We start from the raw sequence: 115343 nt of genomic DNA, 5'->3' as shown, positions 1-115343 counted from the left end.
CTGGAGAGATAGTGATATCTCAAACCACCTTTGAGCGACTCAAGACTATGAGTTTGCCTTTTGAAAAAATGCCCCTTGTTCAAGTTAAAGGTCAAGAACAGCCCTTACAACTTTATCGTCTCCTCTGGAATCTATTGCCATCAAAGCTTGGTCAAGTTGGAGAGTTGTAGATGTAGCTCCTTCAAAGTAGTGAAAGCTAAGGTGTGTTTTAAAATCAAAGCCATTGGCTGGAAGGATAACCTGCCTTTAAAATGTGCGGTTGCACTAGTTGATTTGATCGCCTGCATCCTTGCTACTTTTGGTCTGAATTAGAAATTTCTCCATTGCGTAATTAACAAAAGTCTCTCCCCTACGTTCCACCTGTTGTTCACTAATGATTTTGAACCCCATGTGTAAGAAAAAGGGCTTGGCGGTAATACTTGCTTGAGCGATGGGATTTTTTTTTATTTGGAAAGTTCCTATGATGCTGTTCCCTAGTTTCTCACAACAAAAAATGCCGTCCGCTGTAAACTGCGGACGGCTGCTCAATAATAAATAACTTGGTTAATTAACCATACTCACCTCTGTTTGTGTCCCTCTTTGGAACCTAGATGTGAGTCTGTTGTTAATTTTCTTTTAGTATTTGTGGTTATTTTGTAATCAATACCAACAAATTTACATTCAGTTGCTAATTTTACTCACAACTATTTTTGCTTTTAGTGCATTTCGTCGTATTCTGGGGTTTCCATTCGTCTTGCTTCTACGCGAGGGGGCAAAAACTCAGCGCGACGTACAGGAACCAACGGCGGTGTTTGACCTTGGTAGGGGTGAATCACCTGTACAGTACGGGCAGGACGCTGCCGTGGTGAAAACAAAGCCAATATTCCAGCAACTACAACGCCACCGCCGACAGTAAGCGTCACGCCTCCCACTAGCCAAAGGATAGGTGAAGACCACCAAGTATTTTGTGGCTGTAAAGTTGTTCTTTGGTTGTTTTGGGCGAATAGCTGTTGCTGCTGTTGCTGGCTTTGAAATTGCCATTGGAGTTGATTATTTTGAACTCTCAGCTGTTCGTTATCGGTTTTTAAACGCTCTAACTGCGCTTTGAGCGATTCCATCTCTACTCTCTGGTCAGGATTGGGAGCAGTAGGCGGTTGATTAGGATATATTGGTTGCCCATACGGATATTGCACTGCTGGCGGCATTACCTGCGGTGTTACTACAGCAGGCATTTGTGGGGTTACAGCGAAGTTAGGTTGTACAGAATTACCTGCCCCCTTGAGCAATAAGAGAGCGGCCAGCCCAGCTACGGCTACTCCGCCGATAAATGCCATACTCTCACTCATCGCCTTTGCCCCTCAACTGCGACGGAACCATAATTAATTGTGACTGACTCACTCTCACACTCATAATTTAGTGCCTACTTCACTTCACATAATACTCAACTATAAGCGACCATCTCAGCTAGCTTTTTTACAGCATCATATCTGCTGTTAATATTCAAGACTATATATGTCAAATTGTCTATCAATCAAAGGTAAAAAAACTACACTGTTATATATTTTTAATCTACTTTTCCAGTCTCATCAAGATGAGTATTTGTACTATTCACCCTCTGCCCGGATGGCTGCCTTGAGACTTTGACAAAATTGGGCGATCGCAGTTAATCCTTCCTCTGGTGTTCCTTCTGCTAAACGTTTCACAAAAGCGCTACCGACAATCGCGGCATCTGCTCCCCAATCTTTTACTTGACGGGCTTGTGAGACTTGGGAAATGCCGAAGCCTACACCAATTGGCTTATCAGTAAAACTACGAATTTGTTGTAGTAAATCAGATACCCGCGACTCTAGTTGCGAGCGGATACCCGTTACACCCGTGACACTTACCAAATAGATAAATCCTTGGGATGAACGAGCGATCGCTTCTATACGTTCGGCAGAACTGGTAGGAGCTACTAACAAAGTTAAGTCAATTCCGATCTCACTAGCTGGTTGGAGTAAGCCACCAGCTTCTTCTAAGGGTAAATCAGGTACTACCAAACCCGCCACCCCAGCAGCAGCAATTTGCTGAAGAAATTTTTCTACCCCTCGGTGCAAAATCGGATTGTAGTAAGTAAATAGACTAATGGGCGATCGCAAACTGGGAGTAGTTGCTTGTAACATTTCCAGCACATGATCCAATGTCGTTCCTCGTTGCAGAGCGCGCGTAGCAGCTGCTTGAATCACTGGGCCATCCGCCAGAGGATCGGAGTAGGGAACGCCTAGTTCGATGATGTCTGCTCCACTGCGATCCAAAACTCGCAATGCTGCTGCTGTTGTTTCTAAATCGGGATCACCAGCAGTAATAAACGGAATCAGAGCGCACTCTCGATTACGTCCAAGGGTTTCAAAGCAGTGGGAAATAGCAGTCATTGCTCAAGAGTCAATAGTCAGGTATCAGTTGTCAATAGTAACAAACAACGGACACCTGACTAATTATTGCTCTAAGCCTGAGTTTGTTTTTCTTGTTCTATCTCAGCTTGAATTTTCGCTAGCTCTTCGGGAGTAAGTTCGTCCAGCCGCTTTTGGAAAAAGGCTTCTTCATACTCTTCCCGCTGTTGATGGTAGGTCATTTTTTGCCCTACCGCACGGACAACATAGGTGGCTAACCAGCCAAGCAAGCCACTGACTAGCAATACTTGGCTCCATATACCAGCTTGTTGATTATCTAAACCTACTAGCTGCAATCCTATATAAGCTAGACCGCCAGCAATAAAAACACCAAAGCCAATTCCTATAGCGTCAATGCGTCGCATGAGAGTTATGACCTACCAATCTCGTTAAACTTCAATTTGTCGCCGCTGGGGTCGGAAATTCACAAACGGCGATAAAACCAATAACCCTGGAAAAAAGAAGAACACCAGAAAGTACATAAAGGTGCGCTCCACGGAGCTAGCCACATACCACCGCTGCTTCAAGTACAGTAGAACAGCCACTGGAATGACTAATAAATAAGCTCCAGCCAAAATCAGATACAGCAGGGCTACAATCATAATTCTTTCTCTAAGTGGACAAGATCGTTCGGTACATCTATTTTCCATCATAGGCTGAATGCCTAGACTCAGGAAAGTATTGCGATCGCGCTTTTTTATTACTGCATGATAATTTCGCATCTATGCTCTGAAAGTTTGGCGAACAAAGTACACACATAAAAATCTTAAACAGCCTTGAGTTAAGAATTTTATCTATCATTGTTTGGGGATTGGGAAGAGAACGTACCCAGTAACCAGGAATAGAGCGCGTTGCAATCTCTGTAAATATCCAAACCCCACACGAGGCAGCCGAAATTGTGCAATGCGTGCCACATGAAAGCTCAGATTATGATATATTGACTAAGCCCTAACCAAATAAATGCTCTTGTCACGCCAAATTGGGGATGCCCATATATGCGGCGACAAAAGGGGAAATTCTAACTCTGGGAAACGCTCTCAGGATATTGTTGCAATAGCAGCAATTTTTTGTGTAGCAACCAGACAAGCAAAATTGCTTTTTGTGGACAAAATTTTGAAATCTAGTTGCACAAAAGACGCAATTAATGCTGGAATAGATAAGGAGGTATTCGCTGCCTCTAAAAAATACCTAGCTCCTAATAAAAATTAGGGGGTGTGGCGGAATGGTAGACGCTACGGACTTAGAAAACTGAGCCTTGATAGAGAAATCTTTCAAGTGGAAGCTCTCAAACTCAGGGAAACCTAAATCTGGTAACAGACATGGCAATCCTGAGCCAAGCCCAAAAATTTTAGGTTTTAGATTTTAGATTTGCGATTGCGCTTCAATCCAGAATCTAAGATTAAAATCAAAAATTAAGGGAAGGTGCAGAGACCCGACGGGAGCTACCCTAACGTTAAGTCGAGGGTAAAGGGAGAGTCCAATTCTCAAAGCCTAGAGTTGCTAAAGCTATCAGGCAGTAGCGAAAGCTGCGGGAGAATGAAAATCCGTTGACCGTAAAAGGTCGTGTGGGTTCAAGTCCCTCCACCCCCATTAAAAAAACTCAAAACTAAAATACCCTAGTACATCAGTACTAGGGTAAATTGTATTATTGCCACTGAGCCAAGTTAGGTTTTGCTTAACTAAAATCTTGCACCTTAGGAGTTCATGTGGAAATCAAAGAGATTCTAGAACAACTAGCACCTTGGCGCGATGCCCAAAAGCGTTTGGCTTGGAAACCAATTGTAGAGGAAGGAGATAGAGGAATTACTGCCTCTAAATTTTCTGGAGTGCCTTGGTTAGCTGAAAATGAATCATATCCTCGCTGTGGGGATTGTCAGGCACTTATGCCGCTATTTTTGCAGCTCGATTTAAGTAAAATCCCAGCAGAATTAGTCGGTCGATTTGGTAACGGACTGCTGCAAATGTTTTACTGTACGGACTGTGGCAGCTATATGCCATTGGAAAATAATAAGCTGGTTCGCATTGTACAACCAAGTGGCAACGCTCAATCTTTGCAACCTGACGCTCATCCTTCCTTTCCGGCGAAGACGATAGTGGGATGGACGCAACTGGATGACTATCCTAACTCACAGGAGTATGAAGAACTGGGCTTGATTTTCGATTATGATTTTTCAGCTAACACAATACACATTGAGTGCCCATCAGTGGGATTAGTCATTGAAAATTTATCAATGGATGATGCGCTGGAAGCAGAAGAAGTATATACCGTGCCAGGTGATAAGCTAGCAGGTTATCCTTACTGGATTCAAGGCATCGAGTATCCTTACTGTCCTGAATGTAATCGTAGGATGGAGGTTGTGTTTCAGATTGACTCTGAAGATAATTTACCCTATATGTTTGGCGATGTAGGTTGTGGACATATTACCCAGTGTCCGCAACATAAAGAAATTCTCACTTTTGGTTGGGCTTGTTCGTGAGTATGTGTCTTTAACACATGAGGTTGGAATTTTTAGAGTTTGGTAAAGTTAAAACATTAATAGCAAGTAGCCTTTTTATTATTTTTCCTGTTTTAGTGGGATTTTAACAAATTTCTGTAAAAAACTTACTTAATTTTTGCAGAGTAGATTGATGCTCTAGTTTCCCAAGGTTAAGCTGATAACAATATAATTAGCAAGCTTTTGGGACTTGAGAACTGACATGGCAATTCATAAGTTAAAAAGTGGGCAAAAGCATCAGGAAAGTGAGAAAGGTAACATAACTAAAGATATTACGCTACAAATTGCTCAGGAAAGACTCTACAGCTTCTTGATAGAAATCGTACAACAATGGTCGCCGGAGGATGTTTTACTTGAATTTAAGCTGTTATTTCTAGATCTTACTGACTCAGAGAACCTGGGTAAAAACACAGGAATATATAATATTTCTTTCTTAAAAAAAGAGCAAGATTTCTTACAGACGGTCAAACGTTGTTTTTATATAATAGTTAACAATTGGGAAGCTCAGAGAAAATATCAAGATATTCAAAAATTAATCAATTTATTTGATAATTATAAAAATTTAACAAAATTAATAAATTCAAATATTAGTATTCAGCAGAATTGGCTCAAAAACTTTGTTTGCAGTGAAACTTATCAAGGGCTAAAGTCAGTAGCTTCTAAATATCAACATCAGGTACAGAAACAAGCAGCACAAAAAGATTGGGCTAATCGTTACACTTCATATTCATTGGTTGCTCAAGCTTTTGATGTTAACAGACCGAAAGAGCAACAAGAGGTTGCTAGAAAGCTTTCTAAACAAATGAAAGACAAATTTAAGTTTGAATTAGCAATGTACATTGCTCGTTCTCAGTCTGCTACTTCAAGTTCAACGCGCTACAAAAATCCCAGTGTTTTAGGAGATAATGTTATAAATTTAATTAAATTAATCGTAGTTAAAAAAGGCACTTTTAACTATGAAAATATTGCTAATATATTTATTAAACAAATCGAAAATCAAACTCTAAGAGATTTTAAAGTAAGTATCCAAAAATATTTATTTTCTGCTGGAGATAGTAAAAACTTAGTAAGCATAGTCAAACAGCAGCTAGCTGATAAGCTATCCACGTGGAAGGAAGAGTACGATGAAGAGATCATAAACAAGAACTTAATTCTGAGGTTCTGTAACTACTTAATTGATTGCCTAACAATAGAACATGGAAAGGAACCCTCACAATTATTTATTGTATTGCTGTCTCATGGCAATCCGCTAACATTAGTTATTATATTATTAAAAATTATTCTTATTTGTAGAAATGCACGCAGTCATTTAGAAGTTCGCATTGCCCATCTGATTAGTTTTTACGAAAATTATCCAGAAAACGAATGCAAGTGGTTTATTAATTTCCTAGAATTTTTTAATATTACTTTTGCAATTTACGCAGAAAATGTAGAATACAACTTAATTAAGATGCAAGAAGACAATTCTATGTATCAATCTGAGTTAAATTTGGATGCTTATCGTGTGTTTTCGCAATTGAAGAAAGATACACCAAAATAGTTCTTTGCTTAAGTTCTTTCATTTGGGGAACATCAGAGAACTTAAAACTTAGGATTGAGCCAAGCGTTCGTCAAAGAAAGCTAAGGCAGCACCAGCGGTTTCAGCGATAATACTAATTAGACGATACAGGGCGATCGCACTAATTACTAAGCCAGCAGGAAGATGATGTTGTAAAAGCGCGATGGCTGTTGCTTCAAACACGCCTAACCCACCAGGCGCACCCGGAACAATAAACCCTAACAACCAAGCGAAACTAAAAGCCCCTACTAATAAAGGAATTTGACTCACACTTATAGGGCCTAGAGCAAATATAGTTAAGATAAACCCCATAGCACGCAGCCCCAAAAAGCCTAATTCTCCTAACAAAGGCCTTAAGGGATAGCGTTCAATGTTTAAATTAATAGTTGACTTTGCATTGGCATCAAACTTTTTTGCTTTCAATCTGTGTACAAACTGAATAGCTGGGTTCAAAAACCAGGGATGGAGAGCAAAAAGTACCACAGCTAAACATAGCAATTGTAATAATCGCCACACAAGGCTGGTATGAGCAGCCGTAAATTGTGTACCGAATAGGACGACAATAATCAAAGCCGCCGCCGCCATTAGAAGTGGTTCCAATACTACGCTTAAAGTGGCTGCGCCAGCAGAAACTTTAGCATTTGTTGCGGCGACAATTCGCCCGTAGTGATGCCAAACATTACCTGGTAAATACTTGGCTATGTTTGTTTTTAAGTAAACTTGGATGAACACAGAAGTTTCTACAGATTGATTTAACTCTTGCAAAACCCAAGTCCAAATCCAACCTGCCCAAGTATGCGCCAGTAAAGTTACACCTGTGGCGATCGCCAGAATTGCCCATCCTACTCCATCAATCTGGATATCTGTTACCTCAACCCAGTGTTCCTTCAAAGCTTTTGCTAAAAAAAATAGCGTTCCGCCTAAAATTACCCAGCCTAAGATTTTCTTGAACATTTCAGTAATTTAACGGTTAAATATTTGATGTTTTAATACCTCAATTTTTGCGTCAGATTAGCTAGATAACGAATTTTTTCAAAAAATATACTAGACAAGTTAAATATTTTATGTAATTATTTTTACATTTCAATTTAATGTAATTAATAAATTTTTTTCATTAATAAAAAAAGTTTTGTGTTAAAGACGCGGTTTCTACACAGCTAAGGCTGAAGATTTTATAGTATATCGATATATTGGCATCTATGATTATATGTATGTATTTAATATTATTTAACAAGCCTAATATTAGTAAGCATAAATTGAAGGCTCAATTTACCAGCCAAGACATATACTACCGAAAATAACTTAAATACTGAACAACTTCAAAAGCTAATTAACTTAATTAATATCTCTCTAGAGTTAGATAATAAGGACATTATATTCGTAAATAAAATGTGACCTACGCTAGAGGAAAAGCTTTTTTATAAGTCATATTCTTGATAATTGTTGAACAAAAAATATAGTCAACTAAAACAAGAACAAATCTCGCTGACAAACCAGTAATGTTAAGCGGATAATCGGCTTGTAGTTGCAAGGAGGACTCAGTGAACCGTTTGACAGCTTTATGGAAAAAACTGCGGCTGCGCCAGATTTTAACAGTATTTATGGCCGGTCTATTGTTGATAGTTAGTACTGCTTGTAGCGGGGCAAATGCCCAAGGTGCAAATCCAGAAAATCCTGCTGTACAAGCAGGCGGTGCAAACAATCCTTATAAGGGTGGTGGGGATAAATATACAAAATATAGAATGTCCACCGATCCGAAAGTTACTAACGAAAGCAACCAAAATCAACGTGACCACGCTAGCTTACAGCTAGACTCACAATTATTAATTGCCACAAATACCGAATCCAAAATACTGTACCCAGGTGCGGAAACACCAGCAGGTAGGATTGAAAAAGAAGCGGAATTACCGCTGATCACTGACAAAGATTTCCAACAACCTGAACCAGGTGGTTTGATTCAGCGCGAACCAAGCTTAGGCGATCGCATTCAAGATCGCATTGAAACTGTAAAAGAAAATGTCCAAGAAGCTTCTGGCTTTTTCAAAGAAAAGGCAGATGAGGCAGCTGCTAGACCTGAGTTACAAAGAAATCCAGCAGTAGGCAAATAAAATTCTCATTTTGCCTGTGGATTGAAGTATTGGAAAAACAACTCAAATACGATCTTGGTTAACATTCAACTTAGTCACAAAAACACAAGGAGTAACAATATGAAAAGAGCCATATCTTGGCTGAAAAACTTTCGTCCAGCTAAAATTTTAGCGGTTTTTTTGGCAGGAACATTCTTAATTTTGACACAAGCCTGCACTTCAAAAGTAACTGCACAGACACCCCAGCCTGGTGCTGAATCACCTTATCTTGAACGACATGATCCCACAAAAAATTATAATCTCAACGAACCTCAAGGTGGGATGAATAACTTTAGTGATGTAGATGCCAGAGCGCAAGCAGGGGAGAAAGCAGCGGAAGCCAAAGCTAAGGCACTTCGGGACAACTCTAAGAGAAATGTCGACGAGAAGGGCATTGACAGCCCAGGGCAATATGTGGAGAATTATCGCCAAGGTACACCCTTTGGTCAAAGAGTGAAAAACCTGGGTGGCGATATTGGTGGTTCTACTGAAGAACTGACTGAAGGTGTTGCCAAAGGTACTAAGCGCGGAATTGAAAATATCAAGGAAAATACCCAGAATGCTGTCCAAGGCGTGACAAAAAATGCTCAACAGGCAGCTGAAGATGCAACTGATGGCGTTAACAAGGCATTGAAATAAGCTGATTGAAATTAATCATCGGTTATGGGACAGGCATTGCGCCTGTCCGTCAGGGGTGGGCGAGATTGCCTGCCCTAATTTTTTTGGCCTTAATTTTTTTGATGCTGTAAATACCAGCTCTCAAGTGCCAGACGCTGAATTTCGCGCCAAGGAATATCATGTTTTCGTGCTAATTCTGCACAATCTTCGTATTCTGGCTGCACATTAGCTAGAACTTCTTTTCCCTGCCAAGCTACCTTGACGCGTACTTTGCCATATTCAGTTGCGACTTGTTGAATTTCCCGTTGTAAGATGGCGCGTTGCTGAGTCGTTCGGCGAATTCCTAAAGTTGTGGTTTCACGAAATAAAACCGTTTCACAACTCAGTAAATTTTCTGGATGACAAATTACAGTTAACAAGATTCCTGGACGGGACTTTTTCATCCCGATCGGCTGGGTAAAGACATCGACTGCACCAGCGGCAAACAATGCGTCAAACACATAGCCGATCGCCTGGGGATTTAAGTCATCAATTTGGGTTTCTAGTACCGATATAATTTCTAAATATTGGCTATTATCGCCATATTTGGGAAAATTTGACTGTAAATTGGCGCTTTCACCAACCCAGAGGCGTAGTATATTGGGGATGGGCAAATTTATTGAACCTGCTCCTAATCCTACTTGCTTGATGGTCATAGGTGGTGGCGAGCCAAAGTCGCTTACTAAAGTAGTAGCGATCGCTGCTCCTGTCGGTGTCACCAGTTCTCGTTCAATGCCGTTGCTATAAATTGGACAACCTCGCATTTCCCACAACTTTAATACTGCGGGTACAGGCACTGCCATTTGTCCATGTGCGGCGCGAACTGTTCCTCCACCTGTTGGGAATGCCGAGCAGTACAGTAAAGGCAATCCTTCGTTATTACTTTCAATACCTAACCAATCTAACCCCAGGCAAGTGCCGACAATATCCACAATCGCATCTACTGCACCCACCTCATGAAAGTGAACTTTTTCAGGAGCGATGCCATGTACCGCTCCTTCTGCTACTGCTAGTTGCCGAAATACTGCCAAACTCCAAGCTTCTGCCCTTGATGGTAACCCTGCTTGGAGAATCATGCGCTCGATTTCTGGTAAATGACGCCCATGATGGTGACTGTGTTCGTGGTCATGGCGATCGGGATCATCTGCTAAGTCTACATGAACCTTAGTCGCCTGTTGACCATTACGCTGAACAAGTTCTGCCCTTAGTTGGTACTCCTGTTGAATTCCCAATCTATTGAGTTTTTCAATTAAATACTCGACAGGAACACCCAGACTGACCAAGGTTCCTAAGCACATATCACCGGAAATCCCGGTTGGACATTGAAGATAAGCAAGTTTGGTCATAGATATATTACTAATTTAAAGAAACTGAGGCTAATTCAAAGAAGCTGGGACTAGGGGCTAGGAAATAGCGGTAAATTCTAGAGAAGGATTGAAACCCCACCAAAGTTTGAAAATTCTTTCTAATAACCAGTATCCATTACTGGGAGAGGCTTTCCTCTCCAGACTACTATGTGGAATTCAGGGATCATTCACTGCCATCAATTCAGGATTAGACATTGGGAAGCTAGTTGCTGCATAGGTGGGTTACCCGACTTGTGCAAACTAACGTGATCCCCATACTCCATTCGCCATTTTTAAGATTTTTCTATCAATGCAAAGCCTGAAATTTCCCCTACTAAATTTTTTATGGCAAAAATTTTCACAGTCCATCCTGATAATCCTCAAACCCGCCGAATAGAGGAACTAAAATCGGCACTTTCTAGCGGCGCAGTAATGCTCTACCCTACTGATACAGTCTATGCAATTGGTTGTGATTTGAATGCTAAGTCGGCGGTGGAACGAGTACGGCAAATTAAGCAGCTAGCGAATGATAAACCACTAACATTTTTGTGTCCCTCACTATCCAATGTGGCTACTTATGCCACTGTAAGTGATATAGCCTACCGGATTATGAAGCGACTCATACCTGGGCCCTACACATTTTTGTTACCTGCTACTAAGTTAGTGCCACGACTAGTGCAAAATCCCAAGCGGAAAACTACAGGAATTAGAGTACCAAATCATACTGTATGTTTAGCATTGCTAACAGCGCTAGGAAATCCCATTATTTCTACTTCAGCACATCTGCCACCAGATGAAGTAGATGATGGAATGGTTGGGGTAGAGCCAAAACCAATTCTGTCTCAGGCCGAACTGTTTGACCGATTAGATAATTTAGTCGATGTAATTGTAGATACTGGTGAGGAACCTACGTATGAAGTATCTACGATTTTAGATTTGACCGGAGACGAACCAATGATTACAAGAAGGGGTTTAGGTTGGGAAGCAGCATCAGCATGGGTATAAAAATCGCACTTCACAGGCTCATCAGTTAATTTCGGAAAATGTAATAAATTAAGCTCCACTTTTACAATTGTCCTACTTATAAGAGCTAGGAGTAGTTAGAAGGTAATGACATCAAAGTTAGGTACAGCAATAGTTTGGGCTGCTTTTAGAACATGGTAGATAACTGTGTGCCACCTTTGATCCGGTTGCTGATGAAAAAACCGACTACTACCTTCCCTGTAACCTTTTTAAATTTCCTACAGTCTTATATGTGAGCAGCGATCGCAGCGGTCTTGATGGATGCTAAACCATTCCTTAGCCAAGACTGAAGCAAGTGCTGAATTGACGTTGTAATTAAGGTGCAATACCAGTTACTAAAAAAATTTATGAAAGCCAACCTTGTTACTCTACCAACTTCTACCTCCACTTTTGATTGCTACATCTCAAGCAAACAATTGTCAGCTAGCAATACCGAAACCTTGATGCAACTGCTATCTCAAGAAATTCAAGATCAAGTAAAAGCTGCACCTGGGTGTGTGCAAGCTGTAGCGACACGCATCGCTAAAGAAGTAGAACGCATTTGCGATAAAAGCTCCCGTATTCAAACATCTGGAGAAATCCAATCTTGGCAGCTTACCCTAGCAAGGCATCGTTTACAAAAGTGTTTACGTTACTACCAACTAGGTTCACGCCGTGGGCGTGTGGAACTACATAGCAATCTGGGCGCTATAGTTTATCGTCACGTTACCGTTTCCGGTTCAGATTTGGGATTTCAAGGTCGTTACAACCTGATTGAAGATTTCTTGCAAGCATTTTATATCGAAGCTATTAAAGCTTTTCGGCGGGAAAATGAACTACCTGAAGATTACACGCCGCGTACTCAGTTGCAATTAGCCGAATACATGGCATTTACAGAACAATATGCCAAACGCCGCATCAATTTACCTGGTAGTGCTAGTCAACAGCTGATTATCTTGCGTGCCCAAGGTTTTGCCCGTCGTCAACCGCAGGAAACTACCGTGGATATCGAAATGGCAGTGGAGTCTGCCAAGACAGAAGAGGGAGAATCTTATCAGCGCAACTCAGCTGTGCAACAGCTAAGGTCGCAAATGGTTGCACAAACTAATTTCGATCCATCGGAAGAATCTGAACGCGATCGGGTGATTTCGGAATTAGTGAATTACCTGGAGTCTCAAGGTCAAACTGACTGCGTAGATTACCTAACTCTGAAACTCCAAGACCTTTCAGCACCGGAAATTGACCAAATTCTTGGTCTAAGTAGCCGTCAGCGGGACTATCTGCAACAACGTTTTAAATATCATGTAGAAAAGTTTGCCAAGCAACATCAATGGCAACTAGTACATCAATGGTTAGGTGCAGGTTTAGAACATAAGTTGGGTCTGTCTAGCCAACAGTGGCAAACCTTTTTGAGCCTGCTAAATGAACAGCAACAAGAAATTTTGCAATTAAAAACTGCACGGCATAGTGACCAGGCGATCGCTAAAGCACTCAAATGCACTCCCAAACAATTGCAAAAGCGTTGGACTCAACTTTTAGATCTAGCGTGGTCTATCCGTAACGGTCATACTGAAGTCCAAACAGGCTGATGACTTTTAAAAGCACAATTAATAAATTTCTCCAGGTTTGATCCTACATAATCCAGATGTTATTACGGTAAATTTCTGCCCGAAGTGACTAAAAAATTCTTTTAATTCTTTGCTAGTTAGCTTGGCGTTGCGTCTGTTTCTTGCTCTCTCCCTTTTGGGCATTGCTATCAATTTTGATATTGGGATTATCCTGACACAGTTAGTCAAATTGGTGGTCGGTTAGTTTGACAACCCTCTTCAGATTGGTAGTAATTGCGGTCATGGCAATATAAGATGATCAATATACAATTGAGATAGCATTTTGATGGAACTTAATTGTAACGTCTTGTATTCCAGGTAAATGATGCACTGATCTCAACATCAGATGTAGAGATATCAAGTCAATGGTCATCATCTAAATATGAATTTATTTAGTACAAACTTACTAAAAAGATTTCGTTTTCTATCTATGTAATCCAGTTTCATATATCCATATTAAAAATTCATATTAAGTGATACTTCTTCCGTGGAATCCTAGAATTAGCAGGGATTTTGTCAAAGAGTTCAGGATGATCATGACTCAAGGCGTACGGGCATATATAGCGTTTCCTAAGCAACTGAGGTACACCCAAATCTTGTTTAATAAGGTTAGTAGCTTTGAAAACGTACCTCACCAGGATGGGAACCGCTATATAGGTTTACCTACAAGCCCGTCCGAATTAATTATCGAGTGTAAATGGCAAGAAAGTGGTGGGTCTGTTGATGAAAAGTTTCCTTATTTGAATTTGAATATTCAAAACTCTTACCCAGCACCAACTATTGTAGTTATTGGAGGTGAAGGGATGAGAGAAGGAGCTATCAAATGGCTGAGAAATCAAGTTAAATGTAATCTTAATTTATTAGCAGTTTATAGTTTAGATAGATTTATTGCCTGGGCAAATAAGAATTGCTAATAAGAAGTAATTAATAATTTGTAAATCATCCCGCGTTTTTATGTATTAGAATTAATAGAACGTGCTGCTTCTATTGGATAAATATTCAAATTAATTTGCTTATATAGCTTCCTTATAAAGTCAAAATCAGAATTATATATCATAACTTTGACACCACGATTCGCCAATTTTGCACAAGTATCTCTTAAACGTTCTTGGTCTTATTCTTCAAAAGAATTGCAATTGTAACCTGTGAAATAACTGGTACTACTTATAGGATAATAAGGCGGATCGCAGAAGACAAAATCATCGCTACTGCCCTCAAAGTTTAACACATCCACAAAATCTGCCTGTTTAATTTCAGATTTATTAAGTACTGCTGAGGCTGCTCGCAGTAATTCTTCAGGGCAAAGTTAGGATTTTCGTATCTGCCTATAGGTACATTGAATTGTCCCTTGGAGTTTACTCGATAAAGTCCGTTAAAACAAGTTTTCTTAAGATAAATTAAACGAGCCGCTTTTTCTAAATCATTGCTTCCAAGGTTTGCTCGCACGTTATAATAATCTCTATTATGCTGAACTTTATGCTCTTTCAAAAGAACAATTAATTCCTCAACTTGATCCCGAACACAGCGATAAGTAGTAATTAATTCTGCATTAATATCAGTTAAGATTGCAGTGTTTGGCTGGAGATAGAAAAAACAGCACCACCGCCGAAGAATGGCTCAAAATAAGTTTTATATTGTTTAGGGAAATAAGGAATATATTGCTGAATTATCGATTTTTACCACCTGCCCATTTCAAAAATGGACGTGGAAATATTTCTTTAGGAATTTGGGCTATCATTTATTTATTATTTAATTACAACTGAGCTACTAAATCTAGCCAATATAACTGACGAATCATATTTTATATGAATTTATTAATTTTATAGCAGCATCGATTACAATTAAGTTAAACAAGCACATCAAAAAAAACGTATAGTCTATAACAAGGCAGTCTAAATTAATGTTTGACGGATTCTGGGATAACGTCTTTCGCTACCCCCGCTATTTTATTACTGTCCTCTTAGGCGTTTTGCTGAACACGTTTGCGCCACTATTCCCGCTGTTGAAACGCCCAGTCACCTTGATTGCCCTAGTAGGTTTCTTTGTAGGCAGTTTGGCGTTCATTACTTTGACCCTACGCGCAATGCTGGGTTTAAGTACAATCTAGGCTGGGGCTATTGTGGGGTTTGCCCCATAGACAGTGGCTAATAACGTCGTAGTGTTAACCACTCTCCTCCCCTACTTGCATCTATTGTTATGTTGTACAACCTCTGTGAGGAGGCGTAATTTTTATGGCTACAAATCGCCGTGTTTCCCGTGTTGCCGAATTAATCAAACGGGAAGTTAGCCAAATGCTGCTCAACGGCATCAAGGATGACCGTGTGGGTACAGGAATGGTAAGTGTTACTGATGTTGATGTCTCTGGTGATCTGCAACACGCCAAAATATACGTCAGCATTTATGGTACAGAAGAAGCCAAGGCGGAAACTATGGCAGGTTTAAAGTCGGCCACAGGTTACGTCCGCAGCGAACTTGGCGCACGGGTAAGGCTGCGTCGCACACCAGAAGTGATATTTATCGAAGACCACTCTATAGAACGTGGTACTAGGGTGCTGACGTTATTGAACCAACTCAAGGATGAGCGTCCATCCGAAATGTTAGCAGAAAATGGCAATAATGCAGATGAATATGATGATGAATTTGTGGAGTAAGTAATTTAAACAATAATGTAGTTTTTGGAACAATTAATCCCTAAAAATTCGCTAACTCCTTTACAGACGTGACTTAATCGCGTCTGTTTCAATGTGACAATACCTGCTTAAGCAACGGGTAGTTGCATAAATACAGTTTGTATTTGCCCTAGTATTTACTTTTGGAAAAAACTTGCTTCTTTCTCAAGCGGTTATTTTTCTTCCTGCACGAATACATTGATAATTTGCCTCTTGCTGCGATTCTCTTGAAGTAGCGATCGCCTCACCCAAGTTGTTCCTAACCTAGATGTAGAAACCAAAGCGTTCTCATCTACTAAGTGCTATCTAGAACTAAGTAATTCAGCAATTATTTAAGAAATTGTGAACATATCTGATGCTACAAGCTATCCTGGTGTAGGGTAGCGATGGTACTTGCAATAGTTTATACCTTTACTCCTGACAAGGATTTCTGTCTATTCTTCGGAGCGTCAAATAGCAGCAAACCTAGACAAAGTATTACGGTGCTGATCGTTGGTAAGTACCTAAACAAAATTGATTACACATTCTCTATGCTGTTCCTCGTTTACCGTTCACCGTTCCCTATTCCCTGTTCTGTTACCTTCACCTGTAATTTTAATTTTGCCTAACCACTTATATAAATGGTCTTTTGTATATATTATTCCCACCTGCCAAACTTACTTTGAGGCAGTCACTGCCAAATTTTGAACTCTAAACTCTATTGCAAAAAATTTACAAAATCTGTTAAGCAGGTTATGTTAACCACCCTGATATCCTTATATGAAGCAGATTGGCCACAAATGTCAGAATTTGTTGACTTTGGTAACATTTCTTTAGATAATTTTAGAGTGTCTAGCGTCAAAATGAAAACAGTTCCGTATAGCAAACTACAAAACTTTAGCTACAAGTCTAATCCTTGTCATGTTTGTTCCATTTAAATATCGGGAACACTATCTACGTGTAATTAGTGAGTAAAAATCATGAGTGTGAATACGGTGCCCTCTATCAATTACTACTCTTTGGATGTAATTCAAGACGAAGCACGCCGACTGGTGCAAAAGGGAATGGTCAGCCGACAACAGCCAATATATACACTCTGCCAATACATCCCAGCGAGAGAGTGGGTTTGCGTTGAATGTGAATTAGAAAAATGTGACTTTTTGCTACGCGATCGCATCGGTGATTTGATTGGTCGTGAACAATGGGACAACGACTAATCAATGCTGAATTTCAGATTTTGGATAGGGATTTGAGTTCCATATTTAGATTTGACAACCAGCTTTTCTACGCCTAATTTGAGGGATATCTCTGTTTTTATTAGCATTCCCCATCCAGGATCTTAAATTTCTCATTAATACAGAAACATTAGAGTCTAATTTATACAACTTTTCAAGTAGCGAACGTATTGGATTCAATTTTTGATATCCGATGTTGCCACCTGAGTATAGTATGTAGATTACCTAGCCGGGGCAGTTTTTCATGGACTGCTCCGGTAATTTTTTAGGTAAGATTTTCACTGGTGGAAAAGCTTATCCTACTTGCTCCAAATACTGATTAACGTCTTCAATGACGCGAGTAAGTTCAGCTTCTGTCGTCAACCGAATATTAATATCACGGACAGTAAGTAGAACTTTGGCTGCGAAGGGAGTAGGCCAAATATTAGGATTACAGAAAATTTCTAAAAATACCTCACCAGTGTAACGATATTCCACAGGACGCTGGGGAGTAACTTTACCAGTACTAGGAGTAGGTTTAGCAGCGACAGCTTTTAGGCGTTCAATCAATTCATCCAATGCTGCTTTTAATTCCTGCGCTGCTTGGGGTGAAAAACTCAAAGAGACAGAACCTTCAACCAGGTTCAATTTTAGAGGAATTGAAGACATAAGCTATTTATTAAAGTTGTTGATAGTTAATCATGTTACTGGAATAAGCCCTCAGGCTTGTTACAGAAGAAGATTCAAGCGCAAAACTAAAGGCTTAAGGGAGTAACCTTCTCAGCCAGTGCTGATTCCTCAAGCTTTTTGAGAATGGGCACTAAAAATTCTGAGAAATCTCAGTTTTTATACGGGTGAATAGGAATTGTCAAAGTATATCTTTGTTGAAGTGATAATGCTTCAAAAGATACTTATTAACCTACGAGGTGGCGTGATGAAATATGTGTCTTGGAATACGCTTACTAAGACAGCATTGAATGGTTTTTCTCAGCATGGGAGAGGTTCTGTGTGCTTGTCTAAAGATGGGGATGTGCATTATTGTTGGGAGGGTCAGATATCCTTAGCTGTTTTGTTTTATAACCCAGAGACTGAGTTTGTACTGGTAAAAGAATGGCTTAACCCTGATAGCCAAACCACTCATTTTGTTACTGCTATTATGCCCTTAAGTTCTAATGTCGTTTTACTATGAATTTTGTGGATATCTGGTCAAACTAAGAGGGTTGTAAATTATAACATAGGTAGATATTCTGAGCAGGCGATCGCTCAACAGTTCTTTGAGACAATAGCAGAAGCGATCGCCTATAGTTCTAATTTTTAGATTCTCTATATCTTCATGCTCGGCACATCCTGTTCTGGTTCATGATATTCAGGAAGATCGTTAGGTGCGCCACAAGCGGAAATATTGCTAGTAAAATTTACATCTGCGGTTAATTCTGGATGTTGTTGCTTTCGTTGGGCGATTTGTTCGGGAGTGAGAATCTTCGACTCATCAAAACCTAACTCTATTTTTGTGCATAGTCCTTTGTACTTAACTCGCTTCAGGTTGTAGAAGCGTTTGTTGAGTGTGGTTTGGGCAAAAGCTTTCAAGCAGCCTAAAAGATATTTACGCTTAAAAGAATCTTTAACAAACCAATATTCAATCGTCTTACGTAAATAAAAACGGGCGTAGTTGCGTAGAACTCCTTTGAGAACATCCTCCCGTTCCATGGCGTTCGGCTTCATGATTGGAGTGACAAAATTATATTGAGAATAATCTCGGACTTCCACGCGATCGCCTAATTCCTGAAATAATTCAGAAAAAGGCCAAGGGGTAAACATATTCCAGTTCACCATATCTGGTTTCCAATCGAGCGCCATCTTGTATGTTTGTTCTATCGTCTCTGGGGTTTCGTTCTCTAAACCCATGATGAATTGAGCTTCTGCAACGATGCCATTTTGCTTTAACAGTTGGATAGCACGTTTGTTCTGTTCAATAGTCGTTTCTTTGCGGAACAAATTCAGTTTCAATTGCGCTGCTGCTTCCGTACCCAAAGAAACATGAACTAGTCCGGCTTTGCGGTAAAGCGGTAATTCTTGCTCATCGCGCAAAATATCCGTGACTCGCGTATTAATTCCCCAGTAAATACCCAAATTACGTTCGATTAATTCGTTACACAGTGCAATAAATTTGGGTTTGTTGATCGTCGGTTCTTCATCGGCAAGAATAAAAAAGCCTACCTTGTGTTTTTTTACTAAGGTTTCAATTTCATCAACAAATCGTTTGGCAGAACCGGAACGGTATTTACGCCAGAATTTCCATTGGGAGCAAAAACGGCAAGTAAATGGACATCCCCTAGCATAATTGGGAACAGCCACCCGCACATTCAGCGGAGTATAAATATACTTACTCCAATCCAACAGACTCCAATCTGGGGTGAGGGTATCTAGATCAGCAATGGGGGGATGGGCTGGAGTTGCCACTACTTTACCATCTTCAAGGAAAGCAATACCTAAAATATTGCGGCGATCGCTTTTATCAGTTCCATTGGCAAGCGATCGTAGTAAATTAACTGTAATCTCTTCCCCTTCACCCCGGATAATATAATCTACCCAAGGGGCCTCATGGAGGACTTCATTATACATATAAGTAGGGTGAACCCCGCCCATGATTGTTTTTGCTTGGGGGCAAACTTCTTTAACAATTTTTAGGGTTTTCTGTGATTGGTAAATCATCGGCGTAATCGCCGTTGCCAACACCACATCCGGCTGATACCTAGCAATAATCTTAGCTAATTCATCATCAGGAATATAATCTGTCATGGCATCGATAAAGTGGATATTGGTAAAGCCAGCCGTCTTCAATGCCCCACCAACATACGGCACCCAACTAGGTGGCCAATTACCAGCAATTTCAGCACCACCAGAATGATAGTTGGGTTGAATCATCAAGATACGCATAATTTGCTTCCTGCTGCGTGAAAGGCAACTACTAATTAAATCGCTTAAGAAAAAGCTGCATTTTTTCGATTTTTTGTATCAGCATCAACGATGGATATAAAATTTTGGATTTAGCGCTGTATCGCTTAATATCTATGAGCAGTATCCAATAATTTGAACAGATACTAGAATTTTTTACTCGACTAATTCTTTAGCAAAATATTCGTTAAACTCGGTATGAGAAGCTGTATAATATTTTGCTTGTATCTGATGGAAATTTAAAACTTACGCATGAGTTCTCTAATTACAGCATTTCGATATCTCTAAAGAGCTTCATGTTAATCATGAGTTTATATGGATAGCTAAGTTTTAGAACACAGTGCTCCACGCTACAAAAAATTAGTTTCCTAAGTTTTATCAGGGAAGCTTTTAAACTGAACCTGAGAAAGATTACACAAGTCAAGCAGGATAATTAAAATCGCAGAGTAGATTATCCAAAAATTAGCAAGAGAAATTGACAAGATAGTAATGAGGAATAACAAGCTCATAGTGTCTATCTTTAATCATTTTGCTCTTATATTCGTGGGCATAGCTAATGAGTATATACTCCTCCTAAGTCAGCATTGGCCGAATTTATCAATAGTGATATCAGCCTTACCTAGTTTCACTTTGAGGAAAATTACACAATTCAAATTAGCGTAGTTGAGTTTTGCACCACGAAAACAGGCTTTTCTAAGTTCAGTAACCAATTCATGCTGCCAGATTCCCGTACTCAATTTAACTTAACAGAGTTTTGCTCTACCTTAGCTTGACTTGATATAGAAAAGCTCAACTAAATTTAGCATAGCTCAAACTTGCATTATTTAAAACTGCTTTTTTGAGAGACATCCAATTATTAGTATTGTTAGATGTAATTGCTATCAGTATCACTCATCTTGTCTAGTCCAGTTAGTTCCCCTCCACATAGCCATAAATAAAAATGCAGAAATCAAAGCTCCTAAGTTCCACTTAACAGAACTCTTGAACAACCTCAGATTTGCAGAAGACTTCTTTTCCTCTGCTTGAGCCTTGATTTGTTGTTTAGCTTGGGTAATTCCTGAGAGCATTTGACTTTTTACTTCTTCAGGCTTTTTATTATCTAATGAGCGTCCTTGGCGCTCAAGCATATTTTTCAACTCTGTAGGCGTAGCTTGACTTATCTGGTTCTCAGCATGCTTTGCTTGAGATAATTGTTGATTATATTCTTTATGAAATTGTTCAAGATTATTATTATACAACCGTATAGTGTTACTAACCCCTAAAGGTAAAAGTAAAATATATAACAGGCTAACTAACAAAGTTAATCTAGATAAAATTCCCAAAACAGGAAATTCCCAAGCCAAGCGGTTTTCTAATTTACCAGAAAACACTAACAATAATGCAACTAACGGTATGGCTACCCGTTCTACTAACGATCCCATTGTTTGAAATTCCCAAACAGGGTTCATAAAGTTGAGCGGATAAACTACATCAACTAAGTCAAAAAATGCCAAAATAAGCAGGCAGTAGCCAACCAAACGGTAAAGATTAATTACTCCTAATACAGACTCTAGTGATTTGCCTAATTTCGCTAGTTCTATGTCTAATAATTGATACATATTTATTCCATTTAAAAAATATTTAAGTTAAATTTTTGGAAATCGCGGTTGCCACCATTTATACCAGGATATCCAGATTTTTTCCAGAATTTGATAGGAAGCATCAGGTGAAGAATTCCGTAAAGGAATTGACATATGCACCCAAAGACAACGCTTGTCTAGCAGCGGTTCTTGCCCAGTTAACAAAGGCAATAAACGCTCAAAGCGCACGTCATTAAAATACCGATTGTTTCTAAATTGTGCATGAGTAAAAGTACTACCACCTCGTGAATTAATACAAGCACTGAGGTAAGCTCGCTGCTGATCTAACCCTAAACCGTAATAGCCTACTTCATTACTTTGGCGAACAATATTAGCAGAAGATTTTATGGAAGTATATCGCTCAACAAGCAAATTAACATCTGCATTATATAAATTTTGTAAATAGCGCATTTCGATATCTAAAGGGAAATTATTTTCTGTATATCGATAATGCTTTTGGGCAAAAAGTTCTGGATGTTCCCCTGCTGGTGTTTTTAAAGGTGCAGTTAAACTGGGTCGCCATTGTGGTAGAGGTACTTCTTCTGGAAAAGCAAAGGCGTTAATTTTTGGTTTATCTTGGCTGGGAAGTAAAATGACTTTTCCTGTAACTAATAATCCTGTAATAAAGGTTAAGGCTAATAAGGAAATACGGGTTTGTTTCCAGAAGCTCACTTTTAAGACTCCATAGCATTTTGATTTTTTTGTTGATTCATACTGAGTAAAACCCAGCAGAAAGAGCCAAAAAGTATAGCACTAATCATTGCAAATATAAGAGAACCATCCCCAAGATGCCAGTATTCAAATGCTTGTTTATCGCCTTGTGCTACTAAGATAGCCATAAGTGCAACCCGTACACCATTGACAACGAATCCAAAAATTGCAGCTACCGTTGGTACAATAATTTTTTGCTTCCAATTTAGATTAAAAATTAAGATAAAAAGTAATGCTAAACTCAACAAATTGAGAATTACGCTCATTCCCGCACAGGCTGCATATATTTTTATGCTCCCAGTTGGAAGAATAATATTTACTCCAGAACGAGCCACTTTAAAGCCTGTATACCATAGGAGAGAAGTAGTAAATTTAGCAGTCAGTAGTGATATATCGCTAGCAACTATAGATAATAATCTATGGGCACTGAGAAAAAATAATGCTAATAATTCTGTTTGATATTGCTTTAGCCCCTTAAAGCCAGAAGCTAACAGTGCAATTCCTAAGCCAGAAATTAAAGGATAAAAAGGGAATAAGCCCCCAAAATTTATCTGAACTGTATTATTTAGAAATACTAATATAATGAGTAAAAAACCTAAAGAACTAGAAATAGCACCACTTTCTAGATTAAAGCTATAGTGTTTTTCTTTAATTGAAAAACAGATAAATGCCAAAAATGCAATATTTATAAATAAAACTTCAATACTGCTATTTCTTGATATTACACTTAAGTGGATAGTTATTAAGCTTGCGCCTATCCCTAATAACCAAAATTGAATATTTTCTAGTAAAACAAAAGTTTTATATGTGGTAGCTTTCATACAAACGAAATGGCAGTTGTTAAATCAGAAACTGGATCAAGAAGTTTCCTTATCTTTCATAATCTTTTTACTAATGTAAAATTATTCATTTTTTTAATTTGGTTAAATGCTAAAGAGTCCTGACCAGCCTAATACAGGGTGGCAGGAATAAGTATCCACTTGAAAAAGTTATTCTCCAAAATAAAAAATTTGCAGTTTCCGCATAAACACGGTGATACGTTATAAAAATGTATTCTTTGCTATTTAAATAGTTAAACTTAAAAAAGTCTATACGTAATTGTACGTAAACATACTAGCTCTTCTTAAGAACTTATATAGAAGACTTTAGCTATTAGTCTCAGAATTCATTCTGAGGCGGTTGTTAGGACTGATGCAAGATATTAGAGAAAGAAACTAAAAAACAAAGTTTATCGAAAGACTTCTGGCAATAATGGTTTCTCAGTGGTAATGCGGCACAACATTTTTGCTCAGTAATAACTTTTTGCTTAGTTTGATAGGTTTAAATGTATTTCAAGTATTAATCCATAAAATTTATCTATGGATTAATACTGCTGAACTAAGTAATAGCCTAAATCTTAAATGTATTGCTTTTAACTTGAGATTTAAACTTAGAACTTAGCTTTGAGATAAAGCCAACTCCTGCTAACAGCCCTAATATAGTGCTAGGTTCAGGAACACCCTCAGGAGGAATAGGAACAGTTTCAATTACTACGGTATCAAAGCCAAATGCAGTGTTGTTAGCAGTTCCACCAAGAGTAGTCTCAGTTAATTGAAATATCAAGTCGTATGCTGTGTTCGCCAATAACATGCTGTTATCTGCTGTAAAACTTACAGATGCTACACCAGTGGAAGCCAGAGTGGTTATTGGATTTCCAAACGGAACAGAGATACCATCAATATTATCAAAAAAACTTACTTCCAAAGCGTCACCTCCAGGGTTTCCTGAAGTTCCACTGAATGCATAGGAAAAATTAATTTGAATCGTATTACCAGCTAGGTCAGCATCAGTAAAAGTGTATTTAGTTTTAGATACAGCACTAGAAGATCCTTGGCTAAAGGCTGTGCTGTTTGCAGTACCAGTATTAACCGCCCCCAGGAGTGCATAGCTTGAAGTGAAAAAATTGTTAAAGCCTGCGTTGCCAGTACTTGTATTAATAGTGCCAGTTGCGCTTCCAACTCCAGCTCTAGTTGTTGTATCTGCGCTAAAGTTAAAGTCTGCTCCCCCATCTAGATTAAATGTAAGTGCTTGAGCAGCATTACCAAACAAAAATACTGACGATACAGCATTGAAGAGTAGCCAAAGCTTGAGGTTTCTAAGGAAATATATCTTACTTTTGATTTGAGAATCAGTATATCTCAATGTCATAATTGATCCTACTTACAATGTAATTTTACTAAAGATGGCATACAAGCACTAAAACTGCCAGTAGATGGCTATAAGAATTTCATATCATCTCCGTAAAATTGCCCAAAATAAAAGCACCCCACCACTGCTTGGTAAAAACGGGGTGGGGTTATGCAGATATTCTGGGTATCATACCAGACTAAGCTTATTTCAGTGAGCTATTTTCGCTCTTGATAATCTTCAGAAGACTTTGGATCTAGCTCCCAGCGTCTATCATCACGCTCTTCTAAAATGTCGTTAGTGCGGAGAAAGGCGCGATCGTCCATTTCTAACCCGACTGCTGCAGCTAGCTCTTCAACCACATCTTGATCGGGAGTGGGAGCAGTACCACCAACAGCCTCATCCCCTACCGTATCCTCTTCTTGCCAGTTAGCATCAATATCACCACCAGTTATTTCAGGACTGGTGTGTGTATACTCGCGCATTCTATTCTGCATTGATCGCCCACCAATATTGTATCCTGGCAAATCTTTTACACCAGTGCCGTAAGCTTCAGTAATTTCTTGGGGCAAATCATCGGATCTCGTCTCGTTATTATCGTTTTTTTGCGCCATAATCCTAGCGATTTCTGCATCTTTACCATAACGTTTTACTAACACAAGGTTGTCATGCTAAGGATGTATTACTTTAGAAATAAAACAATCTATCCCCTTGGTACGAAGATAATCTAGGAGTTGAAACCTACTCTGGTAAATATGAATTCATGGTCAAACCCCGTGTTGTTCCAGTTATTAGTTATGAGTTAGAAGTTATCAAACAGTTAATTCTGGATTGAAGCTTTTCAACTCATAACTAGTTTTTGTTCATAACCTGAATTAATTTATTAAACTCATTTTTTTGAATTTTATTTAAGCTTTCAACTACCTAAATGCTAAACACCAGCATTTGTTAGGGAAAAAGGAGGTAGAAAGTGGAATACAACGAATTTATTACCCACGTACAAAGCCTAGCCCAATCAAACTCTCGTGAAGAGGCAGAACGTGCCACCCGCGCCACCTTAGAAACGATTAAAGAACGGATTGCAGGCGATGAAGTGCAAGAATTAGCTGCACAGTTACCCCAAGAATTGGGTAATTATTTGCGAGGACGAGATGAAGAACCTGCTCAATCCTTCAATTTGCAAGAATTTATTGCACGAACAAGCCAAAAAGAAAATATAGAACCAACTACTACAGCAATTCATGTCCGGGCTGTTTTTGCTGTTTTACAAAATGCTGTTTCCCCGGAAAAGTTTGCAGCTTTTCACAGTCATCTCTCTCATGACTATGAACAACTTTTTGACACTTCATCAATCAGCGAAGTGCCAACTTAGTAAATAATCTAAGAACTTAAGTCGTTGAGTATTTCAACTGGTTAGATTCTACAAGTAAACAAGAAAAATATATGACACAATACAACAACCATTCTGGCAAGAAAAAAATCGCAATCCTCATTGAAAATGATGTCGAGGATGCAGAATTTACTATTCCTTATAATGGGCTAAAACAAGCGGGAATGGAGGTAGTTGTCCTTGGTTCACGCATGAATGAGAAATACAAGGGTAAACGCGGCAAAGTTAGTATGCAAGCAGATAGCACCACATCTGAAGCTATGGCTGCGGAATTTGATGCGGTCGTCATTCCCGGAGGTATGGCTCCAGATAAAATGCGGCGGAACCCCAATACAGTACGCTTCGTACAAGAGGCTGTGCAACAAGGAAAATGGGTAGCTGCGGTTTGCCACGGCCCACAACTTTTGATTGAAGGCGATTTACTCAAAGGTAAACGAGTTACTGGTTTCAGCGCTATCAGCAAGGATATTATCAACGCGGGTGCTAACTATATAGATGAGCCGCTAGTAGTTGACGGCAATTTAATTACATCTCGTGAACCTGGGGATTTGCCAATTTTCACCACAGCTATCTTGAGCCGTCTGGGTTATGGTGGCAAAGATGTTGCATTGCCAAATGAAAAAGATACAGCTGCTGAATGGTGGAAAATAGCTGATGCTTGGGGTGGCTCGACTAAAGGTGATATTGTCAAAGGTTTAAATACTGCGCTTGCTGGTGAGCGTTATTCGCTGGAAGCATTGCAAAAGTACCTCGAAAAAGAATCAAACACAGAAGCAAAATCCCTCTTTCAAGAGCTAATTGGTACTAAACAGCGCCACATTGAAAAGTTAGAAACTTATCTTCACAGGCTAGGGGAAAAACCCTCTTTAGCGGCTAATATCGCTGATCAATATGCCAAGGTGAAAACAGCCCTCACAGGCAGTGATGACATATATCAAATACGTTGCGCTTTAGGGGATATCCAAACGGGTATTGGCGATATTGGCAATTTGTGTGCATCGTACACTGATCCCGTAGCGACCGCGATTTTCAAAGAAATTTACAAAGATTTGTGGAAATACGAACAGCGGTTGGTAGCGCTGTACCGCTCAGGGATAGGCGCTGGAGTTCAGCCTCCCCAACCGACTACAGGGGCAGCTACAGCTATGTAACTTTTTCGTAAACCACGGGTAAGGACACTTCCATGCCGGGCTTCCCCAAAGTGGAAAGTGTCCATTACGCAAAGAATACAGAGAGAAAGTAAGAGAGTCTTTGCGTCTTAAGTGGTAATTTTACTGCAATCGGGAGATAAAAAAGTGACTGCAAACCCAGGGGATGAGGTAAATAAAAGTCAGAGTGAAGCTAGTGATGCTGAACGTTGGGCTTCTTTAATCGGTGGCGGAGCAATGGTGCTGATGGGCTTAAGACAAGGCTCTTTGCGAGGCGCTCTCACGGCTTTGGCTGGTGGTGGCCTGATATATCAAGGTGCAACTAAACAAAGCACAATTCAGCAAGCACAGGAAGTAATAGGCATGAACAAACCAATCAAAGTTGAAAAGACGGTAACCATTAATAAACCCGCAGATGAACTGTACCGCTTTTGGCACGACTTTGAGAAGCTGCCTACCTTTATGAAGCATCTCAAATCTGTGAAGGTGTATAACGAAAAACGTTCTCATTGGATTGCCAATGCACCTTTAGGTAATAGCGTGGAATGGGATGCAGACATCTTAGAAGACCGAGAAAATGAGTTTATTTCTTGGGCTTCTGTGGAAGGAGCAGATGTAGATAATTCTGGTTTTGTCCGTTTTAAAAAAGCACCAGGCGATCGCGGCACGGAAGTCAAGGTGGTTTTAGAGTATAACCTTCCTGGTGGGGCATTAGCATCTGTAATTGCTAAACTCTTCGGTGAAGAACCAGAACAGCAAATTGGCGATGATTTACGCCGCTTCAAAATGCTTATGGAAGCCGGGGAAATCGCTACCACAGAAGGTCAACCCTCTGGACGCAAGTAGTTATTAGTTTTGTGTTCTTGACTAATGACTAATGACTAATGACTATGGACTAATAATTATGAAAGCTGTCTGCTGGTACGGTGCTAATGATGTCCGGGTAGAGACGGTGCCAGATCCGAAAATTCTCAACCCTCGTGACGCTATTATCAAAATTACTTCCACGGCAATATGTGGCTCAGATCTACATATCTACGGTGGCTATATCCCCACAGTCCAACAAGGTGACATTATTGGTCACGAATTTATGGGGGAAGTGGTAGAAGTAGGTAGAGGAGTCAACAATCTAAAAGTAGGCGATCGCGTCGTTGTTCCTTCTACAATTGGCTGTGGTCACTGCAATTATTGCCAGCGTGATATGTGGTCGCTGTGCGATAATTCCAATCCCAACAGTTGGATAGAAGAAAAATTATACGGCAATATCACCTCAGCAATTTATGGCTACTCCCACCTCTTGGGTGGTTATGCAGGCGCACAAGCAGAATATGTGCGTGTACCTTTTGCAGATGTGGGTGTCGTTAAAGTTCCTCATGACTTGTCGGATGAGATGCTGCTATTCATCTCCGATGCTATTCCCACCGGCTATATGGGGGCTGAATTATGCAATATTCAACCAGGTGATACTGTAGCAGTTTGGGGTTGTGGGGCTGTCGGACAATTTGCCATGATTAGCGCCTACATGATGGGTGCAGAGAAAGTAATTGCCATTGACCGCTTTCCTGAACGTCTGGAAATGGCGAGAAAGTTTGCCAAAGCAGAAACAATCAACTACGAAGAAGTTGATGCTGGCGAAGCGTTGAAAGAGATGACTGGTGGCCGTGGCCCCGATGCTTGCATTGATGCGGTGGGTTTAGAAGCACATGGTGTCGGTCTAGAAGACTTCTACGATCAGACAAAACAAAAGCTGAGATTAGAAACTGACCGTCCCCATGTACTACGGCAGATGATGGTGGCTGCACGTAAAGGTGGCACTCTTTCAATTATGGGTGTTTACGGTGGCTTCGTAGACAAAATACCCTTGGGTGCAGCCTTTAACAAAGGGCTAACCTTCAGAATGGGACAAATGCACGGGCAGAAATATATGCATTTGTTACTACAACTAGTTTTGGATGGCAAACTCGATCCATCCTTCGTTGTCACCCATCAATTACCCCTAGAACAAGCGCCCCACGGCTACCACATCTTTCAACAGAAAAAAGACAACTGCATCAAAGTTGTTCTTAAACCCTGAAATAGCTCATAGCTATTAACAACACACACATTGAAATACAACAGAGGATATCTATGACACGTGTATTTTCTTGGATACAAAATGTAATTGTGCGCCGGATTACGGTAGTTTTCCTGCTCGGTTTGGCGTTTTTGGGAATACAAGCTTTCGGCTATAATAATGGAATATTGGCACAAGCCGACGTGAGATCACCAGAAGGTATCTATTACAAAGGAACACCCGATAATAGTGGCAACAGTGGTAACGTCAGCAATGACAAGAATTTGTTTGAAAAAGCCTTAGATAATCTAAACCCAAATACTGACAATAATCCCAGACGCAATTTTGATAGCGATCGCCAGTTTTCTAGCAATACTGGCAACAGTGGTAATAGTGGCAATATTGGTAATACAGTCAAATCACCAGAGGGTATTTACTATAAAGGCACTCCTGACTATGAAGGCAATCAAAGTATCAGGAATGATAACCAGGTTGAGAATGCCCAAAATAATCTGAAACAAACTGCTAACAATGTGCGCGAAAAGCTAAATTTGGATGAAGAAACTCCTCGAGCTACAAAAGAGTTTATACAGTCAGTAAAAAGCAAAGTAGGAGAAGTCGTCAATCCCAGCGGTGCAAATAGATAAGGTTACTACCAAGATGAAGCTAGAAGATAGCATGACAGGTGTAGAAACCATGAAACATTGAATGACAATTAATTGTCGGCAATATCTTGATTAATTGTAGAGAGACGCGATTAATCGCGTCTCTTAATTAGAAGTAATCAGGAAATTAAGTCTGGCAAACCAAATAATGTTTAAAGTCTAAGGATTAATAACTATGAAAGCAGTTTGCTGGCATGGAGCCAACGATGTGCGGGTGGACACGGTTCCTGACCCCAAACTGATTAACCCGCGTGATGCGATTATCAAAATTACTTCAACAGCAATCTGTGGGTCTGATTTGCATCTTTACGACGGCTACATTCCCACAATGCAAAAAGGCGACATCCTTGGTCATGAGTTTATGGGGGAAGTCGTTGAACTTGGCAGTGCTGTAAAACACGTAAAGGTAGGCGATCGCGTAGTTGTTCCCTTCACTATCTCTTGTGGTTCTTGTTTCTTCTGCCAGCGCGATTTGTGGTCTTTGTGCGATAACTCTAACCCCAATGCTTGGTTAGCAGAAAAGCAAATGGGCTATTCACCAGCAGGTTTATTTGGCTACTCGCACTTATTGGGTGGTTACGCTGGTGGGCAAGCAGAGTATGCCAGAGTACCTTTTGCCGATGTCGGCTTGTTCAAAATTCCCGATGGTTTAACGGATGAACAAGTCTTATTTTTAACCGACATTTTCCCTACAGGCTACATGGCAGCGGAGAACTGCCACATCAAACCCGGTGATATCGTTGCGGTCTGGGGTTGTGGCCCGGTCGGGCAATTTGCAATCAAAAGCGCTTATTTATTAGGTGCAGAACGTGTTATCGCCTTTGACCGCATCCCCGAACGCCTACAAATGGCTAAAGATTACGGCAAAGCTGAAGTTCTTAACTACGAAGAAGTAGATGTAGGTGAAGCACTCAAAGAAATGACTGGTGGTCGTGGCCCTGATGCTTGTATTGATGCAGTGGGGATGGAAGCGCACGGTACAGATGCTATGGCGGTGTATGACCGAGTTAAGCAAGCAGTGCGCCTAGAAACAGACCGCCCCACAGCATTACGACAAGTCATTGTCTCTTGTGCTAAAGCCGGTCACGTCTCTATTGCAGGAGTCTATGGTGGCTTTTTGGACAAAATACCTATGGGTGCGGCCATGAACAAGGGCCTAACTTTCAAAATGGGACAAACACACGTCCACAGGTATTTAAAACCATTGTTAGAACATATCCAAAAAGGCGAAATCGATCCAACCTTTGTTATCACCCACCGCCTACCTCTAGAACAAGCACCCCACGCCTACGAAATTTTCAAGCACAAGCAAGATAACTGCATCAAAGTTGTACTCAAACCATAAGGAAATTCTTGAACTATGAGTGACACCAGCGTTAAAAAAGTAGACTCTACCTATTCCCCTAAAGGTAAACTCGGCCAGAAGTATCTTGCCTCTGGCAAATCTGTTGCTATGCGTCTTTGGGAAGATGAACAACCCAATGAAGACAAACAGCCAGTTGCACGCGACTATGAAACAGTTGGTTATGTAATTAATGGTCGTGCTGAGTTACATATCGAAGGGCAAACTATTTTGTTAGAACCTGGAAATTCTTGGGTTGTGCCCAAAGGAGCAAACCATACGTACAAGATTTTAGAACCGTTTACCGCAGTTGAGGCAACTAGTCCGCCTGCTCAAGTTCATGGTCGTGATGAGAATTAAACTTTAAGAATAAAATTTTCAATCAACACAGCAATACACCGATAAATTGGCTATATTTATCGGTGTTTATTTGTGTGTATCTGTGGTTCTAAATTTCCCTAAAAATTTATACCAATTTTCTCTGACTCATGGCTGATGTAGATGAAAGTTTTAATTAGTTTCCTAGTAAACAAAGGCAACAAAAATATGTGATTTGTGCCATTGCAATATTTCATCAATTAGGAAGCATCATGTTTTATCACACCAAGAAATTGCAGTATTACACACCACCACAACGACCAGATCCAATCTACGCCAAGAAGGTTCAGGAACTTATCGGTGGTGTGTTTGGGGAAATGACCGTGATGATGCAGTATCTATTTCAGGGCTGGAATAGTCGCGGGCCTGCCAAGTATCGGGATATGCTGCTAGACACAGGTACTGAGGAAATTGGGCATATTGAGATTCTCTCCACCTTGATTGCTCATCTGCTGGATAAAGCACCGCTCAAACTACAAGAACAAGGTGCGGGCGATCCACTTGTGGGCGCTGTTATGGGTGGTTCTAACCCACGGGATGTAATTACAGATGTAATTGCGGCTGCTATGAACCCCCAGCATACCATTGTCACTGGTTTAGGTGCCCAGCCAGCTGACAGTGTTGGCTATCCCTGGAACGGTCGCTTTATCGCCTCTAGCGGTAACCTATTGGCAGATTTCCGGTCTAATCTCCATGCTGAATCTCAGGGACGTTTACAAGCAATACGTTTGTATGAAATGAGCGACGACCCAGGCGTGAAAGATACTTTAAGCTTCTTAATTGCCCGTGACACCATGCATCAAAACCAGTGGTTAGCGGCCATCGAAGACATAGAAAGTTCTGGACTGGATAGCACTCCAGTTCCCAGCTCCTTCCCATTAGAATTGGAAAAACGCGAGGTTTCCTATCAGTTCTGGAACCACTCTGAAGGTACTGAAAGTTCTGAAGGTCGTTGGGCAAAAGGCCCCTCAATGGATGGTAAAGGAGAGTTTGAGTATGTTGCAAAACCCCAACCATTAGGCCCAGAACCAGAACCACCACAGCCTGATCCAAGATTGCATGGTACGCTCAAAACTCCACAGGCACAGAAACAAGCGGGTAATGGTGGTAGCGCACCTCCTCTAGTTGAGTCTGTCAGGATTGAAAGCAAAGATGTTTAATCTGTAAATACTCCTACATCTTCTTAGCAAAAAGGGCAGAACGCTTTTCAGTTCTGCCTTTTTCAATAGGCTATATGAAAACAGGAATACTCAACTATTGGGTTATGTTAAATATTGAATAATATTAGTTGCCAATGAAGAGTGCGATCGCCAACAATAAATTATCAAATTTTCGCATCAGTTAAACAATATTTAAAACAACAACACCCAAATTCCTATTAGCTTACTTATTTCCTCTTTTTCATGACTATTATTTAGGGTTATACTGATTGAATTTAGATTTTTAATGTCATTCATCCATCAGTCACATTGCCCCCTCTTAAATTCTAGTTTGAGGAAATGCAAGCGTTCGATTTGGGTGTTATTGTTAGATGTCGAGACAGATGTTGAAACAGCTTTTTCACCTCTTAACTTAGTTTAACCTTTGGACTTTGGCTGTTGGATCTGCCAGGGAAGCTTTGTAGCTTCAATTAATAAATTAACACTATTGAATGGAAGCGTATTTTTCTTGCAATTAAACTTTACTTTCTAAACCAGTAGGGTTGGTAAAATACTGGGCAACTAACGTAGCTAAATCCTAAAGAGTTTGTCAGCAGCAAATACATTTAACATTTTTGCGAAGCTAACAGCTACAGACCGTATCAGTTTGAAGAGTTTGAGCATCTGTAGCCACAAAAGAGGTTTTAAAAGCTTTTTTCCAACCTTCCCTCAATCAGACATAATTAATATAATTTAAAATAATAATTAGAATATATGTTTGAATTTATAACAAAAATAAAATAGTTTTTCTTGTAATTATAATGTAAGAATTATCAAGTGTCATCCTGATTTACTCGCTAATAAAGTTTTTTGTTGTTGTAATTTCCTAAAACTTAAAAAAATCCGCAAATTTACCATATATGATCTGAGGATTTTAATTTTATTCTGGGTAGTGAATATAGAAAAAAGTTGAGGACTGTTACCGTTAGGTTAAATTATCCAATCTTATTAGAGAATTGGGAAAACTGCTAGAACTCCCATTGGGAAAACTGGCTATATAACTGGGCATTTCGTTCCAGACGCTTAATCCTTGGAATAACTGCCAGCTATCCTCCCATCAATACTGAACTGATCAAGTTGATTGAGTAGCTTTAGCTCATATCTTACACCAGTTGCTTTATGGCAATTTTTGTAGGCTCGGCACTACCTACCTTTTGCTCAAACCCTTATTTTTACGTTGTGGACAGTACCCATCCTATGGTTATTGAGAATGATGCAAGTTATCAGTTTCTCGAAGAAATTAAAATGCGAACTCAGGACTTATTAGATTAGTATTTTCCAAAGAAAACCCAAAGACATGAGAATGTGAGGAAGAAGCATGCCACCAAATGAACGGGATAAAATACGCCACTTGTTGGTCATCCAAGATTTACAAGGACAGCGAACTATGCCCCTTCAAGAGGCTACTTATTCCCTGGGGCGGGATTCTAGTAACGCTATTGTCCTTCGTTCTCGGTCAGTATCGAGGCAGCATGCCATTTTATTACGGGTAACTATTCCAGAAACCGAGCAATATGGGTTTCGGATTATTGATGGTGACTTCAAGGGGAAAAAAAGTACTAATGGCTTATTTGTAAATGGCGATAAATGCTTTTCTCACAATCTCCAACATGGAGATATGATTGCCTTTGGCAACAATCAAGTTCATGCTAAATACTATGCTATCTCCAATCTGTCAGAAAAAGCTTTCTCTGAATCTTGTGCAGTTGAAGACTTATCTGGCTTTCTGTCAGCCCAAGCTAATCCCGCCAATCCCTTTGAAACCTTTGTCAGCCCCGATTCTAACTTTGAAGGAGCTAGTGAGACAGTACTAGCTCGGCTAGCATCGTTCCCAGAACTTATCCCGAATCCAATAATTGAAATAGATACACAGGGAACAGTCATTTATCTCAATCCAGCTGCATCTGCGAAGTTTCCTCAACTCAGGGAAGCCGGAAAGCAGCACCCAATTATGGCAGGGCTGTTGAGTGCAATTCAGAGTCGAGAGAGAAATTCTTTTGTTCGTGAGGTAGAAGTTGGCACGGAAGTTTTTGAACAATCCGTACATTACCTTCCTGAGAGCGATTTAATTAGAACTTTTATTGTTAGGGATATTACAGAGCAAAAGCAAGCAGCCGCAGAGTTGCGCCAGCGCGATCGCCTGCTACAGGCAGTCGCTGAAGCCGCCAATTATTTGTTGGTAGAAATGAATTATGAGGCAGGTATTGAGAAAGCTCTGACTTTACTAGGTGAAGCTGCCGAGGTGGATCGTGCTTACCTCTTCAAGAACGAGCTCCACCCTACTACGGGGGAACTGGCAGTAAGCCTGCGGTTTGAATGGACACGCTTAGGACTTGAGGCATCGCGCTATCACTGGCAGAATCAGCCTTATCAGTCTTCAGGGCTAGAGCGTTGGTACACTACCCTCTCCTGCGGACACTCCATTCGCGGACTTACCCAAGAATTTCCCATCTCTGAACAAAAAGTTCTTACCCAAGATGGCATTCAATCTATCTTCCTAGTACCTCTGTGCCTAGAAGAAAAGTTTTGGGGTTACCTGGGTTTGGCAGACTGTTCAAAAGAGCGTCATTGGTCAAGGCACGAAGAGTCCACCCTTTTAACGATGGCTGCTAGTATCAGTGGCGCTTGGCAGCGTCAGCAGGTAGAAGAAAAAATCCGCTACCAGGCTCTTCATGATCTGCTTACTGGGTTACCCAATCGCCTGCTGTTTAATGAGTTACTTGCTAAAGCCTTACCTAATGCGGCTCGGAGCCAGGACAGTCTGGCTGTAATGTTCCTAGACCTAGATCGTTTTAAGGTCATCAATGACACTCTAGGGCATACACTGGGAGACATTTTATTAAAATCTGTAGCTGAAAGATTGAGAGATTGCCTCAGAGGTGGGGACACCGTTGCTCGTTGGGGGGGTGATGAATTTACCATCTTACTGCCCCAAGTAAATTCTCTTGAAGAGGTAACACAGGTAGCCCGGAGAATTCTACAAGCCTTAGAAAATCCATTTGAGATAGAAGGGCACGAACTTTATGTCAGCGCCAGCCTCGGCATTGCTCTGCTTAATGACAAAAGCCCTGATGCCGAAACTCTAATTCAACATGCGGATGCAGCTTTATATTATGCAAAAGACGCAGGTAGGAATAACTATCAGTTTTACACTCATTCGCTTAGTGTCAAGACTCCTGAACTGCTGACATTAGACAAGAGCTTGCGCTATGCCCTAGAACGGCAAGAATTGATGGTGTATTACCAACCGCGGGTTGATATCGCAACGGGAAAAATTACTGGCATGGAGGCTTTGTTGCGCTGGCAACACCCCGAAATGGGACTGATAGCACCCAGTGTCTTTATTCCCCTCGCCGAGGAAAGTGGATTGATTGTCCCTATTGGAGAATGGGTGCTAAGAACAGCTTGTAGCCAAAATAAAGCTTGGCAAGATGCAGGATTACCTTTTTCCACGATCGCTGTCAATCTCTCTCTTAAACAGTTCCGTCAACCAAATCTGGTGGAGACTTTAGCCAAAATTTTGCAGGAGACAGGTTTAGAACCAAGATTTTTAGAGTTAGAAATTACAGAAACAACCGCTATTGAGGATTTAGAGTTCACCACAAAAGTACTAGAGGATCTCAAGCAGATGGGCGTTTACCTCTCTATCGATGACTTTGGTACAGGTCATTCTTCTCTTTCGCGCCTACAGCTGTTACCGCTTCACCATCTGAAAATCGATAAATCTTTTATCCAAGAATTGACGACGGATATTAAAGCAGCTCATATTGTCAAAGCGATAGTGATCTTGGGGCAGAGTCTGGGGTTAAAGCTCACCGCAGAAGGTGTAGAAAAGCCAGAGGAATTAGAATTCTTGAAATCTATCAACTGCGAGAATGTACAAGGTTACCTGTTTCACCGACCGCTTTGTGCCGAAAAAGCTACAGAAATTCTTCAGGACGAAAAAGCAAAGTATTAGAGAGGTAAGACACTAAAATGTACCAACCAATTTAGCGTTCTGTGCCTTTTTTGTTAAACCAAGTTAGTGCAGAACGTGCAACACCTGTGGGGATGGTATGAAAACCATTAAACTCTTGATAAACTACATCATAGTTAGTACGTTGCAGTTGTGGCGCAATCTTACGACTGCATCGGTCGATTGATAAAACGTTGTCCCATTTTCCGTGGGAAATAAAGATTCGCGGTTCCCCATGCCGTTTTTGCGGTGCCATAAACCCAGGCGAAAACGCAATTACGTGAGTAAACAAATCACCATTGGTAATACCTACACTTAGAGCATAAGAAGCACCGTCAGAAAAACCCTCAACCCCGATCCGGGTTGGGTCTACAGCATAGCGGCTAAATGTCTGCGTTAATGCCCGGTCTATAAAGGCAATATCGGCCCCATACTCCCCATACAGAAGATCCCACGTATTAAAGCGTGAAGCAGGCGCGAGTAAGATGAGTCCGGCAGCATCAGCAAGATGTAAGAATGGAGCCAAACCACCATATGCATTACCACCAGCACCGTGTAACATCAGCATTAGTGGTGCTGGTTTATCTGGCTGGTAGCTTTTAGGTACGTAGAGGAGAGCATCGCGTTCCGTATCCTCCAGCCCCAATGATTGCAAACCAAGTGGTGCTATATTTGGCGCTGGCTGCATCGGTCGTGCTAGCAAACGTCCTGTCATCGCTGCCAGCCTTTCCTGTTCTCTGTGCTTATCTTGAATCATTAATCTACTCCTTTTATTTGCTTGACAGCGCACGAAGAGAAAATTTTTCCATCAGTGGATGTTGTGAAGCAGGATAAATCTGTTGGGTAAGTGTCTTGCAAAGCGCAAAACGGTTTTATTTGTCCAGAACCGCGCCATTTATTTGATAGTTGGCTGGAATCAAGAGGTACAGATTCTGCTAATTGCTTCTGTCAGACAACTTCAATCAAATGATCCCGTTGGAGGAGCTATTAGTAGAATAGATCCTGAATTTCTGGCAGCAGAATATTCAGTATTTTCTGAAGTTAACCGATAATTTGCATTTTTTAAAATTGTTGAATTATTTAGAGATTTTGAACATAGGCTAATTGAATATTTATTCAGAAAGTGCTTTTAATGCAGCTTCTGCCAAGATGCGATGAGCAGCGGTTGTTGGATGAATGCCATCCCAGAATAAAAACTTGTCTGGATTCTCACAGCTAGCAAGATTGTATAGACAAGCAGCAGTGACATTTTTTAACCCAAATTTTTCTGGTTGAGAAATAGCTTCTTGATATAGATAATGGACATCAAGCTGGATAATTTTGGTATCAGCAACCAACTTTTGATTCAACAAATCAATAGATTTAGCCAATCCCAAATTATGTGAGTTGGTCACAGAAGTGAGAATACTAGAGTTGGAATTATTGGAGGTTGCTGGAAGTTTACCTAAATCTGGTAAATTAACAACTAAGATTTTTTTGGCTCCTGCTTTTAGAAGAGACTGAACCGCATTTGATAAGTTGGCGATCGCAGAAGTAGGATTAGCAGCGCCCGAAAGATAATCATTTGCACCAGACCAAATCACATAAAGTGCATTTGGATTTATTGTTTGATTAACTTTTGTAAAAGTATAAACTTGCGCTAACGTTCCTGGCACTCCATTAATTATACCGCTGACAGTAGTAGCACCACCATAGGCTAAATTAATATTTTTTTCCTTGCTTAATCCTAACTTAGAGCCTAAGTATTCTACCCAAACCAAGCCATTAGAATAACGCCCTTGAAAGTAGGGAGGGCTTGGAGGATACACTCCATTTGTGGTTTGAAATACATTGCCTGTATCTGAAAGGCTATCGCCAAAAACATAGAGTTCATTAATTTGAGTTAAATGATTATAACTCTGCGTGGGAGATGCAAGAAGAACCATAATTAAAGTTAAAAAGCCAACTATTGCTGCAAAAATCTTGTTTTTCACTCTTCTAGTTTCTCGTCAATAGAATGCAAAAGCCTTCCTCCTAAAGAAAGAAGGCTTTCGCCTACAAATTGAGTTAACAATAAAAAATCTCTAAAATCTTTTCATGGTCAATTTCGGATGACACGATCAATATAAAATCGTAGTAGAACTACGATGTTTTATCTTTTAAGCCCACTACAACCAGTTATCGGTTATTGTTAATTAATTATTGCTCACTGTGTCTATCAGACAAGTTTTTATGCAATTTCTTATGTTCTGTGTAGACCGTTTATTCAGCGGTCTATCTTGTTTGACTAAATCACGTGCTGAAGAAGTTAAATTTTTTTGGTGCTTTACTATTAATACCAATGTACTAAATGGCTGGAGCTTTCCCAGTAGGCAGAACCGAACTTGTTGATGGTTGGTTATACCACACTCGAAAGACTTGAATTCAATCATAGTTTAAAAGCCACCTCTTCAACCTCGACCGATTTTGGTAAATCTTAAAGGCTGAAGTATGAACTATAAATACTAAAGTAATATTTTCAAAACTTACGTACAAAGGTTGTCTGTAAAGACTGGGTCTAAGAGGTAAAATTTTCTTTACCTACACCGTTACACCTAAGCTGCGTTCTGTGGCATATACTTTCAACTCTAGCGGCTGAACAATTACCTACTAGAAAATAATTTCAGTAACCAAGCGGTTCCCAAACCCCAAGCACCATTAACCAATAGACCTGTAACTATGACCGCAGGCTTCCAACCTCCGGCGATTGGCTGGCCCTTGAGTGGTGAAACTACGAACTAGGCAATTATTGTTGGGGCGATTACCTAAAAAACGCTGTATTTAAATTTATTGTCATTAACAAAATTAATGTCCCTTAATGAGAACATGCATAGGAGCATTGCCTAGTAGAGGAGATATCTAGAGACAGTAATCAACCTCAATCAGGAGATATACATGGCAGGTAAATTAGTAGGAAAAGTAGCAATTATCACCGGAGCTTCTTCGGGGATTGGTGAAGCGACAGCGATCGCCTTAGCAGCAGAAGGCGCACAAGTAGCGATCGCAGCTAGGCGTAGCGATCGCCTCAATGCAGTAGCAGAACGCATTCAAGCCAGTGGTGGCAAAGCACTGCCGATTGTGGCTGACATAACTGACGAAACCCAAGCCAAGAACCTAGTAGAAAAAGCGAATGCACAATTGGGTCGAGTGGATATCGTCGTTAACAATGCGGGTATCGCCTTGATGGGAACCATTGATGGTGGAGATACCTCAGATTGGCGGCGATCGTTTGACCTCAACGTTTTAGGACTACTGTATGTTACCCATGCAGCCTTACCCCTCTTGAAGGCTCAAAAATCAGGGCATATAGTCAACATCTCCTCCGTGGCTGGTCGAACAGCAAGAGCGGGTGTTGGGATTTACAATGCTACTAAATGGGGTGTCAATGCCCTCTCAGAAGCATTACGTCAGGAAGTGTTTAGAGACAATATCCGTGTCACCATTATTGAACCAGGCTTAGTAGATACGCAAATCGACGATCATATTACTGATCCCATTGCCAAACAACGTATTCAAGAACGGCGCAGGTCAATTACTCCCCTACAAAGCGAGGATATTGCAGCAGCAATTCTTTATGCCGTGACTCAACCACCACGAGTTAATGTCAACGAAATATTGATCCGGCCTATTGAGCAAGAAAACTAAAGCTTTGCACAGCAATGGGATATTTTTGATTTTTGAATTGTTAATTGGAAGTCCCTAACGCACAGGGCAAAATGTTGGGTTAAGTGTAGGACTACGGGGTGTGACTGTGGGCACTTGAGCGACCAGATGTACTTGACCATTGGCATCTACAACCCATCCTTGAGCTTCTACAATTTGAGTGGAAGAATTAACAGAATTATTTTTTTGTGGAGCTTTTTCTGCCTGATTTGAGGACTGAATCACCGTGTTATTCTGAGTATTAGTAGCACGATTCTCAGCCTCTGCCCCTAGCGTGATCCAATCTGCCAGTACAGTATCAGCTATTAAAGAATTGATAGGACTGGGTGCGATTCCGCCACGCCCTGTAGTAACAAATGAAGCTCTTGTGAATTTACCCCCAGGCTTACAGGCAGTGATAATTTGCTGGGAAGCATCAACCAAATTTGCGGGTAGTTCTACTAATCCCCTACTGGGGTCAACATCTGGTGTGATGATTTGTACAGTACCGCTTAATAAAGGGTTTTGCTGAGAAAACGCCGTAATGTCATTTGTTGGCAGCTGAGATGGATCTAGTTTATCTGGGTCATTGGTTTGCAACAATCTTACTAAGTCTGCACGATTGCGCGGTACAAATCCAAAAATGCTAGTAGCATTAATTTGCACTCTACCACCACTGCCAGAGAAAGCATTAGCAGTAATATCGCTATTTTCTAAAGGCGCGGCAACGAGGAAACCATTAGGGGCATTAATATTGATATTACCGCCGTCTCCACCACCTTGCGCCTTGCCTGCACTAGTAGAAATTTGACTGTTGTGGCGCATTAGCAATAAGTCTTGCACCTGTAATGCAATATTCCCACCCTGGCCTAAGTCAGTTTCAGATTTGAGTATTCCTTGGTTGTCTAATTTGATAGAACGAGCCGTTATATTTATATCTCCTGCCATTCCTAGATTTTTTGGATCTCCTAAGTAGGGTAAACCCTGAAAAGCTTTACTACTTACAGTGATTGTGGCTCCATCCCGGACAATTAATTGCCCTGTAGTTAGCCTCAAGTTACCAGCAGAACCAGGGCCTCTAGTTAAAGCAGACAAGCTACTGAGCGAATTGTTTAATGATTTTCCAATTAATTCTATAGAGTCAGAGACATTTATAGTTAAATTTCCCCCTTTTCCCGTAGCTGGGATAAATTGCCTGGATGCTGAGGGTAATCCTGCTGATTCTGCGCTTATCTGTGCCCCTCCCATAATACGCAACTTACTAGTGTTAACCGTGATATCACTGCCATTTCCAGATGCAGAAGTCGCACTAAACAATCCACTAGGAATAAATATCCGCAAAGGAGGTAAAATGTAGCCGCCATCAAGTAGTTCCACAAAACCTGAGGCGTTTACAGTCAATTGTCCTGCCGAACCTGAGCCTATACTATTAACTAGTACTTGTGCCCCATCCCGGACAAGCAACTGTCCAGTAGTAATGCTTAAGTTGCCGCTATTTCCAGAGCCGAGACTCCTAGCCCTTAAGGAGGTATTGAAACCACTCAGTTCTACGGACTCTGAGGCAGTCACCGTTAAATCCCCTCCCGGTTGCGATCCCAAAGTATTAGTCAAAATAATCGAACCACCAGTGGCCAACATCCGCTTACTCTGCACCTGGATATTACCGCCACCCTCGCCACTAGCATCTATATAAGATGGGCTTTGAGTTCGTTGAATTACTTGAATATTGTGGAAATTCTGGACATTTTCATATCCTAAACTCCAGCCTTGGTTTGCCTGGTTCAGATTGACCAAACTATTACCAGCAACACTTCCTAATTCGATTCTTCCCTGCTTTGCAGTTATATTTCCACCCTCCAGTATTAAATCACCCCCTACTAAGGCCAGCGTTTTGCCAGACTGCACCTGTAGACCTACGGGACTGTTAAGACTATTAGTTGCGCCGTTGGGACTAGCTTGAGATTGATTGTAGATTGCTCCCGGAGTTCCCTCGAATTGCAACCCAACAGGCACGCTTACTGTTAATAGAGGCGTAGTTTGAGGATTTGTAGCACTAAACTTTGTACTATCTGCAAAGTTCAGACTACTCGCCGTACTCGCTAAAAAAGATCCACCAATATTGAGCGCAGCATTCGACCCAAAAATAATTCCGTTGGGATTGAGCAGAAATAGGTTGGCAGTGCTGTTAGCTCTGAGTGTGCCATCAATATTAGAGATAGACTTGCCTGTAACGCGGCTGATAATATTTTGAATATTTGCGGTGTTATTAAAGTAGACTGTGCTTCCAGTTGGAACAGAAAACTGTTCAAAGCTATGGAACAGGTTTGTATCACGAACGGCTCCACCATCTATCTGGTAGACAGGTTGGTTATTTATCACCTGATTTGTAACAGTTGAACTCTCCCCTCCTAGAGTTTGATCTCTGGTGATTTGGGCTAAAGCACAATCTTCATAGAAGGTAAATGTGCCAATAATCATTAAAGAACTGAGTAGCTCTAGCTTGTGGCAATAACTGCTGTAGTCGTGAAATATCACAGAATTTATATCCAAAAAAAAACAATGGTATAGTCATGAAACACTAACCATTGCTAATTAGAATAATAACATTCTGCGTTTATCTTATAAGTTGAGCTAGTAAATGTAACCCATACTTGCATTTATAGTGAAAGCTGACTTTTTACGGTTTTTTGCTGGCTGCTTAAACGCGTTGCAGCTTACCGTGAGATATAGCTCCCCAAATTCCGATTTTCAATCCTAATTTTCTTACAAACTATTGTGATTATCTATAGATAACTGAGAATGCAGAAATTGGAAAATTTGATATTTAGAGATTTTAGGACTTACCTCAAAAAATTAGTGTGAGTTTTAGTCTACATACATGCCCAGCAGCCACCAACACAGCAAGTTTGGCACCAAAACAAGTTGCATTCTACTAGCTTCATTTCTGGTTTGGAAATTGCTGGCATAAGTTCTTGGACTTGCTGGCTTTCTTCAGCATCACTAACTTGAATTTTAGTTAGATCGAGACTGTATTCAAATTTAATAACATTGTCTCCTATACCATATTTTTCGAGTACTTTGCCGATATTAGAGTGGTGAATGCTCTCGTTTATTGCCTGTTTAATCTCATCTTTTAGCTGCTGTAATGTCTGAGAATCCAGGACTTTTGGCTGTGATGTTTGAGTATTCATGACTGTTCGCTCTCCTGTAAAACTAGTGAATTGTTAAGTTGGTTTTGTGTTGTACTAAATTAGTCATCACATCGGTTTACTCGAATTCCGCATCGTGTCACAAAAACTTGATATTTTTCAGTGCAACTTTGCCACAGTCAAGAATAAAAATCATGAAATAACCTAATCACAGCAAGCTTTCTAGCTACTGAAGGTATGTTAATTAAGCGTGGAATATGGTTTTAAGTCAGGCGCGCCTCTTCTACCCTCAACAATAATTTCCTAACCGAAATATCAAGCTATAATCAGCTAAGTTACCGCTTAAAATCGTTTAATTACTAAATAGTTATACAGCAATTACGTGTGATTCAATTTAGCAATTTGTGAGTAATAAAGCGTTCTAGCTACCCCTAAATTTCCCTTTCCAAGGGGGACTTTGATTCCGGATTCCCCCTCAAAAAGCAGGGCTAGGGGGGATCAATAAGTGCCTAAAATTGCAGCAAACCACTTTTCAAACAACATCTAAAATTACAAGTACAGATTATTTTAAGGACACAACAATGTTCATACGTGTCAACTTAAGCCTTGGCGAATAGAATTCGCGGCTATGCCTGGAACTTCATGCCAAGTTGCGTTCTGTTGTAGTAATCTTTCGTTAGGGGAGGTTGCTTCGCTCCACTTTGTTTCGCTCGCAATGACAGTTGCTACTTTTGATTGCAACTTGGTATCACTTCTGGGCGGGATGTCGGTTAGGGCGATATTTTGACTGGTACAAAAATATGTGTACTACAAGGGCTTATGGCCTGTGGATATTTCACTGCTATGACAGCTACTGTGCTATTTTCCCTATCTGTGTATCGGGCGATCGCACCCATTTTGACATTTAAATTTCCAACGCTGAAGATTTCTGAGGATTTACGCCTTGTTTTTTTGTAGTTTTTATGGCATTCTCCTTTACATAATTTAAATACTGTATTCAGATAGATTTACAGTAGTTAAGGCAGCCTATAAGAGGAGAATCACCATGAGACTCATATCCAGTCGGGCAAAGTTAAGGCGATCGCAGTTTTTAAACCCTAATATGCTTGTCTTTGTTGCAGTTTCCGTAAACAGCCCGATTGCTATTAGGAATTAGTGCAATGTCTGCCAATAATTTTGAAAAATTAGCCCCAGTCCACAGCCGGATTTCGATACCTCAGCGTTATCAAACGCAACCGATCATTTCCCGGCTAATGTCTCGGTATGGTTTAAAAATCAATATCACAGCGGCTTCCTTTGTATCGGGTAGTGACAGCGATGGTTGTTTTGACTTAGAACTTTTAGGAAATCCTGAACAACTAACGAATAGCCTATCCTACCTGCAAGGGTTGGGTGTGGATTTAGTACAGGTGGCGATCGCTAATCATATTCAACTCAATCAAAACTCCCAGCCTTTCCCAAATCCAACAAATAAACTGACTTCTAGAGAATTTCAATCACTCACAACTCAGTATCCAGAACGATTCCAGCAATGGATTTCTCAAGGACAGGCCAATCGACTACGCCTACAAGTGTGCATTTTGAAAACTTATTACGAGAAACCCGTGATTTGTGAATTAGTTTCGCGTTATGGGTTAACAGTCAACATCACCAGTGCTTTACTCACACCTGATATGCAGCATGATGGCTGGTTTGACTTGGATCTGTGGGGGAGAACCGGACAATTGCGTTCTAGTTTAAGTTACCTAGAAAAACTGGGGCTACCGATTTGGCCTGATTGGTCTAGTGTGTCAGGTGATCGCCATTATAGCGCTGAAGGAACCCTTTCCTGAAACAGAATGCTTACTGTGAAATGTTCTTTCAAAGATTAACTGATTATCCAATGACAGCATTTAATAACTTTCAACTTCAAGCCACAACCAGACTTTCTCTGGTTCCATCAGTTCATGAAAAAAGCAATATTACTCAAATTCGTCTACGAGTATATATTTCTAATTGTTATTTAAAGGAGCCAATTATTTCTCGGCTAACTTCTAATCATGGCTTGGTTGTTAACATTATTCGAGCAATGCTACAAGCAAACACAGATCGAGAGGGATATTTTGACCTGCAACTGAGAGGAACTGTGCCGCAAATCTGTAGTGGTCTGGTTTATCTTGAACATCTCAATCTCACAATCATAGGTAAGCCAAATGTAGATGGCGATGGCTGGCATTGTTAGATTTAGATACAAAAAATTATCTAGATGCCTTATTTAAGTGGGTTGACTCGAAAAAAGTTAATATGTTTCATTTTTAGGCAGAGGGCAGGGGGCAGAAGGCAAGATTAAGCCTATTTATTTATTAACAATGCAAATTGAAAGATTGTTTAAGTTTGATTCGATTAAATTTCATAATACCAAATGTCTTCTTCTCGTAGCACAATTCGATGTAGAGTAAGACGGTCAATTAAGCCTTCTTGCTCAAACTGTCCTAAAATACGAGTGATTGTCACGCGAGTTGAACCTAGCATTTCAGCAAGGTCTTCATGAGTCAGACGCATATCGATTAAACGTCCCTTTTCAACTTCTGAACCAAACTTTTTAGATAACCATGCTAATAATTTAATCAGCATGGTTTCTACCTTTTTATGGCTACGAATAACCATTAATTCTTCAGCTTGTTTAATGTGTGCTAGCAAAGTTTCTGTAGATTGATGCCATTCATCTAGAGGTAAAATTGTCGCCTCTACTCTAGTTAAGCATTCTATCTGATAAGGTTCTAAGCTTGATAAAGCTTTACCAACGATATCTCCTGGCCCCCATAATCCTAGAGCTACAGTAGTGCCATCTTCTAAATAGGTAAAAGTGCGAACAAACCCTGTTTCAATCTTCCAGAGGATAGTTTTGTGATCTGATAAGAACGACCTGCGAGTCAAAATTTGCTTAGTATATTTATTTACTTGACTGGTAGTAGATCCGTAAAAGTTCATTATTGTATTGATTGTATATTGTACTATTTTCCGATAAGCTAATCGTAGTATACATATATTAGCTTTCAAGAGTCTATGGGTATTGCAGTAGAGAATATTTCCAAGCAATTTGGCTCTTTCCGTGCTGTTGAGCGAGTGAGTTTAGAGTTTAAAACTGGCTCATTGATAGCGTTATTAGGCCCCTCTGGCTCAGGAAAATCAACATTATTAAGGATAATTGCGGGATTAGAAAAACCTGACTCTGGTGAAATCTGGTTAACTGGGGAAAATTCTACTCACAAGCGCGTGCAGGAACGCCATATAGGGTTTGTATTTCAGCATTACGCTTTGTTTAGGCACTTAACAGTACGAGAAAATATTGCTTTTGCGCTGGAACTCCGCAAAGCCCCCAAAAACAGAATTAAGCAGCGAGTAACAGAACTTTTGGAGTTGGTACAATTAAGCAGCTTAGGCGATCGCTATCCTTCCCAACTTTCTGGAGGTCAACGACAACGGGTAGCATTAGCGCGCGCCCTAGCAGTTCAGCCACAAATTTTGCTTTTAGATGAACCCTTTGGGGCATTGGATGCTAAAGTCCGCAAGGAATTGAGGAGTTGGTTGCGACATCTGCATGAGGATGTCAATGTGACGACCGTATTTGTTACTCATGACCAAGAAGAAGCAATGGAAGTTGCTGATGAGATTGTAGTGATGAATCAAGGCCGAGTAGAACAAGTTGGCACTCCAGCTGAGATTTATGATTACCCAGCCTCACCTTTTGTGATGAGCTTTATTGGCCCGGTCAATGTTCTACCTGGGAACTCTGGCATCAAACCAGACAATATTTCCATCTCTCCAACGGATCAGGTATTTTTACGTCCCCACGACATTCTCATTCAAACCCAAGTAGTTGAAAATGCTGCACCTGCTAAAGTTGATCAGATTACTCATCTAGGTTGGGAAATTCGAGTGGAATTGCTTTTGGAATTGGGACAGCGAGTGTATGCACAACTCAGCCGGGAGCAGTTTCAGAAACTCCAGCTAAAACAAAATCAGCGCGTCTATGTGAAACCTAAGAATACTAAAATTTTTCCTGCCTATGCTTGATAAGGCAGAGGGTAGAAGTTGTAGAGACGTTGTATGTAACGTCTGTACAGGGTTGCGATGGTACATTAACCCATCTACCTTTATTTACGATAGTTAGATTCCAGCACCATCAAGAAACTCTTCGATGACGCGATCGCTATTGCCATTAATGCTGTCAAGTTCTTCAGTGTCTACTTGGGTTAAAGAAAAATTTGACTCGGTGTGCAACTGCTCAAGCTGTTTTTCTAGATTTTTAACTCGTTCAAATAGAGCGCGGATGACCTCAGCTTCCACATCTCGCAATTTACCGTGAGCTAAAACATCACCATTTGAGTTGTTCTGACGAGTTACACGTCCGGGAATACCAACGACAGTACAATTACTGGGTACATCTCGCAGTACTACCGAGCCGGCTCCGATGCGGACGCGATCGCCAATTTGAATATTTCCCAATACTTTTGCGCCTGCTCCTACAACTACATGGCTACCTAAAGTAGGATGGCGCTTACCGCTTTCTTTACCAGTACCACCAAGGGTAACACCTTGATAAATCAAAGCATGGTCGCCCACGATCGCCGTTTCTCCAATCACGACTCCCATACCGTGGTCAATAAACACGCTTTTGCCAATCACTGCTCCTGGGTGAATTTCAATCCCAGTAAAAAACCGGCTGAGATGGGAAATCAACCTCGGTATAAAAGGCATTCCCATTTTATGCAGCCTGTGTGCTAATCGATGAAATAGTAGGGCTTGCAGGCCAGGATAACAGAACAATACTTCTAACCAGTTACGAGCTGCTGGATCGCGCTCGGAAATTGTTCGCAAATCAGTTAGTAACATACATCAATTTAGTTAGTCTTCGTTGATGGGCATTGGGCACTAGCACTCACTATCAGCACTCTCCAATCAATTTCTCCAAAAGATGAAACTATTTGTGAAAATTTATCAGATAATCTACGGTAAATCGATAAATTTATGTCCATTTTATGGGTAATCGAATGCGATCGCATCCGAATATTTGGAAAAAAAGTAAACTTCTCCTAAAATACGATAAATCCCCCGATGCACCGTAGTATATTGATTAGAGACTTGAATAGCCAAAACTACGCTCTTTTGGATCTATCTTCCAAAGTTGAATACGCACTGCTGGCACTTTTAGAGCTAGCAAGCCACCACGGAAAAAAAGTTCCTCTAACTATGAGTGAGATCACTGCCAAGCAACCCATACCGGAACGCTATCTAGAACAAATTTTGACCAACCTACGGCGTGCTGGTGTAGTGCAGAGTCAACGCGGCTCTAAAGGAGGTTTTGTGTTAATTCGGGAGCCTTGGCAGATTACCTTACTGGAGATTGTCACTGTGGTGGAAGGTGAGCGCAAAGAGAAAGATAGTTCTGAGGTTTCCACTTTAGAAAGAAGGCTGGTTCATGAAATCTGGGAGCAAGCTAATACTGCTTGTATAGAGCTTTTAAGAAGCTATACGCTCCAAGACTTATGCCAGCAAAGAGAGGCTCGCGCACAGCAGAGTCCGATGTATTACATATAGCCACACAAAACATTCCTTATGCGTATAGCGAAAGATATCACAGAGTTAGTCGGACGAACTCCTTTAGTTCAATTAAATAAGATTCCCCAAGCCTTAGGCGCAGTTGCTCAAATTGTCGTGAAGCTAGAAAGCATGAACCCGGCCTCTTCTGTAAAAGACAGAATTGGTGTCAGCATGGTGTCAGCCGCAGAAGAAGCGGGTTGGATTCAGCCGGGAAAAACCATTTTAGTGGAGCCGACCTCCGGTAATACAGGCATTGCTTTAGCAATGGTCGCAGCAGCTAAAGGCTACCATCTCATTCTAGCGATGCCTGATACGATGAGCCAAGAACGACGGGCAATGCTAAAAGCCTATGGCGCTCAATTAGAGTTAACACCAGGAGTAGAAGGGATGCGAGGGGCAATTACTCGTGCCGAGCAAATTGTCGCTAAAACGCCTAATGCCTATATGTTGCAGCAATTCCGCAACCCTGCCAATCCCAAAGTTCACGCCCAAACTACAGCAGAAGAAATTTGGGATGATACAGATGGACAGGTGGATATTCTTGTGGCAGGAGTAGGTACTGGCGGGACGATTACAGGAGTATCAGAAGTTATTAAACAACGCAAGCCGACTTTCCAAGCGATCGCAGTTGAACCACGCAACAGTCCGGTGTTAGTAGGCGGTCAACCAGGGCCACACAAAATTCAAGGAATCGGCCCCGGATTTGTGCCAGCAATTTACCGTTCGGAGTTGGTCGATGAGGTAATTGAGGTTACAGATGAGCAGGCGATGGTCTATAGCCGCCGCCTAGCAAAAGAGGAGGGATTGCTTTCAGGCATTTCTACTGGTGCTGCTTTATATGCTGCAATCCAAGTGGCAAAGCGACCAGAAAATGCGGGTCGTCTCATCGTTATGGTGCAGCCTAGCTTCGGAGAACGCTACCTTAGTACCTCACTATTTAGAGATCCACAAGAAAGTGAATGGTTGAGCAAGGTTTGATTCTCTAATGTTTACTAATCTCATTGGCATTGCAATCGTTTTTTAACAGAATTGTCAAGCAAAAACAACTAGCAGTTAGCTTTACTAAGCTTAAGGCTTTACTTTTTAAAAGAAAGGTCAATGCGTCTTTAGCCCCTAACTTGAGGACTAATAACAATACGTAATTAGTAGTTAAAAAAGTCAGATTTAATCTGGCTTTTCAAGTTTGTATTTATAGCATTTAGGACTTACGCACCCAAGCCTGAAACCCCGATCCCCCCTAGCCCCCCTTAAAAAGGGGGGAACGTCTAAAGCCCGCTTTTTAAGGGGGTTGGGGGATCTGAGTGCGTAAGTTCTGGCATTATTTTAGAAAATTAGTATAAAGTCTTCATTACGGAAGTTTTTGGAGATTAATTTGGTATGGTGTAAATTGTATATTTTAACCATACACCATGAGTCAGCTTGGGACAACTTTTATTGAAGGGATAATTGCCTTTATCGGTACAAATATTGATGACATATTTATCTTACTGCTATTTTTTTCACAAGTAGATAGTAACTTCCGGCGGCGGCATATCTTAATTGGCCAGTACCTTGGTTTCGCAGCAATTATTATTGCTAGCTTACCTGGATTCTTTGGTGGCTTAGTAGTCCAGCGAGAATGGATTGGATTACTAGGAATACTACCCATAGCAATTGGTCTTAAACAATTACTAGATCGGAAAACAGAAACTACAGAAGTACAAACAGTAACTCCTAATTTTAAACAGCCCTCACCTAGTAACTCTATACTGTCTTTTATTTTGAGTATTCTGCATCCTCAAACCTATAAAGTAGCAGCAGTAACAATTGCCAATGGTGGTGACAATATTAGTATATATATACCCTTGTTTGCTGGTCAGAACCTTGTCAGCTTGGGGGTGATTATAATTGTATTTTTACTCATGGTAGGAGTTTGGTGTGCGCTCGCTTACTTTTTAAGCCGTCACGCTACCATTGTTTATGTTTTAAATCGCTATAGTAAACATTTTGTTCCTTTTGTATTGATTGGCTTAGGTTTGTTCATTATCTATGAAAGAGGTACATTCAGTTTATTTACCTAATTCAAGAGTACAGCAATACAGGCAAACTCTAGCTCAGTGGTAGACTAAGCTACTGATCGCAAGTTATATCTATAAAAGTCAGTCTTTAATTAGAGGGTTTGCCTGAAATTAATATTTATTGTGGAATTGAACCAATAAAAAATCATAGAACTGTGAAACAAACGACTAAAGAGCGCCGTTCGCTGCTGAGTTTTCTCAAAAACGTACTTATTGCCCATTGGCGTTCTTTATTGCTCCTATTAATCGGAGTTTATTTACCTTTTCAATTCTTTGAAATTTTGGCAGTGAAGGTATGGCAAAATGCAGTTGGGTTTCCTTGGGATGTGCCCATACTACTAGCAATTCATTCTCAAGCACTACCACAATTGGATGTAGTGGCGGTGATACTGACGAAGTTGGGTTCGTTTTGGACTGCTTTGCCTATTTTTGGTGCGATCGCCATCATATTATGGCAAAGGCGATGGTGGCGATCGCTAGCTTATTTGCTCACCACTACATTGGGGAGTGTGATTATCAACCGCACCGCTAAGGAATTAATGCATCGAGTGCGTCCGCAACTGTGGGTATCGGGTGCGCCTGAGTTTGATTATGCCTTTCCCAGTGGTCATGCAATGACGAGTATGACGCTGGTAATAGTTTTACTAATTTTGAGCAGAGGTTACCCCAGGCGCTGGTTGATTCTTCTTTTCGGTAGTTTTTATGTCTTGGCTATTGCTTGGACACGGCTTTACTTAGGAGTTCACTTCCCCAGTGATATTCTTGCAGGCTGGATGGTTGCAATAGCCTGGGCAATTGGAGTAAGTCTAATTATCAAACCCCATTTGAATCTAGCCAACCCCATAAATGCTGATGAAGTTGGTGATGAAACTACTTTACTACCGGAAGAAAAACCTGAATTTTCCCGTTAAGTTTCTCTAGCAAGCTGCCAACCTTCACAACGGTATATACAAATTGAAAAGTCGAAGAGGCTCAGAACTAGCAAAACTTCGCTAGTTCTGAGCGATGTAATTCTCACTGTTTGAAGAATAGTTGAAGTCCTCCCCTAGCTCTCTGTTTCAGAGAAATAGGAAAAGCAAGCTTTTTAAAAGAACGGCAGTTTATGCAAAGACAAAACTGTTGCTGTCGATAATGCTGGCTTGAACTCCTTGGAGAACTGCGATCGCCTGGTTAGACACTACAATGCGAGTATCTGCACCACTTTGAAGGATGCTGAGATCTTCAAACTCGCTAACTCCTGACAAGCCTGCAATGCCAATCACGTCAGTACCTGCAACAAAATCAGCGATCAAGTTGCCGCTGTTTGGAACGCTTCCGTAGGCAATCCAGAACTGGTCTCGACCTTCGCCGCCAGTCAGGAAATTGCCACCATTACCTGCAAACAGAATATCATTACCTTTGTCTCCAGCAAGGCGATCGTTGCTACCGCCAATTAAAACATCATCACCATCTCGTCCAAAAACACGGTTGTTACCACCACTAACTGAGGCATCAAACACATCATTTTCACTGGTTCCAAAGATAATGCCATTTGTGCCATCTACTAGAGTAGGAATACCTACCGTCGCTAACTCGAATGGTAGTGCAGGCTCTTCAGTTTCTTGTTGTGCTTCAGGAACAGGAGGCTGAGGAACAGGTGCTGCCCCTTCTGTGATGGCAGAATACATCGTTTGGTAAATGTGAACCTGATCTACCAATCCTTCGATGCCAGGAATATTCTCTCCGTATGCCTCATAGCCTTGCCCAACCAAACTATCTAGAACTTCAGACCCTTCCCCCTGGTAATAAACGGGAACCGGGCGATTAGTATGAGATCCCCAACCGTATTTAATATCTGGGTCAGAGCCGAAGTAATGCCCAGCGTCAGACGGGGTATGCGCTTCATAGGTTAAGCTTTCTGCGCCCTGTTGCCGCAGCAACTCTGGATAATTCTCATTGAGTGTCAAATAGTGGTCATGGTCAGCAGTGACAATCAGAAGATTGTCTTCCCATCCACCATTGTTCTCAATCCAATCAATCACGTTGCCAACTGCACGATCAAACTCCAATGTCGTTCCAACCAAATTGTCGAGGTTGTCATCGTGCAAACTCCAATCAATATCACCGCCTTCCACCATCAACCAGAAACCGTCTTGATCTTCTTCTAGAACATCAAGAGCAGCTGTGGTGAGATCTGTCAGTGTTGGGTTCTCATTACGCTCAGTGGCAATAAATTGTTCATCCGTTTCACCAGGAGCTAGAGGTCGCTCGGTGTCAGGATTGGGAATTTGATCTGTTGCGTCTCCAGACGTTGTGGTGAAGAGGGAAAATTGGTCTAAGCCTGTCAGCCCATAATCGCCGTCAGCACTTTGTACAGGCAAATTACCATTTTGTCCACGCGCACCATACAAACCGAGGAGGCGATCGCCTGCTTCCGGATCGATTTGTTTGGCTGTATTCAAAAGGGTTTCGGCTGCATTTGGCCCACGCTCTAAGAAAGAGTAACCATAAATGTTACTGTTGGGATTATTACTCAGTTCTTGATAGGTTTCTGGCGTGATGTAGGTAAAGTCAGGCTCAACTCCTTCTGGCAATGCAGCTTCATCCACACTGGAAAGCGGATGCCCACCCCCTAACAAAACAGTTGGTTGATAAACTCGAAGCTCTTGTTGCAGGATGTTATCTATCCCTGGAAATTCCTCATCATATTTGCCACGACGATTCACGTTAGCAGCAGCCGCGCCGGGTGTTGCATGATCGATTGGAACAGATGAGACAAGACCCGTCGATTTATCTAATTTATTGGCAGTGGCAAGAATTGTTTCTAGAGGCTGTTCAAATATATCTACAGCAACCGCATTATTGTAGCTTTTAACCCCGGTATACAGCGTTGTCGCAGTGTTTGCAGAATCAGGATAGCTGTACTTGATATATTCTGGGTCGTTACCAGCAATCCAAGGAACAGGGCCACCACGCTCTGGGTCGTAGCCCACTAAGTTTCCTTGGGCCCCTTCCGCTATGGTTGCACCACCACTTGCTTTGGTTCCTGGGTTAAATGCTGGATTAAATTCAAAATCAGGACGAATGGGATTAGCCCCAGTTGGCGGGCCAGCTGGGGTTTGTGGGATAGGGCCTGTGACTAGCTCATCGCTATTGAGCAATGCAGAATTTCCTGTACTGAATGTGCCTTGCTGATTGGCGATCGTCGTGCCATAAGTTGTTGACAGGGCATAGTTTTCCAGCCCTTGAAAGTTCAAACCTTGTCCTTTACCTTCAGTATAAAAATCACTGAGTTGATTACCAGTGTTTCCTGACTGAATCTGCTTGGCGATCGCACTAGCGCGGGCGGGTTCCCATCCCATTCCATCGCCAATCATAATGATGACATTCTTAGCCATATAAGTTTTAGCTCCTTTGATTTTGCAAAAAAATTTCGTTTTTACAAAAATAAATATTTTTATTAGAAGTGGCGCAGCGCTAATTATTTTCTTAAGAAATCAAACGCCAATCTAAAAAATAGTTACATAAGAACTATCCACAAAAAACGTTGACTTTTGCAGATTAAGAAGTTATTAAATAAGGTTTAAAACTTCTTAGTTACAAACCGGAAATAGCTAAAAACTAGCTATTTCTATCCACCGATATACTTTTTGCTATCAGTCAAAAATAAAAATTTATTCTTGTGGTAGATGAATAAAGTTAACAGTAGCTATAAAAGGATGTTTTAAAAATGGAGGGCTATTGTAAGAAAGCTCACAAAGCTAATCACTTCTTTTGTGGTTAATAACACCTTGTGAGCGAATGAGTAGAGTACACCGTAGCAATTTGGCATGGGAACAGTTATGTTGCCATGATACAAATTATGGTTGAATGACTTACATAATTTCTAGCTCACTCCGACTTTTAAAATATCCTCTAAGTAGAACAAAAGAAATACCACTAAAATCGAAAAATTTTTCATTTCAACTTATATGGCAATTTAGTATTCTCTTTTGTGTAAGTAGATTACAGTTCTCTCCTCGCATTTAAAAGCGTATTGCTTGAGATAATCGCTATACAACCACTAAACAAATTGTACGTTGTTTTATATACCATTTGTTAAGACATCATTAATTTTGCAGATTTAATTTCTTGCCATAAAAATCAGTTTAATTTCAAACAGAGTTAGAGAAAAAAGCTTTATTAGCTAACTGTTTACAAGAAGTATTTTAAATTAAATATTTATTGAACATTTTTGTGATAGTCCGTAATTTCTACCAAATAGATTTGAATTACTAATATTTTTTTAACAGGTTTATTTAACAAGACAGCATTAACAAGCTGCTTTCAGTTTGTGCTACTGCTGCCAATATCGATAATGAATTCGTGTAAGCAATAGTAAGGAGCAATTCTCATGGCTGAGAACAATATTTCAGGGAATGGAAATTGGTACTATACAGATGGTCAATGGGTGTCTGATAAAGGTGAAAAGCTAACTTTAACTGATGCCTTCGCTAGCGGTAATCCCCCTGCTGGTTATATTCCCAGTAATGTTTCTAATAACAATAGCTTCGCTAGCGGCCCATCCTTTAATGGTAGTGCTAACAATCCCTTTGCTGGTGGTAATCCTTTCATGATTGGTGGTGGTGGAAACGTATCTACCACCAGTGAGGACGGCAAGTACACCTACAACTATACGCGAACTGCTGACCCTCGAAGTTTAGTTCCGGATGATAACAGTCCCTTCGCTAAATTAATCGGTGTCCTTGGCTTTGGTAGTAATTCATCTAATACTAATAGTGGTAGCAACCCCTTTGCAGGTGGTAGTCAAGGTAACAACAGCCGTCCTGCAAACTTGCCAAGTGGTAGCACTCCTACCGCCTCGACCGACCTCCCAAAAGCACCTCAAGGTCTATCTGTTCCATACAATAGTGACAACTGGATATCCGATCTCAAAGATTTAGAATCTAGTAAAACTGGTGCTAGCACTGATGGCAATACAGGTAGTGGCAATGGCAACTGGTTTTATGGCAAAAACAATACTGCTGACGGTAATGGCAACTGGCTCTTTAGTAATGACAACACCGCCAACGGTAATGGCAACTGGTTTTATGGCAAAAACAATACTGCTGATGGTAATGGCAACTGGTACTTTGGTATTGGCAACACTACTAATGGCAATGGCAACTGGCAGACAGGTGATAATAATACTATCAACGGTAACGGCAACAGACCCAGTGGTAGTGGTAATGATGTCCTTGGTAACGGCAACAGGCCCAGTGGTAGTGACAACAAGATCCTAGGCAATGCTATTGAAACCAGCGATGATGGCAAAGCATATATTGGTAATCAAGACTGGAACTTTGACATCCTCAATGATCTACAATCTCTGCAAATTGGTGGAGCGGGAATCGGTAGTGATGTCAAAAATCTTCTTAGCCATCCTGATATGATATCAAACACCATGAGTAAAGAAGGCTATTCCAATTCTCCTTTCTTAGCAAACTCGAACTATCAATTTGATTTTTCTGCTGGTATATAGCCTCAAGCTTGAGAGTCGATTAGTAGTAAGTAGGGAATATGGGGTAAGTACCAACCGTATCTATATTCCCTGTAAAAGCAACACAATCTTGTAATAGTTCGCTCATGCAATCATTTTATTGGTGCTACACGCATTGCAGCACCGCTTTTATCACTGTCGGGACGAATTTTTGCTAAAACTCTTCTCCATCACGGATTGCTACTAGAAACTCGTAGAAACTACCAGTGTAACCTTCTGTGCAATCGCGTTTCAAGCAATTAATGAAGCTATCAGCTAATACTTACGGTGTCCAAGGAGCCTGTGCGACAATCACTTTTGCAATAGCAATGCTCATCTGTGTGTCGTCTGTGTAGCTTCCTGCGATGAGTCGATGACGTAGATGCTTAACGTATCGACTCAAATCGTTATAGATGCTCATTTCGTTAGCGTATTCAAAGCCTCCACCGTAGGCATCGCCAATAGCTAATTCTATGAGCATATCGGCATCAAACTAACAAAGGACGAGCCAAGAAAAAGCTAGAAACCGTTTTAGCATCTACTAGTTCACCTCCTAAAATAGCTTTCTCCAGTTCTTCGGGAGTGAACAATACGGTTTCAATATCTTCGTCCTCCTCTTTTTCTGGTGGTGTATCTAGCTTTTCCAAATCACGAGCGAGAAAAGCGTAGATAATTTCATCAGAATAGCCAGGAGCTATGAAAAACTCACCCAATTTTTCCCATTTATGGGCACGATAACCAGTTTCTTCTTCAATCTCACGCTGCACTGTTACTAAAGGGTCTTCATTAGGTTCTACAGTACCTGCGGGAAATTCTAATATTCTTCCCTGAATTGCAAAACGATACTGGCGCACCAATACGAGCTTACCCTCTGCTGTTACGGGCACAGCTAGAGCGCCACCAGGGTGACGAATACACTCCCATTCTCCCTCTGCTTTATTAGGTAAACGCAAGCGATTAACTTCAAAATTAAACTTGCGACCTTTATAAAATAAGCGTTGTTTCAGCAGCTGTGGTAATTCTCTACCTAATGGCATAGTAAAATTATATTTTCTCTAGATACACAGACGCACACTGAGGCTGATTGTACAATTCAGAAGTTTTCTACGTTTATGGGTCGTAATCTTAATTGCCCATCAATAAATGTACATCAGAACAGTCTACCTCTTTAACCAGATCTTTAATAACACATCCAGAAAGTGGTTCTATCCAATTAGGGGCGATTTCTGCCAGTGGAACCAGTACAAAGGCTCGCTCACGCATTCGGGGATGGGGAATTTGCAGAGTAGGCGTGTGTACAATTACGTCATCATATAACAATAAATCTAAATCAAGGGTGCGTGGCCCCCAACGCTCTTGGCGAACACGCCCAAATTTTTGTTCAATCTCTAATAAATTTTCCAACAGCTGCTGCGGTAGCATGAATATTCTGAGTATGGCGCAGCCGTTTAAGTAATCTGGCTGTGGCGGGCCTATAGCTTTAGTTTTATACCAATTGGATCTTGCTTCTAAAACAATACCTGGTGTTGTGGCTAAACTTTCTATAGCTGCTTCTAAAATTACACGAGAATCACCCATATTACTACCAAGAGCGATCGCTGCGCCAACGCCAGGAGCGATCGCGCCAGTTTTGAACATCTTGCTCTCCTCGTGCCTACACCTCTGCCTCATGGCAGAATTTTAGTTGCTAATAACATAATTTTTATACTGCGAATAATTATTTATAATTCTGTATTAATCTTTACGGGATGAAAGTTAAAGAATTCTCAAAAATCATCCTTTTATACTTAATTTTGTTATTTATTTATGGGATATTATACTAACACAAACGTGGTACGCTAACCCCGAAGTTTTTGGCTGGTGGTTAGGTGGCAACTACATTTGAGCGAGGAACTGACGTGGGGAAACTGACCTCCTAGTTCAAGCAACAATCAACTGTTTTAAATGCGTCTGGCAAGGAGAAACCGCGATTGTCACCTGGTAATCATCTCAAAAACGAGGAATCTGTAAATCAGAACTTACCACCAAAAAAGTCGGTGAAGAAAAGGCAGGTACTGAGCCAGATGCAAAACGTATCATCTGGGGTAATTGCCAAACTCGCCGGCAGCGATAAACCGTTTTATCGTCGCCTTTGGTTCTGGGCTGCTTTGGGTGTAGGTGGCGGAATCGTCGCCTTCAACTACGGTATTACATCAATAGACCGCACTCTGCCGGATAAAGCTGAATTGAACGCCGTTATTCGGGAGCAAACATTAACCATCAAAGCTGCTGATGATACTATCTTGCTACAGCAAGGAGAAACAGCCAGAGAACAGATCAAGCTCCAAGAAATACCAGATCAGCTCAAAAAAGCCTTCATCGCCTCAGAAGATAGAAGATTTCAGCAACACGATGGAGTTGATGCTCAGGGAATAGTCAGAGCGGTATTAAATAATTTGCGATCGCAAGGTGTAGTTGAAGGTGGTAGTACCATTACCCAACAGCTAGCGCGAATTCTCTTCCTCAAACAAGAGAAGACCATCTGGCGTAAGCTCAAAGAAGTCCGTCTAGCACAAAAGATGGAGGACGAATTAACCAAAGATCAGATTCTTGAGCGTTACTTAAATCTGGTGTATTTGGGATCTGGAGCTTATGGTGTAGCTGATGCAGCGTGGGTGTACTTCAGCAAATCAGTGGATCAACTCACCTTACCAGAAATAGCTACTATCGCTGGATTAGCGCCAGCCCCCAGTCTCTACTCTCCAGAGAAAAATCCTGAAGCTGCTAAAGCTAGGCGAAATTTAGTATTGCAGCGGATGCAAGAAGATGGCATGATTACCGCCGCCGAAAGGCAAAGCGCCAGCCAGGAACCACTAACCCTCAATAGCAGTTTACCCAAGCGACTCCAAGTAGAATCTCCTTACTTTTCTACCTACATTCAGAAAGAATTGCCCAAGTATGTTTCTCCTGATGTGTTAGCAGCAGGGGGCTTAGTGGTGGAAACCTCCCTGAACCCAACTTGGCAAAAGTTGGCAGAAGAAGCAGTTGCCAAAACCTTACGCAATCAAGGACGCTGGGAGAACTTTAAACAAGCTGCAATGGTTGCTATCGACCCCCGCAATGGTGAAATTCAGGCAATGGTGGGGGGTAAAGACTTTGGTAAAAATCAGTTCAATCGTGTGACTCAAGCCCAGCGTCAGCCAGGCTCGACCTTTAAAGGGTTTGTATATGCCACAGCGATCGCCAGTGGTAAGAGTCCCTACAATAGTTATCTGGATGCACCTTTTGTAGTAGATGGTTATGAACCGAAAAACTACAGTAAAAGCTTCCGCGGCTCGATGAGCATTCGAGATGCCCTTACTAGTTCCATTAATATAATTGCGGTCAAGGTTTTGATTGATGTCGGATTTGAGCCAATGATTAAACTTGCCCATGACATGGGGATTAAATCAGAACTCAAGCCCACTTATTCTTTAGCACTTGGCTCTAATGAAGTAAATCTCTTAGAGTTGACTAGCGCTTATGGCAGCTTTGCCACTCAAGGCTTGCACACAGAAGCTCATGGAATTCGCCGTATCCTCAACCGTCAGGGTAAGGTGATTTGGTCAGCTGATTTCCGCTCCAAGCGATCGCTCGACGCTGACAGTGCTGCTATCATGACTTGGATGCTGCGTAACGTTGTAGAAGCTGGTACTGGTGCTGCTGCTCGATTAGGTGATAGACCAGTGGCGGGAAAAACTGGCACATCCGATGAAGCCCGCGACTTGTGGTTTATTGGCTACATCCCCCAAGTAGTTACAGGTGTTTGGCTAGGTAATGATGACAACCGCCCGACTTGGGGTAGTAGCGGTAGCGCTGCTTACACTTGGCATGAGTTTATGGAAAAAGCCGTAAAAGAAATGCCAGTAGAAAAGTTTCCCGCACGACCCAAACTAGATGGTCGCAAAGGCACAATCAAGGCGAAGCCCCTGAAACCTAAACAAATTTTGAATAAGGCTATTTCCTCTAATGATGAGGAAACATTGAGCAGGGATGAGCGTCCATCTAGAAGAAGACGCAGATATTATCAACAGCAGCAACAAGAAGATAATACTCCAAGACGGCGAAGACGTTATTCTCAACAACAAACTGATGAAACACCTTCATATAGAAGGCGGCGGCGGGTTCGCAGCGAAGAATCTGCTAGGAACTCTGACTCTGGCTCATCTAGCCCAAGAAGGCGCAACAGGCGAGTAGAATCAGATGCTCCTTCGCCTCGCAGGTCTGTCAGAGCATCCTCCTCTTTAGGCAATAACGCCTCTAGTTCCGCAAGTTCTTCCCCAAGACAGGCTTCTTGGCGGGATAGACTCAAACCATCTTCCTCAGAATGAGGCCAAAAAACCAAGTTAATATTGCTAGCGGATCTCAGGTAAATCAAGCCAAGGAAATTTCACCTAAAATATTTGTTTATGAGAGTTTACCTGTAAAACCGAAATTAAACGGTTCAAACTAGGGGGGGATGTAAGGTGGTGATACGCTCGTTTTATACTCTTTTAAACAGCGTTACCTAACATTAGGAGAATATACTCATGCTTTTATTCATGCAAGCAGCCGCACAAGCAGCAGATGGCCCCCATTTTCCTGTGGCTTTCACCTTGGTTTATGTCTTGGGTTTTATTGCTGCTGTAACCATTGGTTCCATCGCTTGGTACAACTCCAAACGTCCCGCCGGTTGGGAAAGCAAAGAGCGTCCTGACTTTGTGCCTAAGGTTAATAAAGAAGAAACTCCGGGTCTGGGTGAACCGAAGTCATAAGTAGTCAATAGTCAATTGTCATTATAGTCAATCAACTTTAGACTATAGACTTTTGACTATGATTAATTCTGAACCTCAACCCAACGTCGATAGAGCTTTTGGATTTGTCTGAGCAGCGCGTTATAGGCTGGTTGAGGTGATTCGCTTGCCTTGGATAACTCCTGTAACTTTGTCAAAAGTCTGGCTTCTTCAATCGCTACTTCACCGTCACTATAAATTAAGCCACTGATAGCTTCAATCAGATTTTCGCAATCTTCAAGACTGGGGTGATCACCTAAATAATCTTTCACCCAGTTGTAGCATTCTTTTGGCTGCACAGGAACCAATTCGTACAACCAAGGCTTAATCTCTGGATCGGTAGCTAGTCCTTTTGCTTGCGCTATCTCGCGCAGGTACTGCCGTTCTTCTGGCTGAATTCTGCCATCAATCCAAGCCGCGCCAATCAGGATTTTAACTAAATTTTTGACATCAGAATCATTAACCATGGTGCATCCTTTGGAAGATACCAACCTCCATCAAATAGTACAATCGCAAACAGTAATCACTCGGAATTATTAGTTTTTCTTAAGCGCACCATAAAAAAGCCATCCATATTCTGTTGATGAGGCCAAACCTTCAACCAGCCCTGCGGTGTGCAATAGGTAGAGAAAGACGAATCAACATTAGGAGGCTCTATCTTCCAATTAGGGTACTCAGCTAAAAATTTTTTAATCACAGCTTCATTTTCTGCTGGATGCAGCGTACAAGTTGCATAGACTAGTACACCACCTGATTTAACAAAAGTCGAGGTATGCGATAGCAATTCTGTTTGCAGGCTTGAGAGTTCTTGAACAGTTTCTAGTGTCTGTCGCCAACGCGCATCAGCATGGCGGTGCAGGGTTCCCAAACCAGAACATGGTGCATCAAGTAATACGCGATCAGCAGCGTTGTTAAACTGCGAAAGTTCACGACTATCGCCAGTGAAAATTTTAATAGATTGCAAATTCAACCTTCGAGCATTTTCTTTAAGCTTACGCAGACGCGAAGAAGTGCGATCGCACGCCCAAATTTCACCCTTATCTCCCATCAACTCAGCAATGTGGGTTGTTTTACCCCCTGGTGCAGCACAAGCATCAATCACCACCTCACCTGGTTGAGGGTCAAGCAAATGACTTACTAATTGAGCGCTACTATCTTGTACAATCCACCAACCTTCGCTGAAACCAGGTAGATTTTGAATTGGCCCAGTACTACTAATCAATCGTAAAGCTTGAGGTAAGTGAGGAAGACGCTTCACTAAAACATTAGCCGATTGCAGCGCGGCTTCAACTTTGTCTATTGAAGTGCAAAGAGGGTTAATCCGCAGGTCAATTGTTGGTGTTTGGTTCATCCATTCACACAATTGTTCTGTCTCAGCCAAACCAAGCTGTTCCAACCACACTTGAATAATCCAGTTAGGAAAGCTGTGTAAAATTCCCAAGCGTTCCACTGGGTTTTCTGGCAGTTCTAAAGGATCTGGTGATGCTTCTACCAAACGAATATACTGCCGCAACAACCCATTTACAAAACCAGTAAGACCAGAAAAGCCATTGTCTTTAGCTAGTTGGACGGTGGTATTAACAGCAGCTGAAACAGGAATACGTTCTTGATAGCGCAGTTGGTATAAGCCTAGATTGAGGATGGTGCGGAGGTCTTTTGGTTGTTGGTGGGATTTTTTTTTGGCGAGTTGGTCGATGAGGGTGTCGAGGGTGCGTTGCCTTCTGACGCAGCCATAAACTAATTCTGTCACCAAACGGCGATCGCGCAGCGCCTCTAAAGGAGATTCAATATCTGGCAAGTTAATTTTTTGCAGCACTCGGTCTAAGGCAACATCAGCATAAGCCCCTTTGTGAACGTCTCGCAGTGCCAGAAAAGCTATTTGACGGGGGTTTGTCATGAAAATATGGTGAATACTTCGTAGGGTGGGCAATGCCCACCTACACAATTATTAATTTATTACTTGCAAATATGGTTATTATAGCTACAAATTAGATGTTACTCTCTAACTTAAAAATTACAATTCACAAATTTGGGAAGCGCTATCTAAATCAAATTCTCCAAAACTAATTAATTCTAAATGAGCGGGGTTTCGTATCAGTTCTTTTGCCAATAAAAATCCAGTAATTGTCCAGGTTTGATATCTTCTGGCTCTTTTACCAATTAATAACCCCCTTGTACCATCGTAATATTCTGGCCATTGATCGTTAGTGAGGCGTATTTGGGCAATTTCAATGGCGCGCTTGGCAATACTTGTTCTACCTGTTTTTTGAGCAGCAGCAGTTAACAACCACATTAATACTGGCCAACTACCACCATTATGGTATGACCAGGGCATATTTTTAGGATCGCATCCAGTTAAAATTCTGTACTCTTCCTTTTCTAAAGCTGGAAAACATATTTTCATCGGCATTTCTCCTACTAGGTCTTCCCACTGTTCCTCAATGAGATTCATAATTGCTTGTGATTGCTGTTCACTAGCTAGAGAAGAAATAATAGCCATCAAATTTCCCAGTGAAAAGAAGCGAGTATCTAGCTGGGATGGGCCAACATTACCTGCCAGATAGCCACCGTGTTTTGACAACCAACTAGTTAGGTTACAATAAGGAATTGAGTTTGAGTATATATTAAATAGATTGACTGCTGTGTGCCCATATTCTTCACCTTTAAAGCGATAAATTGCATTCAGACGATTCATATTTATCCAATAATGATGACGAATATGATCTCTTAATAGCGGTAATCGGTTATCAATTCCTCTGACAATCTCTTCATCGCCTGCACAAATTAATAGCTTGCGAGCAGCACGCAATGCTGCATAGAATAGCGCTTGAATTTCTAAAGGATAGCCATAAATACCCAGACGGCGGTGAATCATACAAGCACCATCTGGAACAAGCAATGTTGGGTACATATCAAATCTAGTCGCCAAGCAGAGTTCCATAATCAACAAGATTCCTTGCTGAAAATGAGGTTGCAAGGCAAAATTTATATCTTTTGTGGCTTTTACATAGGCATGTAAAATAATAATCCACCATAGGCAAGAATCAACTGCTGTTACTCTAGCGATCGCGTGTTCACCAAAATCTGCTTCTAAAAATTCTTCCCCGTTTATTGTTTCAACTTTGAAGCTTCCTGGTATCAAACCTCGACCAGGCGAGTAAGCATTTAATTGGTTTTCTTTAGGCTGTAACTTTAACGCTTCTTCCAGAAAATTACGGACAATATCATATCTACCTTGAATCAAAAATAGTAAGGCTGAAGGTACAAAATCCCGGACAAAGCAACGGTCATAATTCAATGCTGCTTGTGATGAATCGCCAGCAGCTACAGTTCCTATGGGACGACCTTGATAGTAAAGAATTGAGTTTTCTAGTAGCTTCCATGCCTGTTTTTCGGCTAAATTCTCTGTTTGCATTGCAAAAAACACTCCATGTGATTGGGCTTGGGCAGTAGATAATACTCTTGGTCTTATCTTCTACAATGCTTTTTTCTTTAACGATGGATATAAAGTCACTTAGCTTATTGCCATAGTTAATGCAGGACAATATCCCACCGTCCATTCTTTCAGGAGAAACCAAGTTTTTTATCTCCCTCATTTTCTTATATGATATATTGTTTAACTCTTGATCAAGATAAATTTCGGAAATAAAAAAAGCCCTATATTGCTACATAAGGGCTTTTAAAAAGTTGTTTATTTTGGACAATTTGCTTACTTTATTACTATTTTTATCAATTATTCAAAGTTTTTTATTTTAGATTAAGTTATACCAAAACTAACCACAGATAAACACGGATAAATATCGGTGTGCATCTGCATTTATCTGTGGTTCAATATACAAAACACAAATCTATATTTGCTATCGAGACAATGGATCTACACTGCCAATTTCAAATTCACAGGCTCTAGAAACCGATTCTGGTGATAATTTCTCAAAACTAACCAATGGTAAATAATTAGGGTTATCCATCAGTTCTTTTGCTAATAGAAATCCAGCAATTGTCCAAGTTTGGTATTTCCTAGCTTGTTTACCAATCAGTCGCCCCTTCTTACCATCGTAATACTCTGGCCATTCATCTTCGATCAGACGTGATTGTGCAATTTCAATAGCTTTTCTGGCGAGACCTGTTTTGTTGGTTTTCACTGAAGCTGCGGCAAACATCCACATTAAAACCGGCCAACTACCAGCATTATGATATGACCAAGGTATATTCTTGGGGTCACATCCGGTGACAATTCTGTACTCTTCGTTTTCCAAAGCTGGGAAACATATTTTCATTGGCATATCTCCCACTATGTCTTCCCATCTGTCCTCAATGAGAGCCATAATTGCTTGTGACTGTTCTTCAGTGGCGAGATCTGAAATAATAGCCATTAAGTTACCAAGTGTAAAGAAACGAGTATCGAATTGCGATGGGCCTACATTACCTGCTAGGTAACCACCTTTTCTGGGCAGCCACTTGTCTAATTCATAATAAGGAATAGAATCTGCATAAATATTGAATAAATTAACGGCTGTTTTGCCATACTCTTCACTCTTGAATCGATAAATGGCATTCAAACGATTAATATCTATCCAATAATGCTGACGAATATGGGCACATAAAAGCGGCAAGCGGTTATCAATTGCTGCCACAATATCTTGATTACCTTTGCAAATCAGCATCTCGCGTGCAGCACGCAAGGCCGCATAAAATAGAACTTGAAGCTCTAGAGGATGCCCATATATACCCATACGACGGTCAATCATACAAGCGCCATCTGGAACCAACAGTGTTGGGTACATATCAAAGCGATTCGCCAAGCAGATTTCCATAATTAGCCTGATACCATTTTGGAATTCAGGTTGATAGGCTAAAGAAAAATCGTTTGTAGCGACTACATAAGCACGTAACAAAATCAGCCACCACAAACAGGAATCGACTGGTGTGACTCTGGCGATCGCGTGTTCACCAAAATCTGCTTCTAAATATTCCTGTCCATTTGTTGTTACAACTTTGAAGCTAGCTGGTATTAAACCTCGTCCAGGCTTGTATGCATCTAATGCCCTTTCTTTAGGCTGCAACTTTAAAGTTTCTTCTAGAAAATTGCGGACAATATCCGTTTTACCTTTGATCAAAAAAATTAAAGCTGAGGAGACAAAATCTCGCACAAAGCATTGATCGTAATTAAGCGCCTCAACAGATGGATCATAGGCAGCTAAAGTCCCAATAGGACGACCTTGATAATAAAGTATTGACTTTTCTAGTGCTTGCCATGCTTCTTCTTCTATACTTTGAGGTGTTACCAATTCGTTTAATTGCATCGCTAGAATAACTCCATTAGGATTGTAACTTTACGATAGATGCTTTTTGTTTTATATTTTTGCTATTCTCATTTTAACAAAATCGAATTTACAAATAGCAAATATAATTCAGAGCAAGTTATTGACAAACAGCAAATAAAACTACTAATTTTTTACAGTTGAATTAGCAGCTAATTTTCTTTCAATTATTTATCATTGTTGTATAATACGGCTGTTATTTTTGTAACTCTAGGAATAAAAATGCTCCTAAAAACAGTTATAAAAAATATATTTTTAGCTGGTTATATACTCCGTTTTCATATGCGGAATCTTTGCATTCCCAAACAAAAATATATTTCTAGTACTGTTTAGGGTTTACTTAAGGTTTAAACAGTGACCGTATATTTACTTGACTAGGATTTATTTTTTGAGGCTACAAATTAATTGACTCCCCCATAACTTAATAATTTATAACATTTTCTCAGAATATGCAATATGCGTAACTGATAAAATTAAAATTTAAATCCTTCTAAATGGCTAGATATTTTACTTTACTTGTCCATCAAATGGTAGGTATTCTGCAAGTAAAGTTAAACAATGCAATGTACACAATAGCCAGAAATAAAAGACCTTGAATTCTGCTTTATACAGTAAGAATAGCTAATACACGCGCAGTTAAAGTCATTCTTGAAACAAAAGCGAAAATTTAAAAACCAAGCTGAAAGCAGCGTAACCCTACATAAGAAAAATAGAGTAATTTTGCTAAATACGAAAATATACAAAATGCTATAACTATCTATACAGATATATGGTAATTTTTTCGGAAATTTATCGTAATTTTTGGTAAATATATAGATTGGCCAATTTTGACTGTATAACAATGTAGTGTTATACACAAATTGCTAGGTTGCAGGAGCGATCGCTTTTAGGTTCGCTATATGAAATGAGGTTCACGCAGAGGCGCAAAGGTGCAGAGGAGAGGTGAACGCTTGAATCTGTTCTGATGTTAGTAACTCAATTAATGTAATTTGCTCCATTTATCAGCGTTCAATTGCTCCTGAAACTTCTGATAAGCCTGATTAACCGCTTGTGTTGAGGCTTTAGCACTCCCAGAAGGGTTGACATCAGGATGGTACAATCTTGCCAATCGTCGGTAAGCAAGCTTCACATCTTTGGGATGAGCGTGCCGATCTATGCCTAAGACTTCCCACCATTGCCCTGAAAGTATAGTGTCGAGTGTCAAGTTATGGAAGCTTTGAGTTTGATGCCAAATTTTGGTTGTACCATTATTACCGCCACTTAACAGGGTTTTTCCATCAGGACTAAAAGCCACTGGGCTACGGCCAGATAGAGTTTGTATTAGTTCCCCTGTTTGTACATTCCAAATTTTGATAATACCATCGCTGCTGCTACTAGCTAGGGTATTTCCATCAGTGGTGATGCTAACAGATAAAACCGCCGTTGAGTGTCCAGTTAGGGTAAGAAGTAATTCTCCGGTGTTGAGATTCCACAGTTTGATTGTGGTGTCTGTACTACCACTAATTAAAGTTTGGCTATCAGGACTAATAACAACTGTATTAACTGCTCCCAAATGTTTAGATAAAATGCAACGCTGTTTCCAAGTGTTGACATCCCAAAGTCTGATAGTCTTATCGGCGCTAGCACTAGCAATGGTTTTGCCGTCAGAACTGACAGTAACAGACAAAACTGCATCAGAATGTCCATTCAAAGTGCATTTAACTGTTCCTGTATATCCTCCCCAAATTCTAATTGTCTTGTCACCACTACCACTCACAACATATTTACCATCAGGACTGAAGGCAACTGAGTGAATAAAACCATTATGACTGTAGGGAGAGTTGAGATAAAAATATGTCTGTAAGAATTTTTTTGTAACTATCTGCCAACTACTGATTTTGCGATCAACACTACCACTAATAATCTTCTGCCCATCCGGGCTGATAGCTACAGATAAAACTGCCTCTGCTTGTCCAGAGAACGTATAAAGCCATTTTCCCGTTGTCAAATTCCACAGATGAACTTGCCGATCATCACTGCCAGTAGTAAAAATATTACCATCAGGACTGATAGCGATCGCATTCACTGCCGCTAAGTGTCCCTTGAGTGTGTGTACACATTTCCAATTTTCAGGCGGCTGGATTTTGACAGGAACTATTTTTGTTTCACTTTTGGGAGTAGAAGCTTCAGAGTTGACAAATTTCTCGCAATTAGGTTCTAGCTTTTGCTTTAATTCAGCCTTCAATACTTGAAACTCATCTTCGACTTCTAAAGCCGCAAATTTTTGATTGAGATGTTCACCAGATAAAAACGCCTCTAACTCCATCACGGCTGCGGCATAATAATCCATCTGCAAGACTTTCTCCTCCATTCGTTCCAAAACCTGTGCAGAAGTTTCCCGAATTTCTGATTCGTCTAACAACTTGGCAATACCATAGGCGGCGATTCCCGCTACTGCACCAACCCCTACCATAGGTACTGTGCCAATACCAAACGCCAGCCCTATTTTTGGTGCAACTAATCCCATCCCACCAACGACGCTAGAAAAGCCAGCAGCACCAACTACGCCAATTCCCATTGCACCGAAAGCAGCCGCATCTCCTTTTGCTATTGCTTTAAAAGCACCATAAGCAGCTGCACCACCCACAGCACCAATGCCAACTACTGGAACTGTACCAAGCCCAACAGCGCCAAATCCTCCGGCTAATCCCATCCCGCCAACTGTTGCAGAAACACCAACGCCTGTTATGCTGCCTCCAGCAATAAATGCTGCACCTGTTTTAAAGTTTTGTGTCACGAGGTTTATATCTGTCACTGGCTAAAAATTTTTCGGATTAACAAAAATTAGCAGCTACATTTAATCTTCAGTAATAAATACTAGTTTTTTGATATTTTCTAGAGCACTCAGGTTTCTTACAAGAATATCTACTGTTGCTTCCTGATGCTGAAGCTGAGTTTGAAGAATAAATACAATTTTATTCTGAGCTTTTTTATTTACTACAGCTTGAAGGGCTAAATCATCATCATTGTTTATCAAAGCTGTCTGAGCTTTTTCGTTCCAGTATTTAGCTTCTTTCTGCGCTTTTTCAAATTCTTTATGAATCCCTTCCTGATTAACAACAGCGTTGTTTAAAGTTTCTTCTATCTCGTGAATAGCCTCTGCTAAAAGCACTGTATGGCCTTTTTTAGCTTTAGTTTTCTCTTGAGGTTTAGGTGGTAGTAATAATGCTTCTTTAAGTCGCTGTAATTCATCATCAACATCTTCATATTCACAGATGATAAATGTCGGTGAAACTTCACTGGTGTTAGGCTTACTACTTAATACTTCATTCTGTGCTTCTAAAACCTTTTTCTCCCAAGATGTCAAACTACTGTTAATTGCGTCTACTTTTGGTTGTTGCTTCTCTACCAGAGTTTTTAGCCTACTAGCAATTGCTTGGTATCGTTCTTTTTGAAATTTTGCTTGACGAATTAAATCCTGATTACTTCCTTTTAAAGCAAGTTGATATTCTTGTTCCCATTTATCAGCTTCAGCTTGAGCTTTCGCATAGTCTCGTTGAGCAATTTCTTGGGCTGCTCTGGAGTGGCTTGCTCCTTGGCGTAACTTTTGTAGCGCATCCTGTGATGATTGATTTTGATCGTAAAATCCCATAAATTTATTTGAGTGGCCTTATTACCCAGAGCGTAGACTAATTAATACTGTTGCGTCTTCGTCAAAATTACTTAAGCCTTAACTTTTGCTTTTAATACTACGTCAGAAAAGTTTCAGTACAATATTTAATTACTTCGTAGCTAATTAAATTAGGCAAAACTTTGCGTTCCTCTGCGTTTAAAAATATTACGATTTTACGCAAAGCTGTATTTCGCTATCTTAGATTTGGCGTTACTTCCCCATGTTCTAGCCTATCTGCCAATACACGCAAAGCTAAAGCTTGAACTTTGGCAACTGCTTCTTCCCTGGTCTGCCCATAAGCAATAACTCCAGGAAAATGCATCACTTCTGCCAAAAAGCGTCCATCCTCTTCTTGTTCAATTTCTATCGTAAAGTTCATAGCTAGTGACGGTATTGTAATAAAAGCTATGCCTGGATAACACAAAGAATTTGATATGACCTCGGTTTCTCCTCACAAAAAAGCCAAAGCCTTAAAACCTACTAGCCGCCGCCCTGCGAAAGAACTTTGTAGCGAGTGCGGACTGTGCGATACATACTACATTCACTACGTCAAAGAAGCTTGCGCCTTCATTAATCAGCAGATAGGCGAACTTGAAGAACAAGCGCACACCCGCCCTCGCAATCTCGATAACCCTGATGAACTCTACTTCGGTGTTCATCAAGACATGATAGCGGCGCGAAAACAGCAGCCCATCGAAGGCGCACAATGGACGGGTATTGTCAGCAGCATTGCTATTGAAATGTTGAATCGTGGCATAGTTGAAGGTGTTGTTTGCGTCCAAAACACCAAAGAAGACCGCTTTCAACCTATGCCCATCATCGCCCGTACTCCAGAGGAAATACTGGCAGCTAAAGTAAACAAACCAACACTATCGCCCAATCTTTCTGTTTTAGAACAGATAGAAAAATCAGGGATGAAGCGGCTATTAGTAATTGGAGTTGGTTGTCAAATCCAGGCATTAAGAGCCGTAGAAAAACAACTTGGGTTAGAAAAACTATATGTTTTAGGTACACCTTGCGTAGATAACGTTAGCCGCGCTGGACTGCAAAAATTCTTAGAAACCACCAGCCGATCGCCTGAAACAGTCGTGCATTACGAATTCATGCAAGACTTCCGAGTTCACTTCAAACATGAAGATGGTTCTACGGAAACAGTACCTTTCTTTGGATTGAAGACAAATCAACTCAAAGATGTATTTGCCCCTTCTTGCATGAGTTGCTTTGATTACGTTAACTCTCTGGCAGATTTAGTAGTTGGCTATATGGGCGCACCCTTCGGCTGGCAATGGATTGTAGTAAGAAATGATACAGGCAAACAAATGCTTGACTTGGTGAAAGACCAGTTAGACACCCAACCTGTCATGTCCGAAGGTAACCGTAAAGAAGCTGTACAACAAAGCATTCCCGCTTATGATAAAGCCGTTACCTTACCGATGTGGGCAGCAAAATTGATGGGTGTGGTCATTGAAAGAATTGGGCCGAAAGGTCTGGAATATGCTCGGTTTTCGATTGATTCGCACTTTACAAGGAATTATTTGTATGTGAAGCGGAATCATCCGGAGAAGTTAGAGACGCATGTGCCGGAGTATGCTAAACGGATCGTTGGGCAATATAAGTTACCGAAAGAATAGCTCACGCAAAGGCGCAAAGACGCAAAGGAAAGAGTAAAAGCCGAACTTCGCGTCTTTAATGTCATAATTTTTACAATCCATTTACTACCCGCGAGATACCGTCTTTGATCAAAAAGGCTCCAAAGTTGATGAGTAAACCAAGGCGTTTGTTGCCAAGGCGAAGGTTAGGTTAGTAGTTGCTTTTTATGTATCGGATGAACTGTTTCTACCGATTTGAGTTCAACAATGACTTGATCTTCAACTATGAGGTCGGCACGAAACCCCACTTCCAAACGCACACCTTCATAAACTACGGGTATGGGTTGCTCTGCTTCTACCCGCAATCCTCGGTTCCGTAACTCATACTCCAGAACAGTCTGATACACAGATTCCAGCAACCCCGGCCCCAAAGTTGTGTGAACCTTGTAACCACCATCAACAATAATTTTGGCAATCTCGTTCTCATTCATCTTTCTTTGCGCCTTTGCGTGAGCTTTTCTTAAGCCATCCCTACTGCTTCTATCGCTGCCTCTAATGCGATCGCAATATGAGTCCAATGAGTCCCACCTTGGCAATAAACTACATACGGCTCACGCAAAGGCCCATCTGCTGAGAATTCCAAGGTACTGCCCTCGATAAATGTCCCCCCAGCCATAACTACCTGGCTCTCATACCCCGGCATTTCATCAGGAATAGGGTCAAGGTAGGAACCGATGGGAGAATTCTGTTGTACAGCTTTACAGAAGGCAATCAGCTTTTCGGCAGAACCAAGTTTGATTGCCTGAATCACATCCCGACGGGGAGCTAAAGGAGCTGGATTCACGGGATAACCAAGTTTGTCAAATACATAACCAGTAAGGTGGGTTCCTTTCATCGCCTCGCCTACCATCTGCGGTGCTAGAAATAAGCCTTGGAACAAAAGACGATTTTGGTCAAAAGTAGCACCACCATAACTACCAATACCAGGAGCAGTGAGGCGGCAAGCAGCAGCTTCTACTAAGTCAGTACGACCAGTGACATATCCGCCAGCAGTGACAATAGTGCCACCAGGATTTTTAATCAATGAACCCGCCATTAAATCAGCACCGACGGCTGTGGGTTCTCTAGTTTCGATGAATTCGCCGTAGCAGTTGTCTACAAAGCAAATGGTGTGGGGATTTTGCTGTTTGACTAAGTGGACAATTTTTTCTATGTCAGCAATGGATAAACTAGGACGCCAAGAATAGCCACAAGAACGCTGAATTAAGACTAAACGAGTGTTTTCATCTACACTATGGCTTAAAACTTGCCAATCTATCGTTCCGTCTGAGGTTAGCTCCAATTGTCGGTAATTTATGCCAAACTCAATAAGGGAACCTTGGCCATTACCCCGTAAACCAATTACTTCTTCAAGCGTATCGTAAGGAGAACCAACCACTGCTAACATTTCATTCCCAGGACGGAGTACACCAAACAAGGCACAAGCGATCGCATGAGTCCCTGAAACAAACTGCACCCGCACTGCCGCAGCTTCGGCACCCATTACTTCGGCAAATACTTTATCTAAAGTTTCTCGTCCTAAATCATCGTGGCCATAGCCACTTACACCCGCAAAATGGTGTGCGCCTACACGTTGATGACGAAAGGCATCTAGCACTTTTTGAAGATTTTGCTTGACCTGAGCGTCAATTCCAGAAAAAATCTCTATCAGTGCCTGTTCTGCTTGCCGCAGCTGTTCCAAGCTGTTCATTGGTTCCTCATTCACAAAAAACTAGATATGCGGATTTTTAGATCGCGCAGATTAGGCTTAACGATCATTCCTATTCAGGTTCCTGCATGACAATTGCTACCTCAACCAAACTTCAAATTAACTGGGTTAACACCCTATTTTTCCTTGCTCTGCACATCGGAGCTCTGTTTGCCCTGGTTCCTAGCAACTTTAGCTGGAGTGCAGTTGGTGTCGGTTTATTGCTCTACTGGATAACTGGTGGTTTAGGAATTACTTTAGGGTTTCACCGCCTTGTTACCCATCGCAGTTTTCAAACTCCCAAGTGGCTGGAATATTTACTGGTGTTGTTCGGAACTCTTGCCTGTCAAGGTGGGCCAATTGAGTGGGTAGGTACGCACCGTATCCATCATTTGCACTCGGATACTGAACAAGATCCCCATGATTCTAATAAGGGTTTTTGGTGGAGTCACATGGGTTGGCTGATTCATTACGCACCTGCTCACGCAGAAGTTCCTCGCTTCACTAAAGACATTGCCGATGACCCAGTTTATCAGTTTTTACAAAAATATTTCATTTTAGTCCAAGTGGCTCTGGGTTTATTGCTATTGGCTATAGGCGGTTGGCCAATGGTTGTTTGGGGAATTTTTGTTCGCATTGTTTGGGTTTACCACTGTACTTGGTTGGTAAACAGTGCGACTCATAAATTTGGTTATCGCAGCCATGAATCTGGCGATCGCTCGACTAACTGCTGGTGGGTAGCCTTACTAGTGTTTGGTGAAGGCTGGCACAATAACCACCATGCTTTCCAATACTCAGCTCGTCACGGCTTGGAATGGTGGGAAATTGACATGACTTGGATGACTATTCAATTGCTGCAAGTGCTTGGTCTCGCTACAAATGTGAAGCTGGCAGATAAAAAGTCGTAATCAAGTTGTTAATTGTCAGCCAAAGCTTCACATGAGACCGTTGGCTATAGACAGTTAATTGGCGACGAAATTTTTTCAGCAACCGAATATCCATTTCCTAATTGCGAAAAAAGAGTGGGTTAGGTTGCTATAATCCGAGACGCTAATGTAAAGAAACTTTGCGGCAAACCACTTTGTGGTGTGTTGGTGGTAGTTTTTGTTGTTTTTCAGGTTTTCATGACTACATCAATAATCAAGAATCAGAAACAAGTTTACGACCTTGGTAATTCCGACCTGAGGCTAAAAGACATTATCAAAACTCTACCAAAGGAGTGTTTTCAGAAGGATAGGCGTAAAGCTTGGACAAGAGCGCTGCTCAGTGTTTTAATGGTTGCCTTGGGCTACTTAAGTTTGGCAATTGCTCCCTGGTTTCTCTTGCCCCTAGCTTGGATTTTTACGGGCACAGCTTTAACAGGTTTTTTTGTAATTGCTCATGATTGTGGTCATCGTTCATTTGCTAACCGTCGCTGGGTAAACAATTTAGTAGGGCATCTATTCATGCTGCCGTTGATTTACCCATTTCACAGTTGGCGTATTAAACATAATTATCACCATACTCATACCAATAAGCTGGATGAGGATAATGCTTGGCATCCCATCAGACCAGAAGTCTTTGAAACATGGGATACGTTCAGGCAGTCAGCTTTTGAAGGTTTCATGCGTAACCGCCTCTGGTGGGTAGGTTCTATCGGACATTGGGCAGTTGTACATTTTGATTGGCGTAACTTTAAAGCTAAAGACCAATCAAGTGTTAAACTCTCGGTAGCTGTAGTAGTTCTGTTTGCAGCGGTTGCTTTTCCTGTTCTCATCGCTACAACTGGTATTTGGGGATTTGTCAAATTTTGGCTTTTACCCTGGATGGTTTACCACTTTTGGATGAGTACTTTTACTATCGTTCACCACACTGCCTCAGATGTTCCTTTTTTGGCAGCTAACAAGTGGAATGAAGCTTTAGCACAGCTATCCGGCACTATTCACTGTGATTACCCACGCTGGGTAGAAGTCCTATGCCACGATATCAATGTCCATGTTCCCCATCATATTTCAACTGCGATTCCTTCCTATAATCTGCGATTAGCTTACAGCAGCATCAAAGAAAATTGGGGCGATTATCTGCATGATGAAGGTAAGTTTTCTTGGGCTTTAATGAAACAAATTACAGACCAATGTCAACTATATGCAACTGATGTTGGTTATAAAACTTTTAATGACTATTACGCAGAGCGATAAAAAAGATGAAGTATGAAGTATGAGGTATAAAGCTTTATAGTCTTCTTTAACTTTGTACCACCAGACGTCTTATACATCCAAATACTTCATTCTTCATAATTTTTTGTTTACTCTGTTAGCTATATTTATTCTGGCAATTTTTACATATAAAAATTGTCAGAAACATATTCTTGTGCAGGTCGGCGAAAGCTAATAAATATCCCAAATATCTGCATTGCAGAGTTACAATTTCCTTGCTTCCAACAAGGTTAAAGTTATTGTGTCAAAGGCTCATAAAAAGAAAGCATTTTATGAACTAAATACTAGGCGTAGTTTAAGAAATTTGATATTTACCCTTGTTGATATCTCCCTATGCCTTTTTTTACATTTTGACTAACTAGTGCTAGTCTGCTTGTTGAGCAAGATGCCAGCCTCCTATGAATGAGCACTAAGGATAAAGAAGAAAAGTCGTCTTGACAATTTTTCAATTCTAAAAGCAACTTTAAAGCTAGATGTCAGGTTGTTAATTATTGCAACTTTGCCTCAGGTTATGCAGTTCTGCCAATCAATTGATTTTTCATTTACTTGAGTAGTTTCTATGACACAATCGCAAGCAACGAGAGTAACCTTTACTAAAAACTTTGGTTTTAGAAAGGAACTCAATAAACGAGTTGATGCTTATTTTAAGACTGAAAACATTGCGACTAGAGATAATCCAGCAATGTACATCAAGACATTGATGATTTTTGGATGGGTAATTTCTGCTTGGACATTTACTCTCTTCGGCCCGCCGCAAATGTGGATCAAAGCAATTGGCTGCGTTTTTCTAGGCTTTGGCATTGCTGCTATTGGTTTTAGCGTCGGACATGACGCTAATCATGGCGGTTATTCTAGTAAGAAATGGGTCAATAATGTTTTGGGTCTGACATACGATGTCATAGGGGTATCTAGTTATCTATGGAGATACCGCCATAATTTTTTACATCATACCTTTACGAATATATTAGGACATGATGTGGAAATACATGGTGATGGATTAGTCCGTATGACACCTTATATGGAGCATAAATGGTATCACTCATTCCAACACATATTCATTTTATTTATATATACAGTCATACCAATTTATTGGTCTATTGCTGATATCCATACAATGGTTTTCAAGCGTAAATACCATTCTCATGCAATCCCTACACCCAAACCGCTAGATATGATTATCCTTTTTGGGGGTAAATTAATTTGGCTGGCACTTTTTTTAGCAATACCAATTGCAATAGGATACACACCTATTCAGACTATTCTTGGATTTCTGATCACTTACATGACATATGGAGTACTAATTTGTTTAGTTTTCATGCTGGCTCATGTTTTGGAAACAGCAGAGTTTATTCAACCAAATTCTGAACCAGAACAAATTGATGATGAATGGGCAATTTTTCAAATAAGAACAACTGTTGATTTTGCTCCTAAAAATCACTTTTTAAACTGGTACCTAGGTGGGCTTAACTATCAAGTTGTTCATCATTTATTTCCTCATATTTGCCATATTCATTATCCAAAAATAGCTCCCATATTAGCAGAGTTATGCGAAGAATTTGGTGTGAAGTATAATGTTTACCCAACTTTGACAGAAGCGCTTACTTCTAATTTCCGTTGGCTAAAACGTATGGGGACTGAACTGAATCAAAAATATCCAGATGTCGCTTTAGCGGAAAAGTAATATCGCAATATCCTAGAAGGGTATCGCTAAACAAACAAAGCCAGCCTCCGTAGGCTGGCTTTTTTATGTGAGATGCACTCAATAAATATTTGTTCGACTTGTTTGCCCAGCTTTATCTTTTAAAACCGACCATTTCCCTGGACAATGTGCTTGACTGTAGTTAAGGTTTCCAGGCTAATAAATCCTCGGCGATGACCTTTTTGGTTAGACATTCCTAAAAATACTGAATCTCCGCGCGAAGGATTACGGGAAAAACGTGGGGAGGTGTTGATATATGTAGAAGCGCTGTTTACTCCTAAGGCAAATTGCCGACTTTCTTGGTAGGATTCAGTTACAATGCAGTCAGCATGACCGCTGCTGTATTGATTAATCCAGGCGATCGCAGCCTCTAAGCTATCCACCAATTTAAAAGCTACTGTCTTGGTTAAATAAGCGCTTCCCCATTCTCCTTCTTTAGCTAGTTGCAACTGGGGGAAGGCTTCTACTAATTCTGCATCACCTTTGACTTCAAAACCTTTTTCCTTCAAGCTGTTCCACAGAACTGCTAAGGAAGATGGTAAGGCTTGTCGATGAATTAGTACCTTTTCAATGGCATTCACTGGATCTGGTTCGCTTTCATGGCTATCCATAATCATCCAACGCACCATTTCCAAGCTGCTATTCAGCGACCAGTAGAGGTAACAGTTGCCCATTGCTGACTTTAAAACTGGGCAAGTAGCCTGGCGCATTACCTGCTGTACTAAGCTGGAACGTCCATAGGGAATTACCAGATTTAAGTATTGGTCTTGGATGACTAAATCCCGAATGGAAGCGCCATGTTCAGCCGTAATCAGTTCTAAACAGCTTGGTGATAAACCAACTTCTGCGATCGCATTTTGTAGTACATTAGCGATCGCCTCGTTAGAATGGCTGGTTTCAGTGCTGCCTTTAAGAATGATACTGTTGCCAGTTTTGATACATAAACCAGCTGCGATCACCGCTAAATCGGGAAAGGCCTCATAAATAAATCCAATTACTCCCAAGGGCATTAACTGGGAGTAACTCTGGGAATCTTCCTGTTGATAGTCAGCGTTTCTCACCCGCCGTAGCGGATCTGATAATTCCCCTAACCGTTGTAGGATATCCACTGTCGTCTCTAGCCGTGTGGGAGTTAATTTCAGCCAGTCTAAAATCAACTCTGGCACTGCCATTTCCCGACTTGCTTCTAAATCCAAGGTGTTAGCTTCTAGAATGTCGTCAAATGACCGTTCTAGTGCCCGTGCCATAGCCAATACAGCGCGACTGCGGTCTGCTCCCTTTGTGATCCCCAATTTTAGGGAAGCTTGATAAGCGCGTTTAGCGCTCTTCATTGGTTCGGGGTTATCATCAAAAGCTTCAACGGTCATTGAGTTAACGTCTGTAGGTAAGCCAGACCATTAGTGCTGGCAGAATAGCCAACAGCACCGCCACCATTGCCCATGCAATAATGCTGGAACCATTTGCTAATCGCAGTGCTAATGGTAACCATATAATCACTAGCACGAAAATAATGCCCAGCGCTATCGGCAAATAGCTTTCTCCTAGTCGAGGATGAACAACATGCCAAGTATTACCCATCCAGCGCCAAGCTCGCTTGTAGGGATAAGTGGTGGAGAGTTGCTCTAGGACATAAGCATCATTTTCCACCACAAAGATTTGTTGACAGCGATCGCAACCAAATGCATCTGTCAGCGTAATTGGAATTAACCGTCCCCGACGACGACAGGGACAGGGATATTCCGTGTTAAAGTCAATTTTTTCAGGTTTTTGAGATTGCACAAGCGTTCTAATAACTTGAGCGTGTTTTTCACAAGCTGCGAGAATACTATTCCCTAATTTATGCTTTAGGTACTAGTTTCTTGCTGTTTAACTTTTTTATATAGATAAAGATAGGAAGCCAAAACTGCCATGATTCCCAAGGGTAGATGAGGGCAAATCGGGCTGTCGTAGCTGCCATCTTTAGGTTCGGATCTTTGACCAAACAATATGTTTGTGCTGTTCTTCCCTGTAGTTGGCAACCTTATTTAAGAATTTCCTACTCTTCATCTGTAGCTTAAAAAGTAACATAGTTGCGTTTTTTAGGCATTTACTCTATTTGAATATCTGACACAATTTTCAGTTTACGTGCCGATATCTTATAAAACAACCGTTCACATAGACTATGCCTAAAAAATCAGTACCAGAAAATTAAGTATTTAACTTTCAACAGTGCCATAGGTTCTCCTTTGAGTCACCTGCATCTGTTTTCGGTTATCAAAACTTGGTCAGCATTCCTCCATAGTTTATTCTTTGCGGTCATCATTTAAGTATTTTTACTTCTTTTGTCCAATAAACCAGAGGCATCTCTTGAGAGCAGGAAGTTGCAGAACATCATTTAAGTTTATCTAGTTCTTGCTCTTAAGTAGATTTTGGCTAATATCACTGCCAAAATAGGCTTGCACCTGACAACACCGCTATTAAAATAGCCACCATTAATCCAGTGTAGTACACCGTACAAAAAAACAATGGGCTACATATATGAAAATTAGCTTAAGCTAATTTCTCTTAAAAAACTTTTGGTCAGATCTATTCTTTACTTCAAGCGGGTAACGCGATTCGAACGCGCGACATTCACCTTGGCAAGGTGACGCTCTACCACTGAGCTATACCCGCAATCTTTAACCGAATACTAGCTTCCCACATCTATTCCTGTTTGTCAAGCCCTTTATTTGAGTTTTGAGTGTTGAGTTTTAAATTTTCCAACTCAGCACTCATTACTCAGCCCTCAGCCCTAACCTAGCCAAGTTCTTCTGACTCAGGCGCAAAATTACCTAAGCTGGCGCTAGGAAAAGAAGCTGGTAGAGATTGGGTATTACGAGAGTATGGCTCTGAGAGATTAGAGCGCAATTGCCGCATGAGGCTAGCCATTTCTAGGGCATTCATGGCGTAGTCCCAACCATGATTGCTTTTAATGCCTGCTCTTTCTAAGGCTTGTTGCATGGTATCCGCTGTCAAAATGCCAAAAATCACCGGTACACCAGTTTGAAAGCCTGCGGCGGCAATGCCCTTGGCTACTTCCGAAGAGACATAATCAAAATGAGGTGTTTGCCCTCGAATCACAGCACCTAGACAAATTACGGCATCATAGCGATGAGTAAGTGCTAATTGGCGGGCTACTACGGGTACTTCAAAACTTCCTGGAACCCAAACGTAGTCTACTTGATTGCCGTGGGGGTTAGTATCTACGCCGTGACGTTTCAAGCAATCTTGACATCCTTCCAGCAGCTTGACAGTAACTAGGTCGTTGAATCGACCAATCACCACCGCAAACCGCAAAGGTTCTGTTTGAGTAAAAGTTCCCTCAAAAACTGCCATGACTGCCTCTTAACAAACTATACTTTAAGGCCAATATACATTCCCTGTTTAAATGTAGAAGAGCAGAAAAGCACAATCAGCTAAAAAGAACAAGGTGAAAGAAATAATCTATCCTTATCACTTTTTAACTTGGCTCTTCTGCCCCTATGGTGTCTATGCTATTTGACTGCGCCCGTAAGCTATTGCTTATACGACAAAAAAGTTTAATATCCCGACTAAAATCACCAAGGCAAACCAAACTCCAGAACCAACCCAGAGTAGCTTTTTCGATTCAACCCAATTTTGGGGCGTGGCATAAGCAACGGGAACACCAATCACTAATACAAAAGACAGCAGAACCAGTGCCAACAAAGAGATTTGGAATATTATGGTCATTTTGGCTTCTCCCAAGACAGCGAAATACTAAAGATAGAATATCGTACAGGGTAACACTGACATTTTTTCCTTAATTGTTAAGCTAGCAGAAATTGCGTCACTATAGTCATTAGTTAGATATTCAGTTGTCAGTTGTTTGGTTTGACTGCTGACTACCGATTACTGACCACTGACTATTGACAACTATGGACTTAATTCTTTGCCACACCACAGCTGATTTTGACGCACTTGGAGCAGCAGTAGGGCTGACGAGGTTACTACCAGGGAGCAAGATTGTGCTAACTGGCGGCTCTCACCCAGCTGTAAAGGATTTTTTGGCGTTGCATCGGGATGAGTATCCCTTAATTGAACGGCGTTCAGTTAATCCAGAAAAAATTCGTTCTCTGAGTGTGGTGGATACGCAACAGCGCGATCGCTTGGGTAAGGCTGCTGAGTGGTTAGATTTACCCAATATTCAGGAAATTACAGTTTATGACCATCACGTAGGGCAACAGGGGAATATTCCGGCGACGCAATCTTATATTGCCCCAGTGGGAGCCGCTACAACCTTAATGGTGGAGCAATTACAACAATGCCAAATCTCTCTTTCTCCAGCGGAAGCCACGGTGATGGCTTTAGGTATTCATGTTGATACTGGCTCGCTGACATATGAGCAGGCGACACCACGGGATGCTTTGGCCTTGGCTTGGTTAATGCAACAAGGAACCAGTTTGTCAGTGATTTCTACTTACATTGACCCTGGTTTATCGCCCCAATTGCAACAACTATTAACCGAGGCTTTAGATAAATTAGATTATCTCTGCTTGCGTGGATATACTATTGCTTCAGTAACTTTAAAAACGAATGAATTTGTCCCAGGTTTATCGAGTTTAGCGTCCCAACTGGTGGAGCTAACAGAAATAGATGCTTTACTGTTGGCAAATGAATATCCTTTGGGAGAAGATGATTCACGTTTAACAGTAATTGGGCGATCGCAGATTCCGGGTACAAATCTCAACCAATTATTTCAGCCTCTAGGCGGTGGTGGTCATTCGCAAGCAGCATCGTTGAATTTACGTGGAGTAGATTCACAAGCAATATTAAAACAACTCCAGAACGAGTTCAAAGCTACTATTCCCCATCCCCCCATAGCTAGAGACTTGATGTCCTCGCCAGTCCGCACAATCCGCCCAGAAACCACAATTATAGAAGCACAGCGCATTTTATTGCGCTATGGGCACTCTGGTTTATCTGTAGTCGATGCCCAAGGGCAACTGCTAGGGATTATTTCACGCCGGGATCTTGATATCGCTTTACACCACGGGTTTAGTCATGCGCCAGTCAAGGGCTACATGACAACAAACATCAGAACAATCACACCGGATACAACACTGCCACAAATTGAAGCACTGATGGTGACTTATGATATTGGGCGTTTGCCAGTATTGGAAAATGGGCAGTTAGTAGGGATTGTGACTCGCACTGATGTATTACGGGAGCTACATCAAAACAGTGCTGAGTTCCAAGCCTTGAGTTCTGAATCTCAACCTTTACTCAGGACACAGCACTCAGGACTAAACACTGATTTGCAAAATCGCCTGACTCCTCAATTGTGGCAGTTGCTGACCAAAGCATCACAAGAGGCAGAAAAACGGGGTTGGCATCTTTATCTGGTTGGCGGTGCTGTGCGGGACTTGCTATTAGCTGAGGAAGCAGCAGGCACTTTAATAATCAAAGATATTGATCTTGTAGTCGATGGCTTCCATAAAGCGGCAGATGTTGGTGCTGGTGTAGAACTGGCAAAGGCACTACAACAACTTTACCCAGAAGCTCGCTTAGAAATCCACGGGGCTTTTCAAACTGCTGCCTTGCTATGGCATAAAGACCCAGAATTAGATTCTTTATGGGTAGATATTGCCACTGCTAGAACAGAATTTTATCCTTATCCGGCGGCGAATCCAGAAGTCGAGGCTAGTTCCATTCGTCAAGATTTATATCGTCGAGATTTTACGATCAACGCCATGGCACTGCGGCTTACTTACCCCCGTGCTGGTGAATTACTTGATTTCTTTGGTGGCTTACTAGATTTACAGGCAAAGCAAATTCGGGTTTTACACTCTAACAGCTTTATCGAAGATCCCACCCGGATTTATCGTGGCGTGCGCTTCGCCGTGCGTTTCGGATTTCAGATTGAACCGCAAACCGAAGACTATATCCGTTATGCCATCAACAGTGGCGTTTACGATCGCACTGCACAAGAAAATAGCAGAACCCCAGCCTTGCAAACTCGCCTGAAAGCAGAATTGAAACAAATCTTGGAAGCTCCTTACTGGCAACCCGCTTTACAGTTACTCGATAAGTTGGAGGCATTGCAGTGTATTCATCCCACCCTCAAGCTAGATACAGAAATTTTACGGCAACTACGCTTATTAGAGCGCTGTTTGCGACGATTTGACCGCCAAGAAACCTTAATTAACTGGCAAATGCGCTTAGAAACATTAATCGCCCACATATCGCCAGAATATCGAGAGAAAGTAGCGAAAAATCTGCAAATGCAAGAGGATAGCATTAGCAGATTGAAGAATTTAGCTGAAATAAAAGCTGAGATAACAGCTTCATTATCGAATTTTAAACGCCCCAGTCAGGTAGTCAATTTGCTGCGACAGTATGATTTACCAACCCTGATTTTAATCGCTTTGCAAAGCCCGCGATCGCACCGACGGCAGATTTGGCATTATTTAACAGTTTGGGCTAATGTTCAACCAATTATCAATGGTAACGACTTAAAAAAACTCGGCTACAAACCCGGCCCACAATATCGTCAAATCCTCGATAATTTACTAACCGCCACCTTAGATAGTGTAATTACAAATAAAACCGAAGCCCAAGAATTTTTAACCAAGAATTACCCTCAATAAATCCTCTCCTTTGTGCGCCTCCACGCGACGGACACTTGCTTCAAGCCGTGGAACCGCAAGGGCACAGTGTCCTCCTCTGCGTGAAAAAAATTCAAATTTCCTTCAGTGAAATTTATGCAGGGGTGAATTTTCAAGTTGGGGCAGAATAAATTTCGGCTTGTCTTTCAGTAAATACTTAATGATTCGCGTTTCCGCTCATTTCAAGATATCGCTAACTAATAGCTTGAAATGAGCAGAAATATAAATTGAAGCTAGCAAGTTAAAGAGTTAGAGATATAAAGTGGTTTTGAGGAAATCAATACTTAACTACTTTGGACGTAACTTTCTCAGTCATTCGATATCGATAAATTAACTTTTAAAGAACCCTTATTGTCATCGTAAAGCTGACGATTGGGAACATCATTCATTAAAAAATAAACAGTTTCTTTTGGCCCTAGCTCGAATGAACCTTCCTCACCATAAGCTATACATTTACTCCCATCACTCTTAACTACTAAGGCTCCAAGAGGAAATCTACTACACTGTGTGGTATTAGATAGAAAATCAGGATCGCCTTTGGCTGAAATATAACCCTTGGCATGCTCAGGAATTCCAGCACCAGTATAACCTTCAGGAATAGCCTGCCATTTACCATCAGCTTTAAATTTTATCTGTAAACTTTTATCTTGCTTATTAGTAAATTCAGTGCCTTGCATAGAGTCAGCATAAACATCTAAAACTTTAGTTTTGACAGTTTCAACAGTAGGATTTGTTGCCGGATTCGTAGGTTTAACAGCATTAATTAATCCTGCTGAACCAGCTACGGCTGTAATTACGGCAGCAAGTCCTGTAAGAATTCCTGGAAAGGTAGTCCAGAAATTATTGGACTGTTTGGTGTCATCACTCATGTAGGTTATACTCCTTAATGTTTTATTTAATTCTTGAATTAGATTCGTTATTGTCTAACCATTGCTCGATTAGCTCAATTACTACTTAGTTCATTTTTTTGCCCTGCAAAATACAGGTAGCATGGAATTTTTTCTTAAGAGCATCTGCAATGCCAATGTGCATTTGTTGACTTTGTTGTTGCTATGGACAAAGCTACAAAAGTAAAAATGGCGATTCCGAGAAAGTTTCCTAAAAATATTTGTCAATAAATTAAAACTTACGTATTTGCAACGAAAAACAAGGCTTTGCGTTCCCCGGAGGAGTTGCCGTACTCCGACAGTAGAAGGCATTTCTTACTTATGGTCGCAATGACGAAATGGCGCTATTGTTGCGTCCTGGAAATGCAAAATATGTGCAATCTAGCGATCGCATGATGCAAATCTCGATAATAAAGAGGTAATATTCTCTAATTAGAACTGAAGTGGTAACAGTAATCCAACACCTACTGTTGTTTCATTATCAGCTTTGACTCTCAGGCTATCAAAAGGACTGGAACCAAGCCGGTTTGTGGCGTATGCTTCTAATTGCAGACCAGAAAACAAACCAGGATGCCAACGTAAACCTACAGTCCAGGGGATAATTGTCTCACGCTGGTTGCCAATAAAGCCGTTACCTTTATCTGCTAAGTCTAAACCAACCTCTGCGATCGCAGACAAGTTTTGAGCCAGAGGAACTGATCCGCCAATGTTGAACCCAGCAATTTCTAATCCTCTACGTTGTACAAATCCCAAAATAGGAGTTAGCCAAGCCGCACTTCCACCTTGAAATTGATAGTGGATGGGAGTAGAGAGAGTGACAACGAATAATTCTCCTTGTTCGTATTTCTCGTTGCTAAAAGCAAACCCAGCCTTTTGCAATCCTAGTTCTTGAAATCTATTGCGATTATTTTCAATAAAGTTAATAAAAGGGTTGTTTGCCCGTGCTATTGTGCCTGCAACACTTAAGGTAAATGGATCACCGTCTGCTTGATGCAAAAAGCGAATCTTACCGCTGAACCCAAATAACGACTCATCTATAGTACCGGGAACATAGTCGAGAAAAGCACCAATTTCTAAATCATCTAGCAGTCCGTAGCGAATGCTAGATAATATTCCCTGCCCTCCTCCTTGTAAACTTAGTAATAATTGATTCTGGGGAACTGTACCTCCATCCAAGTTGCTAAATCCAGCGTATGTAGTTGGAGGTGGTTGCTGGGTTGGACGAAAATGTTCGGGATAGCGGCGGTTGGCGCTGGTAATACCAGGTAAAAAAGTCACACCAAAGCCTAAGGCAGTGTACTCTCTATCTGCCACTATAGACAAAGGCCCTGTATTACCTAAAGTATTAGAAACAAATAAATCTGTAGACAACCGGGGATTAACTATATACCTCAAGCCCGCATTGTAAGCAATAGTGCGACTAGGCAAACCTGTATCACGGTTAATTGTGTTATTGCCTGTAAATGGTACAAAAGCATCACCCCATAATATTAATCGTGAATTTAGCTTATAACTCACACCTCCTGCTACCCCAAATGTAGTACCAAAAGATCCAGAGTTTGGTACAGGAAGTCTATTTAGATATAAGGCATTATCTTCAGGTAAAAAACCTACCTTGGGCGATAAAGTAAACTGCCAGCTGTCATTAGGTGTGATGGTATAAGGTAATTCTAGGGAGAAAACCGTTTGTTGATTTTTTCCTGATGCTACAATACCAGTATTATCAAAAAATTGGAAAGGACGACCTCCATTTCCTACAGAAACAGCAAAAACACCGCTTAAAGCTTGCGTAGCATTCTCACTCTGCCAAAGTCTTTGTTTAGCTTGTAAAGTGAATTCTTGAAAGAAATTTGTACCGGCGTTTCTGTTAGTATTTACATCTCGATTGACGCGTTGAGCATTAAAACTACCCTGACGGATGGGGCCAGAATTATCAACTGTCTGTGCATCTAGAGTGAGTTCCAGGTTATTAGTAACACCCCAGCTAAACCCAATAGTAGGCTGATCGGTGAGTCCTTCACTAAGGTCAGTCCCTGGTGTCAAAAAGCGACGTAGACGCAAAGTTGTTAAGATTTCCCCTTGTCGCAATTGCTCGGCTGTTGTTAAAACAGGGCGACGACTCGGTATAAATAAATTAATCTTCGTTGATTCTTCAAGGTTTTCCCGTGAATTCTCTGCTGATGTTGTGACTTCACCTAATGTATTCGTGCTGTAAATTGGTGTAGCCTCAACCATTGAATTTACTATTTCTAGCAGCTTTTGGTAAGACTGGGTTTTGTAACTAACTTTATAAAATTGATTATCTTGCTGCCAAATCAGATGAGAAAACTCAGATTTAGGATTTTGCTTTTGTCCCTCTAATAAATATCCCTGAATGTTTTGAGACAAAACAATAGGCGTTGCGATGTTTTGATATTTTTCTAGCTCTTTCTCAGTGTCTATATTAGCCTGAAAATCTGTGGTAATAATACCAACCAAGCAACCACTTTGTTGTTGTTCACAGGAAAAAATATTAATTTTTAAACTTGGTCTAGAACTGAGATAAAAAACATTAATATATTTGCTAGTTTGCCCCTCCCAGTTATCGCTGAGTGATATGTGAGATGGCAAGCGCATTACCCAGCCTGGGGCTAGACTAGCTTTTATTTCCTTGAGGCGGGGAGTAAAAATCTCAGCAGTCAGGTTAGAAGCTGTAGCTACACTTTTTAAGACATGACCAGACTGGTTGAGGTTTTTTTGCAAATTTTGGGACTCAGATGCTATGGTTGTCTGGGGTTGTAGATTTAGAGCTTCAGCCAGTTTAGGAGATGCTTGAGCTTCATGGCTGAATTCCTGTAAAGCGAAAGCAGCTAAAGTAGAAATAGTAGTGATTAATACACGCATTCTATTAAAACTAATGATTTATCTCCGTAGCTTGGTCTTGTAGTCCAGTCTGCAATGATATTCATAATTAAATATATCTACGCTAAAAACCTATTCAGTTCGGTTTTAGTATACTTTCTTTGCAGTAAAGGCGTAAACTTCAGTATTATAATTTACTTGGTTTTGCTTCGCTTACTCGTTTTCGTTAATCTTTTATTACAGGCGTCTCGTCTATCCGGTTTATACAGGATGTTGAGCCTGCGAAAACTAGGGGTGAATCAGATAAATTTATATTGCCACTTCATTAAACATTGAGCAGCCTTCTGAAATTCTGTTATGGTAAACTGTAGAGAATTAGAATCTCACAACGCCTCAATCAATTTAGTTGACATGAAGTAACATTAGAGAACCGTTGCTGGCAAGCAGCGGATGTCAAAGCAAAAGAATATCTAAGAAATCAGCGAGTTCGCCCAAAGCACTCGTGATTTGAAGTATTAATAATATTCATTATCTACACTTAACTGCCCTTTGAAGGTCTGCGGCAGAGTTACTTTTGAGTGTAAAACACGCCAATGATTTAACAACTTTCAACAATACATTCTCAATTTTATTTCGGGATAGGCGTTCTGCCTGTTCCCTATGTTGGCGTCCTATACAAAAATATTCCCAGCATTTCACTGAATGGGTAGGTGGACGCTATATCACCTAATTTAGGCTTGATAATGCAGAAAAATTCAATTTTATTAGCTGAAGATTTAGGTTACGAACTCAGATCAAACAGGACTTTATTTCAGAAAGTTCAGGTGAGTATTGGTATGAGAGACCGCATTGCTTTAGTTGGTCGTAATGGAGTAGGAAAATCAACGCTACTTCAAATACTTGCAGGTCAAACTCGCCCCAGCACTGGTTATGTATGGTGTAAGGGTAATGTTTCCTATTTACCCCAAATTAGTACTATCCGGCAAGAAATCACAGGAGATACATTACTTGATTTTCTGAGTACTGTATCTGATGAATGGTGGAAAATTGAGGAAATTTTGCAGGCACAATTTCATACCACACTTGATCTATCCCTACCAATTGCTAATTTAAGCGGTGGGGAACTCACAAAACTATTTTTAGCGATCGCTTTAGCTCAACAGCCAAATGTGCTACTGCTAGATGAACCGACAAACCACATGGATCTGCTAGCGCTAGAAAGCTTAAGACAGTTTCTCTTAAATTTCGCTGGCGCATTTGTCATAGCCTCGCATAAACCTTTTTTCTTAGATCAGGTAACACAAGTTACGTGGGAACTCACTTCTGAGGGAGTAAGAGTATATGGAGGCAATTTCTCTGATTATCGAAAACAAAAGGAAATAGAGTTAGATGCGGTATTGAAAGCACATGAAGTTGCCAGGAAGGAACTCAAACGTGCAAAAGCTACAGCTATGCAAGAACAGCAACGCGCAGCCCAATCTCACCGTCAAGGTCGATCAAAATTTCTCGATGGCAGTATTGATAGAGCATCAGCCGGACTGATTAAAACCAAAGCTGAAGCATCCGCTGGAAATGCGAAAAAGAAACATGAGACAGTAGTAGCAAAGGCTACTCAAAAGCTTGCAGATAGTAAAGTAAAAACAACGAAGGCAACAAGTATCCAACTAGAAGAAAAAAGTCACAAGCGCAGAAATCTGATTGATATTCAAGGTGCAAATCTTTGGGTGCCAGAACGCCTTTTACTTCAGAATATACAGTTGCACGTCGCCTCTGGCGATTGCATTGCTACTGTCGGCGCTAATGGTTCAGGTAAATCGAGTTTGGCAAAGGCAATTTTAGGGATGAAGACGCAAGCGGTTTTGGAGTCTGGTGAAGTTTTGCTTGCACCAGCGATGAAAGCTGTATATCTCGACCAAAGCTATGAACTGGTAAATCGCCAGCAGACGATTTTAGAAAATATGCAAGCCGCTAATCCCCATCTCAGCTATCAGTTGTTACGTCAGCAGTTAGGACACTTTCTATTTAAATACGAAGATGTTCACAAAACCGCATCTGTGCTGAGTGGAGGTGAATTGGCAAGATTGGCGATCGCTATGATCACTATCTCAGAAATTGATCTGTTAATTCTCGACGAGCCAACTAATAACTTGGATATTGAAACCGTTGAGCAAATAGTTGCAGGTATCAATGAGTACCAAGGTGCGCTTTGGGTAATTTCCCACGATATAGATTTCCTCAGCCGCATCAACATTACTCAAAGTTTCAAGTTAACTCAGCAAACCTTGCAAATAACAACTTATTTACCTAGTACACCAGAGCAATGTTATCAAGAATTACTGGAATGTAACAATCAATAATCTGTGTTAGATAGAGTGCTAGGCAAACGAGCCAAGACATAAAAATTTTATCAGCAATTTATTCCCAAGGAAATACTAAAGTGAGTTGACAAATACTTGTTTGAGTGTTTAGAAAGAATCGTTGCAAAAATTATTGTATTGACTAGCCCGATAGAGGTATGCATTGCACCGCAAAATGTGAGAAAAGTGGAACACTAAATCTCTAAATCCACACCAACCCAACACTCAAGCAGAAGCCGCAAAGCATACGGGCAAGTTATAATTCTCTTGCGGACAGACGTAACAAAAATTTATGAGTAACCCACTTTTACAAGCCTTTTTCGTAGGCAGAGCAGTAGCAGAAGTAGTCAACGATCGCTTAGAGGTCGCTTTAACTGATGCTTTAAGCGAACTTGGCAAATTCGATGCTGAAGCTAGAGAGCAGCTGCGTCAGTTCACAGATGAAGTTTTAGAACGGGCAAATCGGGCAGCAGAAGCAGCTAATGTCGGTCAATCTACCACAGGCACAGGCACTAGGTCAGCTACTACCGATCCAGTTGACTTACAAGCCATGATTGATGAACTGCGAGCAGAAATCGCCCTATTACGAACTGAATTGCAAAAGTATCGTAGTAATTCAATATAAAAGCTGGGCAAAAATAGATATAAGAGCATTCCTGTCTTGAGATTTTAGTCATCAGTCATTTGTTGATGATTTTTGACAAATGACCAAAAGCTAGGCTAACTCAGCACAGTCTTTGCTCGATTTTGATCATAAAAAGTTTAGGAATCAGAGTGTCTTTTCTTCCAGGTAATTCGGTTAAAAACCAACGGTACGCAAAAAATATGGAACAAGGTTATTCGGATAAGGCATACCGTTGGAATCGTGAAAATTATTCTAGCAGACGGCGCTTTGTGGACATTTGGTCTTTCGTATTGACCTTAATGTTCAAGCTTTGGCGGTACAACAAATCTTGGAGTTATTCTGGCGGAGTAACTGAGGTAAAGCAAGCTGCAAGGCGCAAACACCAAGCTGTCTGGATTCGTAATACTCTGCTCGACTTAGGCCCAACCTTTATCAAAATTGGGCAGTTGTTTTCTACCCGTGCTGACATTTTCCCTGGCGAATATGTAGAAGAACTGGCAAAGTTGCAAGACAAAGTGCCAGCTTTTAGTTATGAGCAAGTAGAAGCAATTATTCAGCAAGAATTAGGTAAAAAAATTCCTGATCTTTTTCAGAATTTTGATCCTATTCCTTTAGCTGCCGCTAGCTTAGGGCAAGTTCACAAAGCTGTGCTGCATACTGGTGAAGCAGTTGTTGTCAAGGTACAACGCCCTGGACTAAAGAAACTATTTGAAATTGATTTACAAATACTCAAAGGAATTACCCGCTACTTTCAAAACCATCCTAAATGGGGGCGAGGGCGAGATTGGATAGGGATTTACGAAGAGTGTTGTCGTATTCTTTGGGAAGAAATTGATTATCTTAACGAAGGTCGTAATGCTGATACTTTTCGGCGGAACTTTCGCGGCTACGATTGGGTAAAAGTCCCTAGAATTTATTGGCGTTACACCTCGTCACGAGTGCTGACCTTGGAGTATTTGCCTGGAATTAAAATTAGCCAGTATGAAGCAATAGAAGCAGCAGGTTTGGATCGCAAGATTATTGCCCGTCAGGGCGCTCAAGCCTACTTACTTCAGTTGCTCAATAATGGCTTTTTTCATGCTGATCCCCACCCAGGAAATATTGCTGTCAGTCCGAATGGGGATTTGATATTTTATGATTTCGGCATGATGGGGCGGATTAAATCCAACATCCGTGAAGGGCTAATGGAAACGCTGTTTGGTATTGCCCAAAAAGATGGCGATCGCGTTGTGAAATCTCTGATTGATTTGGGGGCGATCGCAGCTGTAGAAGACATGGGGCCAGTGCGGCGTTCTGTCCAGTATATGCTGGATCATTTCATGGATAAACCCTTTGAAAACCAATCCGTCGCGGCAATCAGTGACGACCTTTACGAAATAGCTTATAATCAACCATTTAGATTTCCAGCAACCTTCACTTTTGTGATGCGAGCTTTTTCCACTCTTGAGGGAGTTGGCAAAGGCTTAGATCCAGAATTTAACTTTATGGAAGTTGCTAAACCATATGCAATGCAACTTATGACCAATATGAATGGTTCTGAGAGCAATAGCTTCCTCAATGAATTAAGTCGCCAAGCAGTTCAGGTCAGTACTACTGCATTTGGACTACCACGTAGATTAGAAGATACGCTAGAAAAGCTCGAGCGAGGAGATCTGCGCCTGCGGGTTCGTTCTTTAGAAACTGAACGTCTGCTCAGGCGACAAAGCAATATTCAAATGGGAATTAGTTACGCTCTGCTCATCTGTGGATTTACCCTTTCAGCCACCATTTTATTGGTGAATCATTATGTATTGTTGGCAGTGCTGGCTGGTTTAATTGCAGCAGCTGTCTCAGGAATACTGATACGATTACTTTTACGCCTCGACCGTTATGACCGTATGTATTAATTGTTGTAGTAAAAATTTATGAAACTTAACTTCACGGGTTTTAGCGATCCGGGACTTGTTCGTTCTAATAATCAGGATGCCTACTATATCGACCCAGAGGGGCGATTTTTCATTGTTGCCGATGGTATGGGTGGTCATGCAGGAGGAGAGGAAGCAAGCCGGATTGCTACTCGCGAAATTCAAGCATATTTGGAGAACAATTGGCAATCCTCTGAATCATCCCAGGAATTGTTAGCGCAAGCTTTATGGAGAGCTAATGAAGCGATTTTGCAGGATCAGCAAAATTATCCAGAACGCGCTGACATGGGTACAACAGCTGTAGTAGTAGTTTTTCGTGCTCCAGAGTCACCTTGGTGCGCTCATGTTGGTGACTCAAGGTTATACCGCTTTCGAGAATCACGATTAGAGCAGATTACAGAAGACCATACTTGGGTAGCAAGAGCGATCAAATTGGGTGATATCACTTTCGATGAAGCGCGGATTCATCCGTTTCGTCATGTTTTATCGCGCTGTTTAGGGCGCGAAGACTTACATCAAATTGATGTGCAACCCTTAGATGTAAAAGTTGGCGATTTGTTGCTGTTATGCAGTGATGGTTTGACAGAAGAACTGGCTGATCAGAACATAACTGACTGCCTCAAAGAAAACTATTTAGTAGAAAAAGCTGTTTACTCTCTAGTTGAGGCGGCTAAAGCTCAAGGTGGACACGATAACATCACAGTTGCTATTGTCGCAGTTGAAGATACTTCCCAAAATAGCCAATAGTTGAAGTTTCAAAAGTCACAAAACCTGCACTTTTGCCTATTTAAGGTAGATATACTCACCAATTTGTTCAGGTTGAGCATTTTTCCTATTTACTACTTGATAAAACTATTTCTAGCCTCCGAAGTTATCTCAGGAGGCTTAATTTACATAATTTGCTGAATTGACATCTTGCACGTAATGAGGTATAGCGAATATAATTTCCACCAATTCCCTTTGATTTTTTTATCCTCTAAGAAATCTTCTCTAATGAAAGGTTAAAGGAGGTTTAAGGGAAATATAAGGGTGTCAACCGACCAATGGTTAGACAAAAGTAACTTTCCCCCAATCTGCTTTAGTAGACTTGGGTTCTATATCAGTAGAGTTAGGAGTCAGCTACCCAAACAGAAAATCAGTCCATAAGAGTATGGGCAAAATTAATCCATAAGGGGTGGGCAATTCGTCAAACAATTGTTATCTTTCTTAATACAGAGGAACAAATGTGGCAACGATACCCGTCCCAGTATCATCCCTTTAGGGCTTCTGTGACCGATATAACCTTTACGCGTTGTTTTCTGGAGTAACTATGAACCGACCAATCGAACTATCCTTGGAACAGCAATTTAGTATTCGCTCATTTGCCACTCAAGTTCAGCATATGAGCCACGACCAAGCTAAAGACTTTTTGGTAAAGCTATATGAACAAATGATGGTGCGGGAAGCAACTTATCAAGAGCTACTCAAGCACCAGTGGGGCTTAGATTCAGGTTCCACTATGGCATAGATTCCTTCTAGTGTCGCAGTGGGCGACCTCCTTCTCTTGCTCGGTTCCAAGGAGGAAAGGAGCTGGGGATGTTGGGGCGTCAACTTCGATTAGCAATTTAATAATGTACCCTAACCTAAAGGTCAAACTTACTATGAGCGTTAGCCAAACTTACTTTTAGCTATCGTGATACTTATCCATGTTCACACTAAATGAAAAACTCCAAACCCTACAGAGGAAGATTTGTAGAGATTCAAGTAAAAGCAGTTTCTACAACTCGTATCGTAGCTAATTATATTTTTTATAAATAAAACGTACAACTAAATATAGATTTTTTTTAATAAAAGTTAACATTATTAGAGCGCTCACTCCCAATATTGCATAAGTTACATAACATACAATTAAATTTACCCTAGCTCGAAAGATGGAATTGGGAACTAGTATTCATTGCTTCCAGCTTTGCTAGAATCATGGGCTTGATTTTTTCATACTCGTGTTTGAGTAAACTTTTACTCATTTGGGGTTCAGCAGACGAAACCAAGACACTACTGTTATTAATCCACTCTTGCATTCGCTCGCATTGGGCCGAAGCAATACTGGAAACTAGCATATGAGAACAACGATGTGGTGTCTCTCTGGCAAAGAACAAGATACGATAATAACCTTTTTGTCCTAGCAGGTGAGCTATTTCCTGTCCAAGATTTGTTTTGAGATCAAGGTAATAAGGCAACCATTTAGGGCCATGTGTGCGGTTGTAGATCACAGTCAGCCATAGCAGCATAGGGTGGGGAATACTAATGAACAGAAATTGATTGTAACGTTTACAGATTAAGCACTTTTGAATTTCCTCTTGCGGTAACATTACCCACAAAGATGGTAAATCCTCACCATTGATGTGAATTTTTTGCGGAAAAACAATATCAGCAATTGGTTTATTTTCAGGCCAAGAATAGATGTGAGTGTTTCCATGCTGAGAAATAGATGTTCGTAAATCGGTCTTGATCTGTTGCTCAAATTCAGCTTTACCTGTAGTGACATTAATTAGGGCATTACTTTCTGGTTGAATGTTGCGCTTGTGATAATGGTGTTCTATGGATACTAAAGTGTTGAGAATGTCATTGATACTTTGAGGGCGATCGCTTGCTGCTTTAGCTAGACAACTCATAACCAAATCTTCCACTTGCTTTGGTAATTGCAAATGGGGAGCAGCCTCAGCAAAAGAAAGCGGCTGTTGATAGCGATGTAGTTTATACCATGCCCCAAAAGAGGAGATTGTTGGCAACAGTGGCATTGTACCGGTGAGCATCTCAAACATCATCACACCCAAACTATAAATATCAGAGCGGTTGTCTAATTCCTTACCCTCCATCTGTTCGGGAGAAGAATAAGCCAGAGTGCCCAAATAATAGTTAGTAACATTGCTATCTGACTGTAGTAACTTAGCAATCCCAAAATCTAGAACTTTGACTAATTCGCCAAAACTGGGATCTTGAATGACCAACATATTGCTGGGCTTTATATCACGATGGATAATTGGGTAGATATTGCCATCAACCGAGATACCATCATGGGCGCACTGTAACCCCAGACAGATTTGACGCACCATGCTTAGAAATCTGGGTAAAGAGAGATTTTGCAGGCGAATAATATTGCTCAGACTTTGCCCTTGCAGGTATTCCATGACATAGAACGGGGTATTATTCTCGTCTACGCCATAGTCCATCACTCGGACAATGTGGATGCTTTTTTGCCCTAGCAAGGCACAGGTTTTTGCTTCTCGCTCAAAGCGGTCTTGCAATCGCATCTTTTCATTTTGAATAGAAAGAGCAAGAAACTTAACAGCTACAGGTACACCTCCCAACAAAACATCTTTAGCACGATAAACTCGACCCATTGCTCCAGTACCAATTAATTCCTGAAGCTGGTAGCGTTTGCTGAGTAAGCGACCGATGTTGGGGTCTGGCATAGAAAATTCGGCTCCAATGTCCAAAAATCGTGGGTGACTCCTGCCCAGTAGACAGGTTGTAAATACTTGAGATTAAAAGTTAGATAAGATAAGCGATTCTGGTAGAGTTACCCTAATGTTTTGCCCCATTTTGCACTTGACTAAACTGAGTACTGAGCTGGGTAAAGAAGTGAAGAACTTATTCAGCACTTTCGGCTCATAACTCTTCATTTATGATTTAGTGTGCCCACTTTTGGCAAAGTACGTAGCTAGTAAAAATATTTTTGTTTGTATGCAAGCTGGGTGAAGAATAAGTAGAAGGCAGCCCCAATGAAAAAATTTTCATCACCATGCATGAAAACGGGACTGGGGACTGTAAGTAAAATAATTCAATTAACTCTCCCCCTGCTCCCTGCTCCCTGCCCTTTCTCTTCTACTCAGCACTCAGCACTCACAACTTAGGACTCAATTTATTTTGACTGACGCTCAAGGTTGGCTTCTATTGTACTGTCTAAAAAATGACCAGAAAGGATAGCGCTGTTTAAGTAATAGGCGTCATCAGATAACTGATGCATGGTTTCAAAACCACTACGACGCTGGCGATCGCCCAATGCCCAGTAACGTTGCACAATGGTGGATAAACCTATCAAGCCCTCGCCTTCAACCTGCCCTAAAAGATTATGCTGAAGTAAAAAAGTATATTGACGTTCGCCATCAAGAAGACGCCCCTTATATTGCAAAGAGATTTCTGAGCGATCGCTGCCTGGAAATACCAATTTTGTTGCCATAGTGAACCAGTTATCTCGATTCCAAGCCACCAAGGTCATACCCTTGACGCTAATTGGCATACTATTACGTTCCAGCCAACTTCCTTGTATTGTCCAGCGTCCGGGTTGCATTAAAAAAGTGTGAGCCACCTTGTGTGTTCCTTGACTTGATCGAGTACCGCCAAGACTATAGATATATATGATGCATGAATGTGTCAGGCAGTCAATAAGTTACAGTATAGCTTTGAGTAGACGGAAATTTTGATTGTTAAGTAAATAACTTAGTTATCATTGCTGACCTAAGTACATTTCTCCTAAAAGCACTTCTTGATCTGCTCCAGTAGCGGTAGGTAGGTTACCAGGAATACCTAGATGTCGCCAGTAAGCTAAAACTGCGAAGGCGATCGCTTCTTTAAAATCCGCACTCAAGCCGACTTCATCTGTAGTTTCGACTGGTACTGATGGCAATAACAACTGTAGCCGATGTTTCAAATAAAGATTGCGACTGCCGCCACCACATAATAGTATTCGATCTGGCAGTTGCGGCAAAAAAGTGCGGTAACTGTAAGCGATCGTAGCAGCTGTAAATTCTGTGAGTGTCGCTAGCAGGTCTGCTGGGCTGAGTTGGTATGCTTCAGCATCTTGTAAACACTGATGTAGGTAAGTTACACCAAATAATTCTCTACCAGTAGATTTGGGCGGAGGCAGATGAAAGTAGTCTTGACTGAGCCATTTTTCTACTAAAGGATTGCAGGGAGTGCCACTTGCTGCCCACTTGCCGTCTTCATCGTAGGTTTTAGCATTATCTGTCAGATGCTCCACAGCAAGATCCAACAGGCTATTTCCCGGCCCAGTATCCCAACCGAGAATTTTAGAGAGCCAGTTATCACGATGGGGAGGGATAAAAGTAACATTACCAATCCCACCGATATTTTGAATACAACGCCCTTCTTGGGGATGACTGAGCAAATAAGCATCAACTCTAGGAACGAGAGGCGCACCATGACCACCAATAGCGATGTCAGCAACGCGGAAGTTACTTACAGTTGTAATTCCCGTTACACGGGCAATCAAAGCACCACGACCGAGTTGGAGACTATAGCCTAGCGATTGAGGATTTGGAAGAATCTTACCTAGTCCCCAGTCCCTAGTTACCAGTCCCCAATGCCCAGGTGGTCGATGATAAACTGTTTGACCGTGGGAGCCAATCAAGGTTGCTGGCTGATGACCAGTTTGAATATTTTCGGCGGCTTGAGCAAAAACTAAGGCGATCGCATCATCTATTTCTGCAAATTCTGCCATGGAAATGGCAGCACCAGCACAAATTGCTAATATTCGTTCTCTGAGGTCGGTCGGGTAGGGATATGTCGCCCCAGTAACCAACTCAACTTTCAGATCCAAATCTGTACCAGAAATCTCTACCAAGGCAGCGTCTATGCCATCTACAGATGTGCCACTCATTAAACCAATCACGCGAGTAGGGACAGTAGTTTGTATAGTTTGCATTAGCAGAGATTATTTTGTAACTTGCGAAGGGTAGTTTATTTTAACGTGAATTCGATGAACCTCACCCCAACCCCTCTCCGAGGCGGAGAGGGGCTTAAATCTTCCAAAATATCAATGAAAAATCGAGGTTTTAAAGCCTCTCTTCTTGTAGGGGAGAGGAATGGAAGCGGGGTTTTCTCCAGCCATCGAATTCACGTTATTTTATACTAATATCGATGTCAAAAATATTAATAATGCTGACTAAAATAGTGCTTTTAGCTACTACTACCAAAAGTTTAAAATTCAAGTACAGGCTGAATCATAAGCGCTCTAATGGATGGAGCATAGGCTGGATTTGTGCGTTAATTTTGACACCAGCCTATTCATGGTTTGACATCTTTGTGCCGTTGCTTGTCCGTTACTATTCCATAGAGCAATGGATTTGGAAACGCTCTTGTCCAAAGACAATGCATTTATTACCAAGAGTATTTGTATCCAAAGAAATGTCTGTCTGATTATTGTTTCTGCCAGGAACTAAATACTGGAGTATCAGTGGTGTCCAAATAGCAATACATACTAGGGACACAATTCCTAACAGAATTTTCTGGGGAACTGGGTTTCGGTTCGACTTGAGTGGTGTTGATTGACTACAAACTTTTTTGGGCGACCAGAAATGATCATTGAAGTTGTAATAGCTCATTGATTAACTACCTCCTACTTTTATGAAACATACTCAGCAATCTTTTAAGCAGTTGTGTAAACAACTTTTATAGATATACGTGGTCTTTGTTCGACTTCAGCAAACTTGATCTGGATATATTTCTCATTTGGTAATTAAATTGCGTATCATCTCATGAATAGATTTTTTACTCAAGTGGGGAAAAGGGAAAAATTAAGAGTTAGAAAATTGATATGTTGCTCTTGCCCAAAAGAGAGTAAGAGAAAGCTTGCAGATACTACAACGTTTTGCGATCGCATGATTGCGCGGAGCGTAGCGCAATCGGGGCTAAGATATTTTGTTTAATAGCTAACCTTGATACTCTCTCAAGAGAGCGATTGGCTACTTTATTTACCAAATTTAACAATTTAACTAGCCTTTGTTATTTGTCATTCTGGCTGCCAAACTTTCTTGCCCACAATTACCCAACGTGTAAGTGTGGTTTTACCCGCGTCTGCGTGAGAGATAATTGCAAATTTAAGGCAACGATTCACCGTCTGGGGAATTGTAAAAATTCACTGACGTGGGCGATCGCATTATATATTTGTGTTTGCATAAGCCTAAAGTTTGATTACTAATTGCTTTACTTGGTAACTCTGATAGCCAGAATCATCAAATCCTTTGTGAAGCGAAAGATTGTCTAGCAGGATGCAACTACAGAGCCATGCTAGATAATCTTATTAATGGAGTTGATAAAGCAATTCTAGGGTGGACACTGATTGCCAATTTTAAGATAATTGCGGCGATTTGTTTTAGCAATACAGTGGCTCACGGCTGAAAATTAAAAGATTGATATTATTTTCGTTCTAAATCGTATATTCTTTTTTGACAGTTATAAATCTCCTTATGGTAATAAAATTAGTTTTAAAGTTTAAGATTTATACTTATCGATTGAACGAGGATTTTTTTCGCTAGAGATAATATATAAAGTAAATCGACGTTTTGAGCAAATGCACTAATTTTTGCGTAAAACACTTTGAAGGAAATTCTCTCAACGCGTTAGCAAAGCTCCTCCGAAGGAGGGTCACTGACTTTTGCCCATTACAAGTTGAGTAAGACGGTATTTTTCAGCAAGGTCAGCGATCGCCTTAGCTATGTTAGTGTTAGTTACACGAATAAAAGTAGCTTCAAATTTTTTGCACAACTTCTCGCAATTGAAAAACCTTTCTGTATTGGCGATACATAACGCATTCCCCATAAATAATTATTAGCTTTGCTCACGATCAATTTCTAGCAGGTCAAGAGCGTAATTTAATCGCAGAACATTCACTCCTGGTTCGCCAAAAATCCATAAAAATCTTCCATCAGTATACTTGTTAATTAAAGGTAGTATTTCATCTTCTTTGACATTACGGGCACGAGCAACTCTCTCCAACTGCTGTCTGGCTGTCTTGAAAGAAATATGAGGATCTAAGCCAGAGCCAGAGGTATAAATTAAATCGGCTGTAGGTTGGATATTCTCCTCTTGGAATTGATTTGCCTGCTCTACAATGCGGTTGAGTAATTCTGGATTGCTAGGAGCAAGATTGCTAGCGCCAGAAATGCCAGTAGGTCTAGCTCTTTTGCCTTGGCTATATCTCACTGTGCTGGGACGACCATGAAAATATTTATCAGATGTAAATACTTGACCAATTAAAGTAGAACCAATTGGTTGGCCATTATTTATATTCCACATGATGCTACCGTTAGCTTGCGACGGGAAAAAAACTTGACCCACTACGAGGATTGCGAGAGGATATATGATTGCAGTCAGCAACCAAAGTACCAGAGTCACGCGCATTGCTCTGATGATTTCTCGAATAATAGACATAAGATTCTTCCACTCGCTCTCAAAATTTAATTTTGAATTGTTAGAAACGCTCTGGCTGAAAAATTACAACAAATAAGTATATAACAAGTCCTACAGTAACAAATCCCAAAATGCCAATTGCCCAAGCAGAGGGACGTTCTAGGATGCCATCAGAGGCAGCATAAACAATTGGGGCAACTGCCAAATTCCAGCACAGCACAATAAAAATCGCTAGTGGCAGCTGTTGTTTGCGCCATTTTGACATGACAAAGGATATTGCCTGTAACATATCCCAATCATCAACTTCTTTCTTCGTGTTCCGATTTCTTTTGTGCATCCCTGGCAGTTGCTGTTTAAGTTTTAATTTTGAATTGCTCAGGTCAATCCCGCCAGCGTTATGAGCATATCTATCAATTTAATAGCGATAAATGGTGTGATTACCCCACCTAAGCCATAAATCAAGATATTGCGTTGCAAAAGCTGATTAACGGTTAGGGATTTAAATTGCACACCTTTTAAGGCTAGGGGAATTAATGCTGGAATCATCAAAGCGTTGTAGATCAAGGCTGATAGTACAGCGGAATTAACACTAGTCAACTTCATAATATTCAAACTTTGCAAGTTAGCAGAGGCAAATATCACCGGAATAATTGCAAAGTACTTAGCAATATCATTAGCTAGAGAAAATGTAGTCAACGCGCCACGAGTAATTTGTAATTGTTTACAAATCCTGACGATATCAATTAGCTTGGTGGGATCAGAATCTAAATCCACCATGTTAGCTGCTTCTTTTGCTGCCTGAGTCCCAGTATTCATGGCTAGACCAACATTAGCTTGTGCCAATGCCGGGGCATCATTAGTTCCATCTCCTGTCATGGCAACCACTTGGCCTGCTGACTGTTCTTGTTGAATCACGTTGATTTTGTCTTCTGGTGTGGCTTCGGCAATGAAGTCATCAACTCCAGCTGCTTTGGCAATCACAGAAGCAGTAATATGGTTGTCCCCAGTTAGCATAACGGTACGCACTCCCAGTCGGCGCAACTGGTCAAAACGTTCGCGGATACCAGGTTTAATAATGTCTTTAAGATAGATAACTCCGTAGATTTCGTTTTCTACGCAAACGGCTAAGGGTGTACCGCCCTGTTGGGATACTCGTTCGTAAACAGCTTCCAGTTCCGGGCTTTCACGTCCGTTACGGAAACGTACAAATTCTTTAATTGCTCCTACTGCTCCCTTGCGTACCTCACGCCCGCTTGGTAAGTTTGTGCCACTCATGCGGGTTGTGGCGGAAAATGCTACTCCTTCTGCATGGTTGTAGTCAAAATCTATTCTTGCGCCTAATTGTTCTGCCAGTCTAACAATCGATTTACCTTCTGGTGTATCATCAAACACACTAGCCACCCAAGCTACATTCGCAACTTCTTCGATTGAGTGACCGTTGAGCGGGATAAATTCTTCGGCCAAGCGATTGCCGAGGGTGATTGTACCTGTCTTATCAAGAACTAAGGTATTAACATCTCCACAAGCTTCGATCGCTCGCCTTGAGGTAGCAATAACGTTAAATTGGGCAACTCGATCCATAGCAGCAATGCCAATGGTACTTAACAAACCGCTGATGGTAGTGGGGATAAGTGCTACTAACAGAGCAATCAATATTGGTACGCTAATTGGACTTTGGGCAGCGTAGGCGAATGCAGGCAGAGTTACGACGACAAATAAAAATATTAAGCTTACAACCGTTAATAATACAGTTAGAGTAATTTCATTAGGTGTTTTTCTACGTTCTGCTTTTTCTAATAAGGCAATCATCCGATCAATAAATCCTTTACCTGAGTCGGCTGTGATGCGGATGATCAGTTCATCTGAGATAATACGGGTTCCACCAGTGACGGAACTGGCAACGTCCGAGCCTGATTCCTTCAGAACTGGTGCAGATTCCCCAGTAATTGCCGATTCATCAACTGAGGCAACACCCATAATCACCTCGCCATCGGCAGGAATAAAATCACCAGCCACTACGTAGACAGTATCACCTCGTTTGAGGCTGGTTGAAGGAACTTCACTAATTGAGCCGTCGGCGGCAAGTTTTTTAGCGATCGTCTCTGATTTTGTTGAGCGCAGGGCGTTGGCTTGGGCTTTACCTCGCCCTTCCGCTATAGCCTCGGCAAAATTGGCAAACCAAACCGTGAGGAACAAAACTCCTGTCAGCAAGCCGTTGAACAGCTGTGGGTTCTGCTGAGTAACTGGCCCGAATAAGCTAGGATCAATCGTTACCAGCAGGGTGATAATTGTGCCAACCCAAACCAAAAACATCACTGGGTTTTTGATGACATTCTTGGGGTTTAGCTTCACAAAAGCATCTTTAATTGCTCTTAAATATATGCCTTTGGTTTTTGCCTTCACCTTTTTGCTTGCTTGGTGGCGATCGCTGGGACGAGAACGTGGGGGTCTTGGTTTGGAGGTAGCTGCAACTGGATTCATAGTATTTGATGAGGGAGGAGTGGAGAAAGTAGGGAAACTGAGAAAGTTGAGGAAGCTGAGGAAAATAAATTATCTTCCCCATCTACCTCATCCTCCTTATGTATCTAATCTGCCTAATTGCCAGAGGCTAATTTAAAACCTTCGGCTATGGGGCCTAAAGCCAAAACGGGGAAGAAAGTCAGTACTCCCAAAATTAGACTTACTCCAGCTGTGACACTAGTAAATAGCAGAGAATCGGTTCTGAGAGTACCGGGTGTTTCGGGCACTGCTTTTTTACGAGACATACTATCAGCCAGCAGCAAAATTGCAATAATCGGTATGTAACGTCCTGCTAAGAGGGGAAATAGGCAACTCAGATTCCACCACAAAGCTGTAGGTGCAGGTTGAGAATTAGCTAACCCTGCCAATGCAGATCCGTTGTTAGCTGCGGCTGAGGCATATTCATAAACTACTTGGGAAATGCCGTGAAAGCCGGGGTTGGTAATTCCAGACAAGGAGATCGGATAAGCTAATGCAATGGCGCTAGGAATTAAAACTGCAATTGGATGAACCGCTAGAACTATACTAGCGAGGACGATTTCCCGCTTTTCAATTTTGCGTCCTAAAAATTCTGGGGTGCGTCCCACCATTAAACTAGTTAGGAATACGGTGAGAATTAAGTAAATAAATAGATAAGCTGTCCCTGTTCCCTGGCCTCCCCAGATAATTTGGATAAATAAGTTGAATAAGGTGGAAAATAATCCTTGCGGCATTAAGGAATCGTGCATACCATTGACAGCACCACTCATGGTGGCGGTGGTCATCACTGCCCATAGCGCTGTTTGTGCCCAGCCAAATCGAACTTCTTTACCTTCTAAATTAGGATGTTCTTGCCCCAAGGTGGCATTGATCAGGGGATTACCTTGCAGTTCTGCGGCTGCTGTGATCCCAACCAAGACCACAAAAATCACAAATACCATCCAGAATAGTAGCCAAGCTTGTTTAATATTGTTGGCGAATAAACCATAGGTGTAAATCAAGGCAGCTGGAATAGAAATCATGGCAATGATTTCTATTAAATTAGAAACACTATTGGGATTTTCAAAGGGGTGAGCAGAGTTAACACCAAAAAAACCACCGCCGTTATCGCCCAGCATTTTAATCATTTCAAAAGATGCCACTGGGCCTCTAGCTATATATTGTGTTCCTCCTTCCAAGGTTTTTACAACTAGGGTTTCTGCTAATGTTTGCGGTACGCCTACTATAAGTAAGGCGATCGCCCCAATCACAGAGATGGGTAACAATATACGTGTGATGGCGCGGGTGAGATCGACATAAAAATTCCCCAAATTTCGGCCTGTTAATCCGCGAATAAAGGCGATTCCTACTGCCAATCCGGTAGCTGCTGAGGTGAACATCAAAAAACCTAAAGCCGCTACCTGGCTAAAATAACTCAAGGTTGTCTCACCTGAGTAGTGTTGTTGGTCAGTATTTGTCACGAATGAAATAGTGGTGTGCAGCAATGTGTCCCAAGTAGGCGCACCAAAACCATTGGGATTCCAAGGTAAGAATCTCTGAAAATATATCAACGAATACACTACAATGCCCATGAGCAGGTTGCTGCATAATATCGCCCCAACATACTGCCAACCCGTCATATTATCTTTCCTACCGACACCTGCTAGTGCGTAGATACTTCGCTCTATAGGATTCATTAAGGAATCAAGCAGTGTTTTTTCTCCTAAGAAGACACGCGCCATGTATCTTCCCAAAACAGGAGTAATTGCTATGACAATACATAGCGTTAAGGCAATTTGTAAAAAACCTTGTCCCATATTGTTCGTACTCAATAAAATTTAAATGATAGACGGTTAAAACAGTTAAAAATGAAACTTAACACATTAACTGCTTAATAATGTCCTTTATCAACTCAATTTAGTTATTGAGATTTACGATTTTCATCTTTTACTATTGTCCAGAAACTTCTTGAAGTTTCTGTCAAGGATATTTAAACTTTAGTCTTGAGCTTTTATATCGCTTGCAAATACTATGCGTTTAGACGATAGATTTCCGGCGATTACTAATTTAATATTTTCTTAGAGGTTGTTTGAAAAGTGTTTCGCTGTGATTTTGGGTACTTTTAGATCCTCCCTAACCCCCCTTAAAAAGGGGGGAACCGGAATTAAAGTCCCCCTTTACAAGGGGAGCCACTGCGCCCTTGCGGGTTTCCCGACTCCCTCAGTGGCGTGGATTTAGGGGGATCTAGAACGTTTTGCTACCGACAAGAAGACTTTTCAAACATCCTCTTAGATAAAATACTTGGTATCTTTAGTACACATTATTTTACTTAGAAAGTATAAAATTACACTTTCTGTTTATTTAACCCCAAATAAAAGAGAAGTTAGCAAAAAATTATATTGCATATTTAAAATATTTGACGAAAATATTTACTATTGTTCCAGAGCTGAAATCAGACAAAAACTTTTCAAGATCATTTCATTGTTCCTTGTGAGCGTAGCTCATGAAGTCTCTTGCATAAACCTATATTTTGTATAAAGAACGACAGATGCACACAGTCCACAAATGCGATCGCACCTGCGTGATCGCCCTTGACGCTGCACTCCGCGCAATCGCGCAAAGCGCAGTGCTGTAAGCAATTTAATTGCAGACCGATGTATTAACATATCAATGCCATTGCGTGGCAAATCGAACCTACCACATCAAACTCATTGATTTCGTCCGTTATCATCACATAATGTTTAACGGATCTACATCTATCGTCAAGCTAACAGAACTTGGACAGAGCGATCGCACTTCCTCCCAATCTGGTAACTTTGGCAACGCATTCGGATCAAGCTTAATTAATATCTGCCAGCGGTAACGATTTGCTACCCGTACAATACTAGCTGGTGCAGGGCCTAATATCTCAAATTCTTCTCCTGTACCCAATGCTGTGGCTATTATCTGAGCCGCATTCTGCACTTGAATGGGATCGAGACTGCTTAATCGCAACAATATTAACCGTCCGTAGGGAGGATAATTGAGTGCTTGCCGTTGTTCTAATTCGGCAGTAGAAAATGACTGATAATCGTGGTGTCGTACTGCCTCAATTACCTCATGTTCTGGGTTGTAAGTTTGCACAATCACCCTACCTGGATCTTCACCTCTACCAGCACGTCCAGCGACTTGGGTTAAAGTTTGAAATGCCCGTTCACTGGCGCGATAATCTGATAAATGCAGCAATCCGTCAGCAGCGACAACACCCACAAGTGTCACCTGTGGTAAATCCAAACCTTTGGTGAGCATTTGTGTACCTACTAATAAATGTGCTTCACCGTTGGCAAATCTGGTGAGTAGGGTACGGTGTGCGCCTTTGTTGCGGGTGGTGTCGCTATCAAAACGGATGTATTTCAGTTCGGGAAACTGTCGCGCTAATTCTTGGGCTACCCGCTGAGTACCACTACCAAAGAATTTTAGATAAGGGGAAGCGCAGTCGGGGCAAAATTGCGGATGCGATCGCCCATAATTACAGTAATGACAACGCAATAATTGTGGCGCTCCGTCTTCGGTGTGGTGATACGCTAGCGACACGTCACAATGGGGGCATTCCAAAACATAACCACAACTACGGCAAGATACAAAGGTACTGTGTCCCCGCCGATGAATAAATAAAATTCCCTGTTGTTGTGTTTCTTGCAGCTGTTGCAAAGCTTCTTGTAGCGATCTACTAAATATAGAACGATTTCCCTGCTGCAATTCCTGCCGCATATCTATTATTTCTACAGGCGGTAAGGGGCGAGAGTTGATGCGTTCGGGCAGACTTAAGTAATAAGTACTGAGTTCTGAATTCTTAGTAGAAAGTGGAGAATCAGGAGTTAAGAGTCCATCCCTTCTCAAACTCACCCAACTTTCCAACGAAGGTGTAGCGGAACCTAATACTAGGGGACAGTTTTCGATTTCTGCGCGCCATTGAGCAACAGTGCGAGCATGGTAGGTAGGAATGGGAGAGTCTTGTTTAAAGCTGCTGTCGTGTTCTTCATCTAAAATAATTAAACCCAAGTTGGGTAAAGGAGCAAAAATGGCACTACGAGTGCCAATTACTACTTGGGGTTCTCCTGTAAGCATTTGTCGCCAAGTGTCGTAACGTTCACCTTCTGAAAGGGCGCTGTGATAGACACTGACTTTATTACCGAACCGGGCGCGAAAACGATCGGTTAGCTGAGGTGTTAGTCCAATTTCTGGCACTAAGACGAGGGCGGATTTGCCTTGATTTAATAAAGGTGCGATCGCTTGTAAATAAACCTCTGTCTTTCCAGAACCTGTTACCCCATGCAGCAAAACCTGAGCAAATCCATCAAGCGCCTGTATTGTAGCTAAGGCATTAGCTTGAGCAGTAGTTAAAGATTTAGGGCGATCGCCTGCAACTACAGGCCCCTGTTCTGTGCGTAATACTTCCCGTTCTTCGATAACTATACAACCCTTGTTTACCAATGTCTTTAGAGTAGAAGAACTAGTATTACAGATTTGCAATAATTCACTATGCCATAACTCACCACCGCGTCGCCGCAAAACTTCTACAATTTCTCGTTGACGAGTAGTTAAATCACTATCAATTGCCCCGATGAGAGTAACTGCTTTTTGTAATTTTGGTCGAGTTAATCTTGGGGGTTCTAAGTAGCTTTCTGCTAAACCAAATCGCAATAATTCTCGGACTCCCCGATAGGCAGATTTAACTTTTTGTTGGAGGTAGGCAAAACTGTAGTCTCCCGCTGATTGCGCTTGCAAAAGTTGCAAAATTTGCTGTGCATATGGACTTAGAAAAGCCGCAGTCGAAGAAGTTTGGCTGGTAAGTACATAATTACTCTGCTGTTGCTCAGTTTCCTTTGCCAAGGAAGTCAAGCGGATACGACGCTGCGATCGCCCCAGTAAACCAGGTGGCAAAGCTACCCTGATCACCTGAATTAGGGGCGTATAGTAGTATGTCGATATTCTATTTAATAATTCCCAGTAACCACTTGGAAAAAACCCCACACTTACTACATCTTCTACATCCCGAATTTTCTCCAGTGGTAGATCGGTATTTGGTTGTGCCAGGAATCGAATGGCGATCCCTCCCATTTGTTGTGTGCCAAACGGTACAGTTAAAATATCTCCTGGTTTTATTTCTAACTGAGGTGGTAATCGGTAGGTAAATAGCCCAGAGTTTCCTGGACAGTCCACCAATACTTCAATCCACCGATTCACATTTATCTGTGACTGATAAGATTCCCCAGGTTCATTCACTACCAAAGGGGAGAAATTTACATCATTAATATACATATTTTATAATTTTATATACAGATATTTATATTTCGTTGTTTCAGTTCGTAAAATGCCATTTTGCTTCTTATAATCTAAGTTTTTGCTTTATTCCCCACAAACTGTATTTCGCAATACTTTTATCCCTCATAATACTTGATAAGTTTCCTCTTATGTCATCTACTAGACAAATCGATCTCAGCCATACGTGCAATAAATATTAGATGTCGACGATACACAATAAAAGCATCTAATCTTCTACCTCTTAATCAGTTTATATATCTGCTAAATAGGGTATGGTCTTTTCCCCCTATTGATAGATATTCAGTTATTGATGCCTATGAGATGCTTTTATACGAACAAGAAAAATATATTTATGAGTTTTAAATTGTTAAATTTGTATTATTTATGAAAGTTTTCATGACACATAAAGTCAGCATTCGGATTCCGATTTATTAATTAGCTTCTAACCTAATAAAGTCTAAAAAACTTTATAAAATATATAATATCTTTAGAATTAAGGATATATGGCTGAAAACTTTATAGTGATTAAGTTTGAGAGAGTTTGAATGAATTTGACATATTTGAAAATAAAGAAAAAAATGAGGATATATGGGCTGAGGAGACGAGGGGATAGTTTTTAGGTGCAAAAGCCAGTTTTGTTAGAATTTCTAACTCCTATCTAGCACTAACCAACAGATGACAGCTAGAAACTGATTTTCACTTCTGATGAATAAATTAGCATAAACTTACGTTTTGCTACCAGATGTGTGTATTTGCCCCTTAGGGAAAACTACCAAGTCTCAAGCGAGCAGCTGTCACTAAATTATGTACCAAACAAAGCAAAAATCCCTACAGGAAACTTATGAATATTGCTGAATTGGGAACAATGGAAATACTGGAGAATGCTGCTGAAATTGAAGAACAATCACTTGATAGTTTAGAACCAGTGGCCGAAGAAGATTCCTTAATTCCAGACAACTTGGAATCAGAGGAACGCGATGGGGATGAGATGGCAGCAGCCCGCCCTTCGGGATATAACAAAACTGAGCATGATGATGCTGTAGGCGCGTTTTTTAAAGAAATGGCGCGTTATCCTCTGCTAAAAGCAGATGAAGAGGTGGAGCTAGCACGGCGAGTCAGGTTTATTGAAGAAGTAAGGGAAATACAAGAAACCTTACACTTAAACCTTGGACAGCAACCTAGCAAGGGACAAGTAGCTGCCGAATTAGACCTGACAGAAAGGCAGTTAGAAAGTCGCTTGTATCAAGGTAGAGTAGCGAAACGCAAAATGATTCGCTCTAACCTTAGATTAGTAGTGTCAATTGCTAAACGATATCTCAATCGCGGAGTGCCTTTTCTAGATTTAATCCAAGAAGGGGCAATGGGTTTAAATCGGGCTACAGAAAAATTCGATCCAGATAAAGGATATAAATTTTCAACTTACGCCTATTGGTGGATTAGACAAGCGATTACGCGGGCGATCGCTAACGACGCACGCACAATTCGCTTACCGATCCATATTGTAGAAAAACTTAACAAACTTAAAAAAGCGCAACGAGAACTCAAACAAAAACTTGCTCGCAATCCTTCCGAAGCTGAAATGGCAGAAGCTTTGGAAATGAATGTGCAACAACTACGCCAACTACAACAACTCAGGCGTCAAGCACTCTCCCTCAACCACCGCGTCGGTAAAGAAGAAGACACGGAACTGATGGATTTGCTAGAAGATGAAGATAACCAATCTCCAGAAGCAAAAATGAACGAAAACATGATGCGCCAGGAGATTTGGGAAGTATTGGGCGATGTTTTAACTCCCAGGGAAAAAGACGTAATTTCTTTGCGTTATGGGCTGACAACCAGCGAACCTTGCACTTTGGAAGAAGTTGGCAATATGTTCAATCTCTCCCGTGAACGAGTGCGACAAATCCAAAGCAAAGCTATGAGAAAATTGCGCCGTCCCCATATAGCAAAACGTTTAAAAGGTTGGTTGATATAAAAGTGCTGAGTGCTGAGTAAAAGTTATGAGTTTTGAGTGATTAATGATAGAGTTTTTCAAACATTCAAGACTTAAAACTTAGGACTTTATTTCAATGTCTTCTAATTTGATTATACGTTTTGCTGAACCTGCTGATTGCAGTGTCTTGTTTGACCTAATTCAGCAGCTTGCTGATTATGAAAAACTATCTCATGCCGTAACTGGCAATTTTATGGCTCTCAAAGAGCATTTATTCGGCTCTCCAAGATACGTTGAGGTAATTTTAGCAGAATATGCAGGGCAAGCTGTAGGCTTTGCCCTATTTTTTCATAATTATTCAACATTTTTGACAAAGCCAGGAATTTATCTCGAAGATTTGTTTGTTTTACCTGAATATCGCCGTCAAGGAATTGGTAAAGCTCTGCTTTCTAAATTAGCGCAAATTGCTGTAGAGCGTGATTGTGGGCGGTTAGAATGGAGTGTTTTAGATTGGAATGAGCCTGCACAAGAATTCTATCGTAGTATGGGCGCATCTATTTTAGATGATTGGCGAATTTGTCGTGTTACGGAAGAGGGACTGGCGCAATTAGCGGACAAAGGATGAAGTATAAAATCGCCAAAATTCATGCTTCAATTTTAATATTTTATTCATTCTTATTGGTTTTGTAGAGCCAGATTCTAAGCTAAAATTCCGGCATCCAAAATTTCAAATTGTGAAAACGAAGTATGACAGCTTGTCTTTTGACGAAGATAAATATTCAATCGAAAATGATGGAGGATATTGCACCAAATAAACTTTGGTCGTGGAGGGAACACGAGATGAAAAAGATTCTTGCAGTGATACTGTTAGGCATAACAATCTTCACCCTTGCCTTCAGTAATCCAGCTTTGGCAGCAGATACTGCCAATGGAGCTAAAGTATTTAGTGCTAATTGTGCTTCTTGTCATGCAGGCGGCAAAAATTTGGTTCAAGCTAACAAAAATCTGAAGAAGGATGCTTTGGAAAAATATGGTCTTTACTCAGCAGAGGCCATTATTTCTCAAGTTACAAATGGTAAAAATGCCATGCCTGCTTTTAAAGGTCGTTTAAAATCCGATCAAATTGAAGATGTAGCTGCCTACGTCCTAGAACAAGCAGATAAAGGTTGGTAGTAAAATAGCATTTTACTTGACCAATTAACAATTAGCAGGGCTTTATCTCTTGCTAATTGTTTTGCTGCCGAAATTGTCAAATATGTTGCTTATGACTTATTTTTGGCGAGTATTTCTCAGTGTGATTTTTGCTTTTATTTTCAGCTTTGGGACTACTGCTGCACACTCTTCACCTATCTCAAACGCAGAAATCACAGGAAATGAATTTTTCAAGTTAGGTGTAGATAATATTCTGCACAGTAATTATCAACAGGCGATTGAGAATTTAACCCAGGCGATTCAACTTCAAAGTCATCTTGGGAAAGCTTATAGCGATCGCTGTCTTGCTTATCTTCAATTACAAGATTACCATCAGGCGATCGCAGATTGTAATCAAGCGATAAATTTTGCCCCGAATAACGTGGAAGCTTATCTTAATCGGGGACTGGCAAACTACAGACAAAAATATTTTTCTGCTGCCATTGCTGATTATAATCAAGCGATCGCACTTAAACCTCATGAGTTCCGAGCATACTATAATCGCGCTTTAGCTCATGCGGCAAAGGGCAATTACTCAGAGGCAATTTTTGATTATAATTTGTCCCTGACTCAAATTTCCCAGCCAACAAATCTACTGCTTGCAGATATTTATAATGACCGAGGTTTAGCGCGGTTGCAGTTGCAAGATTTAGAAGCAGCTATGCTTGATTTTAGTAAGGCAATTCACCTTGATGCTAATGATTACAGAGCTTACTTTAATCGAGGTTGTGCTTGTCGCAGAAAGGGAGATAACTTTGGTGCATTACGTGATTTTTCCGAAGTAATTCGGCTAAATCCCAATAATGCCATAGCTTATGTTAACCGGGGAATGACTCGATATCACTTAGGATATTATCAAGGTGCGATCGCCGATTTGCAAAAAGCATCAGACTTCTTTGAGTATCAAGGAGAAAAGCTTGCTTATAAACAAGCATTAACTTTACTCAAAACGATGCAAAATCAAATCTCATCTATCTCAGAAATTGCTTAATTTATCTACTCTAAATGCAGTGACGGTTTAATAACTGTCACTGCAAGTACGACAATATGTCTTTTGACATACTTTTCATGTTACTGCAAAAATAGCACTCGGTTGCAGTTTTTACCGGGTGTGAGAGAAATCGTGCAAAAGATTTTTTTTCTATTTTTTATTAATGTACCGTGTTTGTTAATATTATTTCCTGTTTTAGCTGCTGATATTAAAGTTGAGACAGAAAATGTTGAGAAATTGCCCCAAGTAATTTCAGATATTCCCGATCTGAATCAAATTGAGCTACCTTCTACTAATGCTGAATTATTAACTCAGCCATCTCTAATACTTGAGCCAGTATCGCAAGCAGAAACAGAGCCAGATTCTACCGAGGATGAAGCAGATATTTCAATAGAAGTAATTGGTGAACAAGACACTTTACCTCAGTCCACACCTGTTTATGTAATCGAGCAAGAAGAAATTAAAAAGCAAGGTGCTAGTAGTGTAGCTGATGTTTTGAAAAAATTGCCTGGTTTCGCCATTAATGATGTTGGCCCTGGTGCAGATATTCACACAGGTACATATTATCGGGGGTTCTCAATCAATCAGTCTGTATTTTTGATTAATGGCAGACAAATTAATACTAATATTAATAATTATCATGGTGGAACTGACTTAAACAGCATTCCTGTAGAAGCGATTGATCGAGTGGAACTATATAGCGGTGCTGCTTCCGCTTTATATGGTTCATCAGCCTTTGGCGGAGTTGTAAATATCATCACCAAAGAAGGCTATGGCAAGCCTAAATTAACTGGCACTATAGAATTTGGCTCATTGAGTACAAATAATCAACAAGTTAGTTATGGTGGTGCTTCTGGTGCTGTCAAGTACAACTTTAGCTTTGAAAGGTTCTTTACAGATAATCGTTATCGCGTACCTGTGGGAGCAGCTAATCGTGATGCTCAAGGGTTTTTATTTAATGCAGATACGGCTACAAGTACCTACTTTGGTAGTATTGGCGTAGATTTAGATCGAAGAAACTCTCTGAACTTAGATATTACTAAATTAAGTAGTCGTAGGGGTTTAGTTTATTTCGGTTTTCCTCTTCAAAGAGACCGATTAGATCATGATGGATTAAATGCTGGCTTATCTTGGAAAACTCGATTAGGAAATGGAGAGAATTCTATCCTCACAACTACATTGGGTTATAACCAAGATTACTTTAGTACCTATGGCCCTACTGTTTTTCAAGGACAAGAATATTACCGTACAGGTGTTTTAGATACTCAACAATTTACAGCCAGAGTAGATCATGATTGGAGACTTACCCCTAATAATAAATTACGCTGGGGCTTAGATTTAAAAAATACTGATTTAAACGGTGATGTTTTCAGCAGCAGTCCGAATAGGATTGGAAATAATGAAACTGAAGATAGAAGTGTGTTCACTACAGCCTTATTTGCAGTTAATACTTTAAATATTAGCGATAATTTTCTGATAGATTTAGGACTGAGGCAAAACTTTGATGGGCAGTTTGGTAATTACTTAAATCCAAGTGTAGGGTTACGTTATGCTGTGTCACCCAACATTGCTGTGCGTGGTAGTTGGACAGGAGGACAGCGTAATCCTGGCTTAGATCAGTTATATGTTTATGATACGGTTCATGGTTGGGAACCCAATCCTGATTTACAACCAGAAACTGGTTCATCTTGGACTGCTGGAATAGATATCAATTTTTCGGAAAATTTGACTGGTCAATTTACTTATTTTGGTAGTAGTTTAAGTAATCGCTTGGGAGTCATAGCTGCAAGATGGACAAATATTGGTTTGGTTGATACTAATGGGTTAGAAGCAGCGTTACGTTTACAAATTGCTAGTGGCTGGTCAACTTTTGTTAATTACACTTATACAGACGCGCAAATCAAATCAGGAACAGAAAGCGGCTTACAGTTAGGATTAATTCCTTACTCTGTAGCCCAAGCTGGTATAGGTTATCAAAATGCAGGTTGGCAAGCTAATTTGTATGTTACTTATAACAGTGGTTCTCGTAGAGCTACATTTACAAGACCAGGGGATAAAATTACAGATTTCACACCATCTTTTTTTAATTTAGATTTTAGCGCTCGTGTTCCTGTAACTAGAAATTTAGGACTGCTAGTTTATTTAGAAAATTTACTAGATGAGCAATACGAGCGAGTTAATCGTACTTATAGCCCTGGGTTTACTTTCCGTTTAGGTTTAACCGCAGAATTGTAGGTATTGTTTGTAGAGGTCAAAAATCTTCAGAACTTACGCACTCAGATCCCCCAACCCCCTTAGAAAGGGGCAGCCCTGCGCCCTTGCGCGTTCCCCGACTCCCTCAGTGGCGTGGCTTTAGACGTTCCCCCCTTTTTAAGGCTACGGTGTACACACATCTGTGTACTAAACCGAAATCATTG

The 115343-nt window shown here is 40.9% G+C and carries 98 protein-coding genes, 1 tRNA gene and 1 pseudogene (1 of these 100 running past the window's edge); 49 read left to right on the top strand and 51 right to left on the bottom strand.

Going from position 1 to position 115343, the window contains the following annotated elements:
- Window positions 1-170, top strand: the 3' portion of a protein-coding gene (locus AC5JL8_RS12145) for an adenylate/guanylate cyclase domain-containing protein (protein WP_495880032.1). 1504 nt of this gene lie to the left of the window's left edge; 170 of the gene's 1674 nt are visible here — the last part of the coding sequence; its start codon lies off the left edge, out of view; the stop codon is at window positions 168-170.
- Between the two features lie 525 nt (window positions 171-695).
- Here the strand turns inward: AC5JL8_RS12145 and AC5JL8_RS12140 are convergent.
- The 4 genes from AC5JL8_RS12140 to ndhL form a co-directional block, all read right to left on the bottom strand.
- Complete coding sequence (locus tag AC5JL8_RS12140; protein WP_495880031.1) at window positions 696-1325, bottom strand: coiled-coil domain-containing protein; 630 nt, start codon at window positions 1323-1325, stop codon at window positions 696-698.
- 258 nt (window positions 1326-1583) lie between these two features.
- Entirely contained in the window at window positions 1584-2390 is an 807-nt protein-coding gene (gene trpA, locus AC5JL8_RS12135; protein WP_495880030.1) for a tryptophan synthase subunit alpha, read from the bottom strand.
- Between the two features lie 71 nt (window positions 2391-2461).
- Window positions 2462-2773 (bottom strand): DUF3007 family protein, encoded by a 312-nt coding sequence (locus tag AC5JL8_RS12130; protein ID WP_495880029.1) that lies wholly within the window; start codon window positions 2771-2773, stop codon window positions 2462-2464.
- A 24-nt stretch (window positions 2774-2797) separates the two neighbouring features.
- On the bottom strand, window positions 2798-3010 hold the full coding sequence (gene ndhL, locus AC5JL8_RS12125; protein WP_495880028.1) for an NAD(P)H-quinone oxidoreductase subunit L: 213 nt from the start codon (window positions 3008-3010) through the stop codon (window positions 2798-2800).
- A gap of 1104 nt (window positions 3011-4114) precedes the next feature.
- Here ndhL and AC5JL8_RS12120 point away from each other — a divergent pair.
- Window positions 4115-4885, top strand: a complete 771-nt coding sequence (locus tag AC5JL8_RS12120; protein WP_495880027.1) for a DUF1963 domain-containing protein — start codon at window positions 4115-4117, stop codon at window positions 4883-4885.
- A gap of 220 nt (window positions 4886-5105) precedes the next feature.
- A complete protein-coding gene (locus AC5JL8_RS12115) occupies window positions 5106-6443 on the top strand; it encodes a Sll1247 family protein (RefSeq protein ID WP_495880026.1) in 1338 nt (445 codons plus the stop codon).
- Between the two features lie 48 nt (window positions 6444-6491).
- Here AC5JL8_RS12115 and AC5JL8_RS12110 read toward each other — a convergent pair whose 3' ends face one another.
- Entirely contained in the window at window positions 6492-7415 is a 924-nt protein-coding gene (locus AC5JL8_RS12110; RefSeq protein ID WP_495880025.1) for a lysylphosphatidylglycerol synthase domain-containing protein, read from the bottom strand.
- A 587-nt stretch (window positions 7416-8002) separates the two neighbouring features.
- Between AC5JL8_RS12110 and AC5JL8_RS12105 the strand changes: the two genes are divergently transcribed.
- Window positions 8003-8569, top strand: coding sequence for a DUF6658 family protein (locus AC5JL8_RS12105; RefSeq protein ID WP_495880024.1), 567 nt, complete (start codon window positions 8003-8005; stop codon window positions 8567-8569).
- A 99-nt stretch (window positions 8570-8668) separates the two neighbouring features.
- On the top strand, window positions 8669-9226 hold the full coding sequence (locus tag AC5JL8_RS12100; RefSeq protein ID WP_495880023.1) for a hypothetical protein: 558 nt from the start codon (window positions 8669-8671) through the stop codon (window positions 9224-9226).
- Between the two features lie 89 nt (window positions 9227-9315).
- Here AC5JL8_RS12100 and larC read toward each other — a convergent pair whose 3' ends face one another.
- Window positions 9316-10590 (bottom strand): nickel pincer cofactor biosynthesis protein LarC, encoded by a 1275-nt coding sequence (gene larC / locus AC5JL8_RS12095; RefSeq protein WP_495880022.1) that lies wholly within the window; start codon window positions 10588-10590, stop codon window positions 9316-9318.
- 345 nt (window positions 10591-10935) lie between these two features.
- Between larC and AC5JL8_RS12090 the strand changes: the two genes are divergently transcribed.
- The 3 genes from AC5JL8_RS12090 (at window position 10936) to AC5JL8_RS12080 (ending at window position 14113) form a co-directional block, all read left to right on the top strand.
- Window positions 10936-11595, top strand: coding sequence for an L-threonylcarbamoyladenylate synthase (locus AC5JL8_RS12090; RefSeq protein WP_495880021.1), 660 nt, complete (start codon window positions 10936-10938; stop codon window positions 11593-11595).
- A 365-nt stretch (window positions 11596-11960) separates the two neighbouring features.
- Complete coding sequence (locus AC5JL8_RS12085; protein WP_495880020.1) at window positions 11961-13181, top strand: HetZ-related protein; 1221 nt, start codon at window positions 11961-11963, stop codon at window positions 13179-13181.
- 554 nt (window positions 13182-13735) lie between these two features.
- Window positions 13736-14113 (top strand): PD-(D/E)XK nuclease superfamily protein, encoded by a 378-nt coding sequence (locus tag AC5JL8_RS12080; protein WP_495880019.1) that lies wholly within the window; start codon window positions 13736-13738, stop codon window positions 14111-14113.
- A gap of 38 nt (window positions 14114-14151) precedes the next feature.
- On the opposite strand, the pseudogene AC5JL8_RS12075 reads toward AC5JL8_RS12080, so the two are convergent.
- Window positions 14152-14937: pseudogene (locus AC5JL8_RS12075) on the bottom strand (DNA adenine methylase).
- Window positions 14938-15099: 162 nt separating this feature from the next.
- Here AC5JL8_RS12075 and AC5JL8_RS12070 point away from each other — a divergent pair.
- From AC5JL8_RS12070 to AC5JL8_RS12060, 3 genes are all read left to right on the top strand, one after another.
- On the top strand, window positions 15100-15306 hold the full coding sequence (locus AC5JL8_RS12070) for a DUF751 family protein (RefSeq protein WP_495880018.1): 207 nt from the start codon (window positions 15100-15102) through the stop codon (window positions 15304-15306).
- A gap of 124 nt (window positions 15307-15430) precedes the next feature.
- Entirely contained in the window at window positions 15431-15850 is a 420-nt protein-coding gene (gene rbfA, locus AC5JL8_RS12065; protein ID WP_495880017.1) for a 30S ribosome-binding factor RbfA, read from the top strand.
- 977 nt (window positions 15851-16827) lie between these two features.
- On the top strand, window positions 16828-17064 hold the full coding sequence (locus tag AC5JL8_RS12060; protein ID WP_062297131.1) for a DUF4327 family protein: 237 nt from the start codon (window positions 16828-16830) through the stop codon (window positions 17062-17064).
- A gap of 312 nt (window positions 17065-17376) precedes the next feature.
- Here the strand turns inward: AC5JL8_RS12060 and AC5JL8_RS12055 are convergent, their stop codons facing one another.
- A complete protein-coding gene (locus AC5JL8_RS12055) occupies window positions 17377-17730 on the bottom strand; it encodes a hypothetical protein (RefSeq protein ID WP_495880016.1) in 354 nt (117 codons plus the stop codon).
- 226 nt (window positions 17731-17956) lie between these two features.
- On the opposite strand from AC5JL8_RS12055, the gene AC5JL8_RS12050 reads away from it, so the two are divergent.
- Together AC5JL8_RS12050 and AC5JL8_RS12045 are read left to right on the top strand one after the other, a co-directional pair.
- The gene (locus tag AC5JL8_RS12050) at window positions 17957-18250 is read left to right on the top strand and encodes a hypothetical protein (protein ID WP_495880015.1); all 294 of its coding nucleotides are present in this window, start codon (window positions 17957-17959) and stop codon (window positions 18248-18250) included.
- Between the two features lie 3 nt (window positions 18251-18253).
- A complete protein-coding gene (locus AC5JL8_RS12045; protein ID WP_495880014.1) occupies window positions 18254-18379 on the top strand; it encodes a hypothetical protein in 126 nt (41 codons plus the stop codon).
- A 5-nt stretch (window positions 18380-18384) separates the two neighbouring features.
- Here the strand turns inward: AC5JL8_RS12045 and bchE are convergent, their stop codons facing one another.
- The 6 genes from bchE to AC5JL8_RS12015 form a co-directional block, all read right to left on the bottom strand.
- Window positions 18385-19998 carry a magnesium-protoporphyrin IX monomethyl ester anaerobic oxidative cyclase gene (gene bchE, locus AC5JL8_RS12040; RefSeq protein ID WP_495880013.1) on the bottom strand — a complete coding sequence of 538 codons (1614 nt, stop codon included), beginning with the start codon at window positions 19996-19998 and terminating at the stop codon, window positions 18385-18387.
- 905 nt (window positions 19999-20903) lie between these two features.
- Window positions 20904-21614 (bottom strand): HpsJ-like protein, cyanoexosortase A-associated, encoded by a 711-nt coding sequence (hpsJ-A, locus tag AC5JL8_RS12035; protein WP_495880012.1) that lies wholly within the window; start codon window positions 21612-21614, stop codon window positions 20904-20906.
- A 27-nt stretch (window positions 21615-21641) separates the two neighbouring features.
- Window positions 21642-22307 (bottom strand): cyanoexosortase A system-associated protein, encoded by a 666-nt coding sequence (locus tag AC5JL8_RS12030; RefSeq protein WP_495880011.1) that lies wholly within the window; start codon window positions 22305-22307, stop codon window positions 21642-21644.
- Window positions 22308-22309: 2 nt separating this feature from the next.
- The gene (gene crtA, locus AC5JL8_RS12025; protein WP_495880010.1) at window positions 22310-23167 is read right to left on the bottom strand and encodes a cyanoexosortase A; all 858 of its coding nucleotides are present in this window, start codon (window positions 23165-23167) and stop codon (window positions 22310-22312) included.
- 568 nt (window positions 23168-23735) lie between these two features.
- Complete coding sequence (locus tag AC5JL8_RS12020) at window positions 23736-24533, bottom strand: PEP-CTERM sorting domain-containing protein (protein ID WP_495880009.1); 798 nt, start codon at window positions 24531-24533, stop codon at window positions 23736-23738.
- Window positions 24534-24730: 197 nt separating this feature from the next.
- Entirely contained in the window at window positions 24731-25126 is a 396-nt protein-coding gene (locus AC5JL8_RS12015) for a DUF6335 family protein (RefSeq protein ID WP_495880054.1), read from the bottom strand.
- A gap of 356 nt (window positions 25127-25482) precedes the next feature.
- On the opposite strand from AC5JL8_RS12015, the gene AC5JL8_RS12010 reads away from it, so the two are divergent.
- From AC5JL8_RS12010 to AC5JL8_RS11970, 9 genes are all read left to right on the top strand, one after another.
- Window positions 25483-25884, top strand: coding sequence for a DUF2267 domain-containing protein (locus AC5JL8_RS12010; RefSeq protein ID WP_495880008.1), 402 nt, complete (start codon window positions 25483-25485; stop codon window positions 25882-25884).
- A 71-nt stretch (window positions 25885-25955) separates the two neighbouring features.
- Window positions 25956-27053 (top strand): DJ-1/PfpI/YhbO family deglycase/protease, encoded by a 1098-nt coding sequence (locus tag AC5JL8_RS12005; RefSeq protein ID WP_495880007.1) that lies wholly within the window; start codon window positions 25956-25958, stop codon window positions 27051-27053.
- A gap of 144 nt (window positions 27054-27197) precedes the next feature.
- Entirely contained in the window at window positions 27198-27896 is a 699-nt protein-coding gene (locus AC5JL8_RS12000; RefSeq protein WP_495880006.1) for an SRPBCC family protein, read from the top strand.
- A 58-nt stretch (window positions 27897-27954) separates the two neighbouring features.
- Window positions 27955-29124, top strand: coding sequence for a zinc-dependent alcohol dehydrogenase (locus AC5JL8_RS11995; protein WP_495880053.1), 1170 nt, complete (start codon window positions 27955-27957; stop codon window positions 29122-29124).
- Between the two features lie 53 nt (window positions 29125-29177).
- Entirely contained in the window at window positions 29178-29750 is a 573-nt protein-coding gene (locus AC5JL8_RS11990) for a hypothetical protein (RefSeq protein WP_495880005.1), read from the top strand.
- Between the two features lie 193 nt (window positions 29751-29943).
- Window positions 29944-31113, top strand: coding sequence for a zinc-dependent alcohol dehydrogenase (locus AC5JL8_RS11985; protein WP_495880004.1), 1170 nt, complete (start codon window positions 29944-29946; stop codon window positions 31111-31113).
- 15 nt (window positions 31114-31128) lie between these two features.
- The gene (locus tag AC5JL8_RS11980) at window positions 31129-31470 is read left to right on the top strand and encodes a cupin domain-containing protein (RefSeq protein WP_495880003.1); all 342 of its coding nucleotides are present in this window, start codon (window positions 31129-31131) and stop codon (window positions 31468-31470) included.
- A 230-nt stretch (window positions 31471-31700) separates the two neighbouring features.
- On the top strand, window positions 31701-32648 hold the full coding sequence (locus AC5JL8_RS11975) for a manganese catalase family protein (RefSeq protein ID WP_495880002.1): 948 nt from the start codon (window positions 31701-31703) through the stop codon (window positions 32646-32648).
- A gap of 1357 nt (window positions 32649-34005) precedes the next feature.
- Entirely contained in the window at window positions 34006-36645 is a 2640-nt protein-coding gene (locus AC5JL8_RS11970; protein WP_495880001.1) for an EAL domain-containing protein, read from the top strand.
- Window positions 36646-36676: 31 nt separating this feature from the next.
- Here the strand turns inward: AC5JL8_RS11970 and AC5JL8_RS11965 are convergent, their stop codons facing one another.
- The gene (locus AC5JL8_RS11965) at window positions 36677-37399 is read right to left on the bottom strand and encodes an alpha/beta hydrolase (RefSeq protein WP_495880000.1); all 723 of its coding nucleotides are present in this window, start codon (window positions 37397-37399) and stop codon (window positions 36677-36679) included.
- Window positions 37400-37481: 82 nt separating this feature from the next.
- Between AC5JL8_RS11965 and AC5JL8_RS11960 the strand changes: the two genes are divergently transcribed.
- Window positions 37482-37694 (top strand): hypothetical protein, encoded by a 213-nt coding sequence (locus AC5JL8_RS11960; protein WP_495879999.1) that lies wholly within the window; start codon window positions 37482-37484, stop codon window positions 37692-37694.
- A gap of 60 nt (window positions 37695-37754) precedes the next feature.
- Here the strand turns inward: AC5JL8_RS11960 and AC5JL8_RS11955 are convergent, their stop codons facing one another.
- A complete protein-coding gene (locus AC5JL8_RS11955; protein ID WP_495879998.1) occupies window positions 37755-38615 on the bottom strand; it encodes an SGNH/GDSL hydrolase family protein in 861 nt (286 codons plus the stop codon).
- 940 nt (window positions 38616-39555) lie between these two features.
- On the opposite strand from AC5JL8_RS11955, the gene AC5JL8_RS11950 reads away from it, so the two are divergent.
- A complete protein-coding gene (locus AC5JL8_RS11950; RefSeq protein WP_495879997.1) occupies window positions 39556-40305 on the top strand; it encodes an SDR family oxidoreductase in 750 nt (249 codons plus the stop codon).
- Between the two features lie 54 nt (window positions 40306-40359).
- Here the strand turns inward: AC5JL8_RS11950 and AC5JL8_RS11945 are convergent, their stop codons facing one another.
- Window positions 40360-42837, bottom strand: coding sequence for a filamentous hemagglutinin N-terminal domain-containing protein (locus tag AC5JL8_RS11945; protein ID WP_495879996.1), 2478 nt, complete (start codon window positions 42835-42837; stop codon window positions 40360-40362).
- Between the two features lie 335 nt (window positions 42838-43172).
- Window positions 43173-43493 carry a hypothetical protein gene (locus AC5JL8_RS11940; protein WP_495879995.1) on the bottom strand — a complete coding sequence of 107 codons (321 nt, stop codon included), beginning with the start codon at window positions 43491-43493 and terminating at the stop codon, window positions 43173-43175.
- 1118 nt (window positions 43494-44611) lie between these two features.
- Between AC5JL8_RS11940 and AC5JL8_RS11935 the strand changes: the two genes are divergently transcribed.
- Together AC5JL8_RS11935 and AC5JL8_RS11930 are read left to right on the top strand one after the other, a co-directional pair.
- Window positions 44612-45283, top strand: a complete 672-nt coding sequence (locus AC5JL8_RS11935) for an NIL domain-containing protein (RefSeq protein ID WP_495879994.1) — start codon at window positions 44612-44614, stop codon at window positions 45281-45283.
- Between the two features lie 50 nt (window positions 45284-45333).
- Window positions 45334-45672: an NIL domain-containing protein gene (locus tag AC5JL8_RS11930; protein ID WP_495879993.1), complete on the top strand. Its 339-nt coding sequence runs from the start codon at window positions 45334-45336 to the stop codon at window positions 45670-45672.
- 161 nt (window positions 45673-45833) lie between these two features.
- Here AC5JL8_RS11930 and AC5JL8_RS11925 read toward each other — a convergent pair whose 3' ends face one another.
- Window positions 45834-46421: a Crp/Fnr family transcriptional regulator gene (locus AC5JL8_RS11925; protein ID WP_495879992.1), complete on the bottom strand. Its 588-nt coding sequence runs from the start codon at window positions 46419-46421 to the stop codon at window positions 45834-45836.
- Between the two features lie 75 nt (window positions 46422-46496).
- Here AC5JL8_RS11925 and AC5JL8_RS11920 point away from each other — a divergent pair, with 75 nt between their 5' ends.
- Complete coding sequence (locus tag AC5JL8_RS11920) at window positions 46497-47507, top strand: sulfate/molybdate ABC transporter ATP-binding protein (RefSeq protein WP_495879991.1); 1011 nt, start codon at window positions 46497-46499, stop codon at window positions 47505-47507.
- Window positions 47508-47600: 93 nt separating this feature from the next.
- Here AC5JL8_RS11920 and cysE read toward each other — a convergent pair whose 3' ends face one another.
- Complete coding sequence (gene cysE, locus AC5JL8_RS11915; RefSeq protein ID WP_495879990.1) at window positions 47601-48326, bottom strand: serine O-acetyltransferase; 726 nt, start codon at window positions 48324-48326, stop codon at window positions 47601-47603.
- 222 nt (window positions 48327-48548) lie between these two features.
- On the opposite strand from cysE, the gene AC5JL8_RS11910 reads away from it, so the two are divergent.
- The 4 genes from AC5JL8_RS11910 (at window position 48549) to AC5JL8_RS11895 (ending at window position 52002) form a co-directional block, all read left to right on the top strand.
- The gene (locus AC5JL8_RS11910; protein ID WP_495879989.1) at window positions 48549-49031 is read left to right on the top strand and encodes an RrF2 family transcriptional regulator; all 483 of its coding nucleotides are present in this window, start codon (window positions 48549-48551) and stop codon (window positions 49029-49031) included.
- Window positions 49032-49049: 18 nt separating this feature from the next.
- Window positions 49050-50012, top strand: a complete 963-nt coding sequence (gene cysK / locus AC5JL8_RS11905) for a cysteine synthase A (protein WP_495879988.1) — start codon at window positions 49050-49052, stop codon at window positions 50010-50012.
- A gap of 431 nt (window positions 50013-50443) precedes the next feature.
- On the top strand, window positions 50444-51094 hold the full coding sequence (locus tag AC5JL8_RS11900; RefSeq protein WP_495879987.1) for a cadmium resistance transporter: 651 nt from the start codon (window positions 50444-50446) through the stop codon (window positions 51092-51094).
- A 152-nt stretch (window positions 51095-51246) separates the two neighbouring features.
- Window positions 51247-52002, top strand: a complete 756-nt coding sequence (locus AC5JL8_RS11895; RefSeq protein WP_495879986.1) for a phosphatase PAP2 family protein — start codon at window positions 51247-51249, stop codon at window positions 52000-52002.
- A gap of 189 nt (window positions 52003-52191) precedes the next feature.
- Here AC5JL8_RS11895 and AC5JL8_RS11890 read toward each other — a convergent pair whose 3' ends face one another.
- The gene (locus tag AC5JL8_RS11890) at window positions 52192-54468 is read right to left on the bottom strand and encodes an alkaline phosphatase (RefSeq protein ID WP_495879985.1); all 2277 of its coding nucleotides are present in this window, start codon (window positions 54466-54468) and stop codon (window positions 52192-52194) included.
- 995 nt (window positions 54469-55463) lie between these two features.
- Here AC5JL8_RS11890 and AC5JL8_RS11885 point away from each other — a divergent pair.
- Window positions 55464-56591: a hypothetical protein gene (locus AC5JL8_RS11885; protein WP_495879984.1), complete on the top strand. Its 1128-nt coding sequence runs from the start codon at window positions 55464-55466 to the stop codon at window positions 56589-56591.
- Between the two features lie 280 nt (window positions 56592-56871).
- Here AC5JL8_RS11885 and AC5JL8_RS11880 read toward each other — a convergent pair whose 3' ends face one another.
- The 3 genes from AC5JL8_RS11880 to folK form a co-directional block, all read right to left on the bottom strand.
- Window positions 56872-57069 (bottom strand): ADP-ribosylglycohydrolase family protein, encoded by a 198-nt coding sequence (locus AC5JL8_RS11880; protein WP_495879983.1) that lies wholly within the window; start codon window positions 57067-57069, stop codon window positions 56872-56874.
- A 7-nt stretch (window positions 57070-57076) separates the two neighbouring features.
- Complete coding sequence (locus AC5JL8_RS11875) at window positions 57077-57625, bottom strand: NUDIX hydrolase (RefSeq protein WP_495879982.1); 549 nt, start codon at window positions 57623-57625, stop codon at window positions 57077-57079.
- Window positions 57626-57713: 88 nt separating this feature from the next.
- On the bottom strand, window positions 57714-58226 hold the full coding sequence (gene folK, locus AC5JL8_RS11870; RefSeq protein WP_495879981.1) for a 2-amino-4-hydroxy-6-hydroxymethyldihydropteridine diphosphokinase: 513 nt from the start codon (window positions 58224-58226) through the stop codon (window positions 57714-57716).
- A 332-nt stretch (window positions 58227-58558) separates the two neighbouring features.
- Here folK and AC5JL8_RS11865 point away from each other — a divergent pair, with 332 nt between their 5' ends.
- Window positions 58559-60937 carry a transglycosylase domain-containing protein gene (locus AC5JL8_RS11865; protein WP_495879980.1) on the top strand — a complete coding sequence of 793 codons (2379 nt, stop codon included), beginning with the start codon at window positions 58559-58561 and terminating at the stop codon, window positions 60935-60937.
- A gap of 198 nt (window positions 60938-61135) precedes the next feature.
- Window positions 61136-61360, top strand: a complete 225-nt coding sequence (psb35, locus tag AC5JL8_RS11860) for a photosystem II assembly protein Psb35 (protein WP_495879979.1) — start codon at window positions 61136-61138, stop codon at window positions 61358-61360.
- Window positions 61361-61422: 62 nt separating this feature from the next.
- Here the strand turns inward: psb35 and AC5JL8_RS11855 are convergent, their stop codons facing one another.
- The 7 genes from AC5JL8_RS11855 to AC5JL8_RS11825 all read right to left on the bottom strand — a co-directional run bounded on the left by AC5JL8_RS11855 (window position 61423) and on the right by AC5JL8_RS11825 (window position 70730).
- Window positions 61423-61845, bottom strand: a complete 423-nt coding sequence (locus AC5JL8_RS11855; RefSeq protein WP_495879978.1) for a tellurite resistance TerB family protein — start codon at window positions 61843-61845, stop codon at window positions 61423-61425.
- A 56-nt stretch (window positions 61846-61901) separates the two neighbouring features.
- Entirely contained in the window at window positions 61902-63275 is a 1374-nt protein-coding gene (locus AC5JL8_RS11850; protein ID WP_495879977.1) for a 16S rRNA (cytosine(967)-C(5))-methyltransferase, read from the bottom strand.
- A gap of 117 nt (window positions 63276-63392) precedes the next feature.
- Window positions 63393-64793, bottom strand: coding sequence for a glycoside hydrolase 100 family protein (locus AC5JL8_RS11845; protein WP_495879976.1), 1401 nt, complete (start codon window positions 64791-64793; stop codon window positions 63393-63395).
- Window positions 64794-65235: 442 nt separating this feature from the next.
- Window positions 65236-66681 carry a glycoside hydrolase 100 family protein gene (locus AC5JL8_RS11840; RefSeq protein ID WP_495879975.1) on the bottom strand — a complete coding sequence of 482 codons (1446 nt, stop codon included), beginning with the start codon at window positions 66679-66681 and terminating at the stop codon, window positions 65236-65238.
- Between the two features lie 997 nt (window positions 66682-67678).
- Complete coding sequence (locus AC5JL8_RS11835) at window positions 67679-69475, bottom strand: DnaJ domain-containing protein (RefSeq protein WP_495879974.1); 1797 nt, start codon at window positions 69473-69475, stop codon at window positions 67679-67681.
- Between the two features lie 60 nt (window positions 69476-69535).
- On the bottom strand, window positions 69536-70330 hold the full coding sequence (locus AC5JL8_RS11830; RefSeq protein ID WP_495879973.1) for a PspA/IM30 family protein: 795 nt from the start codon (window positions 70328-70330) through the stop codon (window positions 69536-69538).
- A 214-nt stretch (window positions 70331-70544) separates the two neighbouring features.
- The gene (locus tag AC5JL8_RS11825) at window positions 70545-70730 is read right to left on the bottom strand and encodes a type II toxin-antitoxin system HicB family antitoxin (RefSeq protein ID WP_495879972.1); all 186 of its coding nucleotides are present in this window, start codon (window positions 70728-70730) and stop codon (window positions 70545-70547) included.
- A gap of 55 nt (window positions 70731-70785) precedes the next feature.
- On the opposite strand from AC5JL8_RS11825, the gene AC5JL8_RS11820 reads away from it, so the two are divergent.
- Entirely contained in the window at window positions 70786-71982 is a 1197-nt protein-coding gene (locus AC5JL8_RS11820; protein ID WP_495879971.1) for a Coenzyme F420 hydrogenase/dehydrogenase, beta subunit C-terminal domain, read from the top strand.
- A 164-nt stretch (window positions 71983-72146) separates the two neighbouring features.
- Here the strand turns inward: AC5JL8_RS11820 and AC5JL8_RS11815 are convergent, their stop codons facing one another.
- Both AC5JL8_RS11815 and AC5JL8_RS11810 read right to left on the bottom strand, forming a co-directional pair.
- Complete coding sequence (locus tag AC5JL8_RS11815) at window positions 72147-72431, bottom strand: GxxExxY protein (RefSeq protein WP_495879970.1); 285 nt, start codon at window positions 72429-72431, stop codon at window positions 72147-72149.
- A 29-nt stretch (window positions 72432-72460) separates the two neighbouring features.
- The gene (locus AC5JL8_RS11810) at window positions 72461-73690 is read right to left on the bottom strand and encodes a methionine gamma-lyase family protein (protein ID WP_495879969.1); all 1230 of its coding nucleotides are present in this window, start codon (window positions 73688-73690) and stop codon (window positions 72461-72463) included.
- 86 nt (window positions 73691-73776) lie between these two features.
- On the opposite strand from AC5JL8_RS11810, the gene AC5JL8_RS11805 reads away from it, so the two are divergent.
- The 3 genes from AC5JL8_RS11805 (at window position 73777) to AC5JL8_RS11795 (ending at window position 77563) form a co-directional block, all read left to right on the top strand.
- On the top strand, window positions 73777-74595 hold the full coding sequence (locus AC5JL8_RS11805) for an acyl-CoA desaturase (RefSeq protein ID WP_495879968.1): 819 nt from the start codon (window positions 73777-73779) through the stop codon (window positions 74593-74595).
- 216 nt (window positions 74596-74811) lie between these two features.
- On the top strand, window positions 74812-75864 hold the full coding sequence (locus AC5JL8_RS11800) for a fatty acid desaturase (protein WP_495879967.1): 1053 nt from the start codon (window positions 74812-74814) through the stop codon (window positions 75862-75864).
- Window positions 75865-76441: 577 nt separating this feature from the next.
- Window positions 76442-77563, top strand: a complete 1122-nt coding sequence (locus AC5JL8_RS11795) for a fatty acid desaturase family protein (RefSeq protein ID WP_495879966.1) — start codon at window positions 76442-76444, stop codon at window positions 77561-77563.
- 119 nt (window positions 77564-77682) lie between these two features.
- Here the strand turns inward: AC5JL8_RS11795 and AC5JL8_RS11790 are convergent, their stop codons facing one another.
- The 6 genes from AC5JL8_RS11790 to psbZ form a co-directional block, all read right to left on the bottom strand.
- Entirely contained in the window at window positions 77683-78948 is a 1266-nt protein-coding gene (locus AC5JL8_RS11790) for a glutamate-5-semialdehyde dehydrogenase (protein ID WP_495879965.1), read from the bottom strand.
- Window positions 78949-78952: 4 nt separating this feature from the next.
- Entirely contained in the window at window positions 78953-79360 is a 408-nt protein-coding gene (locus AC5JL8_RS11785; RefSeq protein ID WP_495879964.1) for a hypothetical protein, read from the bottom strand.
- A gap of 65 nt (window positions 79361-79425) precedes the next feature.
- Entirely contained in the window at window positions 79426-79566 is a 141-nt protein-coding gene (locus tag AC5JL8_RS11780) for a hypothetical protein (protein ID WP_495879963.1), read from the bottom strand.
- A 595-nt stretch (window positions 79567-80161) separates the two neighbouring features.
- A tRNA-Gly gene (locus AC5JL8_RS11775) sits at window positions 80162-80233 on the bottom strand.
- Between the two features lie 123 nt (window positions 80234-80356).
- Window positions 80357-80935 (bottom strand): 6,7-dimethyl-8-ribityllumazine synthase, encoded by a 579-nt coding sequence (ribH, locus tag AC5JL8_RS11770; protein ID WP_495879962.1) that lies wholly within the window; start codon window positions 80933-80935, stop codon window positions 80357-80359.
- Between the two features lie 186 nt (window positions 80936-81121).
- The gene (gene psbZ / locus AC5JL8_RS11765) at window positions 81122-81310 is read right to left on the bottom strand and encodes a photosystem II reaction center protein PsbZ (RefSeq protein ID WP_495879961.1); all 189 of its coding nucleotides are present in this window, start codon (window positions 81308-81310) and stop codon (window positions 81122-81124) included.
- 185 nt (window positions 81311-81495) lie between these two features.
- On the opposite strand from psbZ, the gene AC5JL8_RS11760 reads away from it, so the two are divergent.
- On the top strand, window positions 81496-84207 hold the full coding sequence (locus AC5JL8_RS11760) for a CBS domain-containing protein (RefSeq protein WP_495879960.1): 2712 nt from the start codon (window positions 81496-81498) through the stop codon (window positions 84205-84207).
- A 326-nt stretch (window positions 84208-84533) separates the two neighbouring features.
- Here the strand turns inward: AC5JL8_RS11760 and AC5JL8_RS11755 are convergent, their stop codons facing one another.
- Both AC5JL8_RS11755 and AC5JL8_RS11750 read right to left on the bottom strand, forming a co-directional pair.
- Window positions 84534-85094 carry a hypothetical protein gene (locus AC5JL8_RS11755; RefSeq protein ID WP_495879959.1) on the bottom strand — a complete coding sequence of 187 codons (561 nt, stop codon included), beginning with the start codon at window positions 85092-85094 and terminating at the stop codon, window positions 84534-84536.
- Window positions 85095-85544: 450 nt separating this feature from the next.
- Entirely contained in the window at window positions 85545-87995 is a 2451-nt protein-coding gene (locus tag AC5JL8_RS11750) for a hypothetical protein (RefSeq protein WP_495879958.1), read from the bottom strand.
- Window positions 87996-88696: 701 nt separating this feature from the next.
- Here AC5JL8_RS11750 and abc-f point away from each other — a divergent pair.
- From abc-f to AC5JL8_RS11725, 5 genes are all read left to right on the top strand, one after another.
- On the top strand, window positions 88697-90310 hold the full coding sequence (gene abc-f, locus AC5JL8_RS11745) for a ribosomal protection-like ABC-F family protein (protein ID WP_495879957.1): 1614 nt from the start codon (window positions 88697-88699) through the stop codon (window positions 90308-90310).
- A 292-nt stretch (window positions 90311-90602) separates the two neighbouring features.
- Complete coding sequence (locus tag AC5JL8_RS11740; RefSeq protein WP_495879956.1) at window positions 90603-90935, top strand: DUF6825 family protein; 333 nt, start codon at window positions 90603-90605, stop codon at window positions 90933-90935.
- A 200-nt stretch (window positions 90936-91135) separates the two neighbouring features.
- Complete coding sequence (locus tag AC5JL8_RS11735) at window positions 91136-92821, top strand: ABC1 kinase family protein (RefSeq protein ID WP_495880052.1); 1686 nt, start codon at window positions 91136-91138, stop codon at window positions 92819-92821.
- A gap of 18 nt (window positions 92822-92839) precedes the next feature.
- On the top strand, window positions 92840-93586 hold the full coding sequence (locus AC5JL8_RS11730; RefSeq protein WP_495879955.1) for a Stp1/IreP family PP2C-type Ser/Thr phosphatase: 747 nt from the start codon (window positions 92840-92842) through the stop codon (window positions 93584-93586).
- Window positions 93587-94148: 562 nt separating this feature from the next.
- On the top strand, window positions 94149-94346 hold the full coding sequence (locus tag AC5JL8_RS11725) for an NblA/ycf18 family protein (protein ID WP_495879954.1): 198 nt from the start codon (window positions 94149-94151) through the stop codon (window positions 94344-94346).
- A 391-nt stretch (window positions 94347-94737) separates the two neighbouring features.
- On the opposite strand, the gene AC5JL8_RS11720 is transcribed toward AC5JL8_RS11725, so the two are convergent.
- The 10 genes from AC5JL8_RS11720 to priA all read right to left on the bottom strand — a co-directional run bounded on the left by AC5JL8_RS11720 (window position 94738) and on the right by priA (window position 108808).
- Window positions 94738-96291, bottom strand: coding sequence for a serine/threonine-protein kinase (locus AC5JL8_RS11720; RefSeq protein WP_495879953.1), 1554 nt, complete (start codon window positions 96289-96291; stop codon window positions 94738-94740).
- Between the two features lie 449 nt (window positions 96292-96740).
- Complete coding sequence (locus AC5JL8_RS11715; protein ID WP_495879952.1) at window positions 96741-97187, bottom strand: hypothetical protein; 447 nt, start codon at window positions 97185-97187, stop codon at window positions 96741-96743.
- A gap of 138 nt (window positions 97188-97325) precedes the next feature.
- Window positions 97326-98543 carry an anhydro-N-acetylmuramic acid kinase gene (locus AC5JL8_RS11710; RefSeq protein ID WP_495879951.1) on the bottom strand — a complete coding sequence of 406 codons (1218 nt, stop codon included), beginning with the start codon at window positions 98541-98543 and terminating at the stop codon, window positions 97326-97328.
- A 400-nt stretch (window positions 98544-98943) separates the two neighbouring features.
- Window positions 98944-99222: a hypothetical protein gene (locus AC5JL8_RS11705; protein WP_495879950.1), complete on the bottom strand. Its 279-nt coding sequence runs from the start codon at window positions 99220-99222 to the stop codon at window positions 98944-98946.
- Between the two features lie 1042 nt (window positions 99223-100264).
- Window positions 100265-100438, bottom strand: a complete 174-nt coding sequence (locus tag AC5JL8_RS11700; protein ID WP_495879949.1) for an adenine nucleotide alpha hydrolase family protein — start codon at window positions 100436-100438, stop codon at window positions 100265-100267.
- Between the two features lie 9 nt (window positions 100439-100447).
- Window positions 100448-101050: a K(+)-transporting ATPase subunit C gene (gene kdpC, locus AC5JL8_RS11695; RefSeq protein WP_495879948.1), complete on the bottom strand. Its 603-nt coding sequence runs from the start codon at window positions 101048-101050 to the stop codon at window positions 100448-100450.
- Between the two features lie 40 nt (window positions 101051-101090).
- The gene (gene kdpF, locus AC5JL8_RS11690) at window positions 101091-101366 is read right to left on the bottom strand and encodes a K(+)-transporting ATPase subunit F (RefSeq protein ID WP_495879947.1); all 276 of its coding nucleotides are present in this window, start codon (window positions 101364-101366) and stop codon (window positions 101091-101093) included.
- 38 nt (window positions 101367-101404) lie between these two features.
- A complete protein-coding gene (kdpB, locus tag AC5JL8_RS11685) occupies window positions 101405-103510 on the bottom strand; it encodes a potassium-transporting ATPase subunit KdpB (protein ID WP_495879946.1) in 2106 nt (701 codons plus the stop codon).
- A 113-nt stretch (window positions 103511-103623) separates the two neighbouring features.
- Window positions 103624-105324, bottom strand: a complete 1701-nt coding sequence (gene kdpA / locus AC5JL8_RS11680; protein ID WP_495879945.1) for a potassium-transporting ATPase subunit KdpA — start codon at window positions 105322-105324, stop codon at window positions 103624-103626.
- Window positions 105325-106237: 913 nt separating this feature from the next.
- The gene (priA, locus tag AC5JL8_RS11675) at window positions 106238-108808 is read right to left on the bottom strand and encodes a primosomal protein N' (RefSeq protein ID WP_495879944.1); all 2571 of its coding nucleotides are present in this window, start codon (window positions 108806-108808) and stop codon (window positions 106238-106240) included.
- A gap of 844 nt (window positions 108809-109652) precedes the next feature.
- On the opposite strand from priA, the gene AC5JL8_RS11670 reads away from it, so the two are divergent.
- The 5 genes from AC5JL8_RS11670 (at window position 109653) to AC5JL8_RS11650 (ending at window position 115161) form a co-directional block, all read left to right on the top strand.
- A complete protein-coding gene (locus AC5JL8_RS11670; protein ID WP_495879943.1) occupies window positions 109653-110786 on the top strand; it encodes an RpoD/SigA family RNA polymerase sigma factor in 1134 nt (377 codons plus the stop codon).
- A gap of 94 nt (window positions 110787-110880) precedes the next feature.
- Window positions 110881-111369 carry a GNAT family N-acetyltransferase gene (locus AC5JL8_RS11665; protein WP_495879942.1) on the top strand — a complete coding sequence of 163 codons (489 nt, stop codon included), beginning with the start codon at window positions 110881-110883 and terminating at the stop codon, window positions 111367-111369.
- Window positions 111370-111584: 215 nt separating this feature from the next.
- Window positions 111585-111917, top strand: coding sequence for a cytochrome c6 PetJ (petJ, locus tag AC5JL8_RS11660; protein WP_495879941.1), 333 nt, complete (start codon window positions 111585-111587; stop codon window positions 111915-111917).
- Window positions 111918-112008: 91 nt separating this feature from the next.
- Complete coding sequence (locus AC5JL8_RS11655) at window positions 112009-112926, top strand: tetratricopeptide repeat protein (RefSeq protein WP_495879940.1); 918 nt, start codon at window positions 112009-112011, stop codon at window positions 112924-112926.
- Window positions 112927-113058: 132 nt separating this feature from the next.
- Window positions 113059-115161: a TonB-dependent receptor plug domain-containing protein gene (locus AC5JL8_RS11650; protein ID WP_495879939.1), complete on the top strand. Its 2103-nt coding sequence runs from the start codon at window positions 113059-113061 to the stop codon at window positions 115159-115161.
- Window positions 115162-115343: the final 182 nt, after the last annotated feature.

The organism is Mojavia sp. (assembly GCF_059505145.1).
Note: the sequence above shows the minus strand (reverse complement) of the source record. Positions and strands in the feature narration are given on the sequence as shown.

Bases quoted from the DNA above. Each gene is read 5' to 3' on its own strand.
- AC5JL8_RS12140 (WP_495880031.1), bottom strand. From the start codon at position 1,325: ATGAGTGAGAGTATGGCATTTATCGGCGGAGTAGCCGTAGCTGGGCTG.
- trpA (WP_495880030.1), bottom strand. From the start codon at position 2,390: ATGACTGCTATTTCCCACTGCTTTGAAACCCTTGGACGTAATCGAGAG.
- AC5JL8_RS12130 (WP_495880029.1), bottom strand. From the start codon at position 2,773: ATGCGACGCATTGACGCTATAGGAATTGGCTTTGGTGTTTTTATTGCT.
- ndhL (WP_495880028.1), bottom strand. From the start codon at position 3,010: ATGATTGTAGCCCTGCTGTATCTGATTTTGGCTGGAGCTTATTTATTA.
- AC5JL8_RS12115 (WP_495880026.1), top strand. From the start codon at position 5,106: ATGGCAATTCATAAGTTAAAAAGTGGGCAAAAGCATCAGGAAAGTGAG.
- AC5JL8_RS12110 (WP_495880025.1), bottom strand. From the start codon at position 7,415: ATGTTCAAGAAAATCTTAGGCTGGGTAATTTTAGGCGGAACGCTATTT.
- AC5JL8_RS12100 (WP_495880023.1), top strand. From the start codon at position 8,669: ATGAAAAGAGCCATATCTTGGCTGAAAAACTTTCGTCCAGCTAAAATT.
- larC (WP_495880022.1), bottom strand. From the start codon at position 10,590: ATGACCAAACTTGCTTATCTTCAATGTCCAACCGGGATTTCCGGTGAT.
- AC5JL8_RS12090 (WP_495880021.1), top strand. From the start codon at position 10,936: ATGGCAAAAATTTTCACAGTCCATCCTGATAATCCTCAAACCCGCCGA.
- AC5JL8_RS12085 (WP_495880020.1), top strand. From the start codon at position 11,961: ATGAAAGCCAACCTTGTTACTCTACCAACTTCTACCTCCACTTTTGAT.
- AC5JL8_RS12080 (WP_495880019.1), top strand. From the start codon at position 13,736: ATGACTCAAGGCGTACGGGCATATATAGCGTTTCCTAAGCAACTGAGG.
- AC5JL8_RS12070 (WP_495880018.1), top strand. From the start codon at position 15,100: ATGTTTGACGGATTCTGGGATAACGTCTTTCGCTACCCCCGCTATTTT.
- rbfA (WP_495880017.1), top strand. From the start codon at position 15,431: ATGGCTACAAATCGCCGTGTTTCCCGTGTTGCCGAATTAATCAAACGG.
- AC5JL8_RS12060 (WP_062297131.1), top strand. From the start codon at position 16,828: ATGAGTGTGAATACGGTGCCCTCTATCAATTACTACTCTTTGGATGTA.
- AC5JL8_RS12055 (WP_495880016.1), bottom strand. From the start codon at position 17,730: ATGTCTTCAATTCCTCTAAAATTGAACCTGGTTGAAGGTTCTGTCTCT.
- AC5JL8_RS12050 (WP_495880015.1), top strand. From the start codon at position 17,957: ATGCTTCAAAAGATACTTATTAACCTACGAGGTGGCGTGATGAAATAT.
- bchE (WP_495880013.1), bottom strand. From the start codon at position 19,998: ATGCGTATCTTGATGATTCAACCCAACTATCATTCTGGTGGTGCTGAA.
- hpsJ-A (WP_495880012.1), bottom strand. From the start codon at position 21,614: ATGTATCAATTATTAGACATAGAACTAGCGAAATTAGGCAAATCACTA.
- crtA (WP_495880010.1), bottom strand. From the start codon at position 23,167: ATGAAAGCTACCACATATAAAACTTTTGTTTTACTAGAAAATATTCAA.
- AC5JL8_RS12020 (WP_495880009.1), bottom strand. From the start codon at position 24,533: ATGACATTGAGATATACTGATTCTCAAATCAAAAGTAAGATATATTTC.
- AC5JL8_RS12015 (WP_495880054.1), bottom strand. From the start codon at position 25,126: ATGGCGCAAAAAAACGATAATAACGAGACGAGATCCGATGATTTGCCC.
- AC5JL8_RS12005 (WP_495880007.1), top strand. From the start codon at position 25,956: ATGACACAATACAACAACCATTCTGGCAAGAAAAAAATCGCAATCCTC.
- AC5JL8_RS11995 (WP_495880053.1), top strand. From the start codon at position 27,955: ATGAAAGCTGTCTGCTGGTACGGTGCTAATGATGTCCGGGTAGAGACG.
- AC5JL8_RS11990 (WP_495880005.1), top strand. From the start codon at position 29,178: ATGACACGTGTATTTTCTTGGATACAAAATGTAATTGTGCGCCGGATT.
- AC5JL8_RS11985 (WP_495880004.1), top strand. From the start codon at position 29,944: ATGAAAGCAGTTTGCTGGCATGGAGCCAACGATGTGCGGGTGGACACG.
- AC5JL8_RS11980 (WP_495880003.1), top strand. From the start codon at position 31,129: ATGAGTGACACCAGCGTTAAAAAAGTAGACTCTACCTATTCCCCTAAA.
- AC5JL8_RS11975 (WP_495880002.1), top strand. From the start codon at position 31,701: ATGTTTTATCACACCAAGAAATTGCAGTATTACACACCACCACAACGA.
- AC5JL8_RS11970 (WP_495880001.1), top strand. From the start codon at position 34,006: ATGCCACCAAATGAACGGGATAAAATACGCCACTTGTTGGTCATCCAA.
- AC5JL8_RS11965 (WP_495880000.1), bottom strand. From the start codon at position 37,399: ATGATTCAAGATAAGCACAGAGAACAGGAAAGGCTGGCAGCGATGACA.
- AC5JL8_RS11950 (WP_495879997.1), top strand. From the start codon at position 39,556: ATGGCAGGTAAATTAGTAGGAAAAGTAGCAATTATCACCGGAGCTTCT.
- AC5JL8_RS11940 (WP_495879995.1), bottom strand. From the start codon at position 43,493: ATGAATACTCAAACATCACAGCCAAAAGTCCTGGATTCTCAGACATTA.
- AC5JL8_RS11935 (WP_495879994.1), top strand. From the start codon at position 44,612: ATGTCTGCCAATAATTTTGAAAAATTAGCCCCAGTCCACAGCCGGATT.
- AC5JL8_RS11930 (WP_495879993.1), top strand. From the start codon at position 45,334: ATGACAGCATTTAATAACTTTCAACTTCAAGCCACAACCAGACTTTCT.
- AC5JL8_RS11925 (WP_495879992.1), bottom strand. From the start codon at position 46,421: ATGAACTTTTACGGATCTACTACCAGTCAAGTAAATAAATATACTAAG.
- AC5JL8_RS11920 (WP_495879991.1), top strand. From the start codon at position 46,497: ATGGGTATTGCAGTAGAGAATATTTCCAAGCAATTTGGCTCTTTCCGT.
- cysE (WP_495879990.1), bottom strand. From the start codon at position 48,326: ATGTTACTAACTGATTTGCGAACAATTTCCGAGCGCGATCCAGCAGCT.
- AC5JL8_RS11910 (WP_495879989.1), top strand. From the start codon at position 48,549: ATGCACCGTAGTATATTGATTAGAGACTTGAATAGCCAAAACTACGCT.
- cysK (WP_495879988.1), top strand. From the start codon at position 49,050: ATGCGTATAGCGAAAGATATCACAGAGTTAGTCGGACGAACTCCTTTA.
- AC5JL8_RS11900 (WP_495879987.1), top strand. From the start codon at position 50,444: ATGAGTCAGCTTGGGACAACTTTTATTGAAGGGATAATTGCCTTTATC.
- AC5JL8_RS11890 (WP_495879985.1), bottom strand. From the start codon at position 54,468: ATGGCTAAGAATGTCATCATTATGATTGGCGATGGAATGGGATGGGAA.
- AC5JL8_RS11885 (WP_495879984.1), top strand. From the start codon at position 55,464: ATGGCTGAGAACAATATTTCAGGGAATGGAAATTGGTACTATACAGAT.
- AC5JL8_RS11880 (WP_495879983.1), bottom strand. From the start codon at position 57,069: ATGCTCATAGAATTAGCTATTGGCGATGCCTACGGTGGAGGCTTTGAA.
- AC5JL8_RS11875 (WP_495879982.1), bottom strand. From the start codon at position 57,625: ATGCCATTAGGTAGAGAATTACCACAGCTGCTGAAACAACGCTTATTT.
- folK (WP_495879981.1), bottom strand. From the start codon at position 58,226: ATGTTCAAAACTGGCGCGATCGCTCCTGGCGTTGGCGCAGCGATCGCT.
- psb35 (WP_495879979.1), top strand. From the start codon at position 61,136: ATGCTTTTATTCATGCAAGCAGCCGCACAAGCAGCAGATGGCCCCCAT.
- AC5JL8_RS11855 (WP_495879978.1), bottom strand. From the start codon at position 61,845: ATGGTTAATGATTCTGATGTCAAAAATTTAGTTAAAATCCTGATTGGC.
- AC5JL8_RS11850 (WP_495879977.1), bottom strand. From the start codon at position 63,275: ATGACAAACCCCCGTCAAATAGCTTTTCTGGCACTGCGAGACGTTCAC.
- AC5JL8_RS11845 (WP_495879976.1), bottom strand. From the start codon at position 64,793: ATGCAAACAGAGAATTTAGCCGAAAAACAGGCATGGAAGCTACTAGAA.
- AC5JL8_RS11840 (WP_495879975.1), bottom strand. From the start codon at position 66,681: ATGCAATTAAACGAATTGGTAACACCTCAAAGTATAGAAGAAGAAGCA.
- AC5JL8_RS11830 (WP_495879973.1), bottom strand. From the start codon at position 70,330: ATGGGATTTTACGATCAAAATCAATCATCACAGGATGCGCTACAAAAG.
- AC5JL8_RS11825 (WP_495879972.1), bottom strand. From the start codon at position 70,730: ATGAACTTTACGATAGAAATTGAACAAGAAGAGGATGGACGCTTTTTG.
- AC5JL8_RS11820 (WP_495879971.1), top strand. From the start codon at position 70,786: ATGACCTCGGTTTCTCCTCACAAAAAAGCCAAAGCCTTAAAACCTACT.
- AC5JL8_RS11815 (WP_495879970.1), bottom strand. From the start codon at position 72,431: ATGAATGAGAACGAGATTGCCAAAATTATTGTTGATGGTGGTTACAAG.
- AC5JL8_RS11810 (WP_495879969.1), bottom strand. From the start codon at position 73,690: ATGAACAGCTTGGAACAGCTGCGGCAAGCAGAACAGGCACTGATAGAG.
- AC5JL8_RS11805 (WP_495879968.1), top strand. From the start codon at position 73,777: ATGACAATTGCTACCTCAACCAAACTTCAAATTAACTGGGTTAACACC.
- AC5JL8_RS11800 (WP_495879967.1), top strand. From the start codon at position 74,812: ATGACTACATCAATAATCAAGAATCAGAAACAAGTTTACGACCTTGGT.
- AC5JL8_RS11795 (WP_495879966.1), top strand. From the start codon at position 76,442: ATGACACAATCGCAAGCAACGAGAGTAACCTTTACTAAAAACTTTGGT.
- AC5JL8_RS11790 (WP_495879965.1), bottom strand. From the start codon at position 78,948: ATGACCGTTGAAGCTTTTGATGATAACCCCGAACCAATGAAGAGCGCT.
- ribH (WP_495879962.1), bottom strand. From the start codon at position 80,935: ATGGCAGTTTTTGAGGGAACTTTTACTCAAACAGAACCTTTGCGGTTT.
- psbZ (WP_495879961.1), bottom strand. From the start codon at position 81,310: ATGACCATAATATTCCAAATCTCTTTGTTGGCACTGGTTCTGCTGTCT.
- AC5JL8_RS11760 (WP_495879960.1), top strand. From the start codon at position 81,496: ATGGACTTAATTCTTTGCCACACCACAGCTGATTTTGACGCACTTGGA.
- AC5JL8_RS11755 (WP_495879959.1), bottom strand. From the start codon at position 85,094: ATGAGTGATGACACCAAACAGTCCAATAATTTCTGGACTACCTTTCCA.
- AC5JL8_RS11750 (WP_495879958.1), bottom strand. From the start codon at position 87,995: ATGCGTGTATTAATCACTACTATTTCTACTTTAGCTGCTTTCGCTTTA.
- abc-f (WP_495879957.1), top strand. From the start codon at position 88,697: ATGCAGAAAAATTCAATTTTATTAGCTGAAGATTTAGGTTACGAACTC.
- AC5JL8_RS11740 (WP_495879956.1), top strand. From the start codon at position 90,603: ATGAGTAACCCACTTTTACAAGCCTTTTTCGTAGGCAGAGCAGTAGCA.
- AC5JL8_RS11735 (WP_495880052.1), top strand. From the start codon at position 91,136: ATGGAACAAGGTTATTCGGATAAGGCATACCGTTGGAATCGTGAAAAT.
- AC5JL8_RS11730 (WP_495879955.1), top strand. From the start codon at position 92,840: ATGAAACTTAACTTCACGGGTTTTAGCGATCCGGGACTTGTTCGTTCT.
- AC5JL8_RS11725 (WP_495879954.1), top strand. From the start codon at position 94,149: ATGAACCGACCAATCGAACTATCCTTGGAACAGCAATTTAGTATTCGC.
- AC5JL8_RS11720 (WP_495879953.1), bottom strand. From the start codon at position 96,291: ATGCCAGACCCCAACATCGGTCGCTTACTCAGCAAACGCTACCAGCTT.
- AC5JL8_RS11710 (WP_495879951.1), bottom strand. From the start codon at position 98,543: ATGCAAACTATACAAACTACTGTCCCTACTCGCGTGATTGGTTTAATG.
- AC5JL8_RS11705 (WP_495879950.1), bottom strand. From the start codon at position 99,222: ATGAGCTATTACAACTTCAATGATCATTTCTGGTCGCCCAAAAAAGTT.
- AC5JL8_RS11700 (WP_495879949.1), bottom strand. From the start codon at position 100,438: ATGGGGAATGCGTTATGTATCGCCAATACAGAAAGGTTTTTCAATTGC.
- kdpC (WP_495879948.1), bottom strand. From the start codon at position 101,050: ATGTCTATTATTCGAGAAATCATCAGAGCAATGCGCGTGACTCTGGTA.
- kdpF (WP_495879947.1), bottom strand. From the start codon at position 101,366: ATGCACAAAAGAAATCGGAACACGAAGAAAGAAGTTGATGATTGGGAT.
- kdpB (WP_495879946.1), bottom strand. From the start codon at position 103,510: ATGAATCCAGTTGCAGCTACCTCCAAACCAAGACCCCCACGTTCTCGT.
- kdpA (WP_495879945.1), bottom strand. From the start codon at position 105,324: ATGGGACAAGGTTTTTTACAAATTGCCTTAACGCTATGTATTGTCATA.
- priA (WP_495879944.1), bottom strand. From the start codon at position 108,808: ATGTATATTAATGATGTAAATTTCTCCCCTTTGGTAGTGAATGAACCT.
- AC5JL8_RS11670 (WP_495879943.1), top strand. From the start codon at position 109,653: ATGAATATTGCTGAATTGGGAACAATGGAAATACTGGAGAATGCTGCT.
- AC5JL8_RS11665 (WP_495879942.1), top strand. From the start codon at position 110,881: ATGTCTTCTAATTTGATTATACGTTTTGCTGAACCTGCTGATTGCAGT.
- petJ (WP_495879941.1), top strand. From the start codon at position 111,585: ATGAAAAAGATTCTTGCAGTGATACTGTTAGGCATAACAATCTTCACC.
- AC5JL8_RS11655 (WP_495879940.1), top strand. From the start codon at position 112,009: ATGACTTATTTTTGGCGAGTATTTCTCAGTGTGATTTTTGCTTTTATT.